Annotated in this window: 103 protein-coding genes, 1 tRNA gene, 2 pseudogenes and 2 riboswitches (2 of these 108 cut by a window edge); of the genes and pseudogenes, 60 read left to right on the forward strand and 46 right to left on the reverse strand. The window is 68.8% G+C overall.

Translation table 11 applies throughout. From position 1 onward, the window contains the following. Positions 1-154, reverse strand: the 5' portion of a protein-coding gene (locus ACY5J6_RS05445) for an O-acetylhomoserine aminocarboxypropyltransferase/cysteine synthase family protein (protein WP_462846352.1). Its footprint begins 1,112 nt before the window's first position; only the first 154 of its 1,266 coding nucleotides appear in the window; it begins with the start codon at positions 152-154; its stop codon lies beyond the left edge, outside the window. A gap of 121 nt (positions 155-275) precedes the next feature. After that, positions 276-412, reverse strand: a riboswitch (SAM riboswitch). A gap of 115 nt (positions 413-527) precedes the next feature. Here ACY5J6_RS05445 and ACY5J6_RS05450 point away from each other — a divergent pair. The 5 genes from ACY5J6_RS05450 (at position 528) to ACY5J6_RS05470 (ending at position 4,761) form a co-directional block, all read left to right on the forward strand. Further along, positions 528-604 (forward strand) — tRNA-Pro (locus tag ACY5J6_RS05450). A 40-nt stretch (positions 605-644) separates the two neighbouring features. After that, the gene (locus ACY5J6_RS05455) at positions 645-2,123 is read left to right on the forward strand and encodes a Na/Pi cotransporter family protein (RefSeq protein WP_462846353.1); all 1,479 of its coding nucleotides are present in this window, start codon (positions 645-647) and stop codon (positions 2,121-2,123) included. 10 nt (positions 2,124-2,133) lie between these two features. Next, positions 2,134-2,649, forward strand: a complete 516-nt coding sequence (locus tag ACY5J6_RS05460; protein WP_462846354.1) for an RsmD family RNA methyltransferase — start codon at positions 2,134-2,136, stop codon at positions 2,647-2,649. Next, positions 2,650-3,129, forward strand: a complete 480-nt coding sequence (coaD, locus tag ACY5J6_RS05465; RefSeq protein ID WP_054638442.1) for a pantetheine-phosphate adenylyltransferase — start codon at positions 2,650-2,652, stop codon at positions 3,127-3,129. 39 nt (positions 3,130-3,168) lie between these two features. Then, the gene (locus tag ACY5J6_RS05470) at positions 3,169-4,761 is read left to right on the forward strand and encodes an aldehyde dehydrogenase family protein (RefSeq protein WP_462846355.1); all 1,593 of its coding nucleotides are present in this window, start codon (positions 3,169-3,171) and stop codon (positions 4,759-4,761) included. A 103-nt stretch (positions 4,762-4,864) separates the two neighbouring features. Here ACY5J6_RS05470 and aroH read toward each other — a convergent pair whose 3' ends face one another. After that, positions 4,865-5,233 (reverse strand): chorismate mutase, encoded by a 369-nt coding sequence (aroH, locus tag ACY5J6_RS05475; RefSeq protein ID WP_054638443.1) that lies wholly within the window; start codon positions 5,231-5,233, stop codon positions 4,865-4,867. 68 nt (positions 5,234-5,301) lie between these two features. Between aroH and ACY5J6_RS05480 the strand changes: the two genes are divergently transcribed. Further along, complete coding sequence (locus ACY5J6_RS05480) at positions 5,302-5,955, forward strand: PIG-L deacetylase family protein (protein WP_462846499.1); 654 nt, start codon at positions 5,302-5,304, stop codon at positions 5,953-5,955. On the opposite strand, the gene ACY5J6_RS05485 is transcribed toward ACY5J6_RS05480, so the two are convergent. Genes ACY5J6_RS05485 through ACY5J6_RS05515 form a run of 7 tightly spaced genes read right to left on the reverse strand, consistent with a single transcriptional unit; the run spans position 5,843 to position 12,446 of the window. Then, positions 5,843-7,210, reverse strand: a complete 1,368-nt coding sequence (locus ACY5J6_RS05485; protein ID WP_462846356.1) for a chloride channel protein — start codon at positions 7,208-7,210, stop codon at positions 5,843-5,845. The genes ACY5J6_RS05480 and ACY5J6_RS05485 overlap by 113 nt on opposite strands. Next, positions 7,210-8,319, reverse strand: coding sequence for an amidohydrolase family protein (locus tag ACY5J6_RS05490; RefSeq protein WP_462846357.1), 1,110 nt, complete (start codon positions 8,317-8,319; stop codon positions 7,210-7,212). The genes ACY5J6_RS05485 and ACY5J6_RS05490 overlap by 1 nt, the downstream gene beginning before the upstream one ends. Then, a complete protein-coding gene (locus ACY5J6_RS05495; protein ID WP_462846358.1) occupies positions 8,300-9,082 on the reverse strand; it encodes a GNAT family N-acetyltransferase in 783 nt (260 codons plus the stop codon). The genes ACY5J6_RS05490 and ACY5J6_RS05495 overlap by 20 nt, the downstream gene beginning before the upstream one ends. Then, on the reverse strand, positions 9,055-10,164 hold the full coding sequence (gene menC, locus ACY5J6_RS05500; protein ID WP_462846359.1) for an o-succinylbenzoate synthase: 1,110 nt from the start codon (positions 10,162-10,164) through the stop codon (positions 9,055-9,057). The genes ACY5J6_RS05495 and menC overlap by 28 nt, the downstream gene beginning before the upstream one ends. Then, complete coding sequence (gene serS, locus ACY5J6_RS05505) at positions 10,155-11,420, reverse strand: serine--tRNA ligase (protein WP_462846360.1); 1,266 nt, start codon at positions 11,418-11,420, stop codon at positions 10,155-10,157. Before serS ends, menC begins: the two co-directional genes overlap by 10 nt. A 2-nt stretch (positions 11,421-11,422) precedes the next feature. Beyond that, positions 11,423-11,692 (reverse strand): Asp-tRNA(Asn)/Glu-tRNA(Gln) amidotransferase subunit GatC, encoded by a 270-nt coding sequence (gatC, locus tag ACY5J6_RS05510; RefSeq protein WP_054638488.1) that lies wholly within the window; start codon positions 11,690-11,692, stop codon positions 11,423-11,425. Positions 11,693-11,702: 10 nt separating this feature from the next. Further along, positions 11,703-12,446 (reverse strand): DUF554 domain-containing protein, encoded by a 744-nt coding sequence (locus ACY5J6_RS05515; protein ID WP_462846361.1) that lies wholly within the window; start codon positions 12,444-12,446, stop codon positions 11,703-11,705. Positions 12,447-12,466: 20 nt separating this feature from the next. Here ACY5J6_RS05515 and mnmC2 point away from each other — a divergent pair, with 20 nt between their 5' ends. Next, positions 12,467-13,120 (forward strand): tRNA (5-methylaminomethyl-2-thiouridine)(34)-methyltransferase MnmC2, encoded by a 654-nt coding sequence (gene mnmC2, locus ACY5J6_RS05520; RefSeq protein ID WP_462846362.1) that lies wholly within the window; start codon positions 12,467-12,469, stop codon positions 13,118-13,120. Here the strand turns inward: mnmC2 and ACY5J6_RS05525 are convergent. Continuing rightward, complete coding sequence (locus ACY5J6_RS05525) at positions 13,017-14,210, reverse strand: polysaccharide deacetylase family protein (RefSeq protein ID WP_462846364.1); 1,194 nt, start codon at positions 14,208-14,210, stop codon at positions 13,017-13,019. The two genes, mnmC2 and ACY5J6_RS05525, sit on opposite strands and share 104 nt — an antisense overlap. Next, positions 14,201-15,367 (reverse strand): MFS transporter, encoded by a 1,167-nt coding sequence (locus ACY5J6_RS05530; RefSeq protein ID WP_462846365.1) that lies wholly within the window; start codon positions 15,365-15,367, stop codon positions 14,201-14,203. The genes ACY5J6_RS05525 and ACY5J6_RS05530 overlap by 10 nt, the downstream gene beginning before the upstream one ends. A 14-nt stretch (positions 15,368-15,381) precedes the next feature. On the opposite strand from ACY5J6_RS05530, the gene ACY5J6_RS05535 reads away from it, so the two are divergent. Then, the gene (locus ACY5J6_RS05535) at positions 15,382-16,065 is read left to right on the forward strand and encodes a glycosyltransferase family 2 protein (RefSeq protein WP_462846366.1); all 684 of its coding nucleotides are present in this window, start codon (positions 15,382-15,384) and stop codon (positions 16,063-16,065) included. Here ACY5J6_RS05535 and ACY5J6_RS05540 read toward each other — a convergent pair. The 5 genes from ACY5J6_RS05540 to ACY5J6_RS05560 are packed head-to-tail and all read right to left on the reverse strand — an operon-like array spanning position 16,004 to position 20,850. After that, entirely contained in the window at positions 16,004-17,215 is a 1,212-nt protein-coding gene (locus ACY5J6_RS05540) for a glycosyltransferase family 4 protein (RefSeq protein WP_462846367.1), read from the reverse strand. The two genes, ACY5J6_RS05535 and ACY5J6_RS05540, sit on opposite strands and share 62 nt — an antisense overlap. Positions 17,216-17,224: 9 nt before the next feature. Beyond that, positions 17,225-18,112: a glycosyltransferase family 2 protein gene (locus ACY5J6_RS05545; protein ID WP_462846368.1), complete on the reverse strand. Its 888-nt coding sequence runs from the start codon at positions 18,110-18,112 to the stop codon at positions 17,225-17,227. Then, on the reverse strand, positions 18,105-19,229 hold the full coding sequence (gene glf / locus ACY5J6_RS05550) for a UDP-galactopyranose mutase (protein WP_462846369.1): 1,125 nt from the start codon (positions 19,227-19,229) through the stop codon (positions 18,105-18,107). The genes ACY5J6_RS05545 and glf overlap by 8 nt, the downstream gene beginning before the upstream one ends. Then, on the reverse strand, positions 19,226-20,275 hold the full coding sequence (locus tag ACY5J6_RS05555) for a glycosyltransferase family 4 protein (RefSeq protein WP_462846370.1): 1,050 nt from the start codon (positions 20,273-20,275) through the stop codon (positions 19,226-19,228). Before ACY5J6_RS05555 ends, glf begins: the two co-directional genes overlap by 4 nt. Beyond that, a complete protein-coding gene (locus tag ACY5J6_RS05560; protein ID WP_462846371.1) occupies positions 20,272-20,850 on the reverse strand; it encodes a pyroglutamyl-peptidase I in 579 nt (192 codons plus the stop codon). Before ACY5J6_RS05560 ends, ACY5J6_RS05555 begins: the two co-directional genes overlap by 4 nt. A gap of 51 nt (positions 20,851-20,901) precedes the next feature. Here ACY5J6_RS05560 and ACY5J6_RS05565 point away from each other — a divergent pair, with 51 nt between their 5' ends. Together ACY5J6_RS05565 and mfd are read left to right on the forward strand one after the other, a co-directional pair. Next, positions 20,902-21,738, forward strand: coding sequence for a DegV family protein (locus ACY5J6_RS05565; protein ID WP_462846372.1), 837 nt, complete (start codon positions 20,902-20,904; stop codon positions 21,736-21,738). 27 nt (positions 21,739-21,765) lie between these two features. Further along, positions 21,766-24,702, forward strand: coding sequence for a transcription-repair coupling factor (mfd, locus tag ACY5J6_RS05570; protein ID WP_462846500.1), 2,937 nt, complete (start codon positions 21,766-21,768; stop codon positions 24,700-24,702). On the opposite strand, the gene ACY5J6_RS05575 is transcribed toward mfd, so the two are convergent. From ACY5J6_RS05575 to ACY5J6_RS05585, 3 genes are read right to left on the reverse strand one after another with little or no spacing between them, the layout of a single operon-like run. Then, complete coding sequence (locus tag ACY5J6_RS05575) at positions 24,699-25,256, reverse strand: hypothetical protein (protein ID WP_462846373.1); 558 nt, start codon at positions 25,254-25,256, stop codon at positions 24,699-24,701. The two genes, mfd and ACY5J6_RS05575, sit on opposite strands and share 4 nt — an antisense overlap. Before the next feature lie 11 nt (positions 25,257-25,267). Beyond that, positions 25,268-25,702 carry a hypothetical protein gene (locus ACY5J6_RS05580; protein WP_462846374.1) on the reverse strand — a complete coding sequence of 145 codons (435 nt, stop codon included), beginning with the start codon at positions 25,700-25,702 and terminating at the stop codon, positions 25,268-25,270. Positions 25,703-25,744: 42 nt separating this feature from the next. Beyond that, positions 25,745-26,614, reverse strand: coding sequence for a hypothetical protein (locus ACY5J6_RS05585; RefSeq protein ID WP_462846375.1), 870 nt, complete (start codon positions 26,612-26,614; stop codon positions 25,745-25,747). Positions 26,615-26,733: 119 nt separating this feature from the next. Here ACY5J6_RS05585 and ACY5J6_RS05590 point away from each other — a divergent pair, with 119 nt between their 5' ends. Genes ACY5J6_RS05590 through ACY5J6_RS05600 form a run of 3 tightly spaced genes read left to right on the forward strand, consistent with a single transcriptional unit; the run spans position 26,734 to position 31,973 of the window. Next, positions 26,734-29,025: a 3-hydroxyacyl-CoA dehydrogenase/enoyl-CoA hydratase family protein gene (locus tag ACY5J6_RS05590; RefSeq protein ID WP_462846376.1), complete on the forward strand. Its 2,292-nt coding sequence runs from the start codon at positions 26,734-26,736 to the stop codon at positions 29,023-29,025. A 10-nt stretch (positions 29,026-29,035) separates the two neighbouring features. Beyond that, the gene (locus ACY5J6_RS05595) at positions 29,036-30,229 is read left to right on the forward strand and encodes a thiolase family protein (RefSeq protein ID WP_462846377.1); all 1,194 of its coding nucleotides are present in this window, start codon (positions 29,036-29,038) and stop codon (positions 30,227-30,229) included. A 10-nt stretch (positions 30,230-30,239) separates the two neighbouring features. Then, a complete protein-coding gene (locus tag ACY5J6_RS05600; RefSeq protein WP_462846378.1) occupies positions 30,240-31,973 on the forward strand; it encodes an acyl-CoA dehydrogenase family protein in 1,734 nt (577 codons plus the stop codon). An 88-nt stretch (positions 31,974-32,061) separates the two neighbouring features. Here the strand turns inward: ACY5J6_RS05600 and cysS are convergent, their stop codons facing one another. Next, positions 32,062-33,507 carry a cysteine--tRNA ligase gene (cysS, locus tag ACY5J6_RS05605; protein ID WP_462846379.1) on the reverse strand — a complete coding sequence of 482 codons (1,446 nt, stop codon included), beginning with the start codon at positions 33,505-33,507 and terminating at the stop codon, positions 32,062-32,064. A gap of 36 nt (positions 33,508-33,543) precedes the next feature. Between cysS and hslO the strand changes: the two genes are divergently transcribed. From hslO to merA, 6 genes are all read left to right on the forward strand, one after another. After that, positions 33,544-34,569 (forward strand): Hsp33 family molecular chaperone HslO, encoded by a 1,026-nt coding sequence (hslO, locus tag ACY5J6_RS05610; RefSeq protein WP_462846380.1) that lies wholly within the window; start codon positions 33,544-33,546, stop codon positions 34,567-34,569. Between the two features lie 12 nt (positions 34,570-34,581). After that, on the forward strand, positions 34,582-34,995 hold the full coding sequence (locus ACY5J6_RS05615) for a universal stress protein (protein WP_462846381.1): 414 nt from the start codon (positions 34,582-34,584) through the stop codon (positions 34,993-34,995). A 9-nt stretch (positions 34,996-35,004) separates the two neighbouring features. Then, positions 35,005-36,243, forward strand: a complete 1,239-nt coding sequence (locus ACY5J6_RS05620; protein WP_462846382.1) for an aminotransferase class I/II-fold pyridoxal phosphate-dependent enzyme — start codon at positions 35,005-35,007, stop codon at positions 36,241-36,243. A 172-nt stretch (positions 36,244-36,415) separates the two neighbouring features. Next, positions 36,416-36,844, forward strand: coding sequence for a MerR family transcriptional regulator (locus tag ACY5J6_RS05625; protein ID WP_462846383.1), 429 nt, complete (start codon positions 36,416-36,418; stop codon positions 36,842-36,844). 9 nt (positions 36,845-36,853) lie between these two features. Then, on the forward strand, positions 36,854-37,063 hold the full coding sequence (locus ACY5J6_RS05630; RefSeq protein ID WP_462846384.1) for a heavy-metal-associated domain-containing protein: 210 nt from the start codon (positions 36,854-36,856) through the stop codon (positions 37,061-37,063). After that, entirely contained in the window at positions 37,060-38,433 is a 1,374-nt protein-coding gene (gene merA, locus ACY5J6_RS05635) for a mercury(II) reductase (RefSeq protein WP_462846385.1), read from the forward strand. Before ACY5J6_RS05630 ends, merA begins: the two co-directional genes overlap by 4 nt. A gap of 15 nt (positions 38,434-38,448) precedes the next feature. Here merA and ACY5J6_RS05640 read toward each other — a convergent pair whose 3' ends face one another. Then, positions 38,449-38,805 (reverse strand): DsrE family protein, encoded by a 357-nt coding sequence (locus ACY5J6_RS05640; protein ID WP_462846386.1) that lies wholly within the window; start codon positions 38,803-38,805, stop codon positions 38,449-38,451. A gap of 79 nt (positions 38,806-38,884) precedes the next feature. Here ACY5J6_RS05640 and ACY5J6_RS05645 point away from each other — a divergent pair, with 79 nt between their 5' ends. Then, positions 38,885-39,631: a Crp/Fnr family transcriptional regulator gene (locus ACY5J6_RS05645; RefSeq protein WP_462846387.1), complete on the forward strand. Its 747-nt coding sequence runs from the start codon at positions 38,885-38,887 to the stop codon at positions 39,629-39,631. Here the strand turns inward: ACY5J6_RS05645 and ACY5J6_RS05650 are convergent. From ACY5J6_RS05650 to ACY5J6_RS05660, 3 genes are read right to left on the reverse strand one after another with little or no spacing between them, the layout of a single operon-like run. Next, positions 39,628-40,110: a cytochrome P460 family protein gene (locus tag ACY5J6_RS05650; RefSeq protein WP_462840289.1), complete on the reverse strand. Its 483-nt coding sequence runs from the start codon at positions 40,108-40,110 to the stop codon at positions 39,628-39,630. The two genes, ACY5J6_RS05645 and ACY5J6_RS05650, sit on opposite strands and share 4 nt — an antisense overlap. A 57-nt stretch (positions 40,111-40,167) precedes the next feature. Beyond that, the gene (locus ACY5J6_RS05655) at positions 40,168-41,394 is read right to left on the reverse strand and encodes an aminopeptidase (protein WP_462846388.1); all 1,227 of its coding nucleotides are present in this window, start codon (positions 41,392-41,394) and stop codon (positions 40,168-40,170) included. 32 nt (positions 41,395-41,426) lie between these two features. Beyond that, positions 41,427-41,558 carry a hypothetical protein gene (locus ACY5J6_RS05660; RefSeq protein WP_018112347.1) on the reverse strand — a complete coding sequence of 44 codons (132 nt, stop codon included), beginning with the start codon at positions 41,556-41,558 and terminating at the stop codon, positions 41,427-41,429. A 69-nt stretch (positions 41,559-41,627) separates the two neighbouring features. On the opposite strand from ACY5J6_RS05660, the gene nifJ reads away from it, so the two are divergent. Next, positions 41,628-45,128, forward strand: coding sequence for a pyruvate:ferredoxin (flavodoxin) oxidoreductase (gene nifJ / locus ACY5J6_RS05665; RefSeq protein ID WP_462846389.1), 3,501 nt, complete (start codon positions 41,628-41,630; stop codon positions 45,126-45,128). Between the two features lie 10 nt (positions 45,129-45,138). Continuing rightward, on the forward strand, positions 45,139-46,137 hold the full coding sequence (locus tag ACY5J6_RS05670; RefSeq protein WP_462846390.1) for a dihydroorotate dehydrogenase-like protein: 999 nt from the start codon (positions 45,139-45,141) through the stop codon (positions 46,135-46,137). Here the strand turns inward: ACY5J6_RS05670 and ACY5J6_RS05675 are convergent. Then, complete coding sequence (locus ACY5J6_RS05675; RefSeq protein WP_462846391.1) at positions 46,103-46,351, reverse strand: hypothetical protein; 249 nt, start codon at positions 46,349-46,351, stop codon at positions 46,103-46,105. The two genes, ACY5J6_RS05670 and ACY5J6_RS05675, sit on opposite strands and share 35 nt — an antisense overlap. Positions 46,352-46,385: 34 nt before the next feature. Between ACY5J6_RS05675 and polX the strand changes: the two genes are divergently transcribed. Then, positions 46,386-48,113 (forward strand): DNA polymerase/3'-5' exonuclease PolX, encoded by a 1,728-nt coding sequence (gene polX, locus ACY5J6_RS05680; protein ID WP_462846392.1) that lies wholly within the window; start codon positions 46,386-46,388, stop codon positions 48,111-48,113. Here polX and ACY5J6_RS05685 read toward each other — a convergent pair. Together ACY5J6_RS05685 and ACY5J6_RS05690 are read right to left on the reverse strand one after the other, a co-directional pair. Further along, the gene (locus ACY5J6_RS05685; RefSeq protein ID WP_462846501.1) at positions 48,091-48,750 is read right to left on the reverse strand and encodes a type-5 uracil-DNA glycosylase; all 660 of its coding nucleotides are present in this window, start codon (positions 48,748-48,750) and stop codon (positions 48,091-48,093) included. The two genes, polX and ACY5J6_RS05685, sit on opposite strands and share 23 nt — an antisense overlap. After that, positions 48,750-50,315, reverse strand: coding sequence for an acyl-CoA carboxylase subunit beta (locus ACY5J6_RS05690; protein ID WP_462846393.1), 1,566 nt, complete (start codon positions 50,313-50,315; stop codon positions 48,750-48,752). The genes ACY5J6_RS05685 and ACY5J6_RS05690 overlap by 1 nt, the downstream gene beginning before the upstream one ends. Before the next feature lie 70 nt (positions 50,316-50,385). Here ACY5J6_RS05690 and ACY5J6_RS05695 point away from each other — a divergent pair, with 70 nt between their 5' ends. Then, positions 50,386-50,802, forward strand: a complete 417-nt coding sequence (locus ACY5J6_RS05695) for a hypothetical protein (protein WP_462846394.1) — start codon at positions 50,386-50,388, stop codon at positions 50,800-50,802. 96 nt (positions 50,803-50,898) lie between these two features. Here the strand turns inward: ACY5J6_RS05695 and ACY5J6_RS05700 are convergent, their stop codons facing one another. The 3 genes from ACY5J6_RS05700 to ACY5J6_RS05710 are packed head-to-tail and all read right to left on the reverse strand — an operon-like array spanning position 50,899 to position 53,753. Continuing rightward, complete coding sequence (locus ACY5J6_RS05700; RefSeq protein WP_462846395.1) at positions 50,899-51,843, reverse strand: electron transfer flavoprotein subunit alpha/FixB family protein; 945 nt, start codon at positions 51,841-51,843, stop codon at positions 50,899-50,901. Between the two features lie 9 nt (positions 51,844-51,852). Then, positions 51,853-52,596, reverse strand: a complete 744-nt coding sequence (locus ACY5J6_RS05705; RefSeq protein WP_462846396.1) for an electron transfer flavoprotein subunit beta/FixA family protein — start codon at positions 52,594-52,596, stop codon at positions 51,853-51,855. 11 nt (positions 52,597-52,607) lie between these two features. Continuing rightward, a complete protein-coding gene (locus tag ACY5J6_RS05710; RefSeq protein ID WP_462846397.1) occupies positions 52,608-53,753 on the reverse strand; it encodes an acyl-CoA dehydrogenase family protein in 1,146 nt (381 codons plus the stop codon). 97 nt (positions 53,754-53,850) lie between these two features. Between ACY5J6_RS05710 and ACY5J6_RS05715 the strand changes: the two genes are divergently transcribed. From ACY5J6_RS05715 to ACY5J6_RS05725, 3 genes are read left to right on the forward strand one after another with little or no spacing between them, the layout of a single operon-like run. Further along, a complete protein-coding gene (locus tag ACY5J6_RS05715; protein ID WP_462846398.1) occupies positions 53,851-56,742 on the forward strand; it encodes an ATP-binding protein in 2,892 nt (963 codons plus the stop codon). Then, complete coding sequence (locus ACY5J6_RS05720) at positions 56,720-57,073, forward strand: response regulator (protein WP_054638493.1); 354 nt, start codon at positions 56,720-56,722, stop codon at positions 57,071-57,073. Before ACY5J6_RS05715 ends, ACY5J6_RS05720 begins: the two co-directional genes overlap by 23 nt. Before the next feature lie 36 nt (positions 57,074-57,109). Then, positions 57,110-58,186: a TRAP transporter substrate-binding protein gene (locus tag ACY5J6_RS05725; RefSeq protein ID WP_462846399.1), complete on the forward strand. Its 1,077-nt coding sequence runs from the start codon at positions 57,110-57,112 to the stop codon at positions 58,184-58,186. Here the strand turns inward: ACY5J6_RS05725 and fdhF are convergent. From fdhF to ACY5J6_RS05750, 5 genes are read right to left on the reverse strand one after another with little or no spacing between them, the layout of a single operon-like run. Then, a complete protein-coding gene (gene fdhF / locus ACY5J6_RS05730) occupies positions 58,183-60,222 on the reverse strand; it encodes a formate dehydrogenase subunit alpha (protein WP_462846502.1) in 2,040 nt (679 codons plus the stop codon). The genes ACY5J6_RS05725 and fdhF overlap by 4 nt on opposite strands. Next, positions 60,222-60,824: a 2Fe-2S iron-sulfur cluster-binding protein gene (locus tag ACY5J6_RS05735; protein ID WP_462846400.1), complete on the reverse strand. Its 603-nt coding sequence runs from the start codon at positions 60,822-60,824 to the stop codon at positions 60,222-60,224. The genes fdhF and ACY5J6_RS05735 overlap by 1 nt, the downstream gene beginning before the upstream one ends. After that, entirely contained in the window at positions 60,814-62,286 is a 1,473-nt protein-coding gene (locus ACY5J6_RS05740; RefSeq protein WP_462846401.1) for an NADH-ubiquinone oxidoreductase-F iron-sulfur binding region domain-containing protein, read from the reverse strand. The genes ACY5J6_RS05735 and ACY5J6_RS05740 overlap by 11 nt, the downstream gene beginning before the upstream one ends. 15 nt (positions 62,287-62,301) lie before the next feature. Beyond that, complete coding sequence (galK, locus tag ACY5J6_RS05745; RefSeq protein ID WP_462846402.1) at positions 62,302-63,345, reverse strand: galactokinase; 1,044 nt, start codon at positions 63,343-63,345, stop codon at positions 62,302-62,304. A gap of 7 nt (positions 63,346-63,352) precedes the next feature. Then, positions 63,353-64,198, reverse strand: a complete 846-nt coding sequence (locus ACY5J6_RS05750; RefSeq protein WP_462846403.1) for a metal ABC transporter substrate-binding protein — start codon at positions 64,196-64,198, stop codon at positions 63,353-63,355. 77 nt (positions 64,199-64,275) lie between these two features. Between ACY5J6_RS05750 and ACY5J6_RS05755 the strand changes: the two genes are divergently transcribed. The 3 genes from ACY5J6_RS05755 to ACY5J6_RS05765 all read left to right on the forward strand — a co-directional run bounded on the left by ACY5J6_RS05755 (position 64,276) and on the right by ACY5J6_RS05765 (position 67,581). Then, complete coding sequence (locus tag ACY5J6_RS05755) at positions 64,276-65,592, forward strand: aminotransferase class III-fold pyridoxal phosphate-dependent enzyme (RefSeq protein ID WP_462846404.1); 1,317 nt, start codon at positions 64,276-64,278, stop codon at positions 65,590-65,592. A gap of 116 nt (positions 65,593-65,708) precedes the next feature. After that, entirely contained in the window at positions 65,709-65,891 is a 183-nt protein-coding gene (locus ACY5J6_RS05760) for a hypothetical protein (RefSeq protein ID WP_462846405.1), read from the forward strand. Next, on the forward strand, positions 65,869-67,581 hold the full coding sequence (locus ACY5J6_RS05765; RefSeq protein ID WP_462846406.1) for an aldehyde ferredoxin oxidoreductase C-terminal domain-containing protein: 1,713 nt from the start codon (positions 65,869-65,871) through the stop codon (positions 67,579-67,581). Before ACY5J6_RS05760 ends, ACY5J6_RS05765 begins: the two co-directional genes overlap by 23 nt. On the opposite strand, the gene ACY5J6_RS05770 is transcribed toward ACY5J6_RS05765, so the two are convergent. Then, positions 67,554-69,101 carry an acyl-CoA dehydrogenase family protein gene (locus tag ACY5J6_RS05770; protein ID WP_462846407.1) on the reverse strand — a complete coding sequence of 516 codons (1,548 nt, stop codon included), beginning with the start codon at positions 69,099-69,101 and terminating at the stop codon, positions 67,554-67,556. The two genes, ACY5J6_RS05765 and ACY5J6_RS05770, sit on opposite strands and share 28 nt — an antisense overlap. A 107-nt stretch (positions 69,102-69,208) precedes the next feature. Between ACY5J6_RS05770 and ACY5J6_RS05775 the strand changes: the two genes are divergently transcribed. From ACY5J6_RS05775 to pxpB, 3 genes are read left to right on the forward strand one after another with little or no spacing between them, the layout of a single operon-like run. Beyond that, a complete protein-coding gene (locus ACY5J6_RS05775) occupies positions 69,209-69,610 on the forward strand; it encodes a MarR family winged helix-turn-helix transcriptional regulator (RefSeq protein ID WP_462846408.1) in 402 nt (133 codons plus the stop codon). Beyond that, positions 69,607-71,655: an MDR family MFS transporter gene (locus ACY5J6_RS05780; RefSeq protein WP_462846409.1), complete on the forward strand. Its 2,049-nt coding sequence runs from the start codon at positions 69,607-69,609 to the stop codon at positions 71,653-71,655. The genes ACY5J6_RS05775 and ACY5J6_RS05780 overlap by 4 nt, the downstream gene beginning before the upstream one ends. A 4-nt stretch (positions 71,656-71,659) precedes the next feature. Then, positions 71,660-73,144 carry a 5-oxoprolinase subunit PxpB gene (gene pxpB, locus ACY5J6_RS05785; protein ID WP_462846410.1) on the forward strand — a complete coding sequence of 495 codons (1,485 nt, stop codon included), beginning with the start codon at positions 71,660-71,662 and terminating at the stop codon, positions 73,142-73,144. A 228-nt stretch (positions 73,145-73,372) separates the two neighbouring features. Here pxpB and ACY5J6_RS05790 read toward each other — a convergent pair whose 3' ends face one another. Further along, complete coding sequence (locus tag ACY5J6_RS05790; protein ID WP_462846411.1) at positions 73,373-74,578, reverse strand: thiolase family protein; 1,206 nt, start codon at positions 74,576-74,578, stop codon at positions 73,373-73,375. A gap of 341 nt (positions 74,579-74,919) precedes the next feature. On the opposite strand from ACY5J6_RS05790, the gene ACY5J6_RS05795 reads away from it, so the two are divergent. The 8 genes from ACY5J6_RS05795 (at position 74,920) to ACY5J6_RS05830 (ending at position 81,653) form a co-directional block, all read left to right on the forward strand. Then, entirely contained in the window at positions 74,920-75,861 is a 942-nt protein-coding gene (locus ACY5J6_RS05795) for a tyrosine-type recombinase/integrase (protein WP_462846412.1), read from the forward strand. Positions 75,862-75,987: 126 nt separating this feature from the next. Beyond that, entirely contained in the window at positions 75,988-76,599 is a 612-nt protein-coding gene (locus ACY5J6_RS05800; protein WP_462846413.1) for a TetR/AcrR family transcriptional regulator, read from the forward strand. Further along, the gene (gene paaA / locus ACY5J6_RS05805; protein WP_462846414.1) at positions 76,586-77,557 is read left to right on the forward strand and encodes a 1,2-phenylacetyl-CoA epoxidase subunit PaaA; all 972 of its coding nucleotides are present in this window, start codon (positions 76,586-76,588) and stop codon (positions 77,555-77,557) included. The genes ACY5J6_RS05800 and paaA overlap by 14 nt, the downstream gene beginning before the upstream one ends. A 9-nt stretch (positions 77,558-77,566) precedes the next feature. After that, positions 77,567-78,115 carry a phenylacetic acid degradation protein gene (locus ACY5J6_RS05810; protein WP_462846415.1) on the forward strand — a complete coding sequence of 183 codons (549 nt, stop codon included), beginning with the start codon at positions 77,567-77,569 and terminating at the stop codon, positions 78,113-78,115. Beyond that, on the forward strand, positions 78,108-78,854 hold the full coding sequence (gene paaC / locus ACY5J6_RS05815; RefSeq protein WP_462846416.1) for a 1,2-phenylacetyl-CoA epoxidase subunit PaaC: 747 nt from the start codon (positions 78,108-78,110) through the stop codon (positions 78,852-78,854). Before ACY5J6_RS05810 ends, paaC begins: the two co-directional genes overlap by 8 nt. Continuing rightward, positions 78,848-79,303 (forward strand): 1,2-phenylacetyl-CoA epoxidase subunit PaaD, encoded by a 456-nt coding sequence (gene paaD / locus ACY5J6_RS05820; RefSeq protein ID WP_462846417.1) that lies wholly within the window; start codon positions 78,848-78,850, stop codon positions 79,301-79,303. The genes paaC and paaD overlap by 7 nt, the downstream gene beginning before the upstream one ends. 14 nt (positions 79,304-79,317) lie before the next feature. Further along, positions 79,318-81,309 carry a phenylacetic acid degradation bifunctional protein PaaZ gene (gene paaZ / locus ACY5J6_RS05825; RefSeq protein WP_462846418.1) on the forward strand — a complete coding sequence of 664 codons (1,992 nt, stop codon included), beginning with the start codon at positions 79,318-79,320 and terminating at the stop codon, positions 81,307-81,309. Positions 81,310-81,329: 20 nt separating this feature from the next. Continuing rightward, positions 81,330-81,653, forward strand: coding sequence for a winged helix-turn-helix transcriptional regulator (locus ACY5J6_RS05830; RefSeq protein ID WP_054638332.1), 324 nt, complete (start codon positions 81,330-81,332; stop codon positions 81,651-81,653). Between the two features lie 40 nt (positions 81,654-81,693). Here the strand turns inward: ACY5J6_RS05830 and bfr are convergent, their stop codons facing one another. From bfr to ACY5J6_RS05845, 3 genes and pseudogenes are all read right to left on the reverse strand, one after another. Then, positions 81,694-82,170: a bacterioferritin gene (gene bfr / locus ACY5J6_RS05835; protein ID WP_462846419.1), complete on the reverse strand. Its 477-nt coding sequence runs from the start codon at positions 82,168-82,170 to the stop codon at positions 81,694-81,696. 13 nt (positions 82,171-82,183) lie between these two features. Further along, positions 82,184-83,083, reverse strand: a pseudogene (locus tag ACY5J6_RS05840) (FAD-binding protein); the annotation flags it as partial. Further along, positions 83,082-83,339, reverse strand: a pseudogene (locus ACY5J6_RS05845) (carboxylating nicotinate-nucleotide diphosphorylase); the annotation flags it as partial. The pseudogenes ACY5J6_RS05845 and ACY5J6_RS05840, both read right to left, overlap by 2 nt. 50 nt (positions 83,340-83,389) lie before the next feature. Between ACY5J6_RS05845 and ACY5J6_RS05850 the strand changes: the two are divergent. From ACY5J6_RS05850 to ACY5J6_RS05880, 7 genes are all read left to right on the forward strand, one after another. Continuing rightward, entirely contained in the window at positions 83,390-85,333 is a 1,944-nt protein-coding gene (locus tag ACY5J6_RS05850) for a thioredoxin domain-containing protein (RefSeq protein WP_462846420.1), read from the forward strand. A gap of 673 nt (positions 85,334-86,006) precedes the next feature. Beyond that, positions 86,007-87,362: a chloride channel protein gene (locus ACY5J6_RS05855; protein ID WP_462846421.1), complete on the forward strand. Its 1,356-nt coding sequence runs from the start codon at positions 86,007-86,009 to the stop codon at positions 87,360-87,362. Positions 87,363-87,520: 158 nt separating this feature from the next. Next, on the forward strand, positions 87,521-90,502 hold the full coding sequence (gene fdnG, locus ACY5J6_RS05860) for a formate dehydrogenase-N subunit alpha (protein ID WP_462846422.1): 2,982 nt from the start codon (positions 87,521-87,523) through the stop codon (positions 90,500-90,502). Positions 90,503-90,513: 11 nt separating this feature from the next. Beyond that, on the forward strand, positions 90,514-91,290 hold the full coding sequence (locus ACY5J6_RS05865) for a 4Fe-4S dicluster domain-containing protein (RefSeq protein WP_462846423.1): 777 nt from the start codon (positions 90,514-90,516) through the stop codon (positions 91,288-91,290). Further along, positions 91,287-92,063: an NrfD/PsrC family molybdoenzyme membrane anchor subunit gene (gene nrfD / locus ACY5J6_RS05870; RefSeq protein WP_462846424.1), complete on the forward strand. Its 777-nt coding sequence runs from the start codon at positions 91,287-91,289 to the stop codon at positions 92,061-92,063. The genes ACY5J6_RS05865 and nrfD overlap by 4 nt, the downstream gene beginning before the upstream one ends. A gap of 222 nt (positions 92,064-92,285) precedes the next feature. After that, entirely contained in the window at positions 92,286-92,702 is a 417-nt protein-coding gene (locus ACY5J6_RS05875) for a hypothetical protein (protein WP_462846425.1), read from the forward strand. After that, a complete protein-coding gene (locus tag ACY5J6_RS05880; protein ID WP_462846426.1) occupies positions 92,689-93,429 on the forward strand; it encodes a formate dehydrogenase accessory sulfurtransferase FdhD in 741 nt (246 codons plus the stop codon). Before ACY5J6_RS05875 ends, ACY5J6_RS05880 begins: the two co-directional genes overlap by 14 nt. 63 nt (positions 93,430-93,492) lie before the next feature. Here the strand turns inward: ACY5J6_RS05880 and ACY5J6_RS05885 are convergent, their stop codons facing one another. From ACY5J6_RS05885 to cobT, 6 genes are read right to left on the reverse strand one after another with little or no spacing between them, the layout of a single operon-like run. After that, entirely contained in the window at positions 93,493-94,998 is a 1,506-nt protein-coding gene (locus ACY5J6_RS05885; protein ID WP_462846427.1) for an alkaline phosphatase, read from the reverse strand. 47 nt (positions 94,999-95,045) lie between these two features. Continuing rightward, complete coding sequence (locus tag ACY5J6_RS05890; protein ID WP_462846428.1) at positions 95,046-96,350, reverse strand: cobyrinate a,c-diamide synthase; 1,305 nt, start codon at positions 96,348-96,350, stop codon at positions 95,046-95,048. 4 nt (positions 96,351-96,354) lie between these two features. After that, positions 96,355-96,954 (reverse strand): protoglobin domain-containing protein, encoded by a 600-nt coding sequence (locus ACY5J6_RS05895; protein ID WP_462846429.1) that lies wholly within the window; start codon positions 96,952-96,954, stop codon positions 96,355-96,357. A 28-nt stretch (positions 96,955-96,982) separates the two neighbouring features. Beyond that, the gene (gene cobO, locus ACY5J6_RS05900) at positions 96,983-97,546 is read right to left on the reverse strand and encodes a cob(I)yrinic acid a,c-diamide adenosyltransferase (protein ID WP_462846430.1); all 564 of its coding nucleotides are present in this window, start codon (positions 97,544-97,546) and stop codon (positions 96,983-96,985) included. Next, positions 97,525-98,220, reverse strand: a complete 696-nt coding sequence (locus tag ACY5J6_RS05905) for an adenosylcobinamide-GDP ribazoletransferase (RefSeq protein WP_462846431.1) — start codon at positions 98,218-98,220, stop codon at positions 97,525-97,527. Before ACY5J6_RS05905 ends, cobO begins: the two co-directional genes overlap by 22 nt. Then, entirely contained in the window at positions 98,217-99,227 is a 1,011-nt protein-coding gene (gene cobT, locus ACY5J6_RS05910) for a nicotinate-nucleotide--dimethylbenzimidazole phosphoribosyltransferase (protein WP_462846503.1), read from the reverse strand. The genes ACY5J6_RS05905 and cobT overlap by 4 nt, the downstream gene beginning before the upstream one ends. A 26-nt stretch (positions 99,228-99,253) precedes the next feature. Between cobT and ACY5J6_RS05915 the strand changes: the two genes are divergently transcribed. The 12 genes from ACY5J6_RS05915 to cobA form a co-directional block, all read left to right on the forward strand. Then, on the forward strand, positions 99,254-99,787 hold the full coding sequence (locus ACY5J6_RS05915; RefSeq protein WP_462846432.1) for a histidine phosphatase family protein: 534 nt from the start codon (positions 99,254-99,256) through the stop codon (positions 99,785-99,787). A gap of 16 nt (positions 99,788-99,803) precedes the next feature. Continuing rightward, a riboswitch (cobalamin riboswitch) is annotated at positions 99,804-99,942 on the forward strand. 105 nt (positions 99,943-100,047) lie between these two features. Beyond that, positions 100,048-100,710, forward strand: coding sequence for a HoxN/HupN/NixA family nickel/cobalt transporter (locus ACY5J6_RS05920; protein ID WP_462846433.1), 663 nt, complete (start codon positions 100,048-100,050; stop codon positions 100,708-100,710). Further along, positions 100,707-101,807 carry a cobalt-precorrin-5B (C(1))-methyltransferase gene (locus ACY5J6_RS05925; RefSeq protein ID WP_462846434.1) on the forward strand — a complete coding sequence of 367 codons (1,101 nt, stop codon included), beginning with the start codon at positions 100,707-100,709 and terminating at the stop codon, positions 101,805-101,807. Before ACY5J6_RS05920 ends, ACY5J6_RS05925 begins: the two co-directional genes overlap by 4 nt. Continuing rightward, positions 101,800-102,498, forward strand: a complete 699-nt coding sequence (locus ACY5J6_RS05930; protein WP_462846435.1) for a precorrin-8X methylmutase — start codon at positions 101,800-101,802, stop codon at positions 102,496-102,498. The genes ACY5J6_RS05925 and ACY5J6_RS05930 overlap by 8 nt, the downstream gene beginning before the upstream one ends. Then, positions 102,499-103,713: a precorrin-6y C5,15-methyltransferase (decarboxylating) subunit CbiE gene (gene cbiE, locus ACY5J6_RS05935; RefSeq protein WP_462846436.1), complete on the forward strand. Its 1,215-nt coding sequence runs from the start codon at positions 102,499-102,501 to the stop codon at positions 103,711-103,713. Then, positions 103,710-104,390 (forward strand): SAM-dependent methyltransferase, encoded by a 681-nt coding sequence (locus ACY5J6_RS05940; RefSeq protein WP_462846437.1) that lies wholly within the window; start codon positions 103,710-103,712, stop codon positions 104,388-104,390. The genes cbiE and ACY5J6_RS05940 overlap by 4 nt, the downstream gene beginning before the upstream one ends. Continuing rightward, entirely contained in the window at positions 104,387-105,130 is a 744-nt protein-coding gene (locus ACY5J6_RS05945; protein ID WP_462846438.1) for a cobalt-precorrin-4/precorrin-4 C(11)-methyltransferase, read from the forward strand. Before ACY5J6_RS05940 ends, ACY5J6_RS05945 begins: the two co-directional genes overlap by 4 nt. A 4-nt stretch (positions 105,131-105,134) precedes the next feature. Continuing rightward, a complete protein-coding gene (gene cobJ / locus ACY5J6_RS05950; protein ID WP_462846439.1) occupies positions 105,135-105,998 on the forward strand; it encodes a precorrin-3B C(17)-methyltransferase in 864 nt (287 codons plus the stop codon). Further along, entirely contained in the window at positions 105,991-107,070 is a 1,080-nt protein-coding gene (locus ACY5J6_RS05955; protein WP_462846440.1) for a cobalt-precorrin 5A hydrolase, read from the forward strand. The genes cobJ and ACY5J6_RS05955 overlap by 8 nt, the downstream gene beginning before the upstream one ends. Beyond that, positions 107,067-108,170 (forward strand): CbiX/SirB N-terminal domain-containing protein, encoded by a 1,104-nt coding sequence (locus ACY5J6_RS05960; protein WP_462846441.1) that lies wholly within the window; start codon positions 107,067-107,069, stop codon positions 108,168-108,170. Before ACY5J6_RS05955 ends, ACY5J6_RS05960 begins: the two co-directional genes overlap by 4 nt. After that, on the forward strand, positions 108,171-108,533 hold the full coding sequence (locus ACY5J6_RS05965; RefSeq protein ID WP_462846442.1) for a DUF3209 family protein: 363 nt from the start codon (positions 108,171-108,173) through the stop codon (positions 108,531-108,533). Further along, a protein-coding gene (gene cobA, locus ACY5J6_RS05970; protein WP_462846443.1) for a uroporphyrinogen-III C-methyltransferase crosses the window boundary here: on the forward strand, positions 108,530-109,088 show its 5' portion. Its footprint extends 146 nt past the window's final position; the window shows 559 of its 705 coding nt (coding positions 1-559); the start codon lies at positions 108,530-108,532; its stop codon lies off the right edge, out of view. Before ACY5J6_RS05965 ends, cobA begins: the two co-directional genes overlap by 4 nt.

The following is a 109,088-nucleotide window of genomic DNA, read 5'->3' on the forward strand; positions in this document are numbered from 1 at the left end:
AGATGTTCCCGAACTCCTTGAGGGCGAAGAGGTTGGCGGCGTGCTCGGGGCTTTGGAAGACGTAGCTCGTGGTGGGGTAGATGGGGACCTGGCGGCTAAGGGTGGTGGGCTCGGGCTCGTAGCCCGCGTGGAGCTGTAGGGTCTCAAAACGCATACGGCCTCCTTTCCAAAGACCCGCCCTGGGGCGCTTGGCCTTGGAAGGGGCCGTAAAAAGCCCCTTCCCGGCAAGACCGTTCTCTCGCCAAGAAGGGGTTGGGCGTGGCGCTTACCCCCCTCTCTTATCGTCCCCGGGCGTTTCCCCCGCCCGGGCCGGCCTTGGCACCAGCCCCGCCCGCGTCCGGCCATGGAACGGAAGGGGCGGGAGGTTGCCGCGGTTTCACAGGGCCGTACCCTCCACCGCTCTGGATAAGAGAACGGGCTGGTTTTCGCCGCGCCCCGGCGCGGTTAGGAGCTAGTGTAGGAAAACCTCGGGAGGGTGTCAACCCCTTTGACCTTTGGGCCTTTCTCCCCTATACTGGACTCCGCTACGGGGAGTAGCGCAGCCCGGTAGCGCACCTCGTTCGGGACGAGGGGGTCGCTGGTTCAAATCCAGTCTCCCCGACCACCGGCCGGCCTTCGGGCCGGCTTCTCGTTATACTTTCCCCGTGCGCCTCCTTGCGGGCCTGGCCCTTTTCTTTCTGGGCCTCCACCTGGTCTCCGAGGCCCTTTCCGGCTGGAAGGGGCGCCGCCGTCTCCTGGCCCGGGTCTTGGGTTCGCCCGCGGCGGCGCTGGCCTACGGCCTTCTCCTGGGGGCCCTCTCGGGGAGCGGCTCGGGGCTTGGGCTTCTGGCCCTGGCCCTTCTGGAGGTGGGGGTGCTGGCCCACGCCCAGGCGGCCCTCCTCTCCTTGGCGGCCACCGCCGGGGCGGGGGTGTGGGTGGGGCTTCTGGCCTTGGCCAAGGAAGGGGTGCGGGAGGTTTTTCTGGCCCTGGGCCTTGTCCTTTACCTGGTGCCCGCCTGGTGCAGGGCGGGTTTCCTGGCCCTGGGCCTTGGCCTCCTCTTCCTGGGTTTCGGGGAGATGGCGGCGGGGGTGGAGCCCTGGCTAGCCCTGGGGGAAAGGGTGGCCACCCCCCTGGCCGCCTACGGGCTGGGCCTCCTCCTAGGGGGGGTTTTGGGCTCGGCCAACGCGGTGGCCGCCTTAGGCCTTCTTCTCTCGGGCCAGATGGGTACCGGGGTGGCCGTGGGCCTGGTGCTGGGGGCCGGGGTGGGCACCACCGCCACCCTGTTCTGGGCGGCTTTGGCGGGCCGGGAAGAGGCGCTCCGGCTTGCCCTTCCCCTCTTTGTGCATCGCCTTCTCCTTTCCCTCCTCCTCCTACCCCTGGCGGCCTACGGGGCCGGGAACGCCCTTCTTTGGCACCTCTTTAGCCACCTTCTCTATGCCCTTCTCTACTGGCCCCTGAGCGGGGTATACGCCGCCTTGGCCGAGGGCCTTTTTCCTCGGCGCAAGGTGGTTCCCAAGTACCTGCGCTGGGAGGCGCTGGACTCGCCCCTTCTGGCCCTGGCCCTGGCCCGGCGGGAGCTTGCCCGGGTGGCGGACGCCGTGCGGGGGATGCTGGTCCAGGCCATCCGGGTCCTGGCGCAGGAGGAGGGGGGTGAGGCCTCCTTGCAGGCCTTGGAGGAGAAGGTGGACGCCCTCACCCGGGAGTTGGTGCTTTACACCTCGGAACTCGCGAGCCGCACCCGGGAGGAGAAGGCGGTGAAGCTCTTCATGGCCGCCAGCGAGCTGGAACAGCTGGGGGACCTGGTGCGCCGGGTGGTGCGCCAGGGGGAAAGGCTTTGGGGCCAGGGCCTCCGCTTCAGCCAGGAGGGCAAGGAGGAGCTCCTCCAGGCCCTGGGCCGCCTCCTCGCCCGGATGGAGCGTTTGGGAGCGGCTCTGGCCACCGGGGAAAAGGCCCTGGCCGAGGAGGTGCTGAAGGAAGACCTGCGGGAGTACTTCCAAAGCCTGAGGCGGGCCCACCTGCACCGCCTCGAGGCCGGCCTCACGGAAAGCCGGGCCAGCACCCTGGCCCATCTGGACATCCTCCTTACCCTGGAGACCCTGGACCAGGGCCTCCTCCGCCTGGCCCAGCTGGTCCAGGAGCTTTAAGCTAAGAGGCGTGCTGAGGATCCTAGGCGGCAAGGCCAAGGGCGTGCCCTTGAAGGTTCCCGCCTCGGCGCGCCCTTCCCCGGTGCGCCTGCGGAAGGCCCTATTGGACTACCTCCGCCTCCGTTACCCGAGGCGGGGGCGGTTTTTGGACCTCTACGCCGGGAGCGGGGCGGTGGGGCTGGAGGCGGCCAGCGAGGGCTTTGAGACCACCCTGGTGGAGAAGGACCCCGAGGCCATCGCCCTCCTTAAGGAAAACGCCCGCCGTACCGGCCTTCCCGTGCGCATCCTTCCCCTGCCGGTGGAGGTCTTCCTTCCCGAGGCCCAGGCCAGGGGGGAGCGCTACACCGTGGCCTTCATGGCCCCCCCGTACTCCATGGACCTGGTGGCCGCCTTCCAGGCCCTTTTGCAAAGCGGCCTGGTGGAGAAGGGAGGGCTCTACATCCTGCAGCACCCCAAGGAGCTTTACCTGCCCTTGGGGGAGCGCCGGGTTTACGGGGAAAACGCCCTCACCCTGGTGGAGGTCTAGATGCACGTGGTCTATCCGGGAAGCTTTGACCCCCTCACCAACGGCCACCTGGACGTGATCCAGCGGGCGAGCCGCCTCTTTGACCGGGTCACGGTGGCCGTTCTGGAAAACCCCAACAAGCGGGGCCAGTACCTCTTTAGCGCCGAGGAGCGCCTCCAGATCATCCGCGAGGCCACGGCCCACCTCAAGAACGTGGAGGCCGCCACCTTTTCCGGCCTCCTGGTGGACTTCGTCAAGCGGGTGGGGGCCCAGGCCATCGTCAAGGGCCTCCGGGCGGTCTCCGACTACGAGTACGAGCTGCAGATGGCCCACCTGAACCGCCAGCTTCTTCCCGGACTGGAAACCCTCTTCATCCTGGCCGCCACCCGCTACTCTTTCGTCTCCAGCACCATGGTCAAGGAGATCGCCCGCTACGGGGGGGACGTGTCCAAGCTGGTGCCTCCTGCTACCCTCAGGGCCCTCAAGGCCAAGTTCGGTTGATGGGGGAGGGCCGGGGTAAAATCCCGGGTGGAGGTCGTCATGAAGGCTTTTGCCAGCAAGTACGGCAACGCCCTGGAGCTCGGCCACCTCATCGGCGGCGAGGAGGTCTTTGAGGGGAGGCCCCTGGAGCGCCGCAACCCCTCGGACCTCGAGGACCTGGTGGCCCGCTTTCCCGAGGGCACCAAGGACACCCTGCGCAAGGCGGCCCTGAAGGCCCGGGAGGCCTTCGCCGAGTGGAGCCGCACCCCCGCCCCGGTGCGGGGGCAGGTCCTCTTCAACCTGGCCAAGATCCTGGAGCGGGAGAAGCCCACCCTCACCCGCCTCATGGTGCGGGAGGTGGGGAAGACCTTCAAGGAGGCCGCGGGGGACGTGCAGGAAGCCATAGACACCGCCATCTTCTTCGCCTCGGAGGGGCGGAGGCTCTACGGCCAGACCGTGCCCAGCGAGATGCGGGATAAGGAGCTCTTCACCTTCCGCAGGCCCCTCGGGGTGGTGGGGATGATCACCGCCGGCAACTTCCCCATCGCCGTGCCCAGCTGGAAGCTCATCCCGGCCGTGCTCACCGGCAACGCGGTGGTGTGGAAGCCCTCCGACGACTCCCCGGCCCTCTCCTACATCTTCGTCAAGCTCTTTGAGGAGGCGGGTCTTCCCCCTGGGGTGATCAACCTGGTCTTCGGCGGGGGCAAGGACTCCACCGGGCAGTGGCTGGTGGAGCTCATGGACGAGGGGCTTTTCAACAAGTTCGCCTTCACCGGTTCCACCAAGGTGGGCCGCTGGATCGGGGAGGTGGCGGGGAGGAACCTCATCCGGCCCACCCTGGAGCTGGGCGGGAAGAACCCCCTGGTGGTCATGCGGGACGCCGACCTGGACCTCGCCGTGGAGGGGGCCTGGTGGAGCGCCTTTGCCACCGGGGGGCAGCGGTGCACCTCGGCGGGGAACATCCTGGTGGACGCCCCCATCTACGAGGAGTTCAAGCGCCGCTTCCTGGAGAGGGCGGAGGCCACCCGGGTAGGGAACCCCCTCCTCCATCCCGAGGTCACCTACGGTCCCTTCATCAACGAAAGGCTCTTCCAGCGCTGGCTAGAGCATTACGCCTGGGGGAAGGAGGACGGGGCCACCTTGCTTCTGGGCCGGGGGCGCATCGGCCGGGAGAACCCTTACCCCCATTTCCTGGGCGACCCCGAGGCGGGGCTATATGGCTGGCCCACGGTCTGGGAGGCCCGGCCCGGCATGCGCCAGTTCCAGGAGGAGATCTTCGGCCCCACCATCAACCTGGTGAAGGTGGACGGGATAGAGGAGGCCATAGAGGTGGCCAACAGCACCCCTTACGGCCTTTCCAGCGCCATCTACACCCACCACCGCCACTGGGCCTACCTCTTCAAGGTGGGCATCCGCGCCGGGATGACCAGCGTCAACAACACCACCGTGGGGGCGGAGGCCCACCTGCCCTTCGGCGGGGTGAAGGCCAGCGGCAACGGGGCCCGGGAGTCGGGGATCTGGGTGATCGAGGAGTACACCTACTGGCATGCGGTGAACGAGGAGTACTCGGGCCGCCTCCAGCTTGCCCAGATGGACACGGGCTACGTGACCCCCAAGGCGCCCACGCCTTGGGCCGAGGTCCTGGGGTTTTAATGCCTCTTTTGGCGTGAATCCTTCGCCCAAGCCCAAGTACAAAAGCCCTTCGGGCCTTTTTGGCCGGGGCCCCCATGCTGGCTTGGGCCAGCATGGGGTGGTATTATTGCGCGCTTTCCAGGTCCGGCCTTAACCGCACCGCCTCCCTCAGGTAGACGTGGCGCACCCGGTCCTGGGAGGTGTCGGTGTTCCAGAGGGCGAGGACGCGGATGACCCGGGGGAGGCTCCCCGGCACCGGCACCTCCCGGGCGGAGAGGAGGGGGACCCGGTGCATGCCGATTTGCCTTGCGGCCTCGGCGGGGAAGGCGGAGGTGAGGTCCTCGGTCACGGTGAAGATGACGGCGGCGAGCTCCTCGTAGCTTTGGATGCCATTGGCCTCCAACATCCTCAAGAGAAGCTCCCGGGTGGCCTGGTGAATGGCCTCCGGCGTGTCCTCCTCTACCGTGATGGCGCCGCGAATGCCGCGAACCATGGTTAGGCCCTATCCTAAAGGGTTCTCCCTCGGGGAGCAAGTTGGGTAGACTTGACGGCATGAACCTGATGGCGGTCTTCGCCCACCCCGACGACGAGATCGGCGCCGCGGGCACCCTGGCCTTGCACGCCCGCAAGGGGGACCGGGTGCTGCTGGTCTGGATGACAAAGGGGGAGTTTGCCAGCCAGTTCGGCGAGGCCTCCCCTCTGGAGGTGGCCCGGGTGCGGGAGGAGCATGGGGCCCACGTGGCGGGCCTCATCGGGGCCGAGCACCGTTTTCTTCCCTTCCAAGACACCTTCCTCACCGGCGGGCGGGAGGAGGCCCTGGCCCTGGCCCGGCTCATGGCCGAGTTCCGGCCCGATGCGGTGATCACCTGGGACCCCCTGGACGTCCACCCCGACCACCGGGCCACCCACCGGGCGGTCCTCTCCGCCATGAAGCTCTGCCGGATCCCCAAGCTGGTGGGGGAAGCCCACAGAAAGCCCCTTCGCCTCTACCACTACCCCAGGCGGGAGCTCCTTCGGCCTTGGGTCTACGTGAACGTCCAGGAGACGATGGAGGTGGCGGAGGCGGTGTTTGGCTTTTACCGAGCGTTTTACCGGTGGTCCTTCAGCCTCGAGGACTTCCGGGCTCGGCGCCGCCTTCTTGGGCAAGAGGCGGGGGTTCCCTTTGCGGAGGCGTTCCAGACGGATTCGCCTCCGGCGTGGCCAGGGCTTCCTTGAGGCCCTCCGTCCCGGGGTGGGAGGGGCTTAGGGCGTAGGCCAGGAGGACGGCGGGCAGGACCAGGGGCAGGGTGGCGTACCCCCCCCACTCGGCGGCCAGCACCGTGGCGGCGAAGGGAGCCCGGGCCACCCCGGCCAGAACCGCGCTTCCTCCGGCCAAGGCCAGGGCTTCCGGGGGTAGGGCCAAAGGCCCCGAGAGGCGGGCCAGGAAGGCCCCCAAAAGCCCTCCCAGGACCAGGGCCGGGGTGTAGGGCCCTCCGTAGGCCCGCGCCCCTTGGGCCAAGAGGAGGAGGAGAAGCTTGGCCCAGAGGAGGTAGAGGAGGGCCGGGGAGGAGAAGAGAGGGGTGGTGGCCACTGCCACCCAGCCGAGGCCCGTGCCCAGGGCCTCGGGCAGGAGGAGGAGGCTTAGGCCCAGGGCGAGACCGAGAAGCCCATGCCTGAGGGGAAAAGCCAGGGGTTTGAGCCACTTTTCCAAGAGGCGGCTTCCCTCCGTCAAGGAGGCGGCGAGGAGGGCCGCCAGGAGGCCGGTGAGCACGCCTGCGGGCAGGGCCTCGAGGCCCACCTCCACCCGGAAGGGGAGAAGGGGGACGTAGCCGAAGAAGGCCCCGTACACGGCGAACCCGGAAAGGGCTCCGATGAGGGCCGGGGTGAGGGCCCGGGCCTCCAGGAGGAGGCTGCGGTAGAGGATCTCCGTGGCCAGAAGGGCCCCCGCCACGGGGGCGTGGAAGGCGGCCCCTAGCCCGGCGGCCAGCCCGGCAAAGGCCAGCCCCCCGCCCACCCGGGGGAAGCGGCGGTCCAGGGCGCTCCCCAGCCAGAGGCCGAGGACGCCGAAGGGCCCCTCCCGCCCGAGGGGGGAATAGAGGGCGAGCTGCAGCACCCCTCCCAGGACCGCCCGGGGGTGGGCGAGCCTGGGGGCTTGCCGCCCTTCCCGGGCCAGAAGGAGGAGGGCGGAAAGCCCCTGGCCGGTGCCCAGGAGACTGGTCAGGGCGAAGAGGGGGGGAAGGAGGAAGGCCAGGGGCCAAAGGCCGGGCCCGGTGAAGGCCTGCAGAAGCCCCCCTTCCCCGGGGGCTTCCGGCGGCAGGTAGCCAAAGAGCAGCCCTAGAGGCTGGCCCAAGGCCCGGAGGGCCAGGTTGAGAAGGGCCACCCCAAACCCCGCCAGGGCCCCTGTGAAGGCGCTGTAGAGGATGAGGGGTCCCAGGTGGCGCATGCCCTCGTCCCAGAGGGTAGGGAAGGGGTTGGGCGGGCGGGGCCGCATCAGAGGGAGTGTACCAAAGAGACGGGGGTGCCCCGGGCGAGCCGGGGGGTGGGAAGGCCCAAGGCCCGGTACCCCCCCCGGGTAAGGGCCCGCACCAGGAGGCGGGGCTCCGCCCGGCCCCAGAGGAAGCGGGCCTCGTTCTTCACGTCCAGGTCAGGGCTTGAGCCCCGGGAGTCCGTGCCCAGGGCGAGTTCCACCCCGTGCTTGGCGTAGAGGGCGAGGGGAGCCTCCCCCACCTCCAGGTTCCGATTGGACCGGGGGCAGAGGACCACCTTGGTCCCCGTTTCCGCCAGAAGCCTCACCTCCTCCTCGTCCACCTGGACCCCGTGGACGAGGAGGGTGGTGGGTCCCAGGACCCCCAGGGCGTGGAGGTGGCGAAGGGGGGTGGTGCCCGGGGGGGTCCAGGGGGTCTTGGCGAAGCGGCGGTAAAGGGCCGCCAAGGGACCCCTTCCCTCCCGGAGAAAGGCCACCTCCTCGAGGCTTTCCGCCGCGTGGACCATGAGGGGGATTCCCTCGGCCTTGGCCCACCCGGCAAGCCGCTTGAGAAGGGGGGGGCTCACGGAGTAGGGGGCGTGGGGGGAGAGGCCCACCTTCACCCTGCCCTCCCGCCTCCGCCAGGCCTCCACCTTCCGCCGCACCGCCTGGAAGACCTCCTCCGCCAGGGAAGGCTCCGGGGCGAAGACCTCGTAGAAGGCCACCCCGGGGAGGGGGCTTTCCTCGAGGAGAAAGTCCATCACCTCGTCCTTGAAGACGATGTCGGCGAAGGCCCCTGTTCCCGAGGCCAAGAGCTCCTCCAGGCCCCTTCTCGCCCCCTCGAGGCCCCGCCTTTCCCGGTGGGCCACCACGTGGGACAAAAAGCCCGCGAAGGGCCCCTGGTAGAGGGGGAGGAGGGAGAGGTCCAGGTGGGTGTGGGCGTTCACCGGGGGCGGGAGGAGGGCAAGGCCCTTGTGGACCACCTCCGCCTGGGGAAAGCGGGCCCTTAGCTCCTCCAGGCTCCCCTGGCCCACCACGAATCCTCCCTGCACCGCCAAGGCCCCCCGGAGCATGGGGGTGCCGAAGCCGGTGTAGACCACCTCGGCGGTCCAGAGCTCAGTCCTTAGCCAGGACATACCGGTTGGGGTGGCGGAGGAAGTCCACCAGGCGAAAGCCCCGGGCGAAGTAGTGGGGGAGGACCAGGCGGCTGTGCTCCCGCCACTTTAGGGCGAGGGCGGGGTCTTCCCGGAGGATCCTTCCCCAGTCCTCGGGGATCTGGAAGAGGAGCCTCTCGGCCTCGAGGTCCAGCCTCGCCTCGAGGGGCACCTCCCCCTCCACCCGGTTCACCTGGGGGAGGCCCGCCGCCTCGGGCTCGGGCGGGGGGGCGTAGAGCCGGGCGTAGACCCGTTCGGAGAGGAGGTCCCACTCGGCGAGGAGCCGGTCCGAGGGGGCCCCGGCGTTGATGCCGGACATGGGGCCGTAGTGGTCGGGGAGGTAGGTCCTGGCCGTGGCCCCGAGCTTCCGCAGGTTGAAGTTGGCGTTCACCCCCCGCATGGGGTCAAAGGTCCAGACCACCTTGCGCACCCCGTGGCTCAAGCACCAGTCCCTTTGGAAGCGCTTGAGGAGGAGGGCCGCCCCCGTGCCCCTGTAGGCCTCCAGGACGCCCAGCATGTGGGAGTGGTGGAGGGCGGGGTCCTTGGTGGGGAAGCCGAAGACGAAGCCCACCATCCTCCCCTCCGCGAAGGCCCCGGCCACGAGCCCCCCCTCGTCCTGGACGGCGATGAGGAGGCCCCTGGGCACCAGGTCGCTTTCCGAGCGCCCCCAGACCTCCCGCTGGAGGGCCACCACCGCCTCCATCTCTTCCCAGCCCCTCAGCTCGCGGACATGTACCTCTGCCATAGCGTGACCCGCTCCACGAAGGCAAGCTTCAGGTGGACCCCGATGCCCACTCCTTCCGGCACGGGCATGAGGCCGTCCTTGGCCTCGAGGGCCTCCTCCACGATGTCCTCCTCCCAGTAGCGGCTCGCCGAGCTCACGTCCCCGGGCTTGGTGAAGCCGGGAAGGGTGGCCAGGTGGAGGTTGTGGGCCCTCCCCACCCCCGCCTCCAGCATCCCCCCCATCCAGAGGGGGATCCCGGCGCTTTGGGCCAGGGCGTGCACCCGGAGGCTTTCCCCGTGGCCGCCAAGGCGGGCGGGCTTGACGTTGAAGACCCGGCCCGCCCCAAGCTCAATGGCCTTCCTCGCCTTCTCCGCGGAAGTGAGGCTCTCGTCCAGGCAGATGGGGGTGGAGAGTTCCCTTTGGAGCTTGGCGTGGTCCAGGAGGTCGTCGTAGGCCAGGGGCTGCTCTATGTAGTCCAGCCGGAGCTCGTCCAGGCGCTTGAGCCGGGCGAGGTCGGCGAGGCGGTAGGCGCTGTTGGCGTCGGCGGTGAGGGTGGCCTCGGGGAAGGCCTCTCGCACCGCCTTCAGGACCTCGTAGTCCCAGCCCGGCTTGATCTTGAGCTTGATGCGGCGGTACCCCTCCTCGAGGTGCCTCTCCACCGCCCTTAGCGTGTCCTCCACCGAGGGCTGGATGCCTAGGGAGACCCCCACCTCCACCGCCCTTCTCACCCCGCCCAGGACCTGCCAGAGGGGTTTCCCCAAGGCCTTGGCCCAGAGGTCAAAGAAGGCCATCTCTAAGAGGGCCTTGGCCATGGGGTTGCCCCGGAAGGGGGAGAGGGCCTCCCTGAGGGCCTCGGGGTTGGGGAGGTCCCGCCCCAGGACCCTGGGCAGGAAGACCTCCTGGAGGAGGTACCGGGCGCCTTCCACGGTTTCTTCCCGGTAGAGGGGAAGGCGCTCCATCACCCCTTCCCCCAGGCCCTCCAGGCCTTCCCCGAAGAGCCTCAGGAGGAGGATGGTCCTCTTGGTCTGCACCCCGAAGCTCGTCTCAAAGCGGAACTTCAGGGGAAGCTCCAAAACCCTTAACTCCGCCGCCTCTATCCGCACGGTTCCAGCACCTCCTTGCCCATGTAGGGGATAAGGGCCTCGGGGACCCGCACCCGGCCGTCCGGGAGCTGGTGGTTTTCCAGGAGCATGGCGAGGATCCTGGGGGTGGCGAGGGCGGTGTTGTTCAGGGTGTAGGCGTAGCGCACCCGGCCTTCGGGGTCGCGGTAGCGGAGGTCCGCCCGCCTGGCCTGCCAGTCCAGAAGGGCCGAGCAGGAGTGGGTCTCCCGGTAGCGCCCCTCCGAGGGCAGGTAGACCTCGAGGTCCACCTGCCGCCACTTCCCCGGGCCCATGTCCCCCGTGGCCACCTCCACGAGGCGGTAGGGGAGTTCCAGAAGCCGCAGGATCTCCTCGGCGTTTTCCAGAAGTTCCTGGAAGGCCCGGTCGGAGGCCTGAAGGCTTGCCTCGGTGAGGACGTACTGCTCCACCTTGTGGAACTGGTGGACCCTAAGAAGCCCCCGCACGTCCTTGCCAAAGCTTCCCGCCTCCGAGCGGAAGGCCGGGGCGTAGCCGGCGTAGCGTAGGGGAAGGGCCTCATGGGGGAGGATCTCCCCGGAGTGGAGGGCGTTCAAGACCACCTCGGCGGTGCCCGTGAGGTAGAGGTCGGTTTCGGCGATGGCCCAGACCTGGTCCCGGGCGGCGGGGAAGTGGCCGGTGCCCACGAAGGCCTTCTCCCGGGCGTAGGAGGGGAGGGTCAGGGGGAGAAAGCCCCTTTTCGCCATGAAGTCCATGGCGAAGCGGAGGAGGGATAGCTCGTAAAGGGCCAGGTCCCCTCTTAGGGCGTAGGAGCGGCTTCCCGATACCTGGCTGATCCTGGGCTCCCACCAGCCGTTCTTCTCCATGAGGGCCACGTGGTCCAAAGGAGGGAAGGGGAAAGCGGGCGGGTCGCCCACCCGCTTGATCTCCCGGTTCGCCTCCTCGCCCCCCACGGGCGCCCCGGGCCAGGGGGGAAGGGGGACCTGGAGGAGCAGGTCCTGAAGCCGGGCCTCCTTTTCCCTCAGGGCCTCCTCCAGGCGTTTCGCTTCCTCCCCAAGGGCCTTCCCCCGGGCGATGAGGGCCTCCTTCTCCTCCGGGGGGGCCTTGGGGACCCGCTTGGCCACCTGGTTGCGCTCCGTCTGGACCTCCTGGAGGCGCTTCTTCAAGTCCTGGACCTCCCGGTCCAGGAGGAGGAGGGCCTTTAGGTCCAGGTCCACCCCCTTCAGGCGGATGGCCTCCTGGTAGACTTCGGGGTTTTGCCGGAGGGCTTTCAGGTCCACCATGGCTACTCCAGCACCGGGGGCACCCGGAAGAAGCCGTCCTCGGTCTCGGGGGCCGCAAAGAGGGCCTCGGCCTGGGAGAAGGAGGGCTTGGGCACGTCCTCCCGCAGGCGGCCTGAGGCCTCCTCCGCTTCCTCCGCCTCCACCCGGGGCAGGGCGTCCACGAAGTCCAGGAGGCGCCTTAGGTCCTCCAGGAGAAGGGCTTCCTCCTCTGGGGCCAGGGGGATCTGGGCCAGGGCCTCCAGCTTGCGCAAGAGCTCGGGCGAAAGCTCCATGGGGGCTATCTTAGCTCAGCCGGTCCGCCAAGACCCAGACCAGGGGGGCGAGGAGGAGGGCGGGGAGGAAGGAGGCCACCCGCACCCGCGTGAGGCCCAGGAGGTTGATCCCCACCCCCAGCACCATGAGCCCCCCCACCCCCGTGAGGAGGAGGACCCTGGGGTCCTGGGCGGGGTCGGGGAGGGCCTGGCTCAAGGCGCCGGCGAGGAGGGCCACCCCCCCCTGGTAGAGGAGGATCACCAGGACGCTGAAGCCCACCCCCACCCCGAAGGAGCTGGTGAGGGCGATGGAGGAGAGGCCGTCCAGGGTGGCCTTGAGGAGGAGGAGGCTGGCGTCCCCCGTGAGGCCGTTTTGGATGGAGCCCAAAAGGGTCATGGGCCCCACGCAGAAGAGGAGGCTCGCCGCCACGAAGCCCTCGGTGAAGCTCCCCCCGCCCCGCACCGCCTGTTTGATCTTCTCCCCGAGGGCCTCGAGGCCCTCCTCCAGCCGCCACCACTCTCCCAAAAGCCCCCCCAGCACCAGGGCCACGAGCCCCAGGACCACCCCGTCCACGACCCCCCCCTTGGCCTTCCCCAGGGCCTGGGCCATGGAGAGCCCGATGAAGAGGGTGGTGAGCCCCACCCCCTGCACCAGGATGCGGGCCATCCTCTCGGGAAGCCGGCCCCGAAGGAGGAGGCCAAGCCCCGTGCCCAGGGCCACGGTGGCGGCGTTCGCCAGGGTTCCCGAAAGCTTGTCCAAGAGGGTGAGCTCCATGGGGGGTATTCTAGCCAAAGATGGAGCTTCTTCTCACCCAAGACGGCACCCCCACCCTTGTCCACCCTGGGTATGGGGAGGCCTACCACCCGAGGCAGGGCGCCCTCCTCCAGGCCCGGAGGCTCTACCTGGAGAAGACCCTCACCCACCTTCACCCCGCCCCCAGGGTCTTGGAGGTGGGCTTTGGCCTCGGGGTGAACTTCCGGGTGGCCCTGGAAAGCGCCCTCTTGCGGGGGGTGCGGCTTTCCTACCTGGCGGTGGAGAAGGAGCCCTTGCCCAAGGAGGTCCTGGCGGGGATCGCCCTTCCCCTTCCCCGGGCGGAGAGGGTCTTCGCCCAGCTCCTCCGGGTCTGGCCTATTCCTCGCTTCCAAGGGCCCTGGGGAGAGCTTCGCCTCCTCTTCGCGGACGTGCGGGAGGTGGCCCTCCCCTCCCGCTGGGCCACGGCGGTCTACCTGGACCCCTTTAGCCCCAGGGCCAACCCCGAGGCCTGGTTCCTTCCCGTCCTCCTAAAGCTCCGGCAAAGCCTAAAGCCGGGCGGGAGGCTTGCCACCTACTCCGCCCAAAGCGCCTTCAGGCGGGCCCTTCGGGAGGCGGGCTTTGCCCTGCACCGGGTGCCAGGGGTGGGGAAGCGGGAGTGGACGGTGGGTATAGCGCGAGGAGCTCCTCCCGGCTGAGGTAGGCCATCCGGGCCGGGGGCCTTTTCCGCTTGGGAAGCTCCCCTTGGTACAGCCAAAGGAACCAGGCGCTGGCAAGCCCCGCCACGAGCCTCGGCCAGAAGGGGAGGTCCGCAGTCTTGAGGCCCAGGATCCTTCCCCCGTCCGCCAGGTAGGTGTACCCGTAGACCAGGCGCACCTCGGGGTCTTCGGCCACCTTCTCGGCCACCTTCCCCAGGCTTCGCCGCAGGTGGCGGACCGCCTCAAAGAGGGCGAGCTCCATGAGCCGCTGGCTTTCCAGGTGGAGCTCGAAGGCGGGCACGCCCCGGGGTAGGCCGGGGAGGTCGGGGCCCGGAAAGGGCTTTTTCTCCAGGCGGAAGAGGTCGAAGGGGCCGTAACCCGCCCGGGCCACCCGGCGCTTGGCGTTGTAGCGCTCCTCAAACCCCTGGAGGCCCCGGATGAGGGCCAGCCTGGGGGTGAGGGGCAAGGGGGCGAGGTCGTCCAAGGTGGTGGGCCGGTACCCCAAGCGCAGCATCTCCGGCAGGGCCCGCTCCAGGAGCCTCAGGGTGCGCTCTGGCCCGTCGTGGAGGAGGACGATGGACCCAGGGCGCAGGTAGTAAAGAAGCCGTTCCGCCAAGGCCTCAGGGGGCAGGGGAAGCCAGTCCTTGCCCTCCAGGTCCCAAAGGGCGAGGCGCTTCCCCAAAAGCCGGGCGAAAAGCCGGGTAAAGGGGGTGTGGAGGCCGTGGGGTGGGCGGTAGTAGCGGCCTGGGTTTTGCGCCATGTGGCGCCACTCCAGCCAGGGAAGGAGGAGCCTCCAGGGGGTGTGCCACTCCCCGTGGTCTTCCAACTGGTGCCCCTCTCTCCGGATGCGCTCCACCAGGTCCGGCCTGGCCTTGGCCTTTTCCCCGGTGAGGAAGAAGGTGGCCTTGACCCCGTGCCGCGCGAGGAGGGCAAGGAGGGCCTCCGTGCGTTCCGAGGGGCCGTCGTCAAAGGTGAGGGCCACCTTGGTCTCCCGCCTGGAACCGTGGGCGTAGGCTCCGAGGCCCAGGAAGCGGAAGAGAAGGTCGGCCAGGCCGTAGAGAAGGAGGATAAGGCCAAGGGCTAGTTCCATCTACCCCTCCCCAGGGAAAGGGCGTAGAAGAGGCTCAGGAGTAGGAAAATGGCCCCGCCTGCGAGGAAGGGGGCGTGGAGGCCGAAGCCTTCCCACAAAGCCCCTCCCGCCACAGGCCCCAAGGCTACCCCTAGGCCCTCCACGGTCATCAGGGTACCCCAGATGGCGCCGCGGTTTTCCTGGGGCAGGTTTTTGGCCAGGAAACCGTTCCAGCCGGGCATGAAGAGGCTGAAGCCCACCCCGGCCAAGAGGGCCAGGAGGGCCACCTCCCCCAAGGAGGGGGCGAAGGCCAGCCGCCCCATGGCCAGGCCCAAGAGGCCGAGCCCAGCCACCAGGGCCAGCCGGTAGCCCCTCCGGTCCACCAAGCGCCCGGTGAAGGGGAGGAGCCCGAAGGCGAGTCCCCCTCCTAAAAGGAGGATGGCGCCTAGCTGGAGGGGCTCGAGGCCCAACCTTTCCTTGGCGAAGCGGAGGAGGAAGAGGGAGACGAGCCCCGGGGCGAAGGTCTGGCCGAAGGCGGCGGGCAAAAAGAGGAGGAGGCGAAAGAGGGGGTAGCGCTCCCGGCTCGGCGGCGGCACGGGGATGCGGAAGCGGAAGAGGCTCAAGGTGAGGCCCAAGGCCAGGGCCTGGCCCCAAAGGAGGAGCTGGAGGCCCACCTCGGGATGGCGCTGGGCCACCTGGCCCACCCCCACGAGGCCGATCCCCACCCAGGGCATCACCAGGGTGAGGGTGAAGGAAAGGGCCCGGGCCTCCCGTCCCGGGAGGGCGATGCGGCTGGCGTAGGTCATGAGGCCCGGGTAGAGAGTGGACATGGACAGGCCCCAGAGGAGCCCCGTGGCCCACAGGAGCCAGGCCTCCTGGGCCATGGGGGTGAGGAGGAGGGCCAGAACTCCGGTGAAGGCGGCGAGGCTGGCGGTGAGCCCGAAGCCCACCCGCTCGGCCAGAAGCCCCCCGAGGCCTTTGGAGAGGTTTTCTGCCAGCTGGTGCAGGGTGTAGGCCAGGGTGAAGGCGGTGGGGCCCAGGTGGAGTCTTTCCGGGGCGTAAAAGGGCAGCAGGCCGGCGAAGTAGCCGCTCCGCACCCCTTCCATGAGGCCCACGGCCAGGAGGAGGCGGAGAAAGGCAGAAAGCCCCTCCCGGGCCCACGGCAGGTAGCGAAACACGCTAAAGTATACCCGTGCGCATCAGCGTGGTGATCCCCGCCCACAACGAGGAGACCTACCTACCTGGGGCCCTGGAAGCGGTCTTCGCCCAGACCCTGAAGCCCCTGGAGGTCATCGTGGTGGACAACGCTTCCACCGACCGCACAGGGGAGGTGGCGGAGGCTTGGGGGGCGCGGGTGGTCTTCTGCGGGAGGAAGGGGGTGGCCCACGCCCGGCAGGCGGGGCTCCTCGCCGCCCGGGGGGAGTGGGTGGCCATGACCGATGCCGATTCCCTGCCCACGCCCCGCTGGCTGGAAAGGCTCGCCCAGAAGGCCCCGGGGGCGGTGGCCGTCTACGGTCCTTTGCGCTTCTTCGGCGTCTCCCCCTTGGAGGCCGCCTTTTCCGAATGGGGTTACCGGGCCTTCCTGAACCTCATGGCCCTCCTGGGGCGGCCCAACCTGGCCGGGGCCAACCTGATGGTGCTAAAGGAGGCGGCCCTGAAGGTGGGGGGCTTCCCCGAGGTGGAGGCCAGGGAGGATGTCCTCCTGGGCTGGAAGCTCAAGGCCTTAGGCCCCGTGCGCTACGTCCCCGGGGCCTTGGTCCTCACCTCGGCCCGGAGGCTTAAGGGGGGGTGGGGGCGGTTCCTCCTGAGGCAGGCTAGAAACCTCCTGGGCGATCCTCGAGGCTATTTCGGGGAAGCCGGGGAAAGGGAAAGATGAGCCTCCGGGGCTCCGCCCTGAGGATCTCGCTGGCCTCGTCGTAGACGGCCACGATCCGCTCGGCGATGGCTTCTGCCGAGCGCTCCAGGGCCCATGCCCGGGCCTGGAGGCTGAAGCGCCGCCGCTTCTCCTCGTCCTTGAGGAGCTCCAAGGCCTTCTCTGCCAGGGCCTGGAAGTCTCCCGGCGGCACGAGGTGGCCCGTCTTTCCGTCCTCCACCCCCTCCAGAACCCCCTCCGCTCCCACGGCCACCACCGGCACCCCCATGGCCTGGGCCTCCCAGATCACCAGGCCTTGGGTTTCCGTCTCGCTGGCAAAAAGGAAAAGCTCCGCCAAGCGGTAGTACCCCCCGATCCTGCGGTAGGGCACGGGACCCAGGAAAAGGACCCGCTCGGCGATCCCCAGTTCCTGGGCCAGGGCCTGGAGGTGGGGGAGCTCCGGGCCTTCTCCGATGTGCACCAGGAAGACGTCCTCCTCCTGGGCGATCCTGGCCACCGCCTTTAGGACCACGTCAAAGCTCTTCTCCTTCCCCAGGCGCCCCACGGTGATGAGGCGCCTTTTGGCCTCGGGCCAGGGGGAGGGGGAGGGGAGGGGGGCCTCTTCCAGGAGGCGGTTGTCTATGCCGGTGGGGATGACCCGGATGGGGCGCTCTATGCCGTAGCTTTCCGCCAGGCGCTTCACGGGCTCCGTAGGGGCGATGACCACCTCCACCCGGTTGTAGAAGGCCTTGGCCAGCCGAGGGACGATGCCGGTGTACTTGTCCAAAAAAGCGAGGCCCGGCACGTAGTGGGCGTACTTCTCGTAGTGGGTGTGGAAGGTGGAGACGTGGGGGAGGTTTTTGCTCCGGGCGATCCTCAAGCCCCAAACCCCGAGGGTCAGGGGGGTGTGGGTGTGGACGAGCTCAAACTCCCTGGGCAGGTACCGGGCTGAGGGAAGGGCGATCTGCTGGCCCTCGTAGAAGGGGTAGGCCACGGAGGGGACCCGCACCACCCCCTCTTCCTTCTCTGGGGCCTCCGGGTGGGCCGGGGCCATGACCCAGGCCTCGTGCCCCATGCGCCTTAACTCCCTTAGGAGGAGGTAGACGCTGGTGGTGACCCCGTTGGGGTTGGGGAAGTAGACGTCGGTGAAGAGGCCTACGCGGTAGAGGCGCACGGTTCTATCCTAACGGGCACCGCAGCCCTTCCAGTCAGGAGAGGTGGCGAGCCCGGCCTTTACGCCTTCTTTGACCACGCGCCAACCTTTTCGCCACCCGGTGCGCCAGAGATAGTCTAGGGTGCTTCCCGCCAAATGCAGGAGCAAAAGCCCCTTTTCTAGAGGCCGGTAGGCGGGCCCCCTCACTGTCCAGATCCGGTTTCGCACCTCGTAAAAAAACCTCTCGGGGTGTGCGCTTGCGGGGGTGTACTTGGTGGGAGTCTTGTGGGTGGCGATGCTGTTTAATACCCAGAATCCTTTTTCGTAGCGTAGGATGCGGCCTGTGTGCTCCAAATCGTCCGCGCGAACGAAGAACTCCGGGCAGGGGTAGCCGTAGCGCTTCAGGGCCCAGGTAGCAACCAGTAGGGACGTGTAAGCGGCCCAGCGGACCGGTGGGATACCCTGTGAGCGGAAACGCAAATACTCGGAAAAAGGAATAAGCCTCGGCCAGGGGGTATTCATGGGGTGAAGGGAACCATCTTTCCAGACAACCCGGCTGGCCAGGATTACCGGACGCTCCGATTCAAGGCTATGGATAGCTTGGATCAGACGTTCCAACGCTGATGGTTTGGGGATAAGGTCATCGTCCATTACCCATAGCCAGTCGTACCCCTCCTCGCAACCCCTCTTCATGCCCTCGTGGAACCCCCCTGCTCCCCCTCGGTTCTCGGGAAGCCTAAGGACCTCCACCTCCGGGAACTCTTCCTTAAGCATCTCCCCCGTGCCGTCGGTGGAGGCGTTGTCCACCACCAGGACGTGGTCCGGGGGGCGGGTCTGGGAGAGGACGGCCTGGAGGCACTCCCTTAGAAGCTCCTTCCGGTTGTGGGTCACGATCACCGCGCAGACCTTCTCACCCATCGTTCAGCTCCTCAAAAAGCTTCAACGCTCTCGCCACCGCCTGGTCCATGTTGTAGTAGCGGTAGTCCCCGAGCCTTCCCGCGAAATAAACGCCCTTGAGCCGCTTTGCTTCCTCAAGATAGCTTTGGTAGCGTTCCTCGTTCTCTTCCCTGGGCACCGGGTAGTAGGGCTCGTTTTTGCCGGGCTCGTAGGCCTCCGGGTACTCGTAGCAGAGGGTGGAGTGGGGAAGGTAGTCCTGCCCCGTGAGGTGTTTGAACTCCGTGACCCGGGTATAGGGGTGCTCGTTGGGGTAGTTCACCGTGCCCACCTCCTGGGCCCAGGGGCCGGGGTGGAGCTCCATCCGGAAGCGGAGGGAGCGGTAGGGGAGGGGCCCGTGGAGGTAGCCGAAGAACTCGTCTATGGGGCCGGTGAAGATGAGCCGGTCAAACTTCACCTCGCCCTCCACCTCCCTCCAATCCGCCTGAAGGAGGACCTTGATGTTGGGGTGGGCGAGCATCCGGCGGAAGAGGGCGGTGTAGCCCTCCTTGGGCATGGCCTGGTAGGTGTCCTGGAAGTAGCGGGTGTCGTGGCTTATGAGGACCGGCACCCGTGCGGTGACGGAAGGGGAGAGCTCCTCGGGGCGCAGGCCCCACTGCTTGAGGGTGTAGCCCTCAAAGACGTTTTTGTAGACGTAGTCGGCGAGGAACTTGAGGTCCGGGTCCTCCTCCTCCTCCTCCCGGAGGCGGAGGATGGGCACCCGGGCCCCGTAGCCGAAGCGGGCGATGAGCTTCTCCTCCAGGCGGTCGGCGAGCCTTGGAGAAAAGAGGGCGCGGAGGGTGGCGAGGCTGAAGGGGAGGGGGACCTCCTTGCCCTCCACCACGGCGCGGACGCGGTGGTAGTAGGGGCGCCACTCGGTGAAGCGGGAGAGGTAGTCAAAGACCTTTTTGCTGTTGGTGTGGAAGATGTGGGGGCCGTAGCGGTGGACGAGGACCCCGTGGGGGTCCATCTCGTCGTAGGCGTTGCCCCCGATGTGGTCCCGCTTGTCCACCACCAGGACCCGCTTGCCCGCAGCGGCGAGCCTTTCCGCCAGGGTGGCCCCGGTGAAACCCGCGCCCACGATCAGGTAGTCAACCTTCATCCTTCCTCCCGGAGCTGTTTCAGGGTTGTTGCAAGCCTTTGGGCCGCCTGTTCCAGGGTGTGAACTTTTTCCACGAAGGCCCGCGCCCGCCTCCCCAGTTCCGGGCTCGCCTCCCGTAGGGCCTGGGCCAGGCGCCTTGGGCGAGGGGGGACGAGCCTGCCGGTTAGGCCGTCCTGGATAAGCTCCGCCTGGGCGGGGATGGGGGTGGTGACCACGGGGAGGGCCGAGGCCATGGCCTCGAGGGTGGCCAGGCTCTGGTTTTCCCCCAGGGTGGGGAGGAGGACGGCGTCCGCCGCCCGGTAGAGCTCCGGCATGTCCTCCCTCCGGCCCAAAAAGCGCACGTTCTTGAGTCGCAAAAGTCCTGCCGTATTCTGCCAAAGGCCAAGGAGTTCCCCGGTTCCCACCAGGAGAAAGTCTACCTGGGGGAGAAGCCTTGCGGTGAGGAGGACAGCGAGGTGGTTCTTCTCGGGGCTCATGCGGGCGGGGACCAAGACGGCGGGGCGCTCCAGGCCGTAGCGCTCCTTAAGGGTCTCCTTCTCCCCGGGAAGGGGAGGCCGGAAGCGTTCCACGTTCACCCCGTTGGGCACTGCCCGCACCTGCTTTATCCTGTGCACTTTTTCAAGCCACCGGGCTGCCCAGCGGGAGACGGTGAGCACCGCCTCCGCCCGCCGGAGGTTGGGCACTTGGAGGAGGCGGTAGCCCAGGCGGTAGAGGTAGCGCCCGCCCAAGGGGTAGAAGATCTCAATCTGGTCGTGGATCAGGAGGGTGAGCCTGGGGTAGCGGGCGAAGAAGCGGCGGTAGCTTTGAGGGTACCAAGCGGAGGCCACTACCCGGTCCACGGCCCGGGGGAGTTCACCCAGATCCCGGTAGGCGTGGACCGGGACCCCCTGGCCCGCCAAGGCTTCCCGGATGGGGCGGTTGCCCTCGGCCAAGGGCAGGGCGGCCTCGGCCTCGAGGCCCAGGCGCCTGAGCCGGGGGAGCATCTCCTTCAGGTAGACTTCGCTCCCGCCGATGCGCTGGGCATCCGTGAGGAAGAGAACCCTCACAAAGCCTCCAAGGCCATCCTCACCGCCCGTGCCTGCTCCTTTAGGGGCACGTAGCTCCCTCCTTTGGCCAGGGCTAAGGTTTCGTCCGGAGGTAGGTGGATAAACCCCACGGGGACGCTTTCAGGCAGGTGGTACAGGGAAAGGTAGAAGACCTGGTTGCAGAGGTAGCTCCCTGCGGAAAGGCTTTGCCTTCCGGGAATCCCCGCTTCCCGCCAGCGGGAAAGGATGCCCTTGAGGGGGAAGCGGGCCTCGATGGCCAAAGGTCCCCCGGGGACCACCGGGACATCCTGAAGCCTTTTTCCCCTGTTGTCGGGGCGCTCAAAGTCCAGAAGGTTGACCGCCAGGCGCTCCAGGGAAAGGAGAGGCCTCCCTTCGGCAAGCCCCAGGTGGAGCACCGCCCGGGGCTTTTCCGCGTACAGGGCCTGCAGGGCCTCCCCTACCTTCTCGGTGTCCACGGGGAGGAGGGCCTTGCGCAGGGGGACGCCTCCCAAGGCCTCGGGCAGGAGGGCGAGGAGGGCCTGGGAGGGGTTATGGGCCAGGCCCCCGAAGGGCTCAAAGCCGGTGACCAGAAGCATGCCTCCGCCATTATAGGGGAGGGTGTTTTGACCTGGTATAAGATGGGGGGCGTGGACCTAGGGCTGGTGACCGACACCGCTTCGGATCTCTCCCCGAAGGTGCTTCAGGAAGAGGCCGTGGGCCTGGTGCCCATCTACGTGCACCTGGCCGGACGCCGCTACAAGGACTGGCAGGAGCTCACCCCCGATGCCCTCTACCAGGCCATGCGCGCCGGGGCCGAGCCCGTGACCGAGCCTCCTAGCGTGGAGGACTTCGCCGAGGTCTACGAGCGCCACCTGCAGGTGTACGACCGCCTCCTTTCCCTCCACGTCTCCGGCGAGCTCTCCAAGACCGTGGAAAGGGCCCGGGAGGCGGCCTTAAGGGTGGCTCCCACCCGCATCCGGGTGGTGGACTCGGGAATGGTCTCCGCCGGGCTTGGGGCCATGGTCCTCCGTGCGGTGGAGATGCTGCGGCAAGGGGCGGAAGAGGAGGCGGTGGTGCGGGAGATGGAAAGGCTCAAGCGCTCCAGCCTCTACTTCAGCGTGGCCGACCTCTCCCACCTGGCCCGAAACGGCCGCCTGCCCCGTTTCGGCGAGGTGGTGGGGAACCTCCTGGGCTTGAGGCCCATCCTGCGCATCGAGAAGGGGCATATCCGCTTCCTCCGGGTGGCCCGGGAGAGCGCTGTCCCCCAGGCGCTCGCCCGGCTGGTCCTGGAAGAGTTCGGAGGCCGCGCCGCCCGCATCACTATCGCCCACACCGACGCCAAGGCCGAGTGGGTGGAGGGCCTGAAGCGCGCCCTCGAGGGGGCGTTACGCCTGGAGCGGGGTCGGATCACCCGCTCGGGGGCCACCATCGCCGCCAACGTGGGCCTGGGGGCTTTGGCGGTCCACGCCTACGCGGTAGAATAGCGGGTGGCCCTTCGGGGCCCTCGGCCCATGGAGATCGCCTTAGAAAGGATCTACGGCCACCGCTTGGCGCTTTCCCAGGTGGTGGCGGCCCTTCTTTTCGCCCAGGAGATGCCCCCGGCCCTCCTCCTGGCTCCCGAGGAGAGGGTAAGGCGCTACCGCGACCTCTCCGCCTTCGGGGCCAGGGTCTACGTGAACCCCGGCCTCGAGGCCCTGGAGGAAAAGGCCCTTTTCGTCTTCTCCTACGAGGAGGCCCTAAGCCCCTTTCCCGAGGACCCCGAGGCCTGGCGGCTTCCTCTGGAGGTGGGCCGCGCTTACCCCCGGGAGGCCCTCCTCTCCCGCCTCCTCAAGATGGGCTACGCCCGGGACGAGGACTACCGCGTCCTGGGCGAGGTGGTGGAGCTCGGCGAGGTGCGCCTGGAGTTCTTCGGGGACGAGCTGGAAAGGCTTCTCGTTGGGGGGGAGGAGAGGCGGCGCCACGTCCTCCTGCCCAAGCCGGGGAAGGCGGAGGGCTTCACCTCCAAGAAGGTCCTCCACTTCCCCGGGCCCGTCTACCTGGACACCCCCGCCCTCGCCCCCAAGGCGCTTTGGCCCCTCCTCGCGGGAAGGCCCTGGGTGGCCTTGGGAAGCGGGGTGGAGCTTCCCGCTATGGAGCTTGGGGTAAAGCCCCTTCCCCCTTACCGGGGAAGCCTCAAGGCCCTGGAGAAGGACCTCGCCCGCTGGCTCGCCGAGGGCAAGCGGGTCCACCTCTTCGTGGGCCACGCCCGCACCCTGGAGTACCTAAAAAGGCGCCTCCAGCCCTTCTCCCCCCTGGTCCTGGAACGCTTCCCCGGGCCCAAGGGGCGGCTTGCCCTTCTCCCCGGGGACTTTGAGGGCGGGGCGGAGTGGGGGGAGTGGGTCCTCCTCACCGAGGCCCTGGTCTTCGCCACCGGGGGGGCGCGGGCGCGGGTCCGGGTGGGGGAGGGGCTTGCTGACCCCGGGGCCCTTTCCCCAGGGGACTACCTCATCCACCCGGAGCACGGCGTGGGGCAGTACCTGGGCCTCGAGACCCGGGAGGTTTTGGGGGTCAAGCGGGACTACCTGGTCCTCCGCTACAAGGGGGAGGGGAGGCTCTACCTCCCCGTGGAGCAGCTTCCCCTCCTCAAGCGCCACCCCGGGACCACCGACGACCCCCCGGAGCTTTCCTCCCTGGGCAAGGGGGAGTGGCAGCGGGCCAAGGAAAGGGCCCGTAAGGACGTGGAGGAGCTGGCCGGGCGCCTCCTCGTCCTCCAGGCCAAGCGCAAGGCCACCCCGGGCCGGGCCTTCCCCCCTTTGCCCGAGTGGGACCCCCTGGTGGAGAAGGGCTTTCCCTACGAGCTCACCCCCGACCAGAAGCGGGCCTTGGAGGAGGTCCTCCGCGACCTGGAAAGCCCCCACCCCATGGACCGCCTGGTCTCGGGGGACGTGGGCTTCGGCAAGACGGAGGTGGCCTTAAGGGCCGCCCACCGGGTGGTGGGGCACGGGGCCCAGGTGGCCTTCCTCGTGCCCACCACCCTCCTCGCCGAGCAGCACGGGAAGACCTTTAGGGAGCGCTTCCAGGGGCTTCCCGTGAGGGTGGCGGTCCTCTCCCGCTTCACCCCGCCCAAGGAGGAGGAGGCCATCCTGAAGGGCCTCGCCGAGGGCACGGTGGACATCGTCATCGGCACCCACCGCCTCCTCCAGGAGGACGTGCGCTTTAAGGACCTCGGCCTCCTCATCGTGGACGAGGAGCACCGCTTCGGCGTGGCCCAGAAGGAGCGGATCCGGGAGCTCAAGGCGGAGGTGGACACCCTCTACCTCTCCGCCACCCCCATCCCCCGCACCCTCTACTCCGCCCTGGTGGGCCTGAAGGACCTCTCCAGCATCCAGACCCCGCCCCCGGGGCGCAAGCCCATCAAGACCTTCCTCGCCCCCTTTGACCCCCTCTTGGTGCGGGAGGCCATCCTCCTTGAGCTGGAGCGGGGGGGCAAGGTCTTCTACGTCCACGACCGGGTGGCCTCCATAGAGGCCAGGCGGCGCTTCCTGGAGGGGCTCGTCCCCGAGGCCCGCATCGGGGTGGTCCACGGCCAGATGCCCGAGGGCCTCATTGAGGAGGCCATGCTCCTCTTCGCCGAGGGGGCCTACGACGTCCTCCTCGCCACCACCATCATCGAGGCGGGCCTGGACGTGCCCGAGGCCAACACCATCCTCATAGAGCGGGCGGACCGCCTGGGCCTCGCCACCTTGTACCAGCTCCGGGGCCGGGTGGGGCGGAAGGACCTGGAGGCCTACGCCTACCTCTTCCACCCGCCCCGCCTCACCGAGGCCGCGGAGAAGCGCCTCGCCGCCATCGCCGACCTCTCCGACCTGGGTTCGGGCCACCTCCTGGCCGAAAGGGACATGGAGATCCGGGGCGTGGGGAACCTTTTGGGGCCGGAGCAACACGGGCACATCCGGGCGCTTTCCCTCGAGGTCTACACCGAGCTTCTGGAAGAGGCCATCCGCAGGCTCAAGGGGGAGGTCAAGGAGGAGCGGCGGCACGTGACCCTGGACCTCGCCCTCTCCGCCCGCCTGCCCGCGGAGTACGTGGGGAGCCTCGAGGCCAGGAGCCGCTACTACAGCCGCTTTGCCGAGGCGAAAAGCCTCGCCGAGCTTTCCCGCCTGGTGCGGGAGCTCAAGGAGCGCTACGGGCCTTTGCCTGAGGAGGCGGAGAACTTCGTGGCCCTCGCCCGGCTCCGCCTGGTGGCGGAGAGGAAGGGGGTGGTGTCCATCACGGAGGGCTTCACCCACCTGGAGGTGGTCTTCCCCCGCTACCCCCTGGACTACGATGCCCGCGGCCTCAAAGGGCTTCCCTACCGGGTGGAGCCCACGCAGTACCCGCCCGGCTTCCGCCTGGAGAAGAAAGGCCTTAGGCCCCGGGACTACCCCGAGGCCTTGATGGAGGCCCTCTACCTCTTCGCCGACCGCTAGGGGTTCGGGATCAGGTGGAAGAGCCTAAGGCGCAGGACCACCTCCGCCTGGTCCAGGGTGTAGCGCACCTGGTCGCCGCTACTCACCCGGACCCGGGCCCCCAGGCGGAAGGCCCCGGTCTTGATGAGGTCGTAGAGGGGGTCGCCGGGCTGGAGGTTAACGTCCACCTCCAGAAGGCCGCTTCCCCCGGGGTTCAGGCTTAAGGAAGCCTCCTTTACCTGGAAGTCGCCCCCGGTGCCGTCGTAGAGGTCGGTGTCTTCCTGGGGGCCGGCCCGGACCTCGAGGGCGAGGTCCGCCGGGAGAGCCCCTGTGTTTTCCAGCTGAACCTGCACGGCGACCCGGCCCTCCTCCAGGGCCTCCGCTCCAGGTACGGGGATTTCCTGCCCGGCCGGGTCGTTGGGCAGGCGCACCTCGGCCTGGATGAGGCTCAAGGTGCCGGTGCGGCTTTCCTCGGGAACGAAGCTGCGAAGGTCCACCTCCACCCGGTGGACCGTGTGGCCGCTGCAGGCCGCGAGGACCAGGGAAAGGCTTGCCAGGAAGAACAGGCGCTTCACGAGACCACCTCCTAGAAGGTCACCGCCAAGGCGACGCCGTAAACCGTGCCCCCCACCAAGGGCGCCTGGTGGGCGGTGAGGGCGAGGTCCAGGGCCAGGGCCTCCAGGTCAAACCCCGCCCCCACCCCGAAGCGGAAGCCGCCCTCGAGGCCCACTCCCGCCCGCAGGGCCCAGGGCCCCAAGCCGTACTCCAGGCCCAGGTGGAAGGCGGGGGCCGTGCTCCCGAAGCGGGCGTCGGCGGCGAGAAGGAGGCTGCCCACCTCGAGGGGCAGGCGGTAGGCCCCGTTTAGGAGGAACTCGGGGGCGGAGAAGTCGCTTTCCCGGGTGGCGGGGGCGCGGGTCTCCCCGCTTTCCGTTCCCGAGACCTCCACCCCGCTCCACCGGGCGAAGCCGAGGAGGTTCCTCGCCCCAAGGCCCAGGGCCCACTCCCCCCCGTCCACCGCCACGCCCACATCGGCCCGGAGGCCGTAGCCCCCTCCTCCCGCCCCCTATCCCAGGCTTCCTTCCAAGAAGCTCGGGTAGCTCAGGAAGTAGCGGTAGCTGTAGCTGGCCCCGCTCACCTGGCCGTTTGGGTCAAAGGTGGGGCGGGCCTGGGCGCTGGCCTCGGCGTAGAGCAGGCCGTAAAACCCCTCGCCCCTCGCCCCCACGTAGACCCGCCCAAGTCCAGGCACCTCGGAAAGGGGCGCGGCGAAGCCCAGGGCCAGGCTGATCCCGGCGCCGTAGCTGCCGCTGGCCTCGAGGAAGCAGGGGGAAGGGTCCTGGCCCTTGCAGGAATCCAGGGTCCCGCTCGCCAGGGCCTGGGCCAGGGCAGGGCTCGGGCTCACCCTCACCCCCTGGGCCCCGGCGAAGGTCCCGAACCTCAGGTAGGTGCCGGGTCCCAGCTCCAGGGCGATGGGCAGAAGGGGGTCCGGGACGAGGGCCCGGGGCTTCCCCGGGTCGCTCCCCGCTTGGAAGGAGGGAAGGAGGGAGTTCCCCGAGCCGTCGGTGATGGAGATCCCATCGGCGCTCACCCGGAAGACCACCTCATCGGGGCTTCGGGCGGGGTTGAGGAGGAAGCTATTCGGGTGGGCGGCCTGGTCGTAGAAGCTCAGGAGGTCAAACCGGGTGCGGAAGGCCTGGGGGTCGGTGAAGTAGGCGAAGGGGCTGGTTTCCTGGAAGAAGGGGAGAAACCGGAGGAGGCCCAACGGTATCTGGAACCCTTCCTTATCCCAGCCTCCCGGGAAGGCGGCGTAGGCGGGGTTGGCCCAGGCCTGGGAGGGCCCCGGAAGGAGGACGCCCCCCATGCCCAGGCCCCGCGCCCCCTGGGCCAGCCCCAGGACCGAAAGCCCCATGGCCAAAAGAACGAGGGCTCGCTTCATAGGGCCTTCAGTTTACCAGGATTTCTTCCCCCTCAAGCTTTTGCGGGGGCCTGAAGGCCACCCCCTTTGACAGGCGGCCCTTGGCGGCGTAAACTTTGACTCAGTATAAGGAGGTGGCCATGATCAAGAAGGTAGGCGTGGTAGGCGCGGGGACCATGGGTAGCGGGATCGCCGCCCTGGTGGCCAGCGCCGGGATCCCGGTGGTGCTCTTGGACATCCCCGGGAAGGAGGACCGAAACGAACCTGCCAAGCGCGGCCTGGAGCGGGCGCTGAAGGCCAGGCCCGCGGCCTTCATGGACCCCGAGCGGGCCCGGCACATTGAGATCGGCAACACCGAGGACCACCTGGAGAAGCTGAAGGACTGCGACTGGGTGGTGGAGGCCATCATTGAGAAGCCCGAGCCCAAGCAGGCCCTCTACGCCCGCCTCGAGGGCCTCCTCAAGCCCACGGCCATCCTTAGCTCCAACACCAGCGGCATCCCCATGAAGGTGCTCCTGGAGGGGCGCTCCGAGGCCTTCCGCCGGCGCTTCCTGGGCACCCACTTCTTCAACCCGCCCCGCTACCTTCACCTCTTGGAGCTCATCCCCACCCCCGAGACCGACCCCAAGGTCCTGGAGGCGATCCGCCGCTTCGGGGAGCGCATTCTGGGCAAGGGGACCGTCCTCGCCAAGGACGCCCCCGGCTTCATCGCCAACCGTCTCGGGGTCTACGGGATGGTCCAGGCGGTGCGCCTCATGGAAAAGCACGGCCTCACCCTTGACGAGGTGGACGCCCTCACCGGGCCCCTCCTCGGCCGCCCCAACTCCGCCACCTTCCGCACCGCCGACCTCACGGGGCTGGACGTGCTCAAGCTCGTGACCGAGGAGCTCGCCCAGGCCACGGGGGAGGACTTCGCCCTCCCCGGGTGGGTCCACCGCCTGGTGGAGGAGGGCCGCCTCGGGGAGAAGGCGGGGGCTGGGTTCTACAAGCGGGTGAACGGGGAGATCTACACCCTGGACTACCGGACCCTGGATTACGCCCCCCGGACCAAGCTGGAGCTTCCCGAGCTTCGCGCCCTCCGGGACCTTCCCCTGAGGGAGCGCCTCGCCAAGGCCTTGGACCTTCCCGGCAAGTACGGGGCCTTCCTCCGGGAGCTCTTCGCCAAGACCGCCCACTACACCCTGAAGAAGGCCCCGGAGATCGCCTACGACCTCGTCTCCGTGGACCAGGCCCTGGAGTGGGGCTTCGGGTGGGAGGAGGGCCCCTTCAAGAACATGGACGCCGTGGGGCTTTCCCGGGTGGAGGCCCTTTTCGCCGAGCACGGCCTGGAGGCTCCCGAGCTCCTCAGGAAGGCCCAGGGCGCTTTCTACAAGGACGGGACCTATCTGGGCTTTGACGGGGCTTACCGCCCCTTGCCCAAGCGGGAGGGCGTCATCTCCCTGAAGGCCCTCAAGTCCGAGGGGAAGACCCTCTTGGAGGGCAAGGAGGCGGCCCTTCTGGACCTCGGGGACGGGGTGGCCCTTTTGGAGTTCCGCACCAAGATGAACGCCATCGGGGAGGGGGTCATCCGCATGCTCCAGAAGAGCCTGGAGTTCGTGGAGGAGAAGGGCTACCTGGGCCTCGTCATCGGCAACGAGGACCCGAGGGCCTTCTCCGCTGGGGCCAACCTGGCCCTCATCCTCTCCCTGGCCCAGGAGGGGGACTGGGACGAGCTCGCCCTGGCGGTGCGCCAGTTCCAGAAGGCCTCCATGTCCCTCCGCTATAGCCCCTTCCCCGTGGTGGTGGCGCCTTTTGGCCTGACCCTGGGGGGCGGGGCGGAGTTCACCCTCCACGCCGACCGGGTCCAGGCCCACGCCGAGCTCTACATGGGCCTGGTGGAGGCTGGGGTGGGGCTTTTGCCCGCGGGGGGCGGTACCAAGGAGATGCTCCTCCGCTTCACCGAGGAGCTCCGCCCTTACGAGGAGGCCGATCCCTTTGAGGCGGTGAAGCGGGCCTTCGGGCTCATCGCCATGGCCAGGACCTCCACCAGCGCCCTCGAGGCCCGCAAGATGGGCTTCCTCCGGGACGGGGACGGGATCAGCATGAACCGCGACTTCCTCATCGCCGACGCCAAGAGGGGGGTTCTGGAACTCGCCCCCGACTACCGCCCGCCCCTGCCCCCGAGGGTCCGGGTCTTGGGGAGCGAGGCCTTGGGCAACCTCCGCTACGCCGTCTGGTCCTTCCGGGAGGCGGGGGAGATCACGGACCACGACATGCGGATCGGCCTGGAGATCGCCTATGTCCTCTCCGGCGGGGAGGGCCCGGTGCGGGAGGTCTCCGAGTGGGACCTTCTGGACCTGGAGCGGGAGGCCTTCCTTAAGCTCCTCGGCACCCGGAAGACCCAGGAGCGCATCGCCTACACCCTGAAGACGGGGAAGCCGCTTAGGAACTAGGGGGGAAAAGATGCGGGAAGCGGTCATCGTGAGCGCGGTACGGAGCCCCGTGGCCCGGGGCAAGAAGGACGGGGCCTTGGCCACCCTCCACCCCGTGGACCTCTCCGCCCAGGTGATGCGGGCGGCGGTGGAGCGGGTGGGCCTGGACCCCAAGGAGCTTGAGGACGTCCTCTGGGGGTGCGCCATGCCCGAGGCGGCCCAGGGGCTGAACATCGCCCGCCTGGCCCTCCTCCGGGCGGGCTTCCCGGTGGAGGTGGCGGGGGCCACCGTCAACCGCTTCTGCTCCAGTGGCCTCCAGACCATCGCCATGGCCGCCCAGGCGGTGATGACGGGGATGGCGGACGCCGTCTTGGCGGGCGGGGTGGAGATGATGAGCCAGGTGCCCATGTCGGGCTTCCACACCCGGCTCCACCCCGACCTCACCCCCACGGAGTGGAGCCCCGAGACCTACTCCACCTACATCGGCATGGGCTTCACCGCCGAAAGGGTGGCGGAGCGCTTCGGCATAAGCCGCGAGGACCAGGACAGGTGGGCCCTCCGTAGCCACCAGAAGGCGGCCCAGGCCTGGGCCGAGGGGCGCTTCCCTGAAGTGGTCCCCATCCGGGTGCCCAAGGTGACCTACCGGGGGACCAAGAAGGAGGTGGAGGAGGTTCTCTTTGACCGGGACGAGACGGTCCGCCCCGACACCAGCCTCGAGGCCCTGGCCAAGCTCCGCCCCGCCTTTAAGAAGAACGGCACCGTCACCGCCGGCAACGCCAGCCCCTATTCCGACGGGGCGGCGGCGGTGGTGGTCATGAGCCGGGAGAAGGCGGAGGCCTTGGGCCTCAAGCCCTTGGCCCGCTTCCTGAGCTTCGCCGTGGCCGGGGTGGAGCCCGACGTGATGGGGATCGGTCCGGTGAAGGCGGTGCCCAAGGCGCTAAAGCGCGCGGGGCTCACCCTGGACCAGATCGCCCTCATCGAGTTCAACGAGGCCTTCGCCGCCCAGGTCCTGGCGGTGATGCGGGCCCTGGAGATGCCCGAGGAGAAAACGAACGTCAACGGCGGGGCCATCGCCCTGGGCCACCCCTTGGGGGCCACGGGGGCCAAGCTCACCGCCCAGCTCCTGAGCGAGCTTGCCCGGCGGGGCGGGGGGTACGGCTTGGTGACCATGTGCATCGGCGGTGGCATGGGGGCCGCGGGCGTGTTCGAGGTGTACCCGGCCTAAGGAGGAGAGCATGACCGAGGAAAAGAAGCTTTGGCAAAAAGGCGGCGGCTGGCTTCTTGAGGTCCCGGAGCGGGTCTACACCCCCGAGGACTTTGACGAGAGCGTCAAGGAGATCGCCCGCACCACCCGCACCTTCGTGGAGCGGGAGGTGCTTCCCCTTTTGGAGCGGATGGAGCACGGGGAGCTTGAGCTCAACGTGCCCCTCATGAAGAAGGCGGGGGAGCTCGGGCTTCTGGCCATTGAGATCCCCGAGGAGTACGGCGGCCTGGACCTGCCCAAGGTGGTCTCCACCGTGGTGGCGGAGGAGCTTTCCGGCACCGGGGGCTTCTCCGTCACCTACGGGGCCCACACCTCCATCGGCACCCTACCCCTGGTCTACTTCGGCACCGAGGAGCAGAAGCGCAAATACCTTCCCAAGCTCGCCAGCGGGGAGTGGATCGCCGCCTACTGCCTCACGGAGCCGGGCTCGGGCTCGGACGCCCTGGCCGCCAAGACCCGGGCCACCCTCTCCGAAGACGGCAAGCACTACGTCCTGAACGGGGTCAAGCAGTGGATCTCCAACGCCGGCTTCGCCCAGCTCTTCACCGTCTTCGCCAAGGTGGACGGGGAGCACTTCACCGCCTTCCTGGTGGAGCGGGGCACCCCGGGGCTTTCCTTCGGCCCCGAGGAGAAGAAGATGGGCATCAAGGCCTCCAGCACCCGCCAGGTGATCCTGGAGGACGTGAAGGTGCCCGTGGAGAACGTCCTCGGGGAGGTGGGCAAGGGGCACAAGATCGCCTTCAACGTCCTCAACGTGGGCCGCTACAAGCTGGGGGCGGGGGCCGTGGGGGGGGCCAAGAGGGCCTTGGAGCTTTCCGCCCAGTACGCCAACCAGAGGGTGCAGTTCGGCCGCCCCATCGGCCGCTTCGGCCTCATCCAGCAGAAGCTGGGGGAGATGGCGAGCCGCATCTACGCCGCCGAGAGCGCCGTCTACCGCACCGTGGGCCTCATCGACGAGGCCCTTTCCGGCAAAAAGGGCGCCGAGGCGGTGATGGCGGGCATCGAGGAGTACGCCGTGGAGGCCAGCATCATCAAGGTGCTGGGCTCCGAGGTCCTGGACTACGTGGTGGACGAGGGGGTGCAGATCCACGGGGGCTACGGCTACTCCCAGGAGTACCCCATTGAAAGGGCTTACCGCGACGCCCGCATCAACCGCATCTTTGAGGGGACCAACGAGATCAACCGCCTCCTCATCCCGGGCATGCTCCTCCGCCGGGCCCTGAAGGGGCAGCTTCCCCTCTTCCAGGCGGCCATGAAGCTCCAGAAGGAGCTTTTGGAGCCGAGCTTTGAGGAGCCCGAGGACCTCGAGCTCCATCAGGTCCAGAACCTCAAGAAGCTCGCCCTCATGGTGGCGGGCCTCGCTGCCCAGAAGTACGGGCAGGGAGTGGAGGAGGAGCAGGAGGTGCTGGGGGCGGTGGCCGACATCCTCATCGACGCCTACGCCGCAGAGAGCGCCCTCCTTCGGGCCAGGCGGCTTGGCGGGCTTCCCGAGGTCCTGGCCCGCATCTACCTGGCCCAGGCCCTGGACCGCGCTCAGGCGGGGGCGCTTTCCGCCCTGCCCCGCCTCGTGGAGGGGGACGAGGCCCGGGTGGTCTACTCCGCCGCCCGCAGGCTTACCAAGCGCGAGCCCGTGGACCTCGTGGCCCTAAGGCGCCAGGCGGCGGAGGCGGTGCTGGAAGCGGGGGGCTACCCCATACCTCGCTGATCCCACCCCATGCTGGCCCAAAGCCAGCATGGGGACCCTGGTAAAGGAGGCCCACAGAACCTTGGCGTGAGCGAAAGCGCACGCCAAATCATAAAAGTTCCAGGTGCCACCTCGGTCCCTCCTTGGTGTCCTCCACGATGACGCCGAGGGCTCTTAACCTTTCCCGGATGAGGTCGCTCTTGGCGTAGTCCTTGGCCCGCCGCGCCTCTTCCCTGAGCTCCAGGAGGAGGGCGATAAGCCCCTCCAAAAGGGGCCCCGAGACCCTTTCCTCCAGGACCCTCTCGGGAAAGAGGCCCAGGAGGCCTTCCCCCAGGGTGTGGAAGACCGCCTCGGTCCGGGCGAGGCTTTCCGCCTTGGCCTCGGGGAGGAGGCGGTTTAGCTCGGGGAGGAAGGTGAAGAGGGCGGCGATGGCCTCGGGGGTGGAGAGGTCGTCCTCTATCGCCTCCATGAAGGCCTTTTCCAGGGCGTCCAGGGCCCTTTCCAGCTCGGGGGTGGTGCCGGGGGGTGCGGTCTTCTTGCGCTCCCGCACCTCCCGGTAGGCGTGGAGGAGGCGGCCATACCCCCTTTTGGCGCCCTCCAGCCCCTCCCAGGTGAAGTCCATGGGGCTCCGGTAGTGGGTCTGGAGGAGGTAGAAGCGGAGGGCCATGGGCTCGTGGGCCTGGAGGAGGTCGTGGAGGAGGACAAGGTTGCCCGTGCTCTTGGCCATCTTCTCCCCCTCCAGGAGGACGTGGTTGTGGTGCATCCAGTGGCGGGCGAAGCGGAAGCCCGCGGCCTCCGCCTGGGCGATCTCGCACTCGTGGTGGGGGAACTGGAGGTCAATCCCTCCGGCGTGGAGGTCAAACCCCTCCCCCAGGTACTTGAGGCTCATGGCCGTGCACTCGATGTGCCAGCCGGGGTACCCCTCCCCCCAGGGGCTCTTCCAGCGCATGATGTGCCCCGGCTCGGCTGCCTTCCATAGGGCGAAGTCCAGGGGGTCTTCCTTCTCCTCCCGCACCTCCACCCGGGCCCCCGCCCTGAGCTCCTCCAGGCGTTTCCCGGATAGCTTTCCGTATTCCGGGAAAGAGCGCACCCGGAAGTAAACGCTCCCCTTGCGCTGGTAGGCGTGGCCCCGGGCGAGAAGCCTCTCCGTGAGCTCCAGCATCTCCGGGATGTGGCCGCTGGCCCTCGGGGCGATGGAGGGCCTGAGGACGTTCAGGGCCTGGATGGCGTCAAAGTAGCTCCAGGTGTACTTCTCCGCCACCTCCATGGGCTCCAGGCGCTCCAACTTGGCCCGCCGCACGATCTTGTCCTCGCCCTCGTCGGCGTCGTCGGTGAGGTGGCCCACGTCGGTGATGTTGGAGACGAAGCGGACCTTGTACCCCTTGTGGAGGAAGTAGCGCCTTAGGACGTCGTAGACCACGGGCCCCCGGGCGTGGCCCAGGTGGGGGTCGGCGTAGACCGTGGGGCCGCAGACGTAGATGCCCACGTGCCCGGGCACCGCCGGCTCAAAGGGCACCTTGCGCCGCGCCAGGGTGTCGTAGATCGCGAGGCCCATATGGGGGATTATAGGCCCGTGGCATAATGGCGGGGTATGGGACGGATCCTCAGGGGCCTCGCGGGAGGAGGGGATTTGCGGGTGGTGGCCGCCGAGACCACGGACGTGGTGGAGGAGGCAAGGCGCCGCCACGGCCTCTCCCCCACGGCCACCGCCGCTTTGGGCCGGGCCATGACCGGGGCCCTCCTTTTGGCCCAGCTTCTCCTCAAGACCCCCAAGGAGCGCCTTACCCTGCGCCTGGAGGGTGCGGGGCCCCTGGGAGGGCTTGTGGTGGAGGCGGACGTCCTGGGCAGCGTGCGGGGCTACGTGAAAAACCCCCAGGCCGAGGTGCCCCTCCGCGAGGACGGGAAGCTGAACGTGGGGGCGCTCGTGGGGGCCGGGGTCTTGCGGGTGGACCGGAGCCTGCCCAACGGGGAGGTCTACACGAGCACCGTGCCCTTGGTCTCGGGGGAGATCGCCGAGGACCTGGCCCACTACCTGTGGCAGTCGGAGCAGGTCCCTTCCGCCGTCCTCCTCGGCGTGCGGGTCAAGGGGGAAGGGGAGGTGGAGGTGGCGGGGGGCGTGGCTGTCCAGGTTCTTCCCGGGGCCAAGGAGGAGGTCTTGGGCCGCCTCGAGGCGAACCTCCAGGCTCTCCCCGGGATCACCCCCCTCCTCCGGGAAAGGGGCCTCGAGGGGGCCTTGGAGGCCCTTCTTGCGGGCCTGGGCTTTGAGCGCACCGACCTTCGCGCCCTGGGCTACTCTCAGAACGAGATCCCCGCCCGCTTCCGCTGCCGCTGCAACCGGGAGAAGGCCCTGGAGGCCCTGGTCTTCTTCACCCCGGAGGAGAGGGAGGAGATGATCGTGAAGGAGGGAGGGGCGGAGGTGGTCTGCCACTGGTGCGGGGAGGTCTACCGCTTCTCCCCCGAGGAGATGCGCTCCCTGGTGGCCGAGGTGCGCTGCCCCGACTGCGGGGCGCTTTGGTTCTACCCCAAGGGGGACGGCACCCTGGCCCGCATAGAGGGGGATACCTGCCGCTGCGGCCGCAGGGTGGGGCTTCCTTCGGAAACCCGGCCCAAGGCCTGATAAGCTTAGGGCATGTTCAGGGCCATCCTCCTGGCCTACGACGGCTCGGAGCACGCGAGGCGGGCGGCGGAGGTGGCCAAAGCCGAGGCCGAGGCCCACGGGGCGAGGCTCATCGTGGTCCACGCCTACGACCCCGTGCCCGACTACCTGGGGGAGCCCTTCTTTGAGGAGGCCCTGAAGCGCCGCCTGGAGCGGGCGGAGAGGGTCTTGGCGGAGGCGGTGGCCCTCACCGGGGTGCCCCAGGAGAACGCCCTTCTCCTGGAGGGCCGCCCGGCGGAGGCCATCCTCGAGGCCGCCAGGGCGGAAAAGGCCGACCTCATCGTCATGGGCACCCGGGGCTTGGGGGCGGTGGGAAGCCTCTTCCTGGGAAGCCAAAGCCAGAAGGTGGTGGCCGAGGCGCCCTGTCCCGTGCTTCTCGTGCGCTAGGGGGGAAGGATGAACTACGAGACCCTGGCGGTGCTTGCGGGGCTACCTGAAGACCCCCACGGGGCGGTGGGGCTTCCCATCTACGCCGTGGCCGCCTACGGCTTCAAGACCCTGGAGGAGGGGCAGGAGCGCTTCGCCACCGGGGAGGGCTACGTCTACGCCCGGCAGAAAGACCCCACCGGCAGGGCCTTGGAAGAGAGGCTAAGCGCCTTGGAGGGGGCCCTCGAGGCCGTGGCCTTGGCCTCGGGGCAGGCGGCCACCTTCGCCGCCCTCCTCGCCCTCCTCCGCCAGGGGGACGAGGTGGTGGCGGCCAAGGGGCTCTTCGGCCAGACCATCGGGCTTTTCCACCAGGTCTTTGGCCTCATGGGGGTGAGGGTGCGCTACGTGGACCCCGAGCCCGACGGGGTGCGGGAGGCCCTCACCGAGAGGACCCGGGCGGTCTTCGTGGAGACGGTGGCCAACCCCGCCCTTCTCGTGCCCGACCTCGAGGCCCTGGCCGCCCTGGCCGAGGAGGAGGGGGTGGCCCTGGTGGTGGACAACACCTTCGGGGCGGCGGGGGCGCTTTGTAAGCCCCTCAGGTGGGGGGCCCACGTGGTGGTGGAAAGCCTCACCAAGTGGGCCTCGGGGCACGGCTCCGTGCTGGGCGGGGCGGTGCTCTCCCGGGAGACGGCCCTTTGGGGGCGCTTTCCCCAGTTCCTGGAGCCCGACCTCAAGGGGCAGGTTCCCTGGGAGGCCTTGGGGCCCCGCGCCTACCCGGAGCGGGTCCGCGCTCTGGGGCTTTCCCTGGGGGGGATGGCCCTTTCCCCCTTCAACGCCTACCTCCTCTTCCAGGGCCTGGAGACCGTGGCCCTGAGGGTGGCGCGGATGGGGGAGACCGCCCGCTTCCTGGCGGAGCGCCTAAGGGCCCACCCCAAGGTGAGGGCCCTCCGCTATCCCGGCCTCCCCGAGGACCCGGCGTACGCCCACGCGCAAAAGTACCTGGCCTCGGGAGGGCCCATGCTCACCCTGGACCTGGGAAGCCAGGAGGCGGCGAGCCGCTTCCTCGGGACCATCCGCCTCCTCAAGGCGCCGAACCTCGGGGATGCCCGCACCCTCCTCGTTCATCCCTGGACCACCACCCACAGCCGCCTCAAGGAGGAGGCCAGGCTCCAGGCCGGGGTAACCCCGGGGCTGGTGCGGGTTTCCGTGGGCCTAGAAGACCCTGAGGATCTGCTGGCCCTTTTCCTGGAGGCCTTGGGGGCGGTGTAGCCGGGGACTTGTGGAGATTTATGGCACATGTGTGTTTTATCGTGAAAATAGTCGCTAATAAACCCCCTGCGGCCCGTCCTCCCCGGGGAACCCCCGAGCCCTAGACGGAAGCCGAGCACCGGGCTACCCTGAGGTCCTGGGGGAGCGTTTCCCCATTCTGGAGGCGACGTCAATGCCCTCTACCATTGGTTGGCTGGCCCGGGAGTTCGGCCTTTCCCCGGATGCCCTTCGCTACTACGAAAGGCTTGGCCTCCTTGCCCCGGAGGGGCGGACGGAAGGGGGGTACCGCCTCTACGGGGATGAGGCCCGGCGCCGTCTCCGCTTCATCAAAGAGGCCCAGGCGGCGGGGCTAAGGCTCGAGGACATCGCCGAAATCCTCCAGGTCATGGAGGCGGGCAAGCCGCCCTGCCGCCATGTGCGGGAGGCCCTGGGGCGCCGCCTTGAGGAGGTGAGGCGGCGCCTTCGGGAGCTAGAGGCTTTGGAGGAGGCCCTGGCCCGCCGCCTGGCCTACGCCGAGGCCCACCCCGACCCCGCCTGCGACGGGGAGGACCACTGCGTGTATCTGGACCCCCTTGACCCTGGAGCCCGCTCCAGGGTCTAGCCTGGGGGCATGGAGAAGAACCGGTACCGCATCAAGGTCCCGGGGATCCACTGCGCAGGGTGCATCCGCGCCGTGGAAACGGCTTTGAGCCAGGTGGTGGGCGTGGAGAAGGTGCGGGTGGACTACCTCAGGAAGGAGGCCCACGTCCTGGGGGAGGCCTCCTTGGGGGACCTTCTCGCCGCCCTGGAGCGGGTGGGCTACCCGGGGGAGGCCCTATGAGCCACGATCTCCTCATCGTAGGCTCGGGCTCCGCCGGGGTGGCGGCGGCCCTGGAGGCCGCCGCCCTGGGGGCGAAAGCCGCCCTGGTGGAGGCGGGGGTTTTGGGGGGGACCTGCGTCAACGTGGGGTGCGTTCCCTCCAAGTACCTCCTCCGGGCGGCGGACGCCTTCCACCGGGCGGGCCACCCCGCCTTCCCCGGCCCCCGCACGGGGGCCCTCGGGGTGGACTGGCCCGCTCTCCTCTCGGGCAAGGAGGCCCTGATCTCGGCCCTCAGGAAGGAGAAGTACCAGGAGGTTCTGGAGGCGGCCGGGGTCCCCGTGCTCCGGGGGAGGGCCCGCTTCCTGGACGGGGAAAGGATGGAGGTGGAGGGGCGGGAGGTCCTGGCCGGGCGGTACCTCCTCGCCACCGGGGCGAGGCCCTTCCTTCCACCCATCCCCGGCCTCCAGGAGAGCGCCCCTTGGACCTACCTCGAGGCCCTCTCCGCCCCCGCCCTCCCCGAAAGCCTCCTGGTGGTGGGGGGAGGGCCCATCGGGCTTGAGCTCGCCCAGGCCTTCGCTAGGCTTGGGAGCCGGGTGGTGGTCCTCGAGGCCCTGCCCGAGATCCTGCCCCAGGAGGACCGGGAGCTTGCCCAGCTCCTTCGGGGCTACCTGGAGGAGGAGGGCATAGAGGTCCACACCGGGGTCCGGGTGGAGGCCGTGGCCCGGGAAGGGCGGTTCCAGGTCAAGACCGACCAGGGGGTTTTTGAGGCGGAGCGCCTCCTCGTGGCCACGGGGAGGAGGCCGGCCCTGGAGGGGCTCGGCCTGGAGCGGGCGGGCCTAGCGCGGGACGAGCGGGGCTTCCTTCGGCTGGACCCCAGCTTGCGCACCACCAATCCCCGGGTCTACGCCGCCGGGGATGCGGCGGGGCTTCCCCAGTTCGTTTACGTGGCCGCCCAGTCGGGCCGGGTGGCGGCGCGGAACGCCTTGGGGCTAAAGACGCCCCTGGACCTCGCCGCCTTCCCCCGGGTCACCTTCACCGACCCCGCCCTGGCGGCGGTGGGGCTTACGGAGGAGGAAGCTAGGGAACGGTACGGCGAGGGAGTGCGGGCGGCGGTCCTTCCCCTTTCCCAGGTGCCCAAGGCCCTCACCGCCCGCGACACCCGGGGGGGGTTCAAGATCGTGGTGGACGAAGAGGGCACGGTCCTCGGCCTCCACGTCCTGGCCCACGAGGCGGGGGACGTCATCCAGGAGGGCATCCTGGCGGTGAAGTACGGCCTCGGCTACCGGGACCTGATGGACGCCTTCCACCCTTACCTGACCCTGGCCGAGGGGATAAGGCTCGTGGCCCAGGCCCTGGACACCGATCCCAAAAAGCTTTCCTGCTGCGCCTGAGGGGGTGGGATGGTATTAGAAGGTGATGAGCTGGTACCCTTCCTCAAGAAGGCCCCGCAGGCTCGGATGGTCGCGGTACTCCGAGAGGAAGGGGAAGCCCCGGGCCTCGAGGGCCTCCTTGACCCCGAAGGCGCGGGCGCAGTAGGCGCAGGCCCCCAGGATCTCGTCTTTGACCGCGAGGAGCACCGCGTGGGCCTTGTGCGTGGGGTCGGAGAGGGCGGCGAGGCCCTGGGTCCCGGCCCCGTCAAAGAGGATCCGTACCTCGTCCCCGGCGCCTTTAAGCTCTTGGGCCAGCATCAGGGCGTTTACCAGGCGGCCCAAGCCCTCATGGGTTTCCGTTCCCGCCAGCACGATAACGGCGACCTTGTGCATCCTGGCCTCCTTCTGCCCCGCAGGGCAGAGCCTAGGTTATCGGGGGGAGCGGGTTCCAGGGTATAAACTCCTTTACAGGATGGCCTTCTGGCAACCTCGCGCCCTGCTTCGCCTCCTGGGCCGGGGTGCGCCGGCCTGGAAGGGGGTTTTTGTCGTGCCGGAGGCCCGCTTCCCGGAGGGGCTCTCCCCGGAGGAGCGCCAAGAGGTGGAGGCCATCTGCCCGCCCCGCAGGCTTTCCCGGGGTGAGGCCATCTTCCGCCAAGGGGATGAGGCGGCGAGCCTCTACATCCTGGTAGAGGGACGGGTACGGCTTCTCTTGGAAACCCCTAGAGGGGAGCGCACCCTGGCCCTCCTGGGCCCGGGGGACCTTTTCGGGGAGTCCTTTCTCACCGAGCGTTCCCGCCAGGGCGTGACCGCTGTGGTGCAAAGCCCGGAAGCGGTGGTCTGCCCCGTTTCCCGGGAGCAGTTCCTGGCCCTTTGCCGTGAGGTCCCAGAGGCGGCGTTGAGGCTTTGCGCGGTGCTGGCGGACCGGGTCACCCTCCTCTCGGAGGAGCTGGCCCAAAGCGCCCTGCCCGCCCCTGTGCGGATGGGACGCCTGCTTCTGTCTCTGGCTCGGCGTTTCGGTGAGGTCCAAGGGGAAGGCAGGGTGCGGCTGGACCTGGGCCTGACGCAAGAGGAGCTGGGCTCCCTCTGCGGGGTGACCCGGGTGAGCGCGGCCTACGCCCTTCGGCTATTTCGGATGGAGGGGGCCTTGGAACGGGACGGGGCCGGGTACTTGGTGTACCCGGCCCGGCTAGAGCGCCTTCTGGAGGGCCTGGAATCCTAGCGAATAGGGGTGCTGAACACGAAGTCCTGGGCCTTTACCTGGGCGTGGCAGGCGGCGCACATGGCCACCTTGCCTGCCACGTCTACCCGCCCGTCGGGGAAGTACTTGACCCAGAACCAGTCTCCTCCCTCGGGGTAGTAGCCCTCGGGCATCTTCACCATGGCGGTGATGGCGTCCAGCTTGCCGTCGGGCATGTGGTTGTCCTTGACCAGGACGGCGTTTACGGGATATTTCCCCGCCTTGGCCCGGATGGCGTCGTAGGCGATGTCGTTGACAAAGGTGCGCAGGAGGGCCCCGTGGGGCTCCGTCCCCTTGTAGAAGCCCATGGGCTTGCCCGGGACGTAGTGCCAGGACAGGCGGTAGTCCTGGCCGGAGAAGCCGGCGAGGAGCCGCCAGAGGCGCTGCGCCAGGTCCCCTTCTTGTTGGGCGAGGGCCAAGAGGCCGAGGGCCAGAAGGCCGCCAAGCAAGAACCGCTTCATTGCCTCACCTCCGCCTCTAAGGCTAGGCGGGAGGGAGGAAGGGGGGAGTAAAGCCCTTTACACCACCCACCTTCCCCGGCGCATGAGGGGCACGCGGGTCCCGTCCTCGTGGAGCCCGTCCACGTCCATTTCCTCCGAACCGATCATCCAGTCCACGTGGATAAGGCTTTCGTTCCCGCCCCGGCGCCGAAACTCCTCCCCCGAGGGGCGGCCCTCGAGGTTTTCCGCGTAGGCCTGGCCGAAGGCGATGTGGCTGGCGGCGTTCTCGTCAAAGAGGGTGTCAAAGAAGACGAGGCCCGTCTTGGCGATGGGGTTGTCCGCGGGCACCAGGGCCACCTCCCCGAGGCGCCTCGCCCCTTCGTCCGTGTCCAAAAGCCGCCTCAGCACCTCCTCGCCCTTCTCCGCCCGCACCTCCACGGCGAGGCCCCCCTCAAACCGGGCAAAGATCCCCTCCACCAGGGTGCCCCCCAGGGCCAGGGGGCGGCTTGCCCGCACCACCCCCTCCACCCTTTCCCGGTGGGGAGCGGTGAAGACCTCCTCCGTGGGCAGGTTGGGGTTGCAGAGGCGGCCTCCTTTCGTGGCGGTGGCCCCGCCCTGCCAGAGGTGCCCCTCGGCGAGGCCCACCACGAGGTCGGTTCCCGGCCCCTTGAAGTGGAGGGCGTGGAAGCGGCGCGCGTTCAGGTAGGCCACCTTCTCGTGGAGGGCGCGGTTGTGGGCCTCCCAGGCGGCGATGGGGTCCTCCTGGTCGGCCCGGGTGGCCTGGAAGATGGCCTCCCAGAGCCTCCTCACCGCCTCCTCCTCGGGGAGGCCCGGGAAGACCGCCCTCGCCCAGCCGGGGTGGGCGAAGGGGACGATGGTCCAGTTGGTGACGAACTCGGTGATGGCCTCGAGGGCGGGCTTGTAGGCGCGGGCGCCCGCCTCCTGGGCCCTTCCCACCCTTTCCGGGGGAAGCCCCTCTAAGGCCTTGGGGTCGTTGCCGGAGACGGCAAGCCTCGCCGCCCCTTCCCGATAGGCCTTGGCCATGCCCTCGTAGAGCCAGGCCGGGGCCTTTTCCAAGGCCTCCTCCGGCACCAGGGAGAGGCGCTTGCGGGCAAGCTCCTGGTCCCCGTAGATCACGGTGAAAAGGCCCGCCCCCTCCCGGTAGGCCTTCTCCGCCAAGAGGCGCACGAAGTCCACCGCCTCAATGGGGGCGGTGGCGATGACCTCCTGTCCCCTTTCCAGGTTGAGCCCCACCCGGATGGCGAGCTCGGCCAGCCTCTCTAGGCGCTTCTGAAAAGCGTCCACGCCCCCAAGTCTTTCCCTCCCTGGGGCTTTCGTCAAGGCCTCGGGCAGGAGCGGGGCCGGGCGAGGAGGAGGGCGAGGCCCGCGAGGAGGAGGAGGAAGGGGCGGTAGGCCTCGAGGGCCACCCCCAAGGCGGCCAGGGCCAGGGCGAGGAGGTAGCGGAGCATGCCCCCATCTTACTCTCCGGGACATTCCTCACCCGGGGAAGGGGATAGGGTAGGGTAGAGGTGAAGCCCATGCGCCCCATCACCGTGGACGGCAACGAGGCGGTGGCCCGGGTGGCCTACCGCCTTTCCGAGGTCATCGCCATCTACCCCATCACCCCCAGCAGCCCCATGGCCGAGCTTTCCGACGAGTGGGCGGCCCGGGGGGAGCCCAACCTCTTCGGCCTCTCCCCCAGGGTGGTGGAGATGCAGTCGGAAGGGGGGGCGGCCGGGGCCTTGCATGGCGCCCTGCAGGAAGGGACCCTGGCCACCACCTTCACCGCCAGCCAGGGCCTCCTCCTCATGATTCCCGACATGTACAAGATCGCCGGCCAGGCCCTTCCCGGGGTCATCCACGTGGCCGCCCGGGCCCTGGCCACCCATGCCCTCTCCATCTTCGGGGACCACCAGGACCTCTACGCCGTCCGCCCCACGGGGTGGGCCATCTTGGTCTCGGACTCGGTCCAGGCGGCCCAGGACCTGGCGGCCATCGCCCACTTCTCGGCCCTCGAGGCCAGCCTCCCCTTCCTCCACGCCATGGACGGCTTCCGCACCTCCCACGAGGTGCAGAAGATCCTGCCCCTTTCGGACCGGGAGCTCAAGGCCCTGTTCCCCTACGAGGCCCTGGAGGCCTTCCGCAGGCGGGCCCTCACCCCCGAGGCCCCGGTGATCCGGGGCACGGCGCAAAACCCCGACCACTACTTCCAAAACCGCGAGGCCATCAACCCCTACTACCTCAGGCTCCCCCAGGTGGTGCAAAAGGCCATGGACCGCTTTGCCCAGGTGACGGGCCGCCGCTACCGCCCTTACGAGTACCTGGGCCACCCCCAGGCGGAGCGGGTGGTGGTGGTGATGGGCTCGGCCTCCTGGAGCGTGGAGGAGGCGGTGGCCCACCTCCTCCGGCAGGGGGAGAAGGTGGGGATGGTGCGGGTGCGGCTTTACCGGCCCTTCCACGCCGAGGCGTTCCTCGAGGTCCTTCCCCCCACCCTGAAGAGGCTCGCCGTCTTGGACCGGGGGAAGGAGCCCGGGGCCGTGGGGGAGCCCCTCTTCCAGGAGGTGGCGGCGGCTTTGGCCCTTAAGGGGGGAGAGGTGCCCGTGGTGGTGGGAGGGCGGTACGGCCTCTCCTCCAAGGAGTTCACCCCCGCCATGGCCCTTGGGGTCTACGAGGAGCTCACGAAGGAGCGCCCTCGCCACGGCTTCACCGTGGGCATCGTGGACGACGTGACCGGCAAGAGCCTTTCCTACCCCGAGGTGGACTTTGAGGACCCGGACTCGGTGCGGGCGGTCTTCTTCGCCTTGGGCTCCGACGGCACCGTCTCCGCCAACAAGAACACCATCAAGATCATCGGAGAGGAGACCCCCCTCTACGCCCAGGGCTACTTCGTCTACGATTCCAAGAAGTCGGGCTCCCGCACCGTGAGCCACTTGCGCTTCGGCCCCAACCCCCTGAACAAGCCCTACCTCATCCGCAAGGCCAGCTTCGTAGGCATCCACCAGTGGGGATTCCTGGAACGCTTCCCCATGCTGGAGGTGGCCGAGGAGGGGGCCACGGTCCTCCTCAACAGCCCCTACCCCAAGGAGGAGGTCTGGGACCGCTTGCCGAAGCCCGTGCAGGAGGCCATCCTCCAGAAAAACCTCAAGGTCTACGTGGTGAACGCCTACGAGCTGGCCCGGAAAGTGGGTCTTCCGGGGCGCATCAACACCATCATGCAGGCGGCCTTCTTCAAGCTCTCCGGCGTCCTTCCCGAGGAGGAGGCCAAGGCCCGCATCAAGAAGGGCATCGAGAAGAGCTACGGCAAGCGGGGGCGCACCGTCTTGGAGCGGAACTTCCAGGCGGTGGACCTGGGCTTCCAAGCGGTGGAGGCCCTGCCCGTGCCTGGGCGGGTGACCTCCAGGGAGGGGCTCATCCCCCCCATGGTGGGGGACCCGCCCCCTTTCGTGCGGGAGGTGCTGGGCCCCATCGCCCTGGGCCTGGGGGATGCCCTGCCTGTTTCCGCCTTTCCCCCGGACGGCACCTACCCCACCGGCACGGCCCGGTACGAGAAGCGGGGGATCGCCGAGTTCGTGCCCACCTGGGACCCCGAGGTCTGCGTCCAGTGCGGGAAGTGCGTCCTGGTCTGCCCTCACGCCGTGATCCGGGCCAAGGTGGTGCAGGAGGAGGCCCTGCTTGGGGCGCCCGAGGGGTTCCCCCATCGCAAGGCCATGTGGAAGGAGCTTTCCGGGGAGTTCACCCTGGCCATCAGCCCCGACGACTGCACGGGGTGCTCCCTCTGCGTGGAGGCCTGCCCGGCCAAGGACAAGCGCAACCCCAGCCGCAAGGCCTTGAACCTGGCCCCTCGCCTCGAGGTCCGGGAGGCCATGAACGCCCACTGGGACTTCTTCCTCTCCCTCCCCGAAACCCCGAGGGCGGGCCTCAAGCTCCACGCGGTGAAGGACGTCCAGCTTCTCCCGCCCCTCTTTGAGTTTCCCGGGGCCTGCGCTGGGTGCGGGGAGACCCCTTACCTGCGCCTCCTCTCCCAGCTTTTCGGCGATCGCCTCATCGTGGCCAACGCCACTGGGTGCAGCTCCATCTACGGGGGAAACCTTCCCACTACCCCCTGGAGCAAAAACAAGGAGGGCCGGGGCCCTGCCTGGGCCAACTCCCTCTTTGAAGACAACGCCGAGTTTGGCCTCGGCATGCGCCTGGCCCTGGACAAGAAGGCGGAGTACGCCAGGAGGCTTCTTCCCGAGTTCCGGGAGGCTTTGGGAGAGGAACTTTTGGAACGGCTCCTCCAAGAGGTGGGCCCCGAGGAGGTGGAAAAGAGGCGGAAGGACGTGGCCCTCCTTCGGGAACGGCTTGCGGGCCTCGAGGACCCCCGGGCCAGGGACCTCTTGGCGGTGGCCGAGGCCCTCATCCCCCACTCCGTCTGGATCGTGGGTGGGGACGGCTGGGCCTACGATATCGGCTACGGGGGCCTGGACCACGTCTTGGCCAGCGGGGCCAACGTCAAGGTCCTGGTCCTGGACACCGAGGTCTACTCCAACACCGGCGGCCAGGCCTCCAAGGCCACGGGCTTGGGGGCGGTGGCCAAGTTCGCCATGGCGGGCAAGCCCACCCCCAAAAAGGACCTGGCCTTCATGGCCATGAGCTACGGCCACGTCTACGTGGCCCAGATCGCCATGGGGGCCAACGACGCCCACACGGTAAAGGCCTTCCTCGAGGCCGAGGCCCACAAGGGCCCTGCCCTCCTCATCGCCTACAGCCACTGCATCGCCCACGGCATCGATATGGCCAAGGGCATGGACCACCAGAAGCTGGCGGAGCGCACCGGTTACTGGCCCCTCTTCCGCTACCTGCCGGGGGAGGGCTTGAGGCTGGACTCCAAGCCCCCCACCCTGCCCCTCCGGGAGTACCTCTACGCCGAGAACCGCTACCGCCTCCTCCTGCAGACCCACCCCGAGGGGGCCGAGGCCTTCTTGCGCCTGGCCGAGGAGGCGGTGCGGGAGCGGTGGGAGCGGCTTTTGCGCCTGGCGGAGAAGGAAGCCTTGGCCTGAGGAGGTGACCATGGACCTGAGGACCACCTATCTGGGTTTAGAGCTGGCCCATCCCCTGGTGGCTTCCGCCTCCCCCTTCACGGAGAAGCTGGACGGCTTCCTCCGCCTGGAGGACGGGGGGGCGGCGGCCATCGTCATGCACTCCCTCTTTGAGGAGCAGGTGACCCTCGAGGAGGAGATGCTGGACCACTACCTCCACTACGGCCACGAAAGCTACGCCGAGGCCCTTTCCTACTTCCCCCGGGCCCACGAGTACCGCCTCACCCCGGAGCGCCACCTGGACCTCCTCGCCCGGGCCAAGGAGCGGGTCTCCGTCCCCATCATCGCCAGCCTCAACGGGGTGAGCCGGGGGGGGTGGGTGGAGTACGCCAGGCTCCTCCAGGAAGCCGGGGCCGACGCCCTGGAGCTCAACCTCTACTACATTCCCACCGACCCGGGTCTTTCCGGGGCCGAGGTGGAGGCCATGTACCTGGACACCATCCGGGCGGTGGTGGAAAGCGTGGAAATCCCCGTGGCGGTGAAGGTGGGCCACGCCTTCACCGCCTTCGCCCACTTCGCCAAGCGGGTGGAGGGGACCGGGGCCCGGGCCCTGGTGCTCTTCAACCGCTTCTACCAGCCGGACTTTGACCTGGAAACCCTCTCCGTGGTGCCTACCCTAAGCCTTTCCCGCCCCTACGAGGTCCTGCTCAGGCTCCACTGGGTGGCCCTGCTCTACGGCCGGGTGAACCTGGAACTGGCCCTCACGGGCGGGGTGCACTCGGGAAAGGAGGCGGCCAAGGCCCTCCTGGCGGGGGCCCAGGTGGCCATGATGACCTCCGCCGTCCTGGAAAAGGGCCCCCGCCACTTCCAGACCGTCCTTTCCGAGCTCAAGGCCTTCATGGAGGAGAAGGGCTACGAGAGCGTGGCCGAGATGCGGGGCGCCATGAGCTACGAGAGGGTGGCCGAGCCCGCCGCCTTGGAGCGGGCCAACTACCTCAAGGTGCTGGGTTCCTACCGTCTTCTTCCCTAAGGGCGTAAAAGCCCTTTCCCAGAGCCACCACCGGGCTTCGCGCCCACCTCGCCAGGGCGGAGAGCCGGATCTTGGCGATTTTCTCCGGCTCCTTCACCGCCTCCCAAAGCCCCATTTCCTTGAGGCGGCGGCCGATCTCGGTGTAGTGCAAAGGGCGGCCCTCAGCTTCTAGGAGGGCCACCACGGCTTTGCGGAAGCGGTCCGGCCTGGGCATGGCTTGGCTGCCAGTATACGCGTATAGTGGGGCCATGAGGAACCAGGAGCTCGCCCGGATCTTTGAGGAAATCGGGCTCATGAGCGAATTTCTGGGGGATAACCCCTTCCGGGTCCGGGCCTACTACCAGGCGGCCCGCACCCTCTACGACCTGGACACCCCCATAGAGGAGATGGCCAAAAGGGGCAAGGAGGCCCTTCTGGAGCTTCCCGGGGTGGGGGCGGACCTCGCGGACAAGATCCTAGAGTTCCTGAGCACGGGGAAGGTTAAGAAACACGAGGAGCTTTCCCAGAAGGTGCCCCGGGGGGTTCTTTCCGTCATGGAGGTCCCCGGCGTGGGCCCCAAGACCGCCCGTATGCTCTACGAGGCTCTGGGCATAGACTCCCTGGAGAAGCTCAAGGAGGCCCTGGACCGGGGGGACCTCACCCGGCTTAGGGGCTTCGGCCCTAAGAAGGCGGAAAGGATCCGGGAAGGCCTGGCCCTGGCCCAGGCGGCGGGGAAGCGGAGGCCCTTGGGGGCGGTGCTCTCCCTGGCGCGAAGCCTCCTCGAGGCCATAAGGGGGCTTCCCGGGGTGGAGCGAGCGGAGCTTTGCGGCTCGGCGAGGCGCTACAAGGACACCGTGGGGGACCTGGACTTCTTGGCGGTAGGCCCGGAAAGCGAGAGGGTAGTGGAGGGCTTCGTGCGCCTTCCCCAGGTGAAGGAGGTCTATGCGAGGGGGAAGGAAAGGGCCACGGTCTTCCTGAAAAACGGCCTCCAGGTGGACCTCAGGGTGGTCCCCCCGGAAAGCTTTGGCGCGGGCCTCCAGTACCTCACGGGGAGCAAGGCCCACTCCATCAAGCTCCGCGCCCTCGCCCAGGAAAAGGGCCTGAAGCTTTCCGAGTACGGGGTCTTCCGCGGGGAGGAGCGGCTTGCGGGGGAGACGGAGGAGGGGGTCTACGCCGCCTTGGGCCTTCCCTGGATCCCGCCCCCCCTCCGGGAGGACCAGGGGGAGATAGAAGCCGCCCTGGAAGGACGCCTGCCCAAACTGCTGGAGCTTTCCCAGGTCAAGGGGGACCTCCAGGTCCACTCCACCTATTCCGACGGGAAGAACTCCCTGGAGGAGCTCTGGGAGGCGGCCAAGGCCTTGGGCTACCGTTACCTGGCCGTCACCGACCACTCCCCGGCGGTGCGGGTGGCCGGGGGGCCTTCGCCGGAAGAAGCCCTGAGGCGTATAGAGGCCATCCGCCGCTTCAACGAGGCCCACGGGCCGCCCTACCTTCTGGCGGGGGCCGAGGTGGATATCCGTCCGGACGGCACCCTGGACTACCCGGACTGGGTCTTGCGGGAGCTGGACCTCGTTCTGGTCTCCATCCACTCCCAGTTCAAGCTCCCCAAGGCCCATCAGACCAAGCGCCTCCTCAAGGCCCTGGAGAACCCCTTCGTCCACGTCCTCGCCCACCCCACGGCAAGGCTTTTGGGCCGCCGCGCCCCCATTGAGGCCGACTGGGAGGCAGTCTTCAAGAAGGCCCTAGAGCGGAGGGTGGCCGTGGAGATCGACGGCTACTACGACCGCATGGACCTCCCCGACGACCTGGCCCGGATGGCCTACGGGATGGGGCTTTGGGTGAGCCTCTCCACCGACGCCCACCAGACCGACCACCTCCGCTTCATGGAGCTCGCCGTGGGCACGGCCCAAAGGGCCTGGATCGGCCCCGAGCGGGTGCTCAACACCCTGGACTACGAGGCGCTTTTGGCCTGGCTCAAAGCCCGGCGAGGCGCTTAGCCTCCTTCAGGACCTCCAGGAACATCTCCCGGGTGAGCCTCCCGGTTTGGGTGTTTTGCCGGGAAACGTGGTAGCTCGTGAGGAGGTGCCTTCCCCCGGGAAGGGGGTAGTGGGCCCCGTGGCGGAAGGGGTAGGCGCTTTTCCTCAGGCCGAAGTGGGCGAGGAGGGCCTCGAGGGCGATCCTCCCCAGGGCCACGTAGACCCGCACCTCGGGGAGGAGGCCGAGCTCCACCTCCGTCCAGCGGGCGCAGGTGCGGAGCTCCTCGGGGGTGGGCTTGTTCTTGGGCGGGGCGCAGCGCACCGCCGCGGTGAGGTAAACCCCGTAGAGCCTGAGGTCGTCCCCAGGGCGGCTTTCCGGCTTGCTGGAGAGGCCCGCCTCATGGAGCAGGGGGTAGAGGAAGGCCCCGGAGGCGTCCCCGGTGAAGGGGCGGCCCGTGCGGTTGGAGCCGTGGGCCCCGGGGGCGAGGCCGAAGAGGAGGATCTTGGCCTCGGGGTCGCCAAAGCCCGGAACCGGCCTCGCCCAGTAGGGCTCGCCCCGGAAGGCCCGCTTCCTCCCCACCACCTCCTCCCGCCAGGCCACGAGGCGGGGGCAGAGGCGGCAGGCGGTGAGGGCTTGGCGGAAGGCCTCGAGGTCCATCACAGGGGGATGTTGTCGTGCTTCTTCCTGGGCCTCTCCTCCTGCTTGTCCCAGAGCATCCTCAGGTGCTGGTAGAGGACGCGCCGGGTGTGGGTGGGGTCGATGACGTCGTCGATGTAGCCCCGCCCTGCCGCCACCCAGGGGTTGTCGAAGGCCCGGCGGTACTCCTCGATCTTCCTCCTCCGGGTCTCCTCGGGGCTGGGGGAGGACTGGATCTCCTTGCGGTAGATGATGTTCGCCGCCCCTTCCGCCCCCATCACCGCCACCGCCGCCGTGGGCCAGGCCAGGACCACGTCCGCCCCCATGTCCTTGGAGTTCATGGCGAGGTAGGCTCCCCCGTAGGCCTTGCGCACGATGAGGGTGATCTTGGGCACCATGGCCTCGGCGTAGGCGAAGAGCATCTTGGCCCCGTGGCGGATGATGCCCCCGTGCTCCTGGGCCACCCCGGGCAGGAAGCCGGTCACGTCCACCAGGGTGAGGAGGGGGATGTTGAAGGCGTCCATGGTGCGGATGAAGCGGGCCGCCTTGTCCGAGGCGTTGATGTCCAGGGCTCCGGCCATGAAGCGGGGGTTGTTGGCGATGACCCCCACGGGGTACCCCCCGAGCCGCCCCAGGCCCACGATGATGTTCCGGGCGTAGCGGGGCTGGATCTCCAGGAACTCCCCGTCGTCCAGGAGGGTGCGGATCACCTGGTGCATGTTGTAGGGCCTCTTGGCGTCGGGGTGGACGATCTCCAGAAGCTCCGGGGTGGGGCGGAAGGGGTCGTCCTTGGGCTCCAACACCGGGGGCTTTTCCCGGCTGTTTTGCGGCAGGTAGGAGAGGAGCTTCTTGACGAGGTCCAGGACCTCCTTGTCGTCCTTCCCCTCCAGGTGGGCCACGCCGCTTTTTTCCATGTGGACGTCGGCCCCCCCGAGCTCCTCAAAGGTCACCTCCTCCTTGGTGACGCTCTTGATCACCTCGGGCCCGGTGATGAACATGTAGCTCGTGCCCCGGCTCATGAGGACGAAGTCGGTCATGGCGGGGCTGTACACCGCCCCTCCGGCGCAGGGGCCCAGGATGGCGGAGATCTGGGGGACGACCCCGGAGTAGAGGGCGTTGCGGTAGAAGACCTCTCCGTAGCCCGAGAGGCTGTCCACCCCCTCTTGGATCCGGGCCCCGGCGGAGTCGTTCAGGCCCACGATGGGGGCCCCCACCTTGGCCGCGAGGTCCATGAGGCTGGCGATCTTGCGGCCGTGCATCTTGCCCAAGGAGCCTCCCAAGACGGTGAAGTCCTGGCTGAAGACGAAGACGGGCCTTCCCCCGAGGGTGCCGTAGCCCGTCACCACGCCGTCCGCGGGGGCCTCGAGGCCCTCCATGAGCCCGGTCTCCAGGTGCTCGGCGAAGGGCATGAGCTCCACAAAGCTTCCCGGGTCTAAGAGGTAGTCTATTCGCTCCCTCGCCGTGAGTTTGCCCTGCTGGTGCTGCTTCTTTATGCGCTCCTCGCCCCCTCCCAGGAGCACCTTCTTGCGCCTTTCCTCCAGCTCCGCCAAAAGCTCGTCCAGGATGAGACGGGCGTTGTCGGCCATAGGTGAGGGCATGATACAATGCCCTTGGGCCCAGAGGGAAGCCCGGGCCTTAAGAGAAAGGAGGTGTTCCATGAAAAGGTGGCTTTACGCCCTTATGGCCCTTGCGGTTCTGGTGCTCTTGGGCTGGGCGGGTTACCGGGCCTACGCCTCCTACCAAGGCCTGGCGGTCCGGGTGGCCCTTCTGGAGGCCAAGGTCCAGGCCCAAGAGGAAGCGTTGAAGGCGCTTTCCGATCGGCTTTCCCGGGTGGAGGGGGAGGTCTTCAAGGCCCCGAGCCCGCCCCTTTCCCTGCCCGAGGTGCCCCCGCCCCAGGGGGTCCCGGCCTGGCCCTATGCGGTGGGGCTTCTGGTGGTCCTGGTCCTCCTCTACCTGGTCTTCCGCTTGCTCCGGCAGGGGGGGCAGAGGCCGGGGAAGGGAGGGGAAGAAGCCGCTTCCCGGAGCCTCGAGGAGGCCCGGATGGAGGAGGAAGGCGGTCCGCCCCGGACCTGACCCGCGCTTCAACGGGGTGGCCCCGCCGAGGAATCTTCGGCGGGGCCAGATTCCCGGCGGGCCTTTTTGGCCGGGGCCCCCCAGCATGGGGTGGCATTAGTCCTTCAGCTTCTTGACGGCCTCAAGGAGGGCGGGCAGGACCTGGTGCACGTCCCCCACGATCCCGTAATCGGCGTGCTTGAAGATGGGGGCGTCGGGGTCCTTGTTCACGGCCACGATGTACTTGCTCTTGTTCATGCCCGCAAGGTGCTGCACGGCCCCGGAGACCCCTAGGGCGATGTAGAGGGAGGGCTGGACGGTCTTCCCGGTCTGGCCCACCTGCTCGGCGTAGGGGCGCCAGCCCGCGTCCACCACCGCCCGGGTGGCCCCCACGGCCCCCCCGAGGAGGGCGGCGAGCTCCTCCACCTTCTGGAAGGCCTCGGCGCTTCCCATGCCCCGGCCCCCCGTGACCACCACGTCCGCCTCGGTGAGGGAGACGCCCTTCTTCTCCTCCTGGAGGCGCTCCAGTACCTCCACCGTGGGGACCTGGGGCACGCTTAGGGCCACCACCTCGGCCTCCCCCGATAAGGGCTCGGCCAGGGGCGTGGTGTTGGGCTTCACCGTGAGGACCACGGGGAGGGGTGCCTTCACCTTTTGCGTCACCCGGTTCAGGTAGGCGTAGCGGGCGGCGTGGACCTCACTGCCTTCCCCGTGGGACTCGAGGGTGTCCTCCAAAAGCCCCGCCTTCAGGGCGTAGGCCACCCGGCCCAGATAGGCCCGGCTCTGCCTCGAGGAGGGGGCCACCACCGCCTTCGCCCCCACGGCCTCGGCGGCCTTGAGCACCCCCGCCGCCCACTTCTCGGCGGTGTAGGGGCCTAGGGTGGCGGTGTAGAGGGTCTCCACGTACCTCTGGGCTTCCTCCAGGGGGGCCTTCTCCTCGGCGAGGAGGACCCCGGCCACCTTCCCCCCGAGGGCCTCCGCCAGGGCCCGGGCCCGGGTGAGGGCCTCGAGGCTTCCCTTCTTGAGCCGGTTTCCGTCGTGGTCCAAGACAACGAGCACCATAGGTACCTCCTAGATGACCTTGGCCTCCTCGTGGAGGAGCCGCACCAGCTCTTCGGCCGCCGCCACGGGGTCCTTGCCGTCCAGGATCTTGCCGAGCCTGGACTTCTCCTGGATCTCCTCGGAGAGGAGGACCACCTTGGGGGTAAGGCTAGCCTGGACCTTCCGGACCTCCTTCTTCTTGGCCTTCATGATCCCGGGCAGGGTGGGGTAGCGGGGCTCGTTCAGGCCCTGCTGCGTGGTGAAGACGGCGGGAAGCCTGACCCTGACCCACTCCGCCCCCTCGTCCAGGTCGTGCTTGGCCTTGGCGGTGTCCCCTTCCAGCTCCAAGGCGGTGGTCCAGGCCACCACCGGCACCCCTAGGGCCTCGGCCAGGGCACCCCCAAGGGCTTGGCTGTCCCAGTCCGCCTGCTGCCCCCCGGTGAGGACCAGGGTGGGGGCCTCCTCCTTCAGCACCTCCGCCAGGGCCTCGGCCACGGCCACGGGGTCGGCAAAGCCCTCGTAGACCACGTGCACCCCCCGGTCCATCCCCATGGCCAAGGCGGTGCGGATGGCCTCCTCGGTGCGCTCGGGGCCGAACCCCACCACCACCGCCTCCCCGCCGTGCTTCTCCTTGAGGCGGATGGCCTCCTCCACCGCGTACTCGTCCATCTGGTCCAGGATCATCGTGGCCCCGGAGAGGTCCACGCGGTTCCCCTGGATCCGGAGCCTGCTCTCGCCGTCAGGTACCTGTCGGATGACCGCCACGAACTTCATCCCTCACCTCCTCACTCCGCCAGGATGTGCCTGGCGATGATGAGCCTCTGGATCTCGTTGGTCCCCTCGTAGATCTGGTTGAGCTTCACGTCCCTGAGGAGCTTTTCCACGGGGAACTCCCGCACGTAACCGTAGCCGCCGTGGATCTGGATGGCCTGGTTGGCCGCCTCAAAGGCGATCTCCGAGGCGTAGGCCTTGGCGATGGCGCTGGCGTGGGCGTGGGGAAGGCCTTGGTCCGCGAGCCAGGCGGCGTAGTAGGTGTACATGCGGGCGGTCTCAATCCCGATCATCATGTCCGCCAGCTTGAACTGGATGGCCTGGAAGCCCGCGATCTTCTGCCCGAAGGCCTCCCTCTCCAGGGCATACTTCCTGGCCTCGTCCAAGGCCCGCCTCGCCACCCCCACGCTGCCCGCGGCCACGGGGATGCGGGTCTTGTTCAGGGTCTGCATGGCGATTTTGAAGCCTTCCCCCTCCTCGCCCAGGCGGTTTTCCACGGGCACCTTCACCTCCTCAAAGACGAGCTCGTAGGTGCCGCTGGCCCTCTGGCCCATCTTCCCGTGGATCTTGACGGCCTTGAAGCCGGGGGTGCCCTTCTCCACCACCAGGGCCACCACCCCCTTGTGGCGGAGCTCGGGGTTCACCGTGGCGAAGACCACCACCCACTCCGCCTCCCCGCCGTTACTGATCCACATCTTGGTCCCGTTCAGGACGTAGTGGTCGCCCTGGCGAATGGCCCTGGTCTTCAAGGCGGCGGCGTCGGAGCCGTTTCCGGGCTCGCTTAAGGCGAAGGCGGCGAGGGCGGGCTTCTCGGTGAGGGGCCTCAGGAAGCGCTCCTTCTGCTCCTCCGTCCCCGCGAGGAGCACCGGGGTGATGCCTAAGTCGCTCGCCATGGGGATGGTGTAGATGCCCATGCAGGCGTAGGCCAGCTCCTCCCCCACGATGACCTCGTCCAGCGTCTTGAGCCCCATCCCCCCGTACTCCTCCGGGACGATGGCGTTCAGGAGGCCCACTTCATGAAGCCTTTCTATGACGGGCCAGGGAACCTCCTCCTTCTCGTCGTACTCCCGGGCCACGGGGAGGATGACCTCCCTGGCGAAGCGCCGGGCCAGGGCCTGAAGCTGCCTTTGCTCCTCCGTGAGGCTGAAGTCTATGGGCATCCCGGACCTCCTTACCGCCGGGGGCTTCCCCTTTGACCGAGTCTAAGATTTTTGGAAGCCCCTGGCAACCCCGGCCCCATGCTACCATTGGGGCAAGATGCGGCTTGTGGGGCAGATGGAGGTCCTGGCCCGCTTCCAGCGGGCGCTTCTAAAGGACCTCGAGCCCACCCAGATCCTCCGGAACCTCCTGGAGGTGGCCACGGAGGAGGGGGTGGAGCGGGCGGCCCTCTTCCTCTACCACCCCGAAAGGCGGGAGCTCGTGGGGGAGGTGGCCTCGGGAAGGGGGCGGCACTACACGGTCTCGGCCATCGCCCTGCCCCTTTACCAAAAGGGCCCGGTGCAGGAGGCCTTCTTCGCCGAGGGGCCCTTGAGGCGCAAGGAGGAGTGGCTTCTGCCGGTGGTGGGGGAGGAGGCCTCCTTCTGTTGGGCCGACCCCGAGGGGCGGTGCACGGAGCGCCCCCGGGCCACCCGGGAAAGCCGCCCCTTGGTCTGCCCCTCCTGCCCCCGCTTCGCCGCCAGAGGGGTCCTGACCCTGGAGGGCGTTCCCCCTCCCCTGGCGCCCCTCCTCCCCCTCCTGGCCCAGCTCACCGCCTTGGCCCTGAAAAACGGGGAGCTCTTCGCCCAAAGGAACGAGGCCCTGCAAAGGCTTTCCCGGCACGTGGAGGCCCTGGCCCACGTGAGCGCCCTTACCCGCGAGGTGGCCCGGGCCCTGGACCCCAACGCCGTGCTGGAGACCCTGGCCCGGGCCTTGGCGGAGCGCTTGGGCTTTTACCGCGTCACCGTGGCCTTGGTGCGGGGGGAGAGGCTCCTTGGCCACCTCACCGTGAAGGGGAAGGAGGTCTTCTGGACCGAGGGGAAAAGCGGCCTCCACCTGGCCCTGGCCTCCTCCCCTGACCCCATGGCCCGGGCGGCCCGGGAGCGGCGGAGCCTCCTGGTACCCAGGGAGGCCCTTCCCCCCGGGGTGGCCCAGGGGATGGGGCCCAAGGTGGCCTTCGTGCCCGTGGTGGCCGAGGAGACCGTCCTCGGGGTGTTGGCCGTGGACCACGGGCCCGGCGGCCCTGCGGTTTCCGAGGAGGAGGTGCGGTACCTGGAGCTTTTGGCGGGAGCGGCGGGGGTGGCCTTCCGCAACGCCGAGCTTTACCGTGAGAGGACGCGCCTTTCCCTGGCCCTGGCCGCCGAGAGAACCCGGCTTTCCCAGGTGCTGGAGGAGCTTCCCGACGGGGTGGTGGTCCTCTTCGGGGAGCGGGGCTTCGCCAACGGCCGGGCCCGGGAGGCCTTGGGCTTAGGGGTAGAGGTAGCCTTGGAGGACCTTCCCGCCGCCTTGGCCCCCGCTTTGGAAGGGGGCAGGCTGGAGCTCACCTTGGGCGGGACCACCTACAGCGTGCGGGGACGGCAGGTGGGGGAGGCCAGGATCCTGGTCCTCCACGACATCACCGAGCGCACCCGCATGGAAAGGGCCCTAAGGGACCAGGTGGCCTTCACCCAGGCCCTGGTGGACGTGGCCCAGGCGGCGCTGCGCCAGCGGGGCCTACCGGCTTTGGGCCGGGCCATCGTGGAGCGGCTCATGGCCCTCTTCGCCGCCCAGGAGGGCGTGCTCCTTGCGGAAAGCGGGGGAAAGGTGGAGGTGCTCCACAGCACCTGCTCCCTTCCCGAGGAGCTTCCCCGGCCCAACCTCCTGGAACGGGCCCTGGAGGAGGGGGGGCCCTTGGGCGTGGAGGCCCTGACGCCCCTAGACTGCGCCCTGGCGGGGGCCCTGGGCCTGGAAAGCGCCCTGGTGGTGCCCTTCCGCGCCGAGGGGTTTAGGGGCGCCCTCCTCCTGGGTTACCGGAAAGGGCGGCGCTTTTCCGAGAGGCTCCTTTCCCGCCTGGGGCAGGTGGCCACCCTTCTGGCTTTGGTCCTGGAGAAAGGGCGGTTTTTGGCCCTTTTGGAGGCGGAGGAGGACCGCCTCAAGGCCCTTCTGGAGAACTCCCAGGACGTGGTCTACGTGCTGGACCAGGAAGGAAGGGTCCGCTTCGTCAGCCCTAGCGTCCGGGGCCTCTTGGGCTACGAGCCCGAAGGGCACAAGGAGGCCCCGGTGCACGCCCTGGACTTCATCCACCCGGAGGACCGGCCCAAGGCCGAGGCCTTGCTTAGGGAGCTCCTTTCCCGGCCGGGCCACACCCTCACCGGGGAGTTTAGGGTCCTCCACAAAGACGGCACCCCCATCCCCATGGAGGCCTGGGGGCGGAACCTCCTCCAGGACCCCAGGGTGGGGGGGGTGGTGGTGGACCTCCGGGACCTCAGGCCCAGGCTCGAGGCCGACCGGGTCAAGGGGGAGTTCATCGCCGCCGTCTCCCACGAGCTCCGCACCCCCTTGGCGGTGATCATGGGCCTGGCGGAGCTCCTTAAGGAGGAGCCCCTCTCCCCTTCGGCCCAGGAGTCGGTGGACCTCATCCTGGAAAGCGCCTTCCGGCTCAAGACCATGGTGGACAACCTCCTGGACACCAGCCGCCTCGAGGCGGGCCGCTTTGAGATCTCCAAGCGCCCGGTGTCCCTGAAGCCCCTCCTCATGGACCTGGCCCGGAGCTTCCAGGGGGTGGCCCGGCTTTCCGGGGTGGCGTTCCAGGTGGAGGTGGAGGAGGCCCTGCTGGAGGCGGACCCCGAGCGCCTGGTGCAGGTGGTGGGGAACCTGCTCTCCAACGCCTTTAAGTTCACCCCTCCCGGGGGAAGGGTGGGCCTAAGGGCGAAGCGGCTCGGGGAAAACCTGGTCCTGGAGGTCCAGGACACCGGCCCCGGGATCTCCCAGGAGGAGCTTCCCAGGCTCTTCCAGCGCTACGCCCGGGCCAATAACGCCCGCACCCGGGGGGTCTTTGGCACCGGGCTTGGCCTTTTCATCTCCAAGCACATCGTGGAGGCCCACGGGGGACGGATAGAGGTGGAGAGCGAGGTAGGGAAGGGAAGCCTCTTCCGGGTTATCCTACCCCTATATGGCCCGCATCCTTCTGGTTGAGGACGAGCCCCTGGTGGCCCACATGGTGCGCCGCCTCCTGGAGCGGGCCGGCCACCAGGTGGACTGGGCCCCTTCGGGCCAAAAGGCCTTGGAGCGCTTCGGGGAGGGGTACGACCTCTTGATCTGCGATCTGGTGATGCCTGGCGTGCCGGGCCTCGAGGTGATCCGCCGGGTCCGGGCCAAAAGCCCCATCCCCATCCTGGCCCTTTCCGCCAGCGTCTCGGCCCGAAGCCAGGAGGAGGCCTTGGAGGCCGGGGCCCAGGCCTTCTTGGGCAAGCCCTTCGAGGCCCAGGCCCTTCTCGCCCAGGTGGAAAGGCTTGTGCAGGGTTAGCCCCATCCCCTATAGTGGGAGGCCAAAGGAGGCCTTATGGAGCGGCGGAGCTTTCTTAAGCGGGTGGGGGTGGGCCTTGCGGCGAGCCTTGCCTACACCGCCTTCGCCCAGGCGGCCCCCCAGGTGCGCTGGCGGCTGGTTTCCAGCTACCCCAAGAGCCTGGACACCCTCTTCGGCGGGGCCGAGGACCTGGCCAAGCGGGTGGCCGAGCTCACGGAGGGGCGCTTCCAGATCCGCGTCTTCCAGGCGGGGGAGATCGTGCCCGGGGGGCAGGTGCTGGACGCCGTCCAGGGGGGGACCGTGGAGGCGGGCCACACCTACGGGCCCTTCTACGTGGGGAAAAACCCCGCCCTGGCCTTTGACGGGGGTGTGCCCTTCGGCATGACCTACCGCCAGCACAACGCCTGGATGCTCTTCGGCGGGGGGCTGGAGCTTCTTAGGCAGGTCTACGCCGACTTCGGGGTGATCCAGTTCCCCGGGGGCAACACCGGGGCCCAGATGGGGGGCTGGTTCCGCAAGGAGATCAAGGCCCTTGGGGACCTCAAGGGCCTCAGGATGCGCATCCCCGGCCTGGGCGGGCTGGTGATGGGCCGGCTTGGGGTGGTGCCCCAGACCCTGGCGGCGGGGGACATCTACCCGGCCTTGGAGCGGGGGACCATTGACGCCACCGAGTTTTCCGGCCCCTACGACGACGAGAAGCTGGGCTTTTACAAGGTGGCCCGCTACTACTACTACCCCTCCTTCTGGGAGCCCAGCGCCCAGCTCTCCTTCCTGGTGGGGCAAAAGGCGTGGCAGGCCCTTCCCAAGGAGTTCCAGGAGGCCTTCCAGGTGGCGGCGGCCGAGGTCAACCTCACCATGATGGCCAAGTACGATGCCCAAAACCCCAAGGCCTTGGAGCGCCTCCTCAAGGCGGGGGTGCGCCTCAGGCGCTGGCCCGGCGAGATCATGAAGAAGGCCCTGGAGGAGGCCCAGGCCCTCTACGAGGAGCAGGCGGCCAAGGACGCCACCTACAAGAAGGTCTACACCGCCTACTGGGCCTTCCGGGGCGAGCTTTTCCGCTGGTTCGCCGTGGCGGAGCTGGGCTACGAGACCTTCGCCTTCCCCGCCGCTTAGTCGGCCTTTTCCAGGCGCACGGCGCTCACCTTGTACTCGGGGATGCGGCTTATGGGGTCCAGGGCGTCCAGGGTGAGGCGGTTGGCGGGAGCCTCGGCGAAGTGGAAGGGGGCGTAGACCACCCCTTCTGGGGTGCGGTCCGTGACCCAGGCCTTGGCCAGAATCCGCCCCCTCCGGCTTACCACGTAGACGGGCTCCCCGTCCCCTAGGCCCAGGCGCTTTGCGTCCAAGGGGTTCACCTCCACCCGCATCTCCGGATAGGCCTGGTTGAGCTGGCTGTTGCGGCTTAGGGTCCCCCCGTGCCAGTGGAAGAGGACCCGGCCCGTGGAGAGGGTGAGGGGGAAGTCCTGGGAGGGGGTTTCCGCGGGGGGCGTGTAGGGGGCGGGGAAGAAGCGGGCCCGGCCCGTGGGGGTGTTGAAGCGCTCCCGAAAGAGCACGTCCTCCCCGGGGTGGCCTTCCTCCGGGCAGGGCCAGCGTACCCCCTCGCCTTCCAGCCGGGGGTAGGAGATGCCCCCCATCATCTCCGGCACCGCCTGGCGGATCTCCTCCCAGACGCTTTCGGGGCCGGAGTGCGCCCGCCAGGGGCGGCCCAGGGCCCGGGCGAGGCGCTTCCCCAGCTCCTGGGTGATCCACCCGTCGGGGCGGGCCTCCCCTGGGGGGTCCAGGAGCTTCCGCACTCGCTGGACCCGGCGGTCGGTGTTGGTGAAGGTGCCGTCCTTTTCCAAAAAGCTGGCTGCCGGGAGCACCACGTCGGCGAAGGGGGTGGTCTCGTTCTCCAGGATGTCCTGGACCACCAGGAAGGGGAGGGCCTCGAGCTTCGCCTTCACGTGGTCCTGGTAGGGCTCGCTGGTCACGGGGTCCTCGCCGATGAGGTAGATGGCCCGGACCTGGGGGATGGCCTCAAAGACCTCGGTCATGCGGAGGCCGGGCTTTTCGGGTAGGGGAACTCCCCAGAGGGCTTCAAAGCGCCGCCTCGCCCCCTCCTCGGCCACCTTCAGGTAGCCCGGGTAGACGTCGGGCAGCCCCCCCATGTCCCCGGCCCCCTGGACGTTGTTCTGGCCCCGCAAGGGGTTGAGCCCCGCCCCCTCCTTCCCCACCTTCCCCGTGAGGAGGGCCAGGTTGACCAGGGCCTGGGCGGTGGCCGTGCCCTTGGTGTGCTGGGTCACCCCCATGGCCCAGTAGGCCCCGGCCCTCTCCGTGGTGGCGTAGAGGCGGGCGGCCTCGGCGATCTTCTCCTTGGGGACGCCCGTCACCTCCTGGGCGGCCTCGAGGGTGTACCCTTCCAGGGAGGCCCGCCACTCCGCGAACCCCTCGGTCCTGGCCTCCACGTAAGGGCGGTCCCATAAGCCTTCCTCCAGGATGTGGCGGGCCATGGCGTTCAAGAGGAAGACGTCGGTCCCCGGGCGCACCCTTAGCCAGAGGGTGGCGGCCTCGGCCATGCCCGTGTACCTCGGGTCCACCACGATCAGCCTGGCCCCCCGCCGCACCCGCTTCTTGATCATGGCGGCGATGACCGGGTGGGTCTCGGTGGTGTTGGAGCCCACCACCAGGAAGAGGTCCGTCTTGGGGATGTCCTCCAGGGGGTTGGTCATGCTGGCCCCGCCCAAGGAGCGGCTTAGGGCGGCGGTGGAGGAGGAGTGGCAGAGCCGGGAACAGTGGTCCACGTTGTGGGTGGAGAGGAGCGCGCGGGCGAGCTTTTGGGCCAGGTAGACCTCCTCGTTGGTGGTCTTGGCCGAGGGGAAGACGGCGATGGCCTCCGGCCCTGCTTCTTCCAGAACCTGAAGAAGCCTTTCCGCCACCAGGTCCAGGGCTTCCTCCCAGCTCGCCCGGCGCAAGGGAGCCCCCTTCCTTTCCCGCACCAGGGGGTAGAGGAGGCGCTTCCCCGAGAAGGGGAAGTCCAGGCCGAAGCGGCCCTTGACGCATAGGGCCCCGTGGTTGGGGGGGATGTCCGGGGCCAGGACCCGGACCACCCGGCCCTCCCGAACCTCGGGCTCCACCTGGCAGCCCACGCCGCAATAGGGGCACGTGGTGCGCATCATCCCACCTCCAGGGTCAGGGGCCTCAGGGCCCCCGTGGGGCAGACCTGGACGCAGTTGCCGCAAAAGACGCAAGGGGTTTCGGGAAGGGGGCGGTCCAAGGGGGTGGTGGGGTGGGCCAGGAGGCCCCGGCCCTCCAGGGTCAGGGCGTACACCCCCATGATCCCGTCCCCGCAGGCGTCCACGCAGCGGCGGCAGTTCACGCACTTGGCGTAGTCCCGAAGGAAAAAGGGGTTGTCCCGGAGGGCTTCCCGCCCCTTCCGCCCCGCCACCTCCCCCCAGCGCTCAGGCTTCGCCCCGTATGCTTCCATAAGGGCTTGGAGGTCCGGGGCCAAGGAGAGGTCGGTGGTGAGGGCGAGCCACTCCAGAAGGGTTTTGCGGTAGGCCCGAAGCGCCTCGGTTTCCGTGCGCACCTCCATGCCCTCCCGGGCCCGGGTGGCGCAGGCGGGCAGGAGGCGCCCGTCGGCCTCCACCAGGCAGAGGCGGCAAAGCCCCTGGGTTTCCGTGTGGGGGTGGTGGCAGAGGGTGGGGACTTCGGCCACCTCCAGAAGGAGGGCTCCCTCCCTGGCCTCCACTTCCTTCCCGTCCACCTTAAGCCGCACCTTCCACCTCCAAAAGGCTCTGGTAGGCCCAGTAGGCGCTCTGCCCTAGGCCGCAGAGGCTCCCCTTGAGGGTGCGGGCGAGGTCCTCCAAAAGCCCTAGGTTCCGCTCCTTGCGCCTTACCATCTCCACCTGCACCGCCGTGCCCAAGGGGCAGGGGAAGCACTTGCCGCAGGACTCCTCCTGGAAGAACTGGGCGAGGCCCAGGAGGACCTCCCAGAGGTCCGCCCCCTTCCCAAAGGCCACCACCGCCCCCGCCCCCAGGGGAAGCCTTTCCCTAAAGCGCAAGGGGAAGGCCCAGTCCCGGGTGAAGACCCCGGCGGCCCCGCCCAGAAGGACGGCCTTCAGGGCCATGGGCTCTCCTCCTGCCCGGCGCAAAGCCTCCCCCAAGGGGGTGCCCAAGGGGAGCTCGTAGAGGCCGGGCTCGGCCACCTCCCCGCTCAGGGAGAAGAGCTTGGGCTCCTCCCTTCGCCAGGCCTCGGGGCCTTCCTTGAGGATCAGGGGAAGGTTCGCCAGGGTCTCCACGTTCTGCACCAGGGTGGGCCTTCCCCAAAGCCCCCTTTCCACGGGGAAGGGGGGCTTGAGGCGGGGCTCGGCCCGCCTGCCCTCCATGGACTCCAAAAGGGCGGTCTCTTCCCCACAGATGTAAAGACCCCCGCTCCGGAAGACCTCGGTGGGGACGGGAAGAAGCCCCGACTCCTCCAGCTCCCCGATGGCCCTTTCCAGACCCTCTATGGCCGCCTCAAACTCCTCCCGCACGTAGAGGTAGACCCGGCTCGCCCCCACGGCCAGGGCCGCAAGGAGGGCCCCTTCCAGGACCAAGAAGGGATGGTGTTCCAGGAGGAAGCGGTCCTTGAAGTTGCCCGGCTCGGACTCGTCGGCGTTCACCACCAGGTATTTGGGGGGCTCTCCCTGGGCCACGGCCTCCATCTTCACGTGGGTGGGGAAGGCCGCCCCGCCCCGGCCCAAAAGCCCCGCCTCCTTCACCGCCTTTAGGACCCTTTCCGGGGCGAGCTGGCCCCTTTCCCAGGCCCCAAGCCAGGAGAACCCTCCCAGGGCCCGGTGCTGGGAGAGGCTCAGGATGGGCTCCGGGGGGATGAGCCGCCTCCCCCGGCCCAGGGCGAAGGGGAGGCGGAACTCCCGGAAGGGCACCCACCTGCCGCCCCACTCCAGGAAGCGCCCCTCGGGGGTGAAGCGGAGGTACACGGGGGAGAGGGCCTCGAGGCCCAAGGGGGGGTAGGTGCCGTCCGCCTCCCCCACAAGCCCGGGAAACCCCCGGGACCGGGCCACGGGGTCGTCCACCAGAAGCCTTCCCTGGGGCAGGCCCCGGTACCGGGGGTAGTAGCGCACCACCCCCCAGGCCTGGGCCAGGGGCACCCCCGCCAGGCGGGCGGCCTCCGCCACCTTCTCCTCCGTGAGGGGAAGGCGCGCGTCCAGGAGGGGGAGGAGGCTCGGCTTTTCCATGCCCCTAGCTTACCCCTAAAGGATGCGTAGCCCGGGGAAGCGGGAGAGGAGGGCCTCCCGGAAGGCCTCGTACCGGCCTTCCTCCAGGAGGGCCACCACCGCCCCCCCGAACCCCGCCCCCGTGAGCTTGGCCCCCAGGGCTCCGGCCCTTAGGGCCTCCTCCACCAGCCGGTCCAGCTCGGGAAGGCTTACCTCGTAGTCCTGGGCCAGGGAGCGGTGGCTCTGGGTCATGAGCTCCCCGAAGGCCCGGGCGTCTTTCCGCCTTAGGGCCTCTACCCCCCGGAGAACCCGCAGGTTCTCGCTCACCACGTGCCGGGCCCGCCGGTCCAGGGGCGGGGGGAGGCTTTCCACCAGGCAGAGGTCGGCCACGTCCCTTAGGGCCCTCACCCCCAGGCGTCTTGCCGCCTCCTCGGCTTCCTGGCGGCGCTGGTTGTACCCGGCCTCCGCCAGGCGACGCCCAAGCCCGAGGTCCAAGACGGCCACCCGCACCCCCGGGGGAAGGGGAAGGTTCTCGTAGACCAGGGTCCGGGTGTCCAGGAAGAGGGCCTTTCCCGGCTGGCCCAGGCTTGCCGCCATCTGGTCCATGATCCCGCACCGGACCCCCACGTACTCCACCTCCGCCTTCTGGGCCAGGCGGGCCACCTCCAGGTCGCTCAAGGGGAGGCGGTAAAGGAGCCTAAGGGCCTTGAGGGCGGCCACTTCCAGGGCCGCCGAGCTGGAGAGCCCAGCCCCCATAGGGACCTCGCCCTTCACGTAAAAGCGGGCCCCCGGCACCGGGTGGCCCGCCTCCCTGAGGGCGAGGACCACCCCCAGAAGGTAATCCAGAAAGTCCCCCTGGGGCGGGCTTTCCAGGGGCCTGGCCCGAAGCTCCCCCAGGTTTTCGCTGTAGGCCTCCACCCGCCCTTCCGCCCGCCCCGCCTCCACCCGGGTGAAGTAGGGAAGGGGGGTGGGGAGGACGTAGCCTTCCTGGTAGTCGGTGTGCTCGCCCAGAAGGTTCACCCGCCCGGGGGCCTGGGCGCTGGCCTCGGGCAGGGCGCCGAAGATCTCTTGGAAGCCCATGCCCCCATTATGGGCAAAGGGCCTTCAGGTTGTGGTCCAGGAGGTCCAGGTAGCTCCTGACCTTTTGGTCCAGGGTGTCGGTGTAGAGCACGGCCACCCGGGCCCCGAGGGCTTGGGCCAGGGTTTTTAGGGCCCGTCCTCCGAACTGGGGCTCGGCGAGGACGAGCCTCACCCCTTCCCGCTTGGCCTTTTCCAGGAGGGCCAGAAAGCTCTTGCTCCCCACCTCCTGGGCCCCGCCGTGGCTCAGGACCCCCACCACCTCGAGGCCGTACCGCCGGGCGAAGTAGCGGAAGGCGTCGTGCTGGACCACCACCTTCTTCCCCTTAAGCCCGCAGGCCCTAAAGGCCCGGTCCTGGGCCTCCACCTCCTTCTTGAAGCGCTCCAGGTTGGCCCGGTAGAAGTCCTGGCCTCCCGGGTCCAGGGCGGCGAGGGCCTCGAGGATCCGCTCGGCGTAGCGGAGGGCGTAGGTGGGGTCCAGCCAGAGGTGGGGGTCGCAGGGGCCGTGGCCGTGGTCCTCCCCTTCCTCGCAGATCAGGCCCGGCTGCCCCTCCCCCAGGAGGACCACCCGGGCTCCCCGGGGGAGGAGGGTCTGGAGCTTGGGCAGGTAGGGCTCGAGGCCGAGCCCGTTGGCGAAGAGCGCCCGCGCCTTGGTCAGGGCCTTGGCCACCGAGGGCGCGGGCTCAAAGGTGTGGGGGTCGGCCCCCGGGGGGACCACGGCCACCACCTCCACCCGGCTTCCCCCCACCTGCCGTACCAGGTCCGCCAGGATGGGGGTGGTGGCCACCAGCCGCACCTGGGCCAAGGCGGGGGCCAGGAGGAAGCCGAGGACCAAGGAGACGCGCCGGAGGTTCATGACAGTAGTGATAATGCATTTTCACATGTATGTCAAGCCCCGGCTCCGGGGGAAGAAGGGGCATATAATCGGGGCAAATGGACCTCAAAGCCCTCCACCGGAAGCACGTGCTCACGCCCTGGCTGGCCCAGAAGGACCTGGACCCTCCCCTGGTGGTGCGGGGGGAAGGGGTGTGGCTTTACGACGGGGAGGGGCGGCGGTACCTGGACCTCTCCAGTGGCCTCGTGGCGGTGAACCTGGGGCACGGCCACCCGAAGGTGGCCCGGGCCATCGCCGAGCAGGCGGCCACCCTGGCCTACGCCGCCCCGAGCCTCTTCCACGACAAACGGGCCCTCCTCGCCAAGGCCCTCTCCGACCTCGCCCCTTGGCCTGAGGGGGGGAGGGTCTTCTTCACCCCCTCGGGGGCCGAGGCCAACGAGGACGCCCTGAAGTTCGTGCGGCACCTCACGGGGCGCTTCAAGATGCTCGCCGCTTACCGCTCCTTCCACGGGGCCACCCACGGGGCGGCGGCGCTCACGGGGGAGAACCGCCGCTTCCCCGCCGAGCCGGCCATTCCCGGGGTGGTGCACTTTTTCGCTCCCTACCCCTACCGGAGCCCCTTTTACACGGAGGACCCCGAGGAGGAGACGAGGCGGGCTTTGGAGCACCTGGAGAGGGTCTTGCTCCACGAGGACCCGAGGCGGGTGGCGGCCATCTTTTTGGAGCCGGTGGTGGGCTCCAACGGGGTCATCGTCTACCCGGAGGGGTACCTAAGGGGGGTGCGGGAGATCTGCGACCGCCACGGCATCCTCCTGGTGTTTGACGAGGTGATGACGGGGTTTGGGCGGGTGGGGGAGGCCTTTGCCGCCCTGCGCTTTGGGGTGGTGCCGGACCTCCTCACCTTCGCCAAGGGGGTGACCTCGGGGTACGTGCCCCTGGGGGGGGTGCTGGTGCGGGAGGGGCTGGCCCGCTACTTTGACGAGACCCCCCTGCCCACGGGGCACACCTACTCGGGGCACCCCGTGGCGGTGGCGGCGGGGCTTGCGGCCCTGGAGGCCTACCGGGAGGAGGGGCTCTTCGCCCGGGTCCGGGCCATGGAGGGCCTCTTCCGCTCGGCCCTGGAGGAGCTCAAGGCCCACCCTTGGGTGGGGGAGGTGCGGGGCCTGGGGGCGTTTTACGGGGTGGAGCTGGTGCGGGACCGGGAGAGCCGGGAGCCCCTTTCCCCCTGGCACGCTCCCTTGAGCCCGGCCATGGGGGCGCTCATGAAGGCGCTATTCCGGGAGGGGGTGTACCTTCTGGCCAAGCACAACGTCCTCTTGGTGGCCCCGCCCCTCACCATCGGGGAGGAGGAGTTCCGGGAAGGGGTGGAGCGGCTTTTCCGGGCCCTCCGGCGGGTGGAGGTGGAGGTGGCCTAGGGTGCGGCGTTACGGGGAGCTTCTCGCCCTCCTGGCCTCCCTCGAGGGCCGCCCCTACCCCTTTCCCGCGCTGGACCGGCTACTCCTCCCGGGGGGAGGCCTCCGAGCTCGCCGCGGTGCGGCCTTTGGGGCTCGGGGGGCGGTACACTCAACCCGAGGCCAGCGGCCTGCCCAAGGCCTGGCTCTGGCCGGGCCACCGGGCGGACCTGGTGGTCTTTGACCGGGACCCTTTCCGCCACCCGGAGGAAGCCCGGGTGGTGCGCACGGAGGTGGACGGTGTGGCGGTCTTTGCGGGTTGACCTAGAGGCGAAAAAGGTCCACTGGCAGGAGGCTTCCCCGGAGGAGGTGGCCTTCGGCGGGCGCTGCCGCACGGGGAGGCTCCTTTTGGAGCGGGAAGCCTACCGCTTTGACCCCCTTTCCCCGGAGAACCCCCTGGTCTTCGCCGTGGGGCCCTTGGCGGGGACGGGGTTTTCCAACGCCAACCGCACCAGCGTGGGGGCGCGGAGCCCCTTGACCCTGGGCATCAAGGAGGCCAACGGCGGGGGCACCTTCGGCTACGCCCTGGGCCAGCTCAAGCTCGCCCACCTGGTGCTGGAAGGGGAAAGCCCCGAGTGGGTGGTCCTCCGCATTACCCGGTCCGGTGAGGTCCACTTTGACCCCGCCCAGGACCTCCTGGGCCTGGGGAACTTCCAGGCGGCGAGGCGGCTTTTCGCCGCCTACGGGCAGCGGATCGCCTTCGCCCTTTTGGGGCCCGTGGGGGAGTATCTGGGGCTCCTTTCCGGCATCGCCTTTTCCGACACCGAGGGCAGGCCCTCCCGCCTCGCCGCCCGGGGAGGCGTGGGGGCGGTGATGGGGCGCAAGCGGGTGAAGGCCATCGTGGTGGAGGTGCCGGGGAAGGCGGAGGTCTTTGACAAGCCCAAGGTGGCCGAGGCCATCCGCCGCTACGCCAAGCTCCTCCGGGAAGACCCCCTGGTCATGCAGTTCTACAACGCCGTCGGCACCATGGGCATGGCCGACTTCCAGAACGCTTTCGGGGGCCTTCCCGTGCGCAACTTCCGCGAGGGGCGCCTGGCACCCCCGGAGGCCTTCCGCATGGGCGGGCAGCACATCGCTCCCCTCAACAAGGCCCGGGGCGGCAAGCACACCCACGCCTGCATGCCGGGGTGCGTGATCCAGTGCTCCAACGTCATCGTGGACGAGAAGGGGGAGGAGGTGGTCTCCCCTTTGGAGTACGAGACCATCGGCCTCCTCGGCACCAACTGCGGCCTAAACGATCCCGACCAGCTCGCCTGGCTCAACCGCCTGGCCAACGACCTAGGGGTGGACACCATTGAGACCGGGGCCACCCTGGCCCTCCTCATGGAGAAGGGCCTCGCCCCCTGGGGGGACTACGCCTTCATGGAGGCGAAGCTGAAAGCCCTCTACACCCCTTCGGAGGAGGCCCGCTTCCTCGCCCAGGGCACGGCCCGGGTGGGGGAGGCCTTGGGGCTTAGGCGGGTCCCGGTGATCAAGCGCCAGGCCATCAGCGCCTACGACCCCCGGGTGGTGGAGGCCACGGGGATCACCATGATGGTCACCGCCCAGGGGGCGGACCACACGGCGGGGAACGCCCCCCGTTTGGAGACCCGGGCCATGAAGCCGGAGGAGATCCTGGAGGCCAGCTACACCGCCCAGGTGAACGCCGCCGCCAACGACAGCCTGGGCCTTTGCGTCTTCGGGGGAAGCGTCACCAACAAGGAGGTGGCCTTCGCGGTGGAGAGCGTGAACGCCGCCCTCGGCACTGCCCTCACCCCGGGTTTTTGGCGGGAGCTCGGGGAGGGGGTCTTGCGCCTGGAGCACCGCTTCAACCACCTGGCGGGCTTCACCCACGAGGAGGACCGCCTGCCCCCGTTCTTCTACGAGGAGCCTGTGCCCCCCAAGGGGTACACCGCCCGCTTCCGCCCCGAGGACTTAGGGCCCCTCTACGAGAGGCTCCACCAGGGGTCGTAAAGCTCGGGCTTGCGCGCCCAGGCGGGGAGGGCTTCCCCTTCCAGGAAGCGCCGGGCGTAGAGCTCGGCGAGCTCGGGAAAGGGGGCCTCCGGCACCTGCCCCAAGGCGTAGACCGCCGCGGCGTCGGCGAGCCGCCTTAAGGCCTCCTTGGCGTACCAGGGGCCTTCTTCTTGGAGGCGTTTTAGGGTTTTTCCCGCCGTCCCCAGGGCCCGGGGATTCTCCTGGAGCATTTCCAAGAAAGGCTCGTGGGCTTTCTTCTTGGCGATGGCCTCCAGCATGTCCAGGGCCTGGATGTTGGCCGGACCCTCCCAGATGGGGGTGATGAGGGCTTCCCGGTGGAAGCGGGCCACCCCGTAGTCCTCCAGGAAGCCGAGGCCCCCAAAGAGCTCCATGGCGAGGGCGGTGACCGCGGTCCCGTGCTCCGCGGTGCGCCCCTTAGCCAGGTGGGAGAGGAGGCGGGCCAGGTGGTAGGCGGGGGAGTAGGGCGGCCTCTCCTCCCAGGCCCGGTCAAACCGGGCCACGGCCAGGAAGGCCAGGGCCGTGCCCCCTACCTGCCTCAGGCGCATCTCCAGGAGGTCCTGGGCCACCAGCGCGTGGTCCAGGAGCCTCCGGCCGAAGGCGGTGCGGCGGCGCACCCGGAAGAGGGCCTCGAGGTGGGCCTTCTTGGCGAGGCCCATGGCGGCCACGGCGTTGGCCAGGCGGCTCACTGTGAGGTTTTCCAGGGTGTAGTAGATCCCCTCTTCCAGCCTGCCGATGGGGTAGGCCAGGCTCCCCTCCAGCTCCACCTCTCCCGAGGGCACGGCCCGGGTGGCCAGCTTCTCCTTGAAGCGGCGCACCCGGAAGTTGAGCCTTCCCTCCACCTCCCGAGGAAGCAGGAAGAGGGCGAGCCCTTTAGGGCCCTCGGGGGCGCCCTCGGGCCGGGCGGTGACGAGGGCGTAGTCGGCGAGGCCTGCCCCCGAGGCGAAGTACTTGTCCCCGGCGTACAGGCGGAAGGCCCCGCCCTCCCTCCTGGCCAGGGTGCGGTTGGCCCCTAGGTCGCTTCCCCCCTGGATCTCCGTCATCCAGGTGGCCCCGAAGGCCTTGCCGTACAGGAGTTCCCCCTTCACCCCTTCCCACTCGGGGGCGTACTTGTGCAGGGCGTAGGCCACCTGGTGGGTGATGGTGAGGACGCAGTAAAGCCCTCCGTCGGCGAGGAGGTAGCCCAGGGCGTAGTGCAGGGGCCAGCCCCGGCCCTCGTAGGGGGGGCGGACCATGGGGCGGAGCTTCTCCAAAAGGCTCCTCTCCGCCGGGGAGAGCAGGGCCCGGTCTATGCGGTTGCCGTCTAGGTCGTGCATCAAGAGGCGGGGAGGGGAGAGGGCGTCCACGTGGTGGGCCACCTCCAGGACCTCCTCCCCCACCAGCTTCCCGAAGGCGGAAAGCTCTTCTTGGGGAAGGCCCGGAGCAAAGGTGTCCAAGACCGCTTTCAGGTCCGGGTCCAGGGCGTAGTGGTCGTGGCCCTGGCTGTAGAACAGTTCTGGCATGGGCGCCTCCTTCCCCCGCACCCTATTCCCCTTCCCCCGGCCCCGTCAAGGGGGCCGGTGTAAGGTAGTTTACAGTTGAACTATTTGAGGGCAAATAAAATGCCCCCGTGGTCTGGACCCTCTTGGCCCGCATTTGGAGGCTCCAAAGAGCCCTCCGGGAGGAGACGGAGCCCGAGCTGGCCAAGCTTGGGCTTAGCAGCTTTTCCCCCTGGCTTCTCCGGGTGGTCCAGCGGCACCCCCACCCCATGGAGGCCGCCCGGGCCATGGGCCTGCCCGCGCCCACGGTGAGCCAGATGCTAAGGCGCCTCGAGGCCCAGGGCTTCCTGCGGCGGAGCCTGGACTCCAAAGACCTCCGCCGCTACCGCCTGGAGCTCACCCCCAAAGGGCAGGAGGCCCTGGCGCGGGCCGAGGGCCTCCTCGAGGCCGCCCTGGCCCGGCGCCTCGCCCGGCTCACCCCGGAGGAACAGGCCCTGTTGGTAGAGCTTCTTTCTCGGATGGAGGAACCATGAAAGACCCCACACCCCAAGAAGTCCGTTTCACCATGATCGGCATCTTCCTGGGCCTTTTCCTGGCGGCCCTGGACCAGACCATCGTCTCCACGGCCATGCCCCGCATCGTGGGGGAGCTTCGGGGAGCGGAATATTATGCCTGGGTCACCACCAGCTACCTCCTGGCCTCCACCGTGTCCGCTCCCATCTTCGGCCGTCTCACCGAGCTTTTCTCCCGCAAAAGCATCCTCTTGGTGGCCGTGCTCCTCTTCCTTCTGGGCTCGGCCCTTTCGGGTCTTTCCCAGAACATGGCCGAGCTCATCCTGTTCCGCGGCCTCCAGGGCTTAGGGGGCGGGGCCCTCTTCGCCCTGGCCCTCACCACCATCGCCGTGCTCTTCCCGCCCAGGGAGCGGGGGAAGCTCGCCGGGGTGTTCGGGGCCCTCTTTGGCCTCTCCTCGGCGGTGGGACCCTGGCTTGGGGGGCTTCTCACCGACCACCTCTCCTGGCGGTGGGTCTTCTACATCAACATGCCCGTGGGGGCCGTGGCCCTCTGGTTCATCCTGCGCTACATGCCCAGGCTCTCCCCGGGGCGCCGGGAGGGGTTTGATTTTCTGGGGGCCTTTCTCCTGGCGGGCTGGGCGGTGTCCCTGATGCTGGCCTTCTCCTGGGGCGGAAGCACCTACCCCTGGGGAAGCCCCGAGATCCTGGGCCTTTTCGCCTTGGCCGCTTTGGGCCTTTTCCTTTGGGTATGGGCCGAGCTTCGGGTGGAGCACCCCCTCTTTGACCTCTCCGTCTTCCGCATTCCCACCTTCACCTTCGCCGCCCTGGCCTCTTTCTTTTACGGGCCCGCCTTCCTGGGGGCGGTGGCCTTCCTGCCCCTTTACCTTCAGGTGGTGAAGGGGGTTTCCGCCAGCCAAAGCGGGGTGACGGTGCTGCCCCTGACCTTGGGCGTGGTCCTGGGCAGCGTGGGCGGCGGGCAGCTTTCCGCCCGCCTGGGCCGCTACAAGGCCCTTCTCCTGGGAAGCGCCGCCTTCCTCCTTGCCCTTTTCCTCGCCTTCCACTTCGTCCTCCGCGTGGACACGCCCCTTTGGCTTGCGGTCCTCCTCTTCTTCCTGGTGGGCCTGGGCCTGGGGCCCGCGCAAAGCCTCCTCAACATCGCCGCCCAGAACGACGTTCCCATGAACCGCATCGGGAGCGCCACCAGCGCCGTGCAGTTCATGCGGCAGATCGGCTCCACCATGGGCATCGCCCTGCTGGGCACGGTGCTGGCGGGAAGCCTCAGCAGCCACCTCTCCCAGGCCTTCCCCGGCGGCGCCGCCCCTTCGGCCATGACCCGGGCGGGGGAGGGGATGGCCTTGGACCTGGACCGGGAGTTCGCCCGCCTGGAAGACCTCTTGGTGCGGGCCTTACAGGGGGACGAGGCCGCCTACCGGGCCCTCCAGGGGGACCCCGCGCTTCCCGAGTCCTTCCGGAAGGAGCTCACCCCCGGGGGCCTTCCCGCCCGGTTTGCCCGTCTGCGGGACCTCGCCCTGAGGGCCCTCGCCGGGGACGAGGCCGCCTACCGGGTCCTTCAGGAGGACCCCCAGGTCCCTAAGGCGCTCAAAGGGCGCATCCCCCCAGGCGGCCTGGTCAAGGGCACCCTCGCCCTCTTGACCCGGGCCTGGGAGGGGGACCAGGAGGCCCGCGCCGCCCTCCTCGCTTCCCCATTCCTGGACTCGAGGCTCCGGGCGCTTCTGCAAAACCCCCCTCCCCCCGCCCTGCGCCCCCAGGTGCTCGCCCAGGTGGAAAGGGCCCTGAGGGAAGCCGAGGCCCAGGCGGCGCGCTCCCTCGAGGCCGCCCTGGCCCAGGCGCAGGCCCAGGCCCTGGAGGAGGTGCCCCGGCAGGTGGTGGCCCAGCTGGAGGCGGTCAAGGCCCGGCTCAAGGAGGCCCTGAGCCTGGGGATCACCGAGGCCTTGCGGAGGATCTTCCTCTATAGCGCTGCCTTCATCCTCATGGCCCTCCTCTTCCTCCTGCCCCTGCCCGACCGGGAGCTCAAGGGGCGGGCCATGCCGGGGGCGGTAGAGTAAGGGCGTGGGGGAAGGCCTTTACCTGCGCTTCGGAGAGGGGCTTTCCGAGGAGGCCAACCGCCGGGCCTTGGCCCTGGCCCAGGGCCTTCTCCAAAGCCCTCCCCCCGGTCTCTTGGAGGCGGTGCCCGCCTACGGCACGCTTTACCTGGAATACGATCCGAAAAAGATCTCCAAAGACCGCCTCCTTCGCCTCCTCCGTACCCTTCCCGAGGAGAGGAAGGAAGAGGAGAGGGTGGTGGAGATCCCCGTGCGCTACGACGGGGAGGACCTCCTGGAGGTGGCCCAGAGGACGGGGCTCACCCCGGAAAGGGTGAAGGCCCTCCACCAAAAGCCCCTTTACCGGGTCTACGCCCTGGGCTTTACCCCGGGCTTCCCCTTCATGGCCCCCGTGGAGCCTCCCTTGCGCCTTCCCCGCAAAGCCCACCCCAGACCCCAGGTACCGGCCCACAGCGTGGCCGTGGCCGGGGCGCAGACGGGCATCTACCCCCTGCCTTCCCCCGGGGGGTGGAACCTCCTGGGAAGGGCGCTTTTGGCCGTGTACGACCCCCACCGCCAGGAGCCCTTCCTCCTCCGGCCGGGGGACCGGGTGCGCTTTTGGGAGGCGGAAGGCCCCGTCCCTCCCGAGCCTAAGCCCCTGGAGCTTTTGCCCCCTGAGCCTGGCCTTCCCGCCTTCCGGGTGGAGGAGCCGGGCCTTTTGGACCTGGTGGTGGACGGGGGGCGGTTTCTTTCGGGGCATTTGGGCCTGGCCCGCTCGGGGCCTCTGGACCCCTACTCCGCCGGGGTCGCCAACCGCCTGGTGGGTAACCCCCAAGGGGCCCCGCTTCTGGAGATGGCCTACAGGGGCCCTGTTCTCACCGCCTTAAGGCCCCTGGTGGCGGCTTTCGCCGGGTACGGCCTGGTGGCCCTCCTGGAAGGGGAGGAGATCCCCCCGGGGCGTAGCTTTCTTTGGCGGGGGGGGAAGACCCTGCGTTTCCGGCCTCGAGGGCGGGGGGTGCGGGGGTATCTGGCGGTGGCGGGGGGTTTGGAGGCCGCCGCCTTTTTCGGCTCCGCGTCCCCGGACCTCCGGGGCCGGATCGGCCGCCCCTTGCGGGCGGGGGACGTCTTGGGGCTTGGGGCGGAACGCCCCGTTCGCCCTGGGAGGGCCTTTTCCATGCGGCCCCTGCCGGAGGTGTTCCGGGTGCGCCTCCGCCCGGGACCCCAGCACACCCTGGAGGCCTGGAGGGCCTTGACCTCGAGGCCTTTCCGGGTGGCGCGGGCGGACCGCATGGGGGTGGAGTTGCAGGGGGAGGAGGTGCCGGGAGGGGAGGGGCTTTCCGAGGCCACGCCCCTCGGTGGGGTCCAGGTGCCGCCCTCGGGAAGACCCCTGGTGCTTCTCGCCGACAAGGGGAGCCTCGGGGGGTACGCCAAGCCTGCGGTGGTGGAGGGGCGGGACCTGTGGCTTCTGGGGCAGGCGTGGCCCGGAGTGGAGCTTCTCTTCACGAGCGAGTAGAATCGTGAAATAACTCACTAGCTCAAGACCCCAACAAGAGCGGGGGAGACCCCACGGGAAGGGGGGCAGGGTCAAGTACCCCGCCGCGGCTTTCGCCGCAGTGGGGGCCCCAAAAAGCTTTTCCCCAGCCTTAGTTTGGGCACCTCATGTTGCGAAACCAACCGCGGCCTTCATCGCAGCGAGGGCCCCAAAATATTCGGCGTGAACCGGGGCCAACAGGGGGTGGTATTACCCCACCGCCTCCACCACCATGGCGATGCCCTGGCCCACGCCGATGCACATGGTGGCGAGGCCGAACTGGACCTTTCGCCGCCTCATCTCGTGGACCAGGGTGGTGAGGATCCGGGCCCCCGAGGCCCCCAAGGGGTGGCCCAGGGCGATGGCCCCGCCGTTGGGGTTGAGGCGAGGGTCCTCCATGGAAAGGCCCCACTCCCGGAGGACGGCGAGAGCCTGGGCGGCGAAGGCCTCGTTGAGCTCAATGAGGCCGAGGTCCGAGAGGCTTAGCCCCGCCCGCTCCAGGGCCTTCCTCGTGGCGGGCACCGGCCCGATGCCCATGATGCGGGGGGGCACCCCGGCCACGGCGATGGAGCGGATCCGGGCCAAGGGCTTGAGGCCGTGGGCCACGGCGTACTCGTCGGAGACGAGGAGGACGGCTGCCGCCCCGTCGTTTAGGGGGCTACTGTTCCCCGCGGTCACCGTGCCCCCTTCCCGGAAGACGGGCCGGAGAGCGGCCAGCCTCTCCAGGGAGGTGTCCCGCCTGGGGCCTTCGTCCACGGCTACCAGGGCTTCCTCCTTGCCCCGCCTCACCGGCACCGGGACCACCTCCTCCCGGAAGCGCCCCTCGTCCCAGGCCCGCACCGCCTTCTGGTGGGAGAGGAGGGCGAAGCGGTCCTGCTCCTCCCGGGGGATCCCGTACATCTCCGCCAGGTTCTCGGCGGTTTCCCCCATGCTCTCGGTGCCGTGGAGGGCCTGCATCCTGGGGTTGACGAAGCGCCAGCCCAGGGTGGTGTCGTACATGACCAGGTTCCCGGTGGGGAAGCCCCGTTCGGGCTTGGGCACGGCGTAGGGGGCGCGGGACATGGACTCCACCCCGCTTCCGATGTACACCCTGCCCTCCCCGGCCCAGATGGCCCTCGCCGCCTGGGCCACGGCCTCGAGGCCGGAGCCGCAGAGGCGGTTCACGGTGCACCCCGCCACCTCCACGGGGAAGCCGGCGAGGAGGAGGGCCATGCGGGCCACGTTGCGGTTGTCCTCGCCCGCCTGGTTGGCGCATCCGGCGTAGACGTCCTCCACCTCCTCCTTGGGGACGCCTGAGCGCTCCATGAGGGCGGAGAGGGCGTGGGCCAGAAGGTCGTCGGGGCGCACCGAGGCCAGCGCCCCCCCGTGCTTGCCGATGGGGGTTCTCACCGCTTCCACGATCCAGGCTTGGGGCATGGGACCTCCCTACCAAACGGTCGGTAGAAGCTTACGGGGGCGGGTTCCTCTCGTCAAGGGCCGGGCTTACCAAGGGGCCCCAACACCGGCGGGGCGGCGGCCGAGGTCCTGGGCACCTTCATCCTCCAGGCGGGCCGGGACGGGAAGCTGGTGGCCCTTTGGGTAGCCCTCGCCGTGGCCGCCGTGGGGTACGGGCTCGGGGGCCCTGGAGGCTTCGCCCTGAACCCTGCCCGAGACCTGGGCCCCCGGGCCTTCGCCTGGCTGTTGAGGGAGGGCCAGGGGATGAGCTTCCGGGGGCGGGTGGGGGTGTTCTCTTCCTTCGCGAAAGGTACATTTCGCGCATGTATAATGCCCCCATGGCCCCACCGGAAGGCTCCCACGTTATCTGGAAAACTATCGGCGTTAAAAGGCCCGAAAGGGCCCTTGGAGACCTGGCCCCTTACGCGGAGTACCTCCTCCTGGAGCGGGGCTACTCGGTCCGGGGGGTGCGGCGCTACCTCCAGGACCTCTCCCTCTGGCTCCGCTTCCTCGAGGAGGAGGGCTTTCCCCCAGGCCCCGAGGCGGTGCGGGCCCTGCTCCTCGCCAAGCGCTGGGCCCCCCGGCGGGTGCAGGGGTTCCTGGCTGCCCTCAGGAGCTACTACCGCTACCTGCGGGAGATCCGGGGAGAGGCGGCGGAAGACCCCACGGAGGGCATCGGCCGCCCCAAGGCGGGCCGGAGGCTTCCCCTGCACCCAAGCCCCGAGGAGCTCAAGCGCTTCCTCGAGGCCCTCTCCGAGGAGAAGGAGGCCCGGCTCCTCCTGGCCCTGGCCCGCTTCCTCTACGGCACGGGCCTGCGCATCTCCGAGGCCCTCTCCCTGAAGGGGCGAAACCTGGTCCTCGAGGGTGGCCATCCCGTGGCGGTGCGGGTGGTGGGCAAGGGCAACAAGGAAAGGCTGGTGCCCCTTTCCCGCACCGCCCAGGGGGCGCTTTTGGAGCTGGGCCCGCCCCAGGGGAATGTGCCTATTTTCACATTCCACGGGGGCAGGCGCAGGGGACAGGTTCCCTCGGCCCGCTGGGTGGAGGCCAAGTTCCGGGAGGGCGCCCTAAGGGCGGGTCTGGACCCCAGGCGCCTCACCCCCCACAAGCTTCGCCACGCCTACGCCACCCTCCTCGTGGAGCGGGGCGTGGAGCTGGACGCGGTGAAGGACCTCCTGGGGCACGAGTCCATCGCCACCACCCAGATCTACCTGCACGCCTCCCGGGAACGGCTTAAGGAGGCGGCCTCGAGGCTCCCCGACCTCTAACACCACCCCATGCTGGCTTGGGCCAGCATGGGGGCCCCGGTAAGGGGCTAAGCCCCCGCCGAAAGGTGAGGCAGGACACTTGTCCCTTCCCCTGGGGTGTGCGATACTAACAAACGACCGTTCGCCATGGACCGCCGCGAAGAGATCCTCCACATGGCCGGAAGGCTCTTCAGCCAGCGGGGCTACCACGCCACCAGCATGAGGGAGCTCGCCCGCCACCTGAACCTCCAGGGAGGAAGCCTTTACACCCACATCTCCTCCAAGGAGGAGCTCCTCCTGGAGGTGGTGCGCCAGGCGGCGGAGAGGTTCCAAAAGGTGCTGGAAAGCCTCCCCCAGGAGGGCCCCGTGGAGAGGATGCGGGCCCTGGTCAAGGGCCACCTCCGGGTCATCGCCGAGGAGCTTCCCCGGGCCACGGTCTTCTTCCACGAGTGGAAGCACCTCTCCCCTCCCCTCCTCGAGGAGGCCAAGGCCCTGAGGCGCCGCTACGAGGAGGGGGTACAGGCCCTGGTGGAGGAGGGGGCACGGGCGGGGGTCTTCCGGGTGGAGAACGTGCGGCTTGCGACCCTCTTCGTCCTCTCGGCCCTCAACTGGACCTACCAGTGGTACCGGCCCGATGGCCCCCTTTCCCTGGAGGAACTCTCGGAAGCCTACGCCAAGCTGGTCCTCAAGGCCCTTGGCGTGGCCCCTTCCCCGGAAGGGGAACACCGTGAGGAAGGAGGCGAGGATGGTGAGGCTTAGGATCGGCTACCCCGAGGACCCGGACTACGAGGAGAGGCTTCTGGAGTTTGAGGCCAGGATCGCCCGGGGGGAGAAGATCGAGCCCGGGGACTGGATGCCCGCGGAGTACCGCAGGCAACTGGTGCGCATGATCTCCCAGCACGCCCACAGCGAGTGGGTGGGCATGCTCCCCGAGGGGGCCTGGATCCCCCGGGCCCCCTCCTTGAGGCGCAAGCTCATCCTCCTGGCCAAGGTGCAGGACGAGGCGGGGCACGGCCAGTACCTCTACCACGCCGCCGAGACCCTGGGGGTAAGCCGGGAGGAGATGGTGGAGGCCCTGCTCTCGGGGAAGGCCAAGTACTCCAACATCTTCAACTACCCCACCCTCACCTGGGCGGACGTGGCCATCATCGGCTGGCTGGTGGACGGCATGGCCATCAAGAACCAGACCATGCTGGCCCAGTGCTCCTACGGCCCCTACTCCCGGGCCATGGTGCGCATCTGCGCCGAGGAGACCTTCCACCACAAGCAGGGGAAGGAGGCGGTCCTCCTCTACGCCAAGGGCTCCCGCAAGCAGCGGCGGATGGTCCAGGACGCCCTGAACCGCTGGTGGTGGCCCACCCTGATGATGGCCGGCCCCCACGACACCGACTCCCCCCACACCCCCCTCCTCCTCCGCTGGGGCATCAAGACCAAGACCAACGACCAGATCCGCCAGGAGTTCCTGAAAGAGCACGTCCCCGAGCTCCTGGAGGCGGGGCTCACCATCCCCGACCCAGAGCTCCGCTACGACGAGAAAACGGGGAACTGGACCCACGGCCCCATCCCTTGGGACGAGTTCCGGAAGGTGATCGGGGGGGAAGGCCCCATGAACCGGCACCGCCTCGAGGCCCGTCGCAAGGCCCACGAGGAAGGGCGCTGGGTGCGGGAGGCCATGGAGGCCTACGCCAAGAGGCGGCTCGCCCAGGCGGCGGACTAGGGAGGAGCCATGTGGGGAACGGAGTGGCCCCGGTTTGAGGTGATCAAGCAGGACACGGAAAGGAGCCTGCCCCAGATGGTGGGCTCGGTGCACGCCACGGACCCCGAGCACGCCCTCCTCCTGGCCCGGCACGTCTTCGTGCGGAGGCCTTCGGCCTACGCCCTCTTCGTGGCCCCGGCGGAGGCCTTCTTCCACGTGACCCAGGAGGGGCTAAGGGACCCCAAGGCCCTGGAAGGGCCCTTGGGGGAGGAGGATGCTTTCCCGCCAGGGAAACAGCTTGAGGCCTATTGGGTCTTCGCTAAGAAGAGCCACCGCCGGAGCATGGTCTATGGGGACCTGGTGGGCCGCTTCCTGGCAAGAAGCCCAGGGGAAGCGGTGAAAGAGGCCCTCCTCGAGGCCCAGGGGGTGGCCTTCTGGGCGGTTCCGGAGAGGCTCGTGGTGGGCACCGAGCCCACGCCCGAGGTGGTGGAGAGCTGGTTCGCCCCCGCCCGGGAGAAGACCTACCGCCTGCAGAGCTACTACGGGCTCGTCACCGCCAAGGAGGAGCGCCATGCTTGAGAAGCTCCTGGTGGAGAAGCTCACGGCCTTGGCCGACGACGAGGTGGTTCTCGCCCAACGCCTCTCGGAGTGGGTGGCCCACGCGCCCATCCTCGAGGAGGACATCGCCATCGCCAACCTGGCCCAGGACGAGCTGGGCCACGCCAAGCTCTACCTGGAGCTAAGGCAGGAGCTGGACGGGTCCGACCCCGACGAGCTGGTCTTCTTCCGCGACCCCCTGGAGTACCAAAACGCCATCCTGGTGGAGCTTCCCAAGGGGGACTGGGCCTTTACCATGGTCCGGCAGTACCTCTTTGACCTCTACGAGAACCTCTGGCTGGAGGAGGCGCGAAAGAGCGCCCACCCCCCCTTCGCGGAGGCGGCCGAGAGGATCCTCAAGGAGGAGCGCTTCCACCTCCGGCACTCCGCCCTCTGGGTAGAGCGCCTGGGCCTGGGCACGGAGGAGAGCCACGCCCGGGCCCAGAAGGCCCTGGAGACCCTCTTCCCCTACGCCAAGCAGCTCTTCGTGCCCTTGCCCGGGGAGGAGGAGCTAGTGGCGGCGGGGTACGTGCCGGACCTAAAGGCCCTTCGGGACCGGTACCTGGAGGAGGCCGCGCGCCACCTGGAGCGCTCGGGGCTCAAGGCGCCGGAAGGGGGATACGTGCCCAAGAGCCGCAAGGAGCACACGGAATACCTATGGTCCCTCCTCGCGGAGATGCAGTCCGTGGCCCGGTGGGACCGGGAGGCGAAAGCGTGGTAGAGCGGTACTGGGAGGCCCTAAAGGGGGTGAAGGACCCGGAGATCCCCGTCCTCAACATCGTGGAGATGGGGATGGTCCTGGGGGTGGAGGCCGAGGGAAACCGGGTCAAGGTGCGCTTCCGCCCCACCTTCTCCGGCTGCCCGGCCCTTCAGCTCATCCGGGAGGAGATCGTCAAGGCCCTCAAGGGGGCGGGGGCTGAGGAAGTGGAGGTGGAGGAGGCCCGCACCCCCTGGAGCACCGAGGCCATGACCGAGGAGGCCCGGGAGAAGCTTCTCGGCTACGGCGTTGCCCCGCCCCTCCCCCTCCCCATGGCCGGGGAAGACCCTCCCTGCCCCCGGTGCGGGAGCCGGGAGGTGGTCCTCAAGAACCCCTTCGGGGCCACCCTGTGCAAGGCGCTCTACCAGTGCGCCGCCTGCGGCGAGGTCTTTGAGGCCTTTAAGGCCGTCTAGGGAAGGGACGCGCGATGAAGCTCCAAAGCTACCTCATGGGCGAGTGGCGGGAAGGCCAGGGCGAGGGCGTCCCCGTGCGGGACGCGAGCACGGGGGAGGTCCTCGCCCGGGTGACGGCGGAGGGCCTCCCCGTGAAGGAGGCCGTGGCCTGGGGCCGGGAGGTGGGCGGAAAGGCCCTTTTGGCCCTGGGCTTCCAGGAACGGGGGAGGCGGCTTAGGGCCCTGGCCCAGTACCTCTCCGAGCGGAAGGAGGCCCTCTACCGCCTCTACGCCACCACGGGGGGGACGAGGCGGGACGCCTGGTACGACGTGGACGGGGGGATCGGGGTCCTCTACGCCTACAGCTCCCTCGCCCGCAACCTCCCCGAGGGCAACCTCCTCCCCGAGGACGAGTTCCTTCCCCTCTCCAAGGACCTCTCCTTCCAAGGGAGGCACGTCCTCGCCCCCAAGGGGGGGGTCACCGTCCAGATCAACGCCTTCAACTTCCCCGTATGGGGGCTCTTGGAGAAGTTCGCCCCCGCCTTCCTCGCAGGGGTCCCCACCCTGGCGAAGCCCGCCACCCCCACGGCCCACGTGGCCGAGGCCCTGGTGCGAATGATGCTGGAGTCGGGCCTCCTCCCGGAAGGGAGCCTCCAGCTCCTGGTGGGGGGCGTGGGGGACCTCTTGGACGCCCTGGACCACCGGGACAGCGTCTATTTCACCGGGTCCAAGGCCACCGCCGACCGGCTCCGCCGCCACCCGGCCTTCCTGGAGCGGGGGGCCCTCTTCAACGCCGAGGCCGACTCCCTAAACCCCGCCCTCCTGGGGGAGGCGGCCACGGAGGAGGAGCTTTTGCGCCTCGCCCAGGAGATCGCCCAGGAGCTCGCCATCAAGACGGGGCAGCGCTGCACCGCCATCCGCCGGGTCTTTGCGCCAAAGGACCGCCTCGAGGCCCTCCTACAGGCCACCCGGGAACGCCTCGCCGGCCTCCGCCTGGGGGACCCCCGGGAGGAGGGCGTGGACCTCGGGCCCCTGGCCTCCCTGGAGCAGAAGGGGGAGGTGGAGCGAGCGGTGGCGGCCCTCCTGGAGGCCGGGGCCCGGGTCTACTGGAGGCACCCGGGGAGAGGGGATGGGGCCTTCTTTCCCCCCACCCTCCTCCTCGCCGAGGACCCCTGGTCCGAGGCCCTCCACCAGGTGGAGCCCTTCGGCCCCGTGGCCACCTTCTTCCCCTACGAGACCCGGGAGGAGGCGGCGAGGCTTGCCGCTTTGGGCGGGGGAAGCCTCGTGGCCACCCTCGCCACCTCCGACCCCGAGGAGGCGCGCTTTTACCTCTTGGCCCTCGCCCCCCACGTGGGGCGGCTCCATATTCTAAACGCCCGCACCGCGGCCTCCTCCACGGGGCACGGCTCCCCCCTTCCCCGCCTCCTCCACGGCGGGCCGGGGCGGGCGGGGGGCGGGGAGGAACTGGGCGGCCTCCTCTCCGTGAGGCGCCACCTTCAGCGGGTCGCCCTCCAGGCCGACCCTGGGCTCCTCTCCGCCCTCACCGGGGAGTACGCCAAGGGGGCGGAGAGGCCCGCGGGGGTCCACCCCTTCCGCAAGCCCTACGAGGACCTCGAGGTGGGCGAGACCCTCACCACCCACCGCCGCACCGTCACCGAGGCGGACATCGCCCTCTTCTCCGCCCTCTCCTGGGACCACTTCTACGCCCACACGGACGAGCTCGCCGCCAAGGAGAGCCTCTTCGGGAGGCGGGTGGCCCACGGCTACTTCGTCCTCTCGGCGGCGGCGGGGCTTTTCGTGGACCCGGCCCCGGGCCCCGTGCTCGCCAACTACGGCCTCGAGGGCCTGCGCTTCCTGGAGCCCGTGGGGGCCGGGGACACCCTCCAGGCCCGCCTCACGGTGAAGCGCAAGCGCCCCCGGGACGAGAAGACGGGCGTGGTGGAGTGGGCCGCAGAGGTGGTGAACCAGGAGGGGAAGCCGGTCGCCACCTACACCCTCCTCACCCTGGTGGCCCGCAAGGGCGCCTAGGCCCGTGCTACCATGGGGGTATGGGCGAGCACGGCGCCTTCTGCCCCGTCTACGCCGCCTTGAACCTTCTCCAGGAAAAGTGGACGCTGCACATCATCCGCGCCCTCCTGGAGGGTCCTAAGGGCTTCAACGAGCTGGCCCGGGCTGTGGGCGGGGTGAACCCCGCCACCCTCTCCCAGAGGCTGGAGCACCTGGTGGAGGTGGGGGTGGTGGAGAAACGGGTGGAATCCTACATGCCCCCCAGAACCCGCTACACCCTCACCGAGGCGGGCCGGGAGCTGGAGGCGGTCATCGCCGCCATCGACCGCTGGGCCCGCAAGCACCTCCAGGCCCCGGTGGCCTAGCCCATCCCCCTCCGGGCCCCCGGGCGGGCAGGGGGTGGGATCACTCCGCTTCCCCGGCCAGGTACTGGAGGTAGTTCGCCAGGCCCATCTGCTGGAGGAGTTCCCGCTGGGTTTCCAGCCAGTCCACGTGGCCTTCCTCGTCCTTGAGGATCTCCGCCACCAGGTCGCGGGTGCCGTTGTCCCCGAGGCTTTGGGCCAGGTTCATGGTCTCGTTGTAGCCCTTCACCGCTTGGAGCTCGCCCTCGTAGTCCTTAAAAAGGATTTCCTCCACGGTCTTGCCGATCCTGATCTCGGCGATGCGGCTCACCTCGGGGAAGCCCTCCAGGAAGAGAATCCTTTCGATGTGCTTCTCGGCGTGGCGCATCTCGGTGATGGCGTGGGCCTTGAGGTGGCGGGCCAGGGCCTTGAAGCCCCAGTTCTCGGCCATCTCAGCGTGGACCATGTACTGGAGGACGGCGGCGAGCTCCTCGGAAAGCCTTGCCTGCAAGCTCTGGATCACCTCGGGGTGGCCTTTCATAGGACCTCCTCCCCTACTCTACACCCACGGGGAGGAAGGCGAGGCGCCACCCCTGGAAGAGGCTGTGCCTGGGGCGATCTTCCTGGGGGAAGTCCTCCCGGAAGTGGGCGCCCCGGCTCTCCTCCCGGGCCAGGGCCGCCCGGGCGAGGAGGCGCATGAGGAGGAGCAGGCTTCCCGCCTCGAGCCGGTCCCTGCTGGCCTGTTCCACCTCCTCCAGGGGCACGGCCTCCGCCCGGCGGAGGAAGGCGAGGAGGGGCTCTTTGCGCCGCACCACCCCGAGGGCTTCCCCCGCTTCCTCCCTCAGGGAGGCCACCGCCTCGGGGGAAGCGGCGAGGGCGGGCAGGGGGGTGGGCCCGGGCGGGAGGGCCAGGTCCTCCAGGGCCCTCAGGGCGGCCCGCCACCCCACCACCAGGCCCTCGAGGAGGCTGTTGGAGGCCAAGCGGTTCGCTCCGTGGAAGCCGGTGGAGGCCACCTCCCCCGCGGCGAAGAGCCCGGGGATTCCCGTGTGGCCGAAGGCGTCGGTCCGCACCCCGCCCATGGCGTAGTGGGCCGCCGGGGCCACGGGAAGGGGCTCCCTCAAGGGGTCCAGGCCTAGGGCCCGGGCCTGGGCCACCACCGTGGGGAAGCGTTCCTCCAGGCGGGGGATGGGCCGGAGGTCCAGGTAGACGGCGCCCGTCCTTCTCCGCTCTTGAAAAACCGCCCGGGCCACCACGTCCCGGGGGGCGAGCTCCGCCAGGGGGTCGTAGCGGGGCATGAACCGCTCCCCGTGGGCGCTCAGGAGGAGGGCCCCCTCCCCCCGGCAGGCCTCGGAGACCAGGGCCCCGCCCGGAAGGGCTGTGGGGTGGAACTGGACGAACTCCAGGTCCCGTAGCGCCGCCCCTGCCCGCCAGGCCAGGGCCATCCCGTCCCCCGAGGTTGAGGGCGAGTCTCTCCCCAGAGAGGATGCCCCGCAAGGGCCCCCGGATCCGGGCCACCTCCGTGCCCTCCGCCACCCCAAGCCCCGTGAGGACGCCCCCCTCCTTGGCGAGGATCACGGCCTCGCCCCAAAGGTCCTCCGGGACCACCAAAAGGCTCGTGAGGTCCCCGTGCCCCAGGTCCTCCCGAAGCCAGGCCCTCAAGGCCTCCTCCAAGCCGCCTTGCCAAAGCGCCTCCCCGACCACGCCCCCCATTGTAAGGAGAGGGCCTTTCTCCCGTGGCCCTCCGCCCTAACCTGGAGGGGATGGGAAACCGCCTAAAGGCCGCCCTCAGCCCCTACCTTCTCGCCCACGCCGAGGACCCCGTGGACTGGTACCCCTTTGGCGAGGAGGCCTTCCGGAAGGCCCAAAGGGAAGACAAGCCCATCTTCCTCTCCGTGGGCTACTCCAGCTGCCACTGGTGCCACGTGATGCACCGGGAAAGCTTCCAGGACGAGGAGGTGGCCCGCCTCCTCAACGCCCACTTCGTGGCCGTGAAGGTGGACCGGGAGGAGCGCCCCGACGTGGACGCCGCCTACATGCAGGCCCTCGTGAGCCTCACCGGCCAGGGTGGCTGGCCCATGAGCCTCTTCCTCACCCCCGAGGGCAAGCCCTTCTTTGGGGGCACCTATTTCCCTAAGGAAGACCGCGGCGGCCTGCCCGGGTTTAAGCGGGTGCTTCTGGCCGTGGAGCGGGCCTGGCGGGAGGAGCGGGAAAAGCTAGAAGGGGAGGCCAAGAAGCTGGCCAAGGCCCTCTGGCGAAGCCTGGCCCCGCCTCCGGGCCCCGTCCCTCCGGATGTGGAGGAGAGGGCCCTGGAAGCCCTTGCCCAAAGCTTCGACCCCGAGTGGGGCGGCTTCCTCCCCGCCCCCAAGTTCCCCCAGGGCCCCCTTCTCCTCTACCTCCTGGCCGTGGCCTGGAGGGGGGAGGAGAGGGCCAGGGCCATCCTCCCCCGAACCCTGCGGGCCATGGCCTTGGGGGGCCTCTACGACCAGGTGGGGGGTGGGTTCCACCGCTACAGCGTGGACCGCTTCTGGAGGCTACCCCACTTTGAGAAGATGCTTTACGACAACGCCCTCCTCGCCCGGGTCTACCTTGGGGCCTATAAGCTTTTTGGGAAGCCCCTTTTCTTGCGGGTGGCGCGCGAAACCTTAAGCTGGCTCCTTTCCATGCAACACCGCGAAGGAGGCTTTTTTACCGCTCTGGACGCCGAGAGCGAGGGAGAGGAAGGGCGGTACTACACCTGGACGGAAGGTGAGGTTAAGGAAGCCCTGGCCGAGGACTTTCCTCTGGCCCGCCGCTACTTCGCCCTGGGGAAGGATCTGGGGGAGCGCTCGGTGCTCACCGCCTGGGGGGAGGAGGAGGTGGCCCAGGCCCTGGGGGAAACCTTTCCCCTGTGGAGGGAGGAGGTGCGGGGGAGGCTCCTCGCCGCCCGTAGGAAGCGCTACCCCCCTTCCCTGGACGATAAGGTTCTGGCGGATGGGTCGGCCCTGGCGGTCCGGGCCTTGGCGGAAGGAAGCAGGCTTCTAAGGGAGAGAAGTTACCTGGGGGCCGCCCGAAGGGGAGCGCATTTTCTCCTGGAGAAGATGCAAAGAAAGGGCCTTCTCCGCCACACCTGGTGGAGGGGTGCCCTGGGGAAGGAGGCCTTTCTCGCGGACCAGGCCTTTGCTGCCTTGGCCCTTCTGGAAATCTACGGGGCCACGGGGGAATGGCCTTATCTGGAACAGGCCAGGGTTTTGGCGGAGAAGGCCCGAGTAGAGTTTAGCCCCGGCCATGCGCCCCTACCCCTTCCTGCCATCGGGGTGGAGGAGGGGGCCATTCCCACGGGGGAAAGCGCCCTGGCCGAGGCCTTTTGGCGCCTGGGAGGAATTTTGGCCGAGGAGCGCTACCGAGCGTGGGCGCGGGAACTTTTGGCGGCCAGGGCCCTTTGGCTTGGCCGCTACCCCCATGCCCTGCCGGGCTTCCTCCTGGTCCACCGCCTTCTGGGGGAGGGGTCGGAGCTCGCCCTTCCTCTTCCCTCCCCCCTGGCAGAGGAAGCCCTGGGCCTTTACCTGCCCCTTACCCAAGCCATTCTGGGGCCGGAGGAGGCCCTCCCCTCTCTGAGGGGGAAGGAGGCGGGGAAAGGGTATCTCTGTACCCGTGGGGCCTGCCGGAGGCCTGTGGGGGACTTGGGGGAGCTTTTGCGGGAGGTGGAGGAGGTGTATGGGAGGTGAGCCATTTGTGCTTATATTCACGATTACACCAGCTTGTGCCTTTTATCTCCCTACAGCCCTGAGTCCGAGGGCCCTAGCCAGGGCGAACCGGTCCGCTGGGTCTGGGTGGCAGGTGTACAACAAGTGGCCCCTCCGGGTGGAGCGAAACCCCGACGGCACCTACACCTGCCTCAACTTCTCCCGGGAAACGGGAAAGCCTGAACGCCTACAAGGGGCCTTTCACCCTGGAGGAGCTCAGGGCCCAGTACTTCGACCCGGAAAACCCCCCCACCGCAGCCCTCTGGCCGAGGTAGGCGGGGCGCCACCTTCCCAGGGCCCTCCTCTCCCTTAGAGTTTAGCCAACCGCTTCCAGTCTATTTCACCTCCCTAGGGAGTCACGACCACGTCACGCGTCAGCGTATCTTGGGGCCACTTCCTGCTTCCACGACCCATAGCTCGTAGATCGGTCCCGGCAAGCCGGGGCCTGGACGGCCTTCTCCCCATCGCTGAGGTCGCTGGGGTAAGATCGCCTAAGAGCCACCCTCCGAGCATACCAAACTTTTACGACAGCCTCTTAAAACAGTATCGATAGGTTATCATGCTCTATCTCTGCGAGGAAGCCAAACGGCTTTTGCGCCTGGGGTTCTTACCGGGTCTGGTGGGAGGAGGACTTGCCGTAGCCTTCCGTACCGTTGTGGAACTTTTGAACGAGGTGCCCGCGTTGTTTCTTCCCCTCACCGGAGCCGCTGTGGGTTTTCTTAGCCTGTGGCTTTACCGCCGGGCACCCTACCTGAGAGGGGGCGGGGTAGACCAGGTGCTCTTTCTCTACCATCGAGGCCGGGACCAGGTTTCCCCGAGCCTCGGTTTGCTTAAGGCCCTGCTCACGGCCCTCACTTTGGGCCTAGGGGGAAGCGGAGGGCAAGAAGGTCCGCTCCTCTTCGCCGCCGGAGCCTTAGCCCAGATTCTCCGACCTAGGAATGCCATAGAAGCGCAGACCCTCCTCCTGGCAGGGGGAGCGGGAAGCGTGGCCGCACTCTTCCACACCCCCCTAGGTGCGGCCTTCTTCGCCGCTGAGGTCCTCTACCGGGGCGCAGCCCTAGAGGGTCACCTCCTGGCTTACCTGACCGTAGCCGCTATCTCGGGATACGGCCTCCAGAGCCTTTTCTTTGGCACGGCTCCTCTCCTGCCGGTGCCCGAGGTTCGGCCGCTCCCCCTCTGGCCCGGCCTCCTCCTTGCGCCGGTGGCGGCCGTGGCCGCCACGGCCTGGACTCGAGGCCTGGCCTGGACCAGAAAGCGCTGGCAACCCCGCGTTCTACCCTTCTCTCTGGCGCTCTCTGGGGTCTTAACCTTGGCCTTCTCCTGGGTGCGAGGGACGAGCTACGAGGCGCTCGGCCACCTCCTGGCAGGCTCGGGCCCCGACCCTCTCCTTTTCATCCCCCTCAAGGCCCTCGCCGTGCTCCTCTCGGCGGGGACTGGGGCGAGCGTGGGCCTCTTCGGGCCCTCCGTGGTCCTAGGGGGCGCTTTGGGAACCCTCATGGGCCACCTCCTCCACATCCCAGGGCCCGAGGCTGCGCTCCTAGGCATGGCCGCTCTGGTGAGCGCCACCGCCCGCACGCCCTTTGCTGCCGTGGTGCAAATGGTGGAGATCACCGGAGCCTACACCCTCCTCGTGCCGGGCTTGGCGGTGGCTTTCGGCGCCTTCCTTCTCACCCGGGAAACCCTCTTTCCCTTGCAACCCCGAGGTCCGGAGGCCAGCCCCGCCCACGCCGAGAACCTCCTCGCCCACCTGAACGAACTGCCTCCCAACCATCCTATCCTTACAGGAAAACTCGGCGCGGTTTTGATTGCCCTGGAAACGGAGCATCCTTGGGCAAACAAGGTCTTGAGAGATCTCCCCCTACCCCCAGGGGTGCGGGTTGGCCTCGTCTTCCGCCTGGACGACGCTTTCGCCCCGGTTGGGGAAGACCGGCTTATGGCGGGGGACCGCATCCTCTTCTTCGGCCCCAGAGAAACCATCTTGCAGCTGACAGGGAAGCTCATGGAGAAGTAAAAAATCCTAGGGAAGTAAGGGCTTTTCAAGCGGCATATCCAAGAGTTTCTCCAGCCCAGGTAAGCCAAACCCGTCCGATTCCCTAACGCTTAGGACTTTAGTCCCTGGACGCCATACCGGCGCCGGGTATATAAAGCTATGAGAAAGGGAGGTAAACCATGCTAACGCGCAGGCGCTTTCTAGGTACCGCCGGCATTTTAGCTGGCGGGGCGGCGCTTTGGCAGCGAGGCCTCGCCCGAGAGCCTAGGCCCATCCTCCACAAGCCCATAGGGGAAAAACCTCTCATCTGCCCCTACTGCGCCACGGGGTGCGGGATGATCGCCGCAGTGCAAGAGGGCAAGCTGGTCAACCTGGAAGGCGACCCCGATCACCCCATCAACCAAGGCGCCCTCTGCGCCAAGGGACAGGCCGCCAGGGGGTTCGTGGAAAGCCCCTTCCGGGTTACCAAGGTCCTCTACCGCGCCCCTGGATCGGACCGCTGGGAAGAAAAGGACTGGGGCTGGGCTCTGGACCGCATCGCCCGCCTCATCAAGGAGACCCGCGATGCCGAGTGGGTGGAGACCGACGATCAGGGCCAAGTAGTGCGCCGGAGCGAGTCCATCGCCACCTTGGGAACCAGCGTGGGCTCTAACGAAGAGGCCTACGCCATGTCCAAGCTCTTTCGCGCTCTCGGCATCATTTACATAGAACACCAAGCCCGCATTTGCCATTCTTCCACCGTGCCCGCCTTGGGGGAGAGCTTCGGCCGCGGGGCCATGACCAACCACCCCATCGATTTCAAGAACGCTGATGTCATCCTGGTGCAAGGCGGGAACCCAGCAGAGCAACACCCCCTTACCTTCCGCTGGATCCTCGAGGCCAAGGAACGCGGGGCCAAGCTGATCGTGGTGGACCCTCGCTTCAATCGCACCGCCTCCAAGGCCAACCTCTTCGCCCAGATCCGCCCGGGCACCGATATCGCCTTCATGGGAGGCTTGATCCGCTACATCCTGGAAAACAAGCGCTACGATGAGTTCTACGTAAAAAACTACACCAACGCCCCCTTCCTCGTACATCCGGATTTCAAGACCGCCACCGACCTAGACGGCCTCTTCTCGGGGTACGACCCGGAAAAGAAAACCTACGACACCAGCACGTGGGTCTACCAGCTTGATGAGAACGGGATGGTGAAGAAGGACCCAACTCTCTCCCATCCCCAAAGCGTCTTCCAGCTTCTGAAACGCCAGTACGAGCGCTACACGCCGGAGGTGGTGTCCAAGATCACCGGGATCCCCGTGGAAAAGCTTCTGGCCATTTACGAGCTCTACAGTTCCACCGGGCGCCCCGACCGGGCCGGAACCATCACCTACGCCATGGGGGCCACGCAACACACCTACGGCACCCAGCATATCCGCACCTATGCCATTGTCCAGCTCTTGCTGGGTAACGTAGGCCTCCCCGGGGGTGGGGTCAACGCCCTTCGGGGGCACTCTAACGTCCAGGGAAGCACGGATTTCGCCCTCCTCTACCACGACCTTCCCGGTTATTTAGGCCTTCCCACCGGGGACAAAGCTACCCTCAAGGACTGGCTGGCCTCCAAAACGCCCAAGGCCCTGAATACCCCCTCTGCCAACTGGTGGCAGAACTACCCAAAGTACTTTGTAAGCTTGCTCAAGGCCTGGTGGCCCAAGGTAGACCCCGAGACCGCTTACGGGTTCCTGCCCAAGCTTTCCCCCCATAAGGAGGGCATTCCCGATAAGAGCGCCGACTACTCCCACTACGCCATCTTCCACGCCATGCTGGCAGGCCGCATTAAAGGGCTTATCGCCATCGGGCAGAACCCCGCGGTCTCGGCCGCCAACGCCAACCTGGCCCGGCGCGCCCTGGACTCGCTTCGGTGGTTAGTGGTGGTGGACCCGATGGAAACGGAAACCGCCGCCCATTGGAAGCGGCCTGGGGTTAACCCCAAGGACATCCAAACGGAGGTCTTTCTCCTCCCCTCGGCGGTGTGGGCGGAGAAGTCGGGAAGCATCACCAATACCGGCCGCTGGGCCCAGTGGTACGACAAGGCCTTGGAGCCGCCCGGCGAGGCCCGGGATGAGCTCTGGATCCTCACCGAGCTGGTTCAGCGCTTGAAGAAGCTTTACGCAGAAGAAGGCGGCCCCAACAAGGAAGCCATCCTGGAACTTTCCTGGTGGAGCCACTCGGAGAAGCTTGCGGAAGAGGTGGCCAAGGAGTACAACGGCTACGACCTCACCACCGGCAAGCTCATGGCCAAGTTCGCCGACTTGCGGGACGACGGCACCACAGCCTGCGGCAACTGGCTTTACTGCGGCGCCTTCACCGAGGAGGGCAACAAGATGGCCCGCCGGGACAACCGGGACACCCACCCCCTGGGCCTGGGGCTTTTCCACAACTGGGCCTATTCCTGGCCGGCCAACCGACGCATCCTTTACAACCGGGCCTCCACCGACCTCCAGGGGCAGCCCCGCAACCCCGCCAAGTGGCTGGTACGCTGGAACCCCAAGGAGGAGAGGTGGGAGGGGGACGTTCCCGACGGCGCCTCTCCCCCGGACAAGGCCCTCCCCTTCATCATGCAAGCGGATGGCGTGGGCCACCTCTTCGGACTCAAGCTCAAAGACGGCCCCTTCCCCGAACATTACGAGCCCTGGGAGAGCGCCCTAGCCAACCTCCTATCTGGGCAGGACAAAAACCCTGTGTGCAAGGTCTGGGTAGGGGACCTGGACCTCTACGGCACCCCCGACGAGTACCCCATCGTAGCCACCACCTACCGCCTTACCGAGCACTGGCACACGGGCATGATGAGCCGCAACGTGCCTTGGCTCCTCGAGCTCCAGCCTAACCCCTTTGTGGAAATGGACGTCGAGCTGGCCCAAAGCCTCGGGGTCAAAAACGGCGAGTGGGTGCGGATTAAGAGCGCCCGCGGCGAAATGCGGGCCGTGGCCCTGGTGACTCCGAGGGTCCAGCCCGTCAAGGTGGGGGACAAGACGCTACACCAGGTAGGCATCGTTATCCACTGGGGCTACCAGGGGGGTAACCCAGGGGACTCGGCCAACCTCCTCACTCCCGAGGCCCTGGACCCCAACAGCCTCATCCAGGAAACCAAGGCCTTTTTGGTACGCATAGAGAAGCTCTCTTAAGGAGGTAGGGGATGCCCAGCGCCAGCGATTACGCGATACTTTTTGACGCCAGCCGGTGCATCGGCTGCAAGGCCTGCCAGGTGGCCTGCAAGCAGTGGAACGACCTCCCTGCGGAAGAAACCGCCAACGTGGGGAGCTACGCCAACCCCCTTAAACTCTCCGGGCACACCTGGCTGAAGATGAACTTCTTTGAGGGCCTGCGCCCCAACGGAGAACCTTACTTCGACTTCGTGCGCGGGTCCTGCATGCACTGCACCCACGCCCCTTGCGTGACCGCATGCCCCACGGGAGCCATGGCCCATCGGGAAGGGGGCGTGGTAACCGTGGACGAGGCCACGTGCATCGGGTGCCGTTCCTGCGTGCAGGCGTGCCCTTACGGGGCCGTTCACTTCGACAAGGCCAAAGGGGTAGTCCACAAGTGCACCCTCTGCTATGACCGGATCTCCAACGGCGACCAGCCCGCCTGCGTCAAGGCCTGCCCCGTGGACGCCCTCACCTTCGGGCGATACGGGGAGATCCGCGCCGTGGCCGAGGAACGGGTAAAGGCCCTCAAAGAGCGGGGCTACCCCAGGGCCAGCCTTTACGGCCTTCACGAGCTGGGCGGCACCCACGTCCTTTACGTTCTCACGGAGCATCCGAGCCAGTACAACCTCCCTACTGCCGTGGCGGAAGCGGAAAAGCGGGCCGCTGGCGGATGGCTTTCCGCTGGCATCGCCGCCGCAGTGGTGGGCGCGGGCCTCAAGTTCATCATTGAGCGGCGGGAGGCCCTGAAAGGAGGTTCCCAATGATCACCCTCAACTGGCCTAATCCCATAAGCGAGGAGCACTGGGGCATTTGGATTGCCCTTTACTTCTTTCTGGCAGGCATGGGAGGTGGAGCTTATCTGTTAAGCGTCCTTTACTGCCACCCACACCGGGTGCGGCAGACAGCCTTCTGGGCCTTGCTTACGGTGGTGCTAGGATCAGCCCTCTTGGTGCTCGACCTTGGACAGCCCTTGCGCTTCTTGAATCTGCTTCTGTCTGGGTGGCGTCCAGGTTCAGTCATGTGGCTGGGGAGCTGGTTCCTCGTGCTCTCCGGCTTGGGCCTCTTGTTGGTGTGGTTGCGGCCTACCCCGCGTTGGTTCCAACAAGTGGTGGCCTTCTTGGTAGCGCTGGTGGTAGGGTATACGGCCGTGCTCCTGAGCTCCACCAGCAAGCCTTTCTGGAACGCCTCTCCCCTGCTTCCCTGGCTCTTCCTGGCTTCCGCCGCCACCGCTGGGGGGGCGCTTTTGCAACTCTTAGAGCCTAACGAGCGCTTGCGCCGAATTGTGACGGCTATGGGGGTGGTGGAGGGCCTGGTTCTCCTGGCCCACCTCCTCTGGGTCTACCCGGTGGCCACCTCTTCGGTGCTGGTCTTGGTGGGTGGGACCTTGGCCTGGGCCTTTTGGGGCTTTCTCTTGGTGGGGCTTCTTTTGCCCTTGTACTTGGAGCATCGCCACGGCAACGTGGCCATGGCCGCCCTTCTAACCCTCTTGGGCGCTTTCCTTCTGCGCTATTTCGTGGTCTTCGCCGCCCAGATGTAGGCCTCTGGTGGAGCTGGAGGCGAGGTAAGGTTAACCATGCTGGAACGACTGGAACTTCTCCACCGCAGACTGGCCGAGCTCCCGCGAACCGAGGAGGAACCCAAGACAGGGCTCCTCTCCTCCCTAGAACGGGTACGGCAGGTTGTTTCTGAGATCTTCCCTGAGCTGATCTCTGGCACCTCCCTTCCACCGCTACCCCAAGTCCTTCGGGATGCGGAGGCCTTGAAAAGGGGTCAACTCCCCGAGGATCCCGCCTACGCCTTCTGGCTCCACCAGGCCTTACGCCTCCTCCATCAACCCAAACCAGCCTCTGGAGAGCTCTCCGATGCCTGCCCTGCTTGTGGTGGCTTCCCTGACGCCGCCTACCTGGACAGCGAGGGGCGCCGCTACTACGTGTGCGCCTTCTGCGATACCCCCTGGCGGGCCCCTCGCCTAGCCTGCCCCGCCTGTGGGGAGGACCGCGCGGAGGCTCTGGCCTACTACGCCCTCGAGCCCTACCGCATTTACGTATGCCACACCTGCGGCAACCGCTTTGCCGCCCAGGACCTTAGGCTTAAGGAAGAACTGGACCTTCCCGCCCTCCGGGCCCTCACCGCCTGGTACGCCGGAGCAGAAGCAGAAGAAGATGTGGCGCTTTGAGCGGGGTACCTTCACCCCGGAGGACTTCCCCCTTCCCGAGGAGGGAAGCCTCCTGCTCGTGGTGAACGGTAGGCCCTGGACGGTCCTGGCCTACACCCCCGGGGAGGAGGCGTATTTGGCGGTGGGCCACCTCTTCCTGAGCGGGGTTCTGCGGGGCCTGGAGGGGGTACGGCTCAGGGTAGGGGAGGGGATGGTCCTTCTGGACCTTCCCTACGAGCCCGAGAAGGCCCTGGGGGTGCGGGACAGCGGCTGTGCCGCCGGCCTCCGCCACGGGGAGCCCAGGCTTTCCCCCCTTCCCCCCGTTGCCCTGGACCCTGCCCTTCCCCTCCGGCTTCTGGCCACCTTACAGGCGGAGGCCCGGGCCTACCGGAAGAGCCGGGGCATCCATGGGGCTGCCCTTTTTGACCTGGAGGGGCGGCTTCTTTACCTGAACGAGGACATCGGGCGACACAACGCCGTGGACCGGTTGGCGGGGTACATGCTTTTGGAGGGGGTGAGGCCGCCGGTGCTTTTGGCCAGCACGGGGCGGGCGAGCCGGGAGATGGTGGCCAAGGCCATTGGGATGGGGGCGGTGCTTTTGGCGACCCGGACGGGGGCCACGGCCCAGGCGGTGGCCCTGGCCCAGGCGTACGGCCTGGCCCTGGCGGCCTACGTGCGCCCCACGGGCTACCGACTCTACGCCCACGGGGGGATGCCGGTAGGAGCCCCCATCCCCCAACCTACGTAGGCGCTTTATACCCCAGCGTGGTACCGGGGCCCCCATGCTGGCGAAAGCCAGCATGGGGTGGTATTAAGCCCAGACGTCCTCGGGATGCCGCAGGCCCTGGGGCCTGGCCTTCAGGACCTCCAAGGCCTCCTCCTCGGACATCACCGGGTTCTGGTAACGGATCCCCAGGGCCTCCCCCATGAGGCGGAAGACGTGGGTGTTGTCCACAAGGCCTAGGTTCAGGGAGCGGAGGCCCTGGCCGTAGAGGAGAAGCACCACGGGGCTTGCCGTGTGCTGGCCGGAAGCCCAGCCGATGTTGGGACGGTCGGGCTTCTGGGGGTTCCTCTGCCCCATGGCCCAGGCCAGGGTGTTGTCGGGCTGGACGCCGTGGCGCACGCCCTCGGGCCAGTAGACCTTCTCCCGGATGGCCCGCACCACCGTCTCCGCCTCCTGGTCCTGGAGGGCCACCCCCTTCATGGCCCGGAAGGCCTCCTTCACCTGGTTGGCGTCGGGGCTATTCCCCAGGACCCGCCGCATGTGTTCAAAGCTGGCCCGCTGGGGCTCCAGGAGGTCAATTCCGGCGGAGCTTTCCAGGTAGCTGCGGCCCGCCCCGTAGAGGCCGCCCACCCCGGTGGCGTGGTCGGAGACCAGGAGAAGAAGGGTGTCCGGGTGCTGGTCCACAAAGCCCACCAGGAGGTCCAGGGTCTCGTCGGCGGCCAGGACGTCCCATAGGGTGGTCCCGGCGTCGTTTAGGTGGTTGGCGTGGTCGATGCGGCCTGCTTCCACCTGGAGGACGAAGCCCTGGCGGCTTGCGGCGAGGCGGGGCAGGGCGGCCTGCACCATCTCCTTGAGGCTCGGCACCCTTAGCCCCTGGAAGCGGCGGTCTATCTCGTAGGGCACGTGGCCATCCCAGAAGACCCCGAGGAGCTTGCTGGCGTTGGACCGGGAAAGCTCCTCAGGGGTGCGCACCACCCCGTAGCCCCTCTGGGCGAAGAGGGCGTAGAGGTCCCTCTTGTCCTTACGCTTTTCCGGGTGGAAGAAGCGGTCCCCACCCCCCAGGTACACCTCGGCCCCGAACTCCAGGTACTGTTCAGCGATCCGCTCCTCGGCGTTGCGGTCGGGGTTGGAGACCACGAAGCTCGCCGGGGTGGCGTGGGTAACGGTGGTGGTGGTCACCAGGCCCACCGCCTTCCCCGCCTCCTTGGCGGCGGCGAAGAAGGGCTTGAGGGGGGTGCCGTCGGCGTGGATGGCCAGGCCCCCGTTCACCGTCTTCACCCCGCAGGAGAAGGCGTTGCCCGCGGCGCTGGACTCGGTGACGTAGCTGGTCAGGCTGTAGGTGTTCACCAAGCCCGTGGGGTAGCGGGAAAGGAGCCTTTCCAGGGTCAGAACCCGGCCCTGGCGCCTGCGGGCGAAGGCCTGGGCGATGGCGTAGTCCTCCCAGGAAAAGCCGTCGTAAACGAAGACGATGAGGTTGCGGTACCTCCGGCCGAGGGCGGGCTGGTTCTGCGGGGCTCCCTGGGCCATGCCCCGGGGCAAGAGGGCCAGGGCCCCGGCCGCCAAACCGCCTTTCAGGATGTCCCTGCGCTTCATCCTTAACCTCCCCAGGACCAGTCTGGGGGAGTCCCGTCAGGGAAGTGTCAGGAACCTAGGGCCTTCTTTAGGAGCCGCTCCGCCCCCTCGGGCCTCGCGGGGAGGTACAGGTGGACGAAGCTCGCCAGCACCCGCCCGTCGGTGAAGCCCTCCACCTCCTTCCCCCCTACCCGGCGCCAGGCGGGGCTTGGGGAGGCGGGAAGCCTGGCGTAGTGGAACTCGTGCCCCTTGAAAGCCTGGCCCCTTCGGGCCACGGGGCTATCCCTCAAGGCCTCCACCTCCCGGTAGCCGAGGACGGGCCTCTCCGCCATGCGGGCCTCCCCCGGGACCAGGCCCACCATGGGGAAGAAGCGCTCCCCTACCCAGAGGCCCTGGGCGAGGTACATGTACCCCCCGCACTCGGCCACCACGGGGCCGGGGAAGCGGCGGATGGCCTCCCGCAGGGCCCGGTTCTTAGAGAGCCTCTCGGCGAAGAGCTCCGGGTAGCCGCCCCCGAGGAGGAGGGCGTGGGCTTGGGGGAGGGTCTCGTCCTCGAGGGGGCTGAAGGGGACGAGCTCCGCCCCCAGGGCCTCCAGAAGCTCCAGGGCCTCGGGGTAGTAGAAGGCGAAGGCCCGGTCCCAGGCGTAGGCGAGCCGGACCCGGGGCGGGCGCCTTTCCGGCAGAAAGGGTGGGACCTCGGGAAGGGGCGGGGCGGTGGCGGCGAGGGCCAAGACCCTTTCCAGGTCCACGCGGAAGGCCCGCCTCAGGGCCTCGAGGGGCGGGGCCTTTTCCCCGGCGAGGACCAGGCCCAGGTGCCGCTCGGGGAGGGCAAGGTCCGGGTCTTGGGGAAGCCAGCCGAGGAGGGGGAGGCCCACGGCCTCCAGGGCCTCCTTCAGGATCTCGGCGTGCCTTTCCGAGCCCACCCGGTTGGCGAAGACCCCCACCACCCGCACCCCGGGTTGGAAGTCCCGGAAGCCCAGGGCGAGGGGGGCGATGGAGCCCGCCATCCCCTTGGCGTCCACCACCAGGGCCACGGGGGCCTTGAGGAGCCTCGCCACCTGGGCGGTGGAGCCCACCTCTCCCCGGGGGTCCTTCCCGTCAAAGAGGCCCATCACCCCTTCAATCAGGGCGAAGTCCGCCCCCCTCGCCCCGTGGCGGAAGAGGGCGAGGAGGCCCGTCTCATCCAAGAAGAAGCCGTCCAGGTTGTAGGGCCTGCGGCCCGCGGCCTTCTCCAGGTGGGTGGGGTCAAGGTAGTCCGGCCCCACCTTGAAGGGCTGCACCCTTAGGCCCCGCTCCCTCAGGGCCAAAAGGAGGGCCAGGGAGACGGTGGTCTTCCCGGCGCCCGAGTGGGGGGCGGCGAGGAGGAGGCGCATCGCATCATCGGGGGGTCAGGGTCTGCAGGAGCCTGGTGGCCTCCGCCTGGGCGAGGTGCCGGAAGCCCATAGGGTCTTTCCCTAAGGCCTCCGCCAAGGCCTCCAGGTAGGCGTCCAGGTACTCCTCCGAGATGAGGGCGGTCACGGTGAAGGCGAGCCGCCGCCAGGCCCCTTCCAGGGCCCGGGCCTCCTCCGGGGGCAGGGCCTCGTGGGCCCTTTGGGCCACCTGCTCGGTGAGCCAGTTCCACATGCTGGCCATCATGGCGTTGGTCACCCCACGGCGCACGTGGACCAGCCCCACCAAGGCCTGCCAGGCGAAGTATTGCCCATTGAAGGGCCCCGCCACGGTGCGGAGGTACCAGTCCCTCAAGGTCTTCTCCCTGAGGGGCCTCTCTCCTTCCCTAAAAACGGCACGGGTAGGCGGATGGGCGAAGAGGGTGTCGTAGAAGCCCCGGACCAAGCCCTCGGTGAAGCCCTCCAGGAAGGCGCGGTGGCGGGCTAGGACCTTTCCGTCCTCCACGGGACGGAAGCGGGCTTGGGGCGGGAGTTGGGCCCAGATCTCCTGGGCTATGCCGTAAAAGCGGGCCAGGTTCTTCTCCGTCATGGCCTAAAGCATACCTCCAAGGAAGCCCCTAGTGCTCTATTCCCCTCTGGGCGGGGACGCCCTGGTCAAAGGCGTGCTTCACCTTCCGCATCTCCGTCACCGTGTCGGCGAGGGCCAGGAGGGCCTCGGGGGCGCCCCGCCCCGTCACCACCACGTGGACGTGGGCAGGCCTTGCCCTAAGGGTCTCCAGGAACTCTTCCAGGGGAATCCAGCCGTAGCGCAAGGGGTAGGTGGCCTCGTCCAGGACCACCAGGTCGTAGGCCCCGGAGAGGAGGGCCTCTTTCGCCCGCGCCCACCCCTCTTGGGCGAGGAGGGCGGAGCGGGCGAGGTCCCGGCTCTTCCAGGTGAACCCGTCCCCCAGGCCCTCTATGGGGATGCCCAAAAGGGCGAAGGCCCGGTGCTCCCCAAAGCGGGCGGTCTCGTGCTTGAGGAACTGGAAGACCCGCACCTTTAGCCCCCGGCCGAAGGCGCGGAGGGCAAGGCCGAAGGCGGCGGTGCTTTTGCCCTTGCCGTCCCCGGTGTAGACCAGGAGGAGGCCCCGCCTCTCCCCCCTGGGCTTCTCGTAGGGCTTCACCCGGTTAGGCTCCTCCACAAGGCATAGCCTAGCAGGCTGGCGACCTCGCAAAGGGCGATCATGGCCCCGAGGGCGTCCCCGTTCAGCCCCCCGAGGCGGGCCCAGGCCAGGCGGGCCACCCCCCAGGCGGCGAGGAGGGCGAGGAGGGCGGGGAGGGGGTAGAGGAGGGGGAAGGGCAGGGCGAGGAGGAAGGGGGCAAGGAGGGGCCCTCCCCGCACCAGCCCCGCCATCCCGGGGTGGAGAAGGGAATAGCGGTGGAGGAAGGGGAGGAAGGCGAAGCGGGCCCACCCGGGAAAGAGGAGGAGGAAGAGGGGGTCCCGCACCAGGGTTAGGGCCTGGAAGAGGAGGAGGAGGTAGACGCCCCCCACCCCGAAGGCGAAGGCTCCCAGGTGGGGGTCCTTGAGGATTCGGAGGCGCTCCTCTTTGGGCCTGGCCCCAAGGAGGGCGTCCGCCAGGTCCAAAAGGCCGTCCAGGTGCAAGAACCCCGTGAGGCCGAGGAGGAGGGCGACCCCCAGGGCGGCGGAAAGCCCCGGGGGCAGGGGCGAAAGGGCGAGGAGGGCCAGGGGGAGCCCCAGGAGGTAGCCCGCCAGGGGGAAGAAGGCCACGCTCGCCTTGAACTCCCTCTCCCCCACCCCTTCAGGGGCCAGGGGCAAGACCGTGAGGAGGGCGAGGGCGAGGCGGAGGGCCTTCACGTTCCCTGAGAAACCCCCGCCTCCTGGAAGGTGGCCATGTGGAGGATGCGGGCGGCGGCCCGGAGAAGGGGCATGGCGAGGACTGCCCCGGTCCCCTCCCCGAGGGCCAGGTCCAGGTCCAAAAGGGGCCTCAGGCCCAGGGCCTCCAGCTGGCGGCGGTGGCCGGGCTCCCGGGAGAGGTGGCCGGCGAAGAGGTGGTCCTTCAGCTGAGGCTCCAGCTTCCAGGCCAAAAGGGCCCCCGCGGTCACGGGAAAGCCGTCCAGGACCAGGGGAAGCCCGGCCTCGTACCCCTCGAGGTAAACCCCGGCGATGGCCACAAGCTCAAGCCCCCCCACCTCGGCCGCCACCTCGAGGGGGTCCATGCCCGGGCGGAGGCGGGCGAGGGCCCGGGCCACCGCTTGGCGCTTCCGCCTCAGGCCCTCCTCCCCCACCCCCGTTCCCCGGCCCACCACGGCCTCAGGAGAGAGGCCCAGGAGGGCGGCGGTGAGGGCGGCCGCCGCCGTGGTGTTGCCGATGCCCATGTCCCCGGCGGCGAGGAGGGTGGCCCCTTCCGCGATGGCCCGCCTCGCCGCCTCGCGGCCCGCCAGGAGGGCCCTTTCCGCCTCCTCCGGGGTCATGGCGGGGCCCTGGGCCAGGTTTCCCGTCCCTTCCCGCACCTTGCGCTTAAGGAGCCCCGGGTGGTCGGGAAGCTCCCCCACCACCCCCACGTCCAGGACGTAGACGGCGCAGTCCGCCGCCAGGGCGAACTGGTTGACGGCGGCGCCCCCCTGGAGGAAGTTCAGGACCATCTGCCGGGTGACCTCCTGGGGGTAGGCCGAGACCCCCTCGGCCACCACCCCGTGGTCGGCGGCGGCCACCACCACCGCCCCCCGGCCGAGCTCCGGCTTCACCCGGCCCTGGAGGGCGGCGAGGCGCACCGCCACCTCCTCCAGGTAGCCCAGGGAGCGAGGGGGCTTGGTGAGCTGGCCCATGCGGAGCTGGGCTTGGGCCAATGCCTCGCGGTCCACCATGGAGGAAAGCTTACCCTAAGGGCATGGAGCTCTGGCTCGTGCGCCACGGGGAGACCCTCTGGAACCGGGAGGGAAGGCTTCTGGGCTGGACGGACCTCCCCCTCACGGAGGAGGGGGAGGCCCAGGCGAGGAGGCTCAAGGGGAGGCTTCCCCCCCTTCCCGCCTACAGCTCGGACCTCCTGCGGGCGAGGCGGACGGCGGAGCTTGCGGGCTTCACCCCCTTGCTGGCCTCAGAGCTTAGGGAGATCCACTTCGGGGCCCTGGAGGGGGCGCTTTGGGAGGACCTGGACCCCGTCCCCAAGGAAGCCCTCCTCCGCTTCCAGGGCTTCCACCCCCCGGGAGGGGAGAGCCTCCTGGCCTTCCAGGAGCGGGTCTTCCGCTTCCTGGAGGGGCTTAGGACCCCTGCGGTCCTCTTCACCCACGGAGGGGTGGTGCGGGCGGTGCTCAGGGCCTTGGGGGAGGACGGCCTCGTGCCCCCGGGGAGCGCGGTGGCGGTGGACTGGCCCAAGAGGGTGCTCGCCCGCCTCTCCCTTGACGGGACGGGACCGGGGAGGTAAAACAGGGGCGAGAGCGGCCGGGGTGCCCCAGGGCCCGGATGTCCTGGGGCGCAAAAGGGGGAAGACCGGTGAAAGTCCGGCGCTGTGCCGCAACGGTAACCGGCCCAACCCATAGGCCCATCGTCTAGGCCGGAAGCCCGAATACCCGCCCCGGTGCGCGCCTCACCTGCCCCCGAGCAGGGGCGAAAGGAGGCAAGCATGGGAAAAACCTTCGGTTTCCGGTTTAAGCCCCTTGTTCCCACCCCTAAGGAAGGTTCCACGTGACGGGCCTCGAGCTCTTGGCCGTGGCCTTGGGGATGCGCCACGGCGTGGACCCCGACCACCTGGCGGCGGTGGACGGACTCTCCCGGGTGAGGCCCTCTCCCCTTAACGGCGCCCTCTTCGCCCTGGGGCACGGGGGGATCGTCACCCTTTTGGCCTTCCCGGCGGCAAGCCTCCTCGGGCGGGTGGACCTCGAGGCCCTCCACCTCCCCGCCCTTCTCCTCCTCCTGGTGGCGGCCCTGAACCTCTACCGGCTCCTAAAGCCCACCCCTCCCACCTCCCCGAAGGGGCTTCCCCTCCTCAACCCCCTCCTCCTCGGAGCCCTCTTCGGCCTGGGGTTTGAAACGGCGAGCCAGCTTTCCGCCCTGGCCCTCTCCGCCGAGCTCTCCCCTTTGCGCCTCGGGGCCTTCTTCACCCTGGGGATGCTCCTCGTGGACGGGGTGGACGGGCTTCTGGCGAGCCGCCTGCAGAACCTGGCCAAGGACTCCCGAAGGGCGGAAAGGGCGAGCCGCCTCCTCGGGTGGGCGGTGGTGGCCGTGGCCCTGCTTCTGGCCTTGGCGGAGCTAGGGGGGGTGGACCTCGAGGCCATCGCCTTGCCCCTTGGCCTTGGGCTTTTCGGCCTCCTGGTCTCCTTAAGGCTCTACGCCCTAAGCCCCGCATGAGCCACCCCTACCCCCCGCCCCGGGACAAGAAGGGAAGCCGCATCGGCTTCACCACGGGGGCGAACGCCGCCGCGGCGGCCAAGGCCGCGGCCCTGGCCCTCCTCGGGGAAACCCCGGAGGAGGTGGACATCTGGCTCCCCGCGGGGTGGCGGCAGACCTTCAAGGTCTTCCGCCTGGAACGGAAGGGAGAAGGGGTCCTCGTGGGGATGATCAAGGACGCCGGGGACGACCCCGACGTGACCCACGGGGCGGAGATCCAGGCCCTGGTGCGCTTCGCCAGCGCCGACCGCTTGGAGGGCGGGGAAGGCGTGGGGGTGGTGACCAAGCCCGGCCTCGGGGTGCCCGTGGGGGAGCCCGCCATTAACCCCGTGCCCAGGCGGATGATCTGGGAGGCCGTGCGGGAGGTGACGGAAAGGCCCCTCGCCGTCACCATCGCCATCCCTGGCGGGGAGGAGCTCGCCAAGAAGACCTTAAACCCCAGGCTCGGGATCCTCGGGGGGCTTTCCGTCCTCGGGACCACGGGGGTGGTGAAGCCCTACTCCACCAGCGCCTTCCGCATGAGCGTGGTCCAGGCGGTGGGGGTGGCGCGGGCCAATGGCCTTTTGGAAATCGCCGCCACCACGGGGGGTAAGAGCGAGCGCTTCGCCCAAAGGTTCCTCCCCCACCTCCCCGAGATGGCCTTCATAGAGATGGGGGACTTCGTGGGGGATGTCCTCCGGGCCGCCCGGAAAGTGGGCGTCGAGGTAGTACGCATCGTGGGGATGATCGGGAAGATCTCCAAGATGGCCGACGGCAAGACCATGACCCACGCCGCCGGGGGGGAGGTGAACCTCGCTCTCCTCCTATCCCTCCTCAAGGAAGCGGGGGCAAGCCCCAGGGCCCTCAAGGAGGCGGAAGGGGCCGCCACGGCGAGGCGCTTCCTAGAGCTTGCCCTGGAGGAGGGGCTGGAGCTCTTCTTCCTGAACCTCGTCCGCCTCGCCCGGGAGAGGCTCCAGGCCTACATCGGGGAAAGGCCCTTTGTGAGCGTGGCCCTCACGGACTTTGACCAGGGGCGGTGCCTCGCCGCCTGGCCCGACAGGGAGGTGTACCGTGGATGACCTGATCAAGGCGCAGAAAAACCCCGCCCACCAGATGACGGAGAAGGGGCGGGCCATAGAGGAGGAGAGCTTCCGCATCGTGGACCTGGAGGCCGGGCCCCACGGGTTTTCTCCCCTGGAGTGGCCCATCGTGCGCCGGATGATCCACGCCACCGCCGACTTTGAGTACAAGGAGCTCACCCGCTTCAGCCCGGGGGCGGTGGAGGCGGGGCTAAAGGCCGTCCAAGAGGGGGCGCGGATCCTGGTGGACGCCCGGATGATCGCCTGCGGCCTGAACCCGGAAAGGCTCAGGCTCTTCGGCAACGAGGTGGTGGAGCTCCTCTCCCACCCCGAGGTGGTGGCGCGGGCCAAGGCCACGGGGGGCACCCGGGCCGAGGCGGCGGTGGCCTACGCCTGGGAGAAGGGGCTCTTGGAGGGGGCCATCGTGGGGGTGGGGAACGCCCCCACCTTCCTCCTCGCCCTGGTGGAAGCCATCGGGCAGGGAGCGAGGCCCGCCTTGGTCCTGGGGATGCCCGTGGGGTTCGTGAACGTCCTGGAGGCCAAGCGGGCCCTCATGGAGGCCCCGGTGCCCTGGATCGTCACGGAGGGCCGGAAGGGGGGGAGCACCCTGGTGGTGGCCGCCCTCCACGCCCTGATCCGCCTCGCGGCGGACGGGGGGGTGGACACCTCCCGGGCCTTCAGGGAGGGGTAGATGGCGGTTTACGTGATCGGGATGGGGGCGAGGGGCCGGGAGGGCTTAAGCCTCGAGGCCCTAAGGCGCTTGGAAGAGGCGGGGGTCCTGATCGGCGGGAGGCGCCACCTCGCCCACTTCCCCGACCACCCCGGGGAGAAGGTGCCCGTCCAAGGCCCCTTGGAGGCCCTTCTGGACCTGGCGGAGGAACGGGTCAAGGTGGGGAAGAAGGTGGCCTTCCTGGCCTCAGGAGACCCCCTCTTCTTCGGCTTCGGCAAAAGGGTTCTGGAGCGCTTTCCCGAAGCCGAGGTCCACCCCGCCCCCACCGCCTTCCAGGAGGCCTTCGCCAGGCTTAAGCTCCCCTGGGACCAGGCCCGCTTCTTCTCCTTTCACGGAAGGCCCCTGGGCGGAGCGCTTTTAGAGCTCAGCCTGTCTCCCCTTTCCGTGGTCTACACCGACCCGAAGAACACCCCGGCGCGGATCGCCCAGGCCCTTTTGGAGATGGGCGTAGACGCCCGGGCCCACGTGGCGGAGAGGCTCGGGGAGGAGGACGAAAGGGTGCGGAGCTTCGCGGGCCTAAAGGAGGTGGCCCGGGAGACCTTCCTAGACCCCAACGTCCTCATCCTGGAGGCCAAAAGGCCACTTCCCCCAAGGCTCGGCTTCTTCCCCGACGAGGCCTTTGAAAAGAGGATGCCCAAGAAGGGGCTCATCACCAAGCGGGAGGTCCGCCTCCTCGCCCTGGGCCTCCTCGCCCTCCCCCCGGACGGGGTCCTCTGGGACATCGGCGCCGGGACGGGGAGCGTGGGGATTGAGGCGGCGAGGCTCGCCCCTTGGGGGGAGGTCTACGCCGTGGAGAAAAACCCCGAGTCCTGGCCCCACATAGAGGAAAACGCCCGCCGCTTCGGGGCCTTGAACCTCGTCCTGGTCAAGGGGGAGGCCCCAAAGGCCCTAGAGGGCCTTCCCGCCCCCCATGCCGTCTTCGTGGGGGGAAGCGGGGGGGAGCTGGAGGAGATCCTCAGGGTAAGCCTGGAGGCCCTAAGGCCCGGGGGGAGGCTGGTGGTGGCCGCCATCACCCTGGAGAACCTCCTCGCGGCCTACGGCTTCCTGAAGGGGACGGGGCTTCCCATGGAGGGCTTCCAGGTCCAGGCGAGCCGGGTGGTGCCCCTTGCCCGCTACCACCGCCTCGAGGCGCAAAACCCCATCGCCCTTCTCGCGGTGCGCAAGGAGGGAGCATGAAGCTCTACCTCATCGGCCTAGGCCCGGGGGACCCGGAACTCCTCACCCTCAAGGCCCTAAGGCTCCTCCAAAGGCTCCCCGTCCTCTTCTACCCCCAGGAGGAGGGGAGGGAGCCCATCGCCCTGGGCATCGCCCGGCCCTTCCTCCCCGAGGGCAAGCCCCTCCTCCCCCTGCCCCTCTTCACCGGGGGGGACCCCGTGGAAGCGGAAAGGGCGCGGAGGGAGGCGGCCCGAAGGGTCCGGGAGGCCCTTGCCCGCCATGGGGAAGGGGGGTACCTCGTCCTGGGGGACAGCCTCCTCTACGCCTCCCCCGTGAACCTCCTCCCCCACCTCGAGGGGGTAGAGGTGGAGGCCGTCCCCGGGATCAGCGCCCACCAGCTGGCGGCGGCCCGCGTGTTGAAGCCCTTGGCCATGGGGGAGGAGGGCTTCGCCGTGGTGACGGGCCTTAAGCCCCCAGACCCCACGGGCCTGGAGCGCTTCCGGGCAGTCTTCGTCTACAAGGCCAAGGACCTGAAGGCCCTGGAAAAGGCCTTCCCCGAGCGGAAGGGTTGGGCCTTCCTGCGGCTTGGGATGCCCGGGGAGAAGGTCCTCCCCCTGGGGGAGGCTAGGAGGGAGGACTACTGGACCCTGGTGGGGCTTTGGCGGGTGGATTCCCCGATGCAGGAGGGAGAAGGATGAGGCCTTTGGTGCACGTGGTGGGCGGGGGGCCCGGGGACCCGGAGCTCCTCACGGTGAAGGGGGCGAGGCTCCTAAAGGAGGCCCGCTTCGTCCTCTACACGGGAAGCCTTTTCCCCGAGGAGACCCTTAAGGCGCTCGCTCCACAGGCGGCCCTCCAAGACTCCAAGGGGATGGTCCTGGAGGAGATCATGAGGAGGCTCGCCGAGGAGGCCCGGAAGGGCGGGGTGGTGGTCCGGCTCCACTCGGGGGACCCGGGGCTTTACGGGACGCTTCTTGAGGAGAAGGAGGGCCTCGAGGCCTTAGGGGTGGGGGTGGAGGTGGTCCCCGGGGTCACGGCGGCCTTCGCCCTGGCGGCGAGGGCGGGCTTATCCCTCACCGCCCCGGAGGTGGCCCAGGCGGTGGCCTTCACCCGGCTTGGGGTGCGGACGCCCGTGCCCGAGGGGCAGGACCCGAAAGCCCTGGCGCGAAAGGGCCTCACCCTGGCGGTCTACCTCTCGGGGATGCACCCCAAGAGGCTTTCCCGGGAGCTTATGGAGGCGGGGCTTCCCGGGGACACCCCGGTGCTCTACGGCCACAGGGTGGGCCAGGCGGGGGAGGAGGTAGGGCTTACGGACCTTAAGGGCCTCGCCCGCCTTCCTCCCCGGGACACCACGGTCTACCTGGTGGGGGAGGCCTTGAGGGCGAAGGGGGCAAGGAGCCGGCTTTACGACCCGAACTTTAAACACCGCTACAGGAGGTGAGGGCATGGGAGAGCTCTTTCTGGTGGGCATGGGCCCCGGGGACCTCGGGGGGCTCACCCAGAGGGCCCGGGAGGTCCTGGAAGGGGCGGAAGTGGTGATCGGCTACAGCACCTACGTGAAGCTCCTGGAGGAGATGGGGCTTCTTGCGGGGAAGGAGGTGGTCCGGAAGGGCATGACCGAGGAGCTGGACCGGGCGGAGGAAGCCTTGGAGCGGGCCCTTTCCGGCCAGAAGGTGGCCCTGGTTTCCGGAGGGGACCCCGGGGTCTACGGGATGGCGGCCCCGGTCTTGGAGCTCATGGAGGAGCGGGGCTTCCTCCGGGTGGACGGGGGGGTGGGCCTTCCCGGGCGGTTCGCCCTGGGGGGAAAGGAGGTGGCCCTGGAGGTGGTCCCCGGGGTCACGGCGGCCAACGCCGTGGCGAGCCTCCTGGGAAGCCCCCTGGCCCACGACACCTGCCTCATCAGCCTCTCCGACCTCCTCACCCCCTGGCCCCTCATAGAGCGGAGGCTCCACGCCGCGGGGCAAGGGGACTTCGTGGTGGTCCTCTACAACCCCCAGAGCAAAAGGCGGGACTGGCAGTTTAGAAAAAGCGCGGAGATCCTCCTAGAGTACCGCCCCAAGGAAACCCCGGCCGCCTTGGTGAAGAGCGCCTACCGGAAGCGCCAGGAGGTGACCCTCACCACCCTGGAGGGGCTAAGGGAGGCAGAGGCGGGCATGCTCACCACCGTGGTGATCGGCAACCGCCAAAGCCGCTTCTACCAGGGCACCTTCCTCACCCCCAGGGGCTACGCCCTGAAGTACGACCTGGACACCAAGGAAGCCCTCCCCGGGGAAACCCCAGGGCTTTCCCTAAGGAGGCGGGATGCCTGAGCTTGGGCCCTTGCGCCCCGAGAGGGTGGCCGTCTACACCCTCACCCTCCCTGGCCTCGCCGTGGCGGAGAGGATCCGAGGGGCCCTCCCCGGGAGCACCCTCTACGCCTCCGCCAAGTACCGGGGTCTTTCGGAAGGGGCGGTCTACTTTGAGGAGCCCGTCAAGGAACTCCTCCTCAAGACCTGGCCCCTCCACGACGGCCACGTCTTCGTCATGGCCTCGGGGATCGTCCTCAGGGCCATCGCTCCCCTCGTCCTGGACAAGCGGGTGGACCCGGCCGTGCTGGTGGTGGACCTCAAGGGGCGCTACTTCGTCCCCCTCCTCGCGGGGCACCTGGGCGGGGCGAACCCCCTCGCCCGCTACCTCGCCGAAGCCCTAGGGGGCGAGGCCGTCCTCACCACGGGGACGGACAGCCTCGGCGTCCCCGCCCCCGACCTCTTGGCGAAGGCCCTGGAGGCCCGGGTCCCCGACTGGGGCCCCCTCAAGGAGGTCTCCGCCCTCCTGGTGGACGGGAGGCCCGTGGGGTTTTGGTCGGACTGCGTGGACCTTAGCCCCCTTTTGCGCTACCCCATGGTGCGGCTCCTTCAGGCCCCGGAAGCGGAAGGGGTGGAAGGGATGGTCCTCTTCACCGTGAGAAAGCCCTTCCCTCTCCCCGTCCCCGCCCTCTTCGCCCACCCGCCCGCCCTGGTCCTGGGGATCGGGTGCAACCGGGGGACCCCCTTGGAGGAGGTCCGGCGGGAGGTCTTCGGCTTTTTGGAGGAAAGGGGCTTCGCCCGGGAAAGCCTGAGGGCCCTGGCCACCGCCGAGCTCAAGCGGGACGAGGCCGGGCTTCTGGCCTTCGCTGAGGAATCGGGCCTCCCCTTGCGCTTCCACCCCAAGGAGGTCCTGAACGCCCAAAGGATCCCCAACCCCTCGGAGGCGGTCTTCCGCCACACGGGGCTATGGGGGGTGGCGGAGGCGGCGGTCTTGGCGGAAGGGGCCTGGCTTCTCGTGGAGAAGACCAAGCGAGGGAACCTCACCCTTGCCCTGGGGGTCCTGTCCTTAGAAGTCCCCGAGGAGGCCCTGCCGTGATCCTCCTCGCCGCCCACGGCTCCCCCGACCCCAGGGCCCAGGCCCTGGCCCAGGGGCTCAAAAAGGGCCTGGAAAGAAGGCTTGGGGAGGAGGTGCTTTTGGGCTTCATAGAGCACCAAAGCCCCACCCTCCTCGAGGCCGCCCTGGAGCTCGCCAGAGGAGGGGGCGGGGTGGTCCTCCCCCTCCTCCTCCTCGGGGCGGGGCACTTGAAGGCCGACCTGCCCCTGGCCCTGGAGGCGGCGCAGGCCCGGTACCCCAAAGCCCGCTTCCTCCTCGCCCGCCCCCTCGGCACCCACCCCGCCCTGGTGGCCCTCTGGGCGGAGCGGCTTGAGCGCAGGGGAGCCACGCCCAAGGACGGGGCGGTCCTGGTCCTGAGGGGGGGCACCGACCCCGGGGCGAACGCGGAAGGGGCGGCCCTCGCCCGGCTCATAGAGGAGAAAACCGGGGTGCCCACGGTCCCCGCCTACGCCGCCAAGGCGAGGCCCACGCCCAGGGAGGCCCTTCTGCGCCTTGCCGCCCTCAGGCCCAAAAGGGTCTACCTCCTCCCCCACCTCTTCTTCCGGGGGGTGGTGGAGGAGAGGCTGAGGGGCCGGGTGGCGGGCCTGGACCTCGAGGCCCTCCCGCCCCTCATGGGCCACCCCGCCCTCCTCAAGGCCCTCGAGGACCGCTACCGGGAGGCCCTGGAGGGCGGGTACGCCCCCTGCGACACCTGCCGCTACCGCCATCCCGTGGGGCGCTTCGCCCCGAGGCGGGAGGCCCAGATCGCGGGGCTAAGGGCCCTCCGCCACGCCCTCTTCGCCCCGGGCCGCCACCCCCACGGGCCCTTCACCCACCTCCTCCTCTGCACCGGGGAGGACTGCCGGGAAAGGGGGGCCCTGGGGCTTCTGCGCCGCCTGGAGGAGGACCTGAGGGACCTGGAATCCTGGGTCCAGCTCACCCCTACCCCCTGCCTCAGCCGCTGCGGCAAGGGGCCCGTCCTCATCGCCTACCCCGAGGGGGTGGTCTACGGGGGGCTCTCCCCGGAGGACGCCCTCCCCCTGCGGAAGGCCCACCTGGAGGGGGGGGAGGTCTATCGGGAAAAGCTTTTGGAGGTGATCTAGATGGCGTGCCACGAGCTTTCGGCCCTGAGGATCGCGATCGGCGAGCTTTTGGAGAAGGAGGCCCACGACCTCCTCCACGAGCGGGAGGAGCTTGCCCCCGTGCTCGGGGAAAGGCCCGAACTTAAGCGCCTCGCCGAGGCCAAGACCTTCCCCGCCCTGGAGGCGGCCTTAAGGGAAGCCCTCCTTCACTTGGAGGAGAAGGCCGCCCAGGAGCCCGAAGAGCCCTACTGGCGGGGGCTTCTCCTGGCGGTGGAGGCTATGGAGGGGCGCCTGAAGGCCCTGAGAGCGGAGGCCGAGGCCCTCTACCAGGACCTGGACGCCCTCCACCGGAGGCTCCACCGCCTCTTCCCGAGGAGGCGATGAGGGGAAAGGTCTACCTGGTGGGGGCGGGGTTCGGGGGGCCGGAGCACCTCACCCTCAAGGCCCTGAGGGTCTTGGAGGTGGCCGAGGTGGTCCTCCACGACCGGTTGGTCCACCCCGGCGTCCTCGCCCTGGCCAAGGGGAGGCTCGTCCCCGTGGGCAAGGAGGGCTACGGGGAAAAGACCCCCCAGGAGGCCATCACGCAAAAGCTCATCGCCCTGGCCCGGGAGGGGCGGGTGGTGGCCCGGCTCAAGGGGGGAGACCCCATGGTCTTCGGGCGCGGCGGGGAGGAGGCCTTGGCCCTGAAGCGGGCGGGCATCCCCTTTGAGGTGGTCCCCGGGGTGACGAGCGCCGTGGGGGCCCTTTCCGCCCTGGGCCTCCCCCTCACCCACCGGGGGCTTGCCCGGAGCTTCGCCGTGGCCACCGGGCACGACCCCACCCTTCCCCTCCCCCAGGCGGACACCCTGGTCCTCCTCATGCCCCTCCACGCCCTGGGAGGGCTTAAGGAAAGGCTCCTGGAACGGTTCCCCCCGGAAACCCCCCTCGCCCTCCTCGCCC

This window comes from Thermus sp. H19.2, from assembly GCF_054979525.1.

What these genes read in the sequence shown, in the direction of transcription:
- ACY5J6_RS05890 (WP_462846428.1), bottom strand. Translation starts at nt 96,350, where the DNA reads ATGCGCCTCCTCCTCGCCGCCCCCCACTCGGGCGCCGGGAAGACCACC.
- ACY5J6_RS05715 (WP_462846398.1), top strand. Translation starts at nt 53,851, where the DNA reads ATGCGGCTTGTGGGGCAGATGGAGGTCCTGGCCCGCTTCCAGCGGGCG.
- glf (WP_462846369.1), bottom strand. Translation starts at nt 19,229, where the DNA reads ATGAAGGTTGACTACCTGATCGTGGGCGCGGGTTTCACCGGGGCCACC.
- fdhF (WP_462846502.1), bottom strand. Translation starts at nt 60,222, where the DNA reads ATGCGCACCACGTGCCCCTATTGCGGCGTGGGCTGCCAGGTGGAGCCC.
- paaC (WP_462846416.1), top strand. Translation starts at nt 78,108, where the DNA reads ATGCTTGAGAAGCTCCTGGTGGAGAAGCTCACGGCCTTGGCCGACGAC.
- ACY5J6_RS05830 (WP_054638332.1), top strand. Translation starts at nt 81,330, where the DNA reads ATGGGCGAGCACGGCGCCTTCTGCCCCGTCTACGCCGCCTTGAACCTT.
- ACY5J6_RS05750 (WP_462846403.1), bottom strand. Translation starts at nt 64,198, where the DNA reads ATGAACCTCCGGCGCGTCTCCTTGGTCCTCGGCTTCCTCCTGGCCCCC.
- ACY5J6_RS05625 (WP_462846383.1), top strand. Translation starts at nt 36,416, where the DNA reads ATGCCCTCTACCATTGGTTGGCTGGCCCGGGAGTTCGGCCTTTCCCCG.
- galK (WP_462846402.1), bottom strand. Translation starts at nt 63,345, where the DNA reads ATGGGCTTCCAAGAGATCTTCGGCGCCCTGCCCGAGGCCAGCGCCCAG.
- ACY5J6_RS05725 (WP_462846399.1), top strand. Translation starts at nt 57,110, where the DNA reads ATGGAGCGGCGGAGCTTTCTTAAGCGGGTGGGGGTGGGCCTTGCGGCG.
- ACY5J6_RS05705 (WP_462846396.1), bottom strand. Translation starts at nt 52,596, where the DNA reads ATGAAGTTCGTGGCGGTCATCCGACAGGTACCTGACGGCGAGAGCAGG.
- serS (WP_462846360.1), bottom strand. Translation starts at nt 11,420, where the DNA reads ATGGTGGACCTGAAAGCCCTCCGGCAAAACCCCGAAGTCTACCAGGAG.
- nrfD (WP_462846424.1), top strand. Translation starts at nt 91,287, where the DNA reads ATGATCACCCTCAACTGGCCTAATCCCATAAGCGAGGAGCACTGGGGC.
- cobJ (WP_462846439.1), top strand. Translation starts at nt 105,135, where the DNA reads ATGGGAGAGCTCTTTCTGGTGGGCATGGGCCCCGGGGACCTCGGGGGG.
- ACY5J6_RS05770 (WP_462846407.1), bottom strand. Translation starts at nt 69,101, where the DNA reads ATGCCAGAACTGTTCTACAGCCAGGGCCACGACCACTACGCCCTGGAC.
- ACY5J6_RS05620 (WP_462846382.1), top strand. Translation starts at nt 35,005, where the DNA reads ATGAACTACGAGACCCTGGCGGTGCTTGCGGGGCTACCTGAAGACCCC.
- ACY5J6_RS05525 (WP_462846364.1), bottom strand. Translation starts at nt 14,210, where the DNA reads ATGGAACTAGCCCTTGGCCTTATCCTCCTTCTCTACGGCCTGGCCGAC.
- ACY5J6_RS05670 (WP_462846390.1), top strand. Translation starts at nt 45,139, where the DNA reads ATGGACCTGAGGACCACCTATCTGGGTTTAGAGCTGGCCCATCCCCTG.
- ACY5J6_RS05640 (WP_462846386.1), bottom strand. Translation starts at nt 38,805, where the DNA reads ATGCACAAGGTCGCCGTTATCGTGCTGGCGGGAACGGAAACCCATGAG.
- ACY5J6_RS05925 (WP_462846434.1), top strand. Translation starts at nt 100,707, where the DNA reads ATGAGCCACCCCTACCCCCCGCCCCGGGACAAGAAGGGAAGCCGCATC.
- ACY5J6_RS05755 (WP_462846404.1), top strand. Translation starts at nt 64,276, where the DNA reads ATGGACCTCAAAGCCCTCCACCGGAAGCACGTGCTCACGCCCTGGCTG.
- ACY5J6_RS05955 (WP_462846440.1), top strand. Translation starts at nt 105,991, where the DNA reads ATGCCTGAGCTTGGGCCCTTGCGCCCCGAGAGGGTGGCCGTCTACACC.
- ACY5J6_RS05485 (WP_462846356.1), bottom strand. Translation starts at nt 7,210, where the DNA reads ATGCGGCCCCGCCCGCCCAACCCCTTCCCTACCCTCTGGGACGAGGGC.
- ACY5J6_RS05590 (WP_462846376.1), top strand. Translation starts at nt 26,734, where the DNA reads ATGATCAAGAAGGTAGGCGTGGTAGGCGCGGGGACCATGGGTAGCGGG.
- merA (WP_462846385.1), top strand. Translation starts at nt 37,060, where the DNA reads ATGAGCCACGATCTCCTCATCGTAGGCTCGGGCTCCGCCGGGGTGGCG.
- ACY5J6_RS05945 (WP_462846438.1), top strand. Translation starts at nt 104,387, where the DNA reads ATGAGGCCTTTGGTGCACGTGGTGGGCGGGGGGCCCGGGGACCCGGAG.
- ACY5J6_RS05615 (WP_462846381.1), top strand. Translation starts at nt 34,582, where the DNA reads ATGTTCAGGGCCATCCTCCTGGCCTACGACGGCTCGGAGCACGCGAGG.
- ACY5J6_RS05480 (WP_462846499.1), top strand. Translation starts at nt 5,302, where the DNA reads ATGGCGGTCTTCGCCCACCCCGACGACGAGATCGGCGCCGCGGGCACC.
- aroH (WP_054638443.1), bottom strand. Translation starts at nt 5,233, where the DNA reads ATGGTTCGCGGCATTCGCGGCGCCATCACGGTAGAGGAGGACACGCCG.
- bfr (WP_462846419.1), bottom strand. Translation starts at nt 82,170, where the DNA reads ATGAAAGGCCACCCCGAGGTGATCCAGAGCTTGCAGGCAAGGCTTTCC.
- ACY5J6_RS05795 (WP_462846412.1), top strand. Translation starts at nt 74,920, where the DNA reads ATGTATAATGCCCCCATGGCCCCACCGGAAGGCTCCCACGTTATCTGG.
- ACY5J6_RS05700 (WP_462846395.1), bottom strand. Translation starts at nt 51,843, where the DNA reads ATGGTGCTCGTTGTCTTGGACCACGACGGAAACCGGCTCAAGAAGGGA.
- ACY5J6_RS05720 (WP_054638493.1), top strand. Translation starts at nt 56,720, where the DNA reads ATGGCCCGCATCCTTCTGGTTGAGGACGAGCCCCTGGTGGCCCACATG.
- ACY5J6_RS05865 (WP_462846423.1), top strand. Translation starts at nt 90,514, where the DNA reads ATGCCCAGCGCCAGCGATTACGCGATACTTTTTGACGCCAGCCGGTGC.
- gatC (WP_054638488.1), bottom strand. Translation starts at nt 11,692, where the DNA reads ATGGAGCTTTCGCCCGAGCTCTTGCGCAAGCTGGAGGCCCTGGCCCAG.
- ACY5J6_RS05965 (WP_462846442.1), top strand. Translation starts at nt 108,171, where the DNA reads ATGGCGTGCCACGAGCTTTCGGCCCTGAGGATCGCGATCGGCGAGCTT.
- ACY5J6_RS05600 (WP_462846378.1), top strand. Translation starts at nt 30,240, where the DNA reads ATGACCGAGGAAAAGAAGCTTTGGCAAAAAGGCGGCGGCTGGCTTCTT.
- ACY5J6_RS05685 (WP_462846501.1), bottom strand. Translation starts at nt 48,750, where the DNA reads ATGGACCTCGAGGCCTTCCGCCAAGCCCTCACCGCCTGCCGCCTCTGC.
- ACY5J6_RS05880 (WP_462846426.1), top strand. Translation starts at nt 92,689, where the DNA reads ATGTGGCGCTTTGAGCGGGGTACCTTCACCCCGGAGGACTTCCCCCTT.
- ACY5J6_RS05560 (WP_462846371.1), bottom strand. Translation starts at nt 20,850, where the DNA reads ATGCTTCTGGTCACCGGCTTTGAGCCCTTCGGGGGCCTGGCCCATAAC.
- ACY5J6_RS05710 (WP_462846397.1), bottom strand. Translation starts at nt 53,753, where the DNA reads ATGCCCATAGACTTCAGCCTCACGGAGGAGCAAAGGCAGCTTCAGGCC.
- ACY5J6_RS05495 (WP_462846358.1), bottom strand. Translation starts at nt 9,082, where the DNA reads ATGGCAGAGGTACATGTCCGCGAGCTGAGGGGCTGGGAAGAGATGGAG.
- ACY5J6_RS05645 (WP_462846387.1), top strand. Translation starts at nt 38,885, where the DNA reads ATGGCCTTCTGGCAACCTCGCGCCCTGCTTCGCCTCCTGGGCCGGGGT.
- ACY5J6_RS05740 (WP_462846401.1), bottom strand. Translation starts at nt 62,286, where the DNA reads ATGGAAAAGCCGAGCCTCCTCCCCCTCCTGGACGCGCGCCTTCCCCTC.
- ACY5J6_RS05585 (WP_462846375.1), bottom strand. Translation starts at nt 26,614, where the DNA reads ATGAAGCGAGCCCTCGTTCTTTTGGCCATGGGGCTTTCGGTCCTGGGG.
- ACY5J6_RS05895 (WP_462846429.1), bottom strand. Translation starts at nt 96,954, where the DNA reads ATGACGGAGAAGAACCTGGCCCGCTTTTACGGCATAGCCCAGGAGATC.
- paaA (WP_462846414.1), top strand. Translation starts at nt 76,586, where the DNA reads ATGGTGAGGCTTAGGATCGGCTACCCCGAGGACCCGGACTACGAGGAG.
- mnmC2 (WP_462846362.1), top strand. Translation starts at nt 12,467, where the DNA reads ATGGAGCTTCTTCTCACCCAAGACGGCACCCCCACCCTTGTCCACCCT.
- ACY5J6_RS05675 (WP_462846391.1), bottom strand. Translation starts at nt 46,351, where the DNA reads ATGCCCAGGCCGGACCGCTTCCGCAAAGCCGTGGTGGCCCTCCTAGAA.
- ACY5J6_RS05800 (WP_462846413.1), top strand. Translation starts at nt 75,988, where the DNA reads ATGGACCGCCGCGAAGAGATCCTCCACATGGCCGGAAGGCTCTTCAGC.
- ACY5J6_RS05490 (WP_462846357.1), bottom strand. Translation starts at nt 8,319, where the DNA reads ATGTCCTGGCTAAGGACTGAGCTCTGGACCGCCGAGGTGGTCTACACC.
- ACY5J6_RS05780 (WP_462846409.1), top strand. Translation starts at nt 69,607, where the DNA reads ATGAAAGACCCCACACCCCAAGAAGTCCGTTTCACCATGATCGGCATC.
- ACY5J6_RS05660 (WP_018112347.1), bottom strand. Translation starts at nt 41,558, where the DNA reads ATGCTCCGCTACCTCCTCGCCCTGGCCCTGGCCGCCTTGGGGGTGGCC.
- paaZ (WP_462846418.1), top strand. Translation starts at nt 79,318, where the DNA reads ATGAAGCTCCAAAGCTACCTCATGGGCGAGTGGCGGGAAGGCCAGGGC.
- cysS (WP_462846379.1), bottom strand. Translation starts at nt 33,507, where the DNA reads ATGGGCCTCGCGATCTACGACACCCTGGCGCGGCGCAAGGTGCCCTTT.
- mfd (WP_462846500.1), top strand. Translation starts at nt 21,766, where the DNA reads ATGGAGATCGCCTTAGAAAGGATCTACGGCCACCGCTTGGCGCTTTCC.
- ACY5J6_RS05595 (WP_462846377.1), top strand. Translation starts at nt 29,036, where the DNA reads ATGCGGGAAGCGGTCATCGTGAGCGCGGTACGGAGCCCCGTGGCCCGG.
- ACY5J6_RS05940 (WP_462846437.1), top strand. Translation starts at nt 103,710, where the DNA reads ATGAAGCTCTACCTCATCGGCCTAGGCCCGGGGGACCCGGAACTCCTC.
- ACY5J6_RS05470 (WP_462846355.1), top strand. Translation starts at nt 3,169, where the DNA reads ATGAAGGCTTTTGCCAGCAAGTACGGCAACGCCCTGGAGCTCGGCCAC.
- ACY5J6_RS05915 (WP_462846432.1), top strand. Translation starts at nt 99,254, where the DNA reads ATGGAGCTCTGGCTCGTGCGCCACGGGGAGACCCTCTGGAACCGGGAG.
- ACY5J6_RS05850 (WP_462846420.1), top strand. Translation starts at nt 83,390, where the DNA reads ATGGGAAACCGCCTAAAGGCCGCCCTCAGCCCCTACCTTCTCGCCCAC.
- ACY5J6_RS05695 (WP_462846394.1), top strand. Translation starts at nt 50,386, where the DNA reads ATGAAAAGGTGGCTTTACGCCCTTATGGCCCTTGCGGTTCTGGTGCTC.
- coaD (WP_054638442.1), top strand. Translation starts at nt 2,650, where the DNA reads ATGCACGTGGTCTATCCGGGAAGCTTTGACCCCCTCACCAACGGCCAC.
- ACY5J6_RS05515 (WP_462846361.1), bottom strand. Translation starts at nt 12,446, where the DNA reads ATGGAGCTCACCCTCTTGGACAAGCTTTCGGGAACCCTGGCGAACGCC.
- nifJ (WP_462846389.1), top strand. Translation starts at nt 41,628, where the DNA reads ATGCGCCCCATCACCGTGGACGGCAACGAGGCGGTGGCCCGGGTGGCC.
- ACY5J6_RS05650 (WP_462840289.1), bottom strand. Translation starts at nt 40,110, where the DNA reads ATGAAGCGGTTCTTGCTTGGCGGCCTTCTGGCCCTCGGCCTCTTGGCC.
- ACY5J6_RS05885 (WP_462846427.1), bottom strand. Translation starts at nt 94,998, where the DNA reads ATGAAGCGCAGGGACATCCTGAAAGGCGGTTTGGCGGCCGGGGCCCTG.
- ACY5J6_RS05545 (WP_462846368.1), bottom strand. Translation starts at nt 18,112, where the DNA reads ATGGGTGAGAAGGTCTGCGCGGTGATCGTGACCCACAACCGGAAGGAG.
- ACY5J6_RS05810 (WP_462846415.1), top strand. Translation starts at nt 77,567, where the DNA reads ATGTGGGGAACGGAGTGGCCCCGGTTTGAGGTGATCAAGCAGGACACG.
- ACY5J6_RS05790 (WP_462846411.1), bottom strand. Translation starts at nt 74,578, where the DNA reads ATGCCCCAAGCCTGGATCGTGGAAGCGGTGAGAACCCCCATCGGCAAG.
- cbiE (WP_462846436.1), top strand. Translation starts at nt 102,499, where the DNA reads ATGGCGGTTTACGTGATCGGGATGGGGGCGAGGGGCCGGGAGGGCTTA.
- ACY5J6_RS05690 (WP_462846393.1), bottom strand. Translation starts at nt 50,315, where the DNA reads ATGGCCGACAACGCCCGTCTCATCCTGGACGAGCTTTTGGCGGAGCTG.
- polX (WP_462846392.1), top strand. Translation starts at nt 46,386, where the DNA reads ATGAGGAACCAGGAGCTCGCCCGGATCTTTGAGGAAATCGGGCTCATG.
- fdnG (WP_462846422.1), top strand. Translation starts at nt 87,521, where the DNA reads ATGCTAACGCGCAGGCGCTTTCTAGGTACCGCCGGCATTTTAGCTGGC.
- hslO (WP_462846380.1), top strand. Translation starts at nt 33,544, where the DNA reads ATGGGACGGATCCTCAGGGGCCTCGCGGGAGGAGGGGATTTGCGGGTG.
- ACY5J6_RS05630 (WP_462846384.1), top strand. Translation starts at nt 36,854, where the DNA reads ATGGAGAAGAACCGGTACCGCATCAAGGTCCCGGGGATCCACTGCGCA.